Here is a 112709-nt window from a genome sequence, read left to right as displayed (position 1 = left end):
GCACTGGCCGGGGAGGGGGCATGAAACGCGTACTGCTGCTGGTGCTGTCGGGGCTGGTGTTCTGGGCCTGGTACGAGCGTCAGGCCCTGGCAGACTTCCCTGGCATTCTCTCGGCCTACTCGGCCAAGGAATACTGCTCGTGCCGCTTCGTCATGAGCTTCGAGCAGGCGTATTGCCAAGGCTATGTAAAACAGTGGCTGCCACTGAGCCTGCTTGAGGAAAACACCTCGCAGCGACACATCACTGCCGAGGGCCTGGGGCGGCGCAACCAGGCTGCCTGGCTGGGCCCGCGCGAGGGCTGCCGCTTGCTGCCATGAAGGCGGGCGGGTAAGGTTGGCGGCCTGGTTTCACGAGATCTGTCATGTTCAAGCTGCCCCGTCTTTTGCCTGCCCTGCTGCTGGCTTTGTGCCTGCCCGCCCACGCCAATTGGCACCTCGATGGCGAATCGTCGCGCCTGTCGTTCATTACCGGCAAGAACGGTGACACGGCCGAGGTGCATCGCTTTCTGGTGCTGCATGGCAAGGTCGACCGCAAGGGGGCGGCCGGCTTGAGTATCGAGATGGATTCGGTCAGCAGCGGCATCCCGCTGCGTGACGAGCGTATGCGTGACGACCTGTTCGAGGTCGAGCGTTTTGCCGAAGCCAAGGTGCAGGCGCAACTGGACCTGCGGCCAATCAACGACCTGGCCAACGGTGCCCAGATCGAACTGCGTCTGCCGCTTACCGTTATCCTGCATGGCCAGTCGCACAGCTACAACGCCCTGCTTCTGGCCACGCGTCTGGATGAGCGACGCTTTCAGGTGGTAACCCTCGAACCTCTGGTGCTACGTGCCGAGGATTTCGGCCTGCTGCCTGGGCTGCAAACCCTGCGCAAGCTCGCCGGGCTCAAGTCCATCAACCCGTCGGTGCCGGTTAGCGCGGTGCTGATCTTCACCGCCCGCTGACATGCCGGGGCCGGTCTTCCCCTGGCGGGATGGCAACCAGTTCGAACTGCTGATCGACGGCCCCGAGTTCTTTCCGCGCATGCTCACGGCGATCGTGCGTGCTGAGTTCCAGGTCGATCTGGAGTTGTATCTGGTCGAGGCTGGCGCGTGTGCCGAAGCCGTGGTCGAGGCGTTGGAACAGGCCGCCCGGCGCGGTGTACGGGTGCGCTGCCTGTTCGATGACTATGGCTCGCTGGCGTTCAACAGCGCCTTGCGCCAGCGCCTGCTGGAGGCCGGCGTGTACCTGCGTTGGTACAACCGCCTGCGCTGGAAGCGCGGCCTGCGCAACCTTTACCGCGACCACCGCAAACTGCTGCTGGTGGATGAACGCTGGGCAGTGGTGGGCGGCACGGGTGTTACCGACGAGTTCTGGACGCCGGGCGATGCGACCAGCGAATGGCATGAGGTGATGGTGCAGATTCAGGGGCCGGTGGTTACCGACTGGCAACTGCTGTTTGACCGCCAGTGGTCCGCCAACAACCGCCGCACCGCCTGGCGCCCTGCCGAAGGCTTTGGCCTGCCGCGCCTGCCTAAACTGCCTGCGCAAGGGCAAGGCATGGGGCGGGTGGCCTATGCCGACGCCCGCCAGCACCAGGACATCCTGCATTCGTTGGTGCGGGCGCTGAACAGTGGCAAGCAGCGGGTATGGCTGGCCACACCGTATTTTCTGCCGACCTGGAGCGTGCGCCGTTCGTTACGCCGTGCTGCCAGCAAAGGGCTTGATGTGCGCCTGTTGCTGACCGGCCCTCGTACCGACCACCCGTCGGTACGCTACGCCGGGCACCGCTACTACCCACGGCTGCTGCGTGCCGGGGTGCGGATTTTCGAATACCAGCCGTGCTTCCTGCACCTGAAGATGGCCGTGGTAGATGACTGGGTCAGCGTTGGTTCGTGCAACTTCGACCACTGGAACCTGCGCTTCAACCTCGAAGCCAACATTGAGGCGCTGGACCCGCCACTGACGGCGGCTGTGGTGGCCAGCTTCGAGCGTGACTTTGCCTTGAGCGAGGAAGTCGACCTCGACCACTGGCATGCCCGGCCGCTGTGGCGCAGGGTGAAGCAGCGGATCTGGGGATGGATCGACCGGCTGGTGGTCAACCTGCTCGACCGCCGTGACTGACAGGGGCTATCGTGCAGTATCTGTTAACCGAAGGAGTGGGTGCGATGACGGCGAAGAAGATCCTGATGCTGGTGGGCGATTACGTCGAGGATTACGAGGCGATGGTGCCGTTCCAGGCCTTGAGCATGGTCGGCCACACGGTGCACGCGGTGTGCCCGGAAAAACTGGCGGGGCAGACGGTACGCACCGCCATTCATGATTTTGAGGGTGAGCAGACCTACAGCGAAAAGCCGGGGCACAACTTTGCCCTGAATTATGACTTCGTGCGGGTGCGGGCCGAGAGTTACGACGCGCTGCTGATCCCGGGTGGCCGTGCGCCGGAGTACCTGCGCCTGGATGAAAAGGTGCTGGAGCTGGTGCGGGCATTTGACCAGGCAGGCAAGCCGATTGCTGCCGTGTGCCACGGTGCCCAGCTACTGGCGGCGGCGGGTGTGCTGGAAGGGCGCGAATGCAGCGCGTACCCGGCATGTGCGCCGGAAGTGCGGTTGGCGGGTGGGACATTCATTGATATTGCGGTGGACCAGGCACATGTGGACGGCAACCTGGTCACGGCCCCTGCATGGCCAGCGCATCCGGCGTGGCTGGCGGCATTCCTGAAAGTGCTGGGTACCCGTATCGCCTGACAGGGCCTCTTCGCGGGCAAGCCCGCGAAGAGGCCGGTACAGGCTTAGGCAACCTGCTCAACCCAGTCATTGAGGTTGTAGTAGTTGGTCACCCGGGCAATCTTGCCGCAGTGGATATAGAAGAAAGCCCCCGCCGACAGCACATAGGTCTGCCCGTTGGCCGCTGGCAGTCCTTCGTCATCGGCCAGGTATTCACCGTGTACTGTGAACTCTGCCGCCGCACGGCTGCCATCGCCGTTCTGCATCACCACGATGTCGGCCAGGCGCTCGCGGTAGCAGCGGTTCATCTTGTCCATGAACGCGGCAAACCGCGCCTTGCCCATCTCCCGCTCGCCCTGGTTGATGTCGTGGATCACGTCCTCGCTCAGTAGCGCCAGAACCCCTTGCATGTCACCGGCGTTGAAGGCGGCGTAGTAAGCATTTACCAGTTCGGTAGCGGTCATGGAACAATACCTGTCGTGTCGGGAAAAGGCCGGTCGTTGCCCCGGATGATAGGGTTTCCCCTCAAGCCCGGCTTAGCCGAGCGCGTCATCCACATCGACAAAACGACCGCCAAGCATGGAAATACGCCTGTTGCACGGCGCCGCTATCGCGCCTTACATCGATGACCTCGCTCGCCTGCGCCTTAGCGTGTTTCGCGAGTTCCCTTACCTTTACGACGGCACTCCTGAATACGAGGCCGACTACCTCGCTACCTATACCCGCTCCGGGCGCAGCCTGGTGGTGCTGGCGCTGGACGACGGCCAGGTGGTCGGCGCCTCCACCGGCCTGCCACTGGTGGATGTCGCCCCCGAATTCCAGCAGCCTTTCCTGGCCCAAGGGCGTGACCCGGCCAGCGTGTACTACTTCGGTGGGTCGCTGGTACTGCCGGAATACCGGGGTCAGGGCTTGGGGGTGCGCTTCTTCATCGAACGTGAATCTTACGCGCACAAGCTGGCCGAATTTGATTACTGCGCATTCTGTGCGGTCGAGCGGCCAGGCGTGCACCCGAGGCGGCCAGCAGACTACAAACCCTTGCACGGCTTCTGGCGTAACCGGGGTTTTCTGCACGACCCATCGTTGCGCACAAGCTTTGCCTGGCGAGACCTGGATGAGACGGAATGCACCGACAAACTGATGTCCTACTGGCTGAAGGAACTGCCAATATGAAGAGAGGGGTAGCAAGGGCAGGTACTTACCTGCAGGGATTGGCCGGAGCCGTTTGGTAGCTTCCGGTAAAAGCTGCAGTGCGCTCTTCGCTGTTTTATCGCGAAAAACGCACCGCATTTACATCAGGCTTACTTCACTTCGACTGCCAGGCTCTCGGCAATCTTGCTCTGCCACAGGGCAGGGCCTGTGATGTGTACCGACTCACCGTTGCTGTCTACGGCAACGGTCACCGGCATGTCCTTGACTTCGAACTCGTAGATCGCTTCCATGCCCAGCTCGGCGAAGGCCAGGACCTTCGACTTGCGGATGGCCTGGGCCACCAGGTAGGCAGCGCCACCCACGGCCATCAGGTAGACGGCTTTGTTGTCCTTGATCGCTTCGATGGCGGTCGGGCCACGCTCGGACTTGCCGATCATGCCCAGCAGGCCGGTTTGCTCAAGGATCTGGCGGGTGAACTTGTCCATGCGGGTGGCGGTGGTCGGGCCGGCTGGGCCAACCACTTCGTCACCGACCGGGTCGACCGGGCCTACGTAGTAAATGAAGCGGCCTTTCAGGTCGACCGGCAGCTCTTCGCCACGGTTGAGCATCTCGACCATGCGCTTGTGCGCAGCATCGCGGCCGGTCAGCATCTTGCCGTTGAGCAGGATGGTCTCGCCCGGCTTCCAGCTGGCGACTTCTTCCGGGGTGATGTCGTCGAGGTTGACGCGACGGGCGCTCGGGCCGGCTTCCCAGACGATTTCCGGGTAGGCGTCCAGCGACGGTGCTTCCAGCTCGGCCGGGCCGGAGCCATCGAGCACGAAATGGGCGTGGCGGGTAGCGGCGCAGTTGGGGATCATGCACACCGGCAGCGACGCGGCGTGGGTCGGGTAGTCCATGATCTTGACGTCGAGCACGGTGGTCAGGCCACCCAGGCCCTGGGCGCCGATGCCCAGCTGGTTGACCTTCTCGAACAGCTCCAGACGGATTTCTTCCAGGCGGTTCTGCGGGCCACGGGCTTTGAGCTCATGGATGTCAATGGACTCCATCAACACTTCCTTGGCCATGACGGCGGCTTTCTCGGCGGTACCGCCGATGCCGATGCCGAGCATGCCAGGCGGGCACCAGCCAGCGCCCATGGTCGGGACGGTCTTCAGTACCCAGTCGACGATCGAGTCGGATGGGTTGAGCATGGCCATCTTCGACTTGTTCTCCGAGCCGCCGCCTTTGGCTGCGACATCGACCTCGACCTTGTCGCCGGGGACGATGGAGTAGTGGATCACTGCCGGGGTGTTGTCCTTGGTGTTCTTGCGGGCACCGGCCGGGTCGGCCAGGATCGAAGCGCGCAGGACGTTTTCCGGCAGGTTGTAGGCGCGACGCACACCTTCGTTGATCATGTCGTCGACGCTCAGGGTGGCGCCGTCCCAGCGCACGTCCATGCCCACGCGCACGAACACGGTGACGATACCGGTGTCCTGGCAGATCGGGCGGTGGCCGGTGGCGCACATGCGCGAGTTGATCAGGATCTGGGCGATGGAATCGCGCGCAGCGGGCGACTCTTCACGCAGGTAGGCCTCGTGCATGGCCTGGATGAAATCGACGGGGTGGTAGTACGAAATGAATTGCAGGGCGTCGGCGACGCTCTGAATCAGGTCGTCTTGCTTGATCACGGTCATGCAGCGCGCTCCTCTTAAAGACGGGAACATTCATTACGGCGCTCGACGGTGCCGACCAGCGTGTCGAAGCGCCTTGCAAGGCGCCGGCAGGTCAGGCCGACGGAAAAAGGCGCGGCAGTATAGCGCGCATCCGTGCCGGGCACACCTGCGGTGGGTCTGGACCATGGTCGGCAGTGGTTGGGCATCCTTTTTGCTGCCGTTGCGCGCTTGGCTTACAGTGGACTGTGATTTGTGGAGAACGACCAACCATGCCCGAACTTTGCGTGGGCGAGCGCCGCTGGGCGGTGCCAACCGGCAGCAACCTGCTCGATGCCTTGAACGATGCCGGGCTCAACGTGCCTTACAGCTGCCGCGCCGGCAGTTGCCATGCCTGCCTGGTGCATTGCCTGGCCGGGCAACCGCTGGATGCCCTGCCCGAGGCCCTGGCGCTGGACAAGCATGCCCTGGGCTGGCGCCTGGCCTGCCAGTGCCGGGTGGTCGAGGACCTGCAAGTGGCGCTGTTCGACCCGCAGCGCGATGGCGTGCCGGCCCATGTCTGTGCGCTGGATTGGTTCGGTGATGTGTTGCGCGTGCGGCTGCGGCCTGAACGGGCGGTGCGTTACCAGGCGGGGCAGCATGCGGTGTTGTGGAATGGTTCGGTAGCGCGGCCGTATTCGCTGGCCAGCCTGCCGGGGGAAGAGGACTTTCTGGAGTTCCACATCGATTGCCGGCGCCCTGGCGCTTTCTGCGACAAGGCCCGTGGTTTGCAGGTGGGTGATGTGCTGCGCCTGGGCGAGTTCAGAGGCGGGGCGTTGCATTACGATCCGGACTGGCAGGACCGGCCTCTATGGCTGCTGGCTGCGGGCACCGGGCTTGCGCCGTTGTGGGGCATCCTGCGCGAGGCGGTGCGGCAGGGTCATCGCGGCGAGATTCGGGTGCTGCATGTGGCGGAGGACAGCGCCGGGCATTATCTGGCTGGGCCGTTGCAGGGAATGGCAGGTGTGACTACCGAGTTGGTGATGGCGGAACATGTGGAGGAAGCGCTGGCCGGGTTGCGGCTGACGTCACGGCAGACGGTGGCGCTGGTGTGTGGGGCACCGGGGAGTGTTGAGCGGTTTGCGCGGCGGCTGTTTATTGCCGGGGTGCCGCGGGGGCAGGTGTTTGCTGATGTGTTTGTCGAGCATGCCTGAGGCATGTGTCGATTGTACCGGCCTCATCGCGACCTTTGGTCGCTCCTACAGAGAACTGCGATCCCCTGTAGTAGCGACCGAAGGTCGCGATGAGGCCGTCAAGCGGACCCCGAGGGCTATCAGCCGACCAGCGGATCACCGACATGCAGAATCTTCATGCCATTGGTGCCACCGATGGTGTGGTAGCTGTCACCCTTGGTCAGGATCACCCAGTCACCTTGCTCCACCAAACCACGCTTGAGCAGTTCGTCGACCGCAGCCTGGCTCACCTTGTCGGCCGGCAGCGAAGCCGGGTCGAAGGCAATCGGGTACACGCCACGGAACATGTTGGCGCGTGCCTGGGTGGCGCGGTGCGGCGACAGGGCGAAGATCGGCACGTGCGAACGCAGGCGCGACATGATCAACGGGGTGTAGCCGCTTTCGGTCAGGGCGATGATCGCCTTCACGCCCGGGAAGTGGTTGGCGGTGTACATGGCCGCCAGGGCGATGCTTTCGTCGCAGCGCTCGAAGGTGGTGTGCAGGCGGTGGCTGGACTTCTGGCTGGTCGGGTGCTTTTCAGCGCCCAGGCAGATGCGGGCCATGGCCTGAACGGCTTCGATCGGGTACGAACCTGCAGCACTTTCAGCCGACAGCATCACCGCGTCGGTATTGTCCAGCACGGCGTTGGCCACGTCGGACACTTCGGCACGGGTCGGCATCGGGTTTTGGATCATCGACTCCATCATCTGGGTCGCCACGATCACCGCTTTGTTGTTGCGGCGGGCGTGCTGGATGATCTTCTTCTGGATGGCGATCAGCTCGGCGTCGCCGATTTCCACGCCCAGGTCGCCACGGGCAACCATCACCGCGTCGGAGGCGGCGATCAGCTTGTCGAGGGTCTCGTCGTCGGCAACTGCTTCGGCGCGTTCGATCTTGGCCACCAGCCAGGCGCTGCCACCGGCTTCGTCACGCAGCTTGCGCGCGTATTCCATGTCGCTGGCGTCACGCGGGAAGGACACGGCCAGGTAGTCCAGGTCCATTTCCGCCGCCAGCTTGATGTCGGCCTTGTCTTTTTCGGTCAGGGCCGGTGCGGTCAGGCCGCCACCTTTGCGGTTGATGCCTTTGTGGTCCGACAGCGGGCCACCGATGATCACCACGCAGTGCAGGGCATCTGCAGTGGCGGTTTCGACGCGCATGACCACGCGGCCATCGTCCAGCAGCAGTTCGTCACCGACGCCGCAGTCCTTGACCAGGTCGGGGTAGTCGATACCGACGATGTCCTGGTTGCCTTCGGTCAGCGGGTGGGCGGTAGAGAAGGTGAACTTGTCACCGATCTTCAATTCGATGCGCTTGTTGGCGAACTTGGCGATGCGGATCTTCGGACCCTGCAGGTCGCCCAGCAACGCTACATGGCGGCCGTTCTTGGCGGCGATGTCACGGATCAGGCGCGCGCGGGCCTTGTGCTCGTCCGGAGTGCCGTGGGAGAAGTTCAGACGTGCCACGTCCAGGCCAGCGAGGATCAGCTGTTCGATCACTTCCGGCGAGTTGCTGGCGGGGCCAAGGGTGGCGACGATTTTGGTACGGCGGATGCTCATGCACAGACTCCTATAGTGAAGCGCAGCGAAAGGCTACTCCTGAATCTCGCTGTAGTCATTGTTCCATTGCACTACCTGCGACCTTCTGGGTAGGGCAGCTGCAAGCTACAAGTAAAAGCGCGAGTGGCGCAGGCGCTGCTTTTTCTTGCAGCTTGCAGCTTGCAGCTGAAGAAAACCCGATAGCGGCCGATATACTTCCCATCTAAGGAGATCCCCATGCGAGCCCTGATCGTTTTAGCCCTGGCCGCCAGCGTCGTCAGCTGTACCCGCTGGTCGATGGACCACCACCTGAACAATGCCTACCGTGCCTACGACCGTGGCGATTGCGCCCGGGTCATGCTGGAGCTGTCGCAGGTCGACCGCACCAGCCGTGCGCGGCCATTTATCCACCCCGAGGTGTCGCTGCTACGCGGCCAGTGCCTGGAGCGCCAGGCGCTTTATGTGGATGCCGCGCAGACCTATCAGTACCTGATCCAGCAGTACCCGGGCAACGAGTATGCCTATCGCGCCCAGGCCCGCCTGCAGACGCTGGAGAAACTGGGCCATTTGCGCGGCGGTGAAACGGCGGTGGCCAAGCCGGTGACGACCGTACCTTGGCGTTAACACCAAGGTGTGGTTTATTTCACGAGATTTGCAGCGCGTGCTGCGCTAATCTGTAACTCAGCTGTTACAACAACCGCCAGTTCCTTGTATTCCTGGCATCAGGTACGGAATACACTCGCGATCATGTTCAACAAGCGCCATATCGAACGCCATCAGCTGCCTTGTGTCCTCAAGGTGTTCAACCGGTTTACCAATCAGGAAATCGGCCAGCTAGGCAATGCCTCCGAAGATGGCTTGATGGTCATCAGCCAGCTGCCCGTGCTGGTCGGGCCGGATTACGAGCTGCAACTGCGCATGCCATTGGTCGGCGGAGGGCATCAGTTCGTCAACCTCACCGCCAGTTGCCTGTGGTGCCGTGAAGACCAGACGCCCGGGCACTATGATTCGGGCTTCATGCTGCTGCAGGCCCCGCGCGAATACGACGAGTTCGTGCATTCGTTGCGTGACTACTTCAGCTTTCACCCCGCCAACGCTTCTGTCTGAGGCTGCGCTAGAATCGGGTCGACCTCGATACAGGACGACCCCGTGACCTCCAGCATTTTCTGGCACGACTACGAAACCACCGGCATCAACCCGCGCTGCGACCGCCCACTGCAGGTGGCCGGTGTGCGCACAGACTTTGACCTCAACGAGATTGACGAGCCGATCAGCCTTTATTGCCGGCCCTCCGACGATATCCTGCCGCATCCGGCCGCTTGCCTGGTGACCGGCATCACGCCACAGCTGCTGGCCGAGCAGGGGCTGTGCGAAGCCGAGTTCATGACCCGGGTGCATGCACAGCTGGCTCAACCGGGCACCTGTGGTGCCGGCTACAACACCCTGCGCTTTGACGATGAAGTGACCCGCTACAGTCTGTACCGCAACTTTTTCGACCCTTATGCCCGTGAGTGGCAGGGCGGCAACAGCCGCTGGGACCTGATCGATATCGTGCGTACTGCCTATGCCCTGCGCCCGGACGGTATTGAATGGCCGCAGCAGGACGGCCGCACCAGCCTGCGCCTGGAGCTGCTGAGCAAGGCCAATGGCATTGATCACGGGCATGCCCACGAAGCGCTTTCCGACGTACGGGCAACCATTGCCCTGGCCCGCCTGATTCGGCAGAAGCAGCCCAAATTGTATGAATGGCTGTTCCAGTTACGCAGTAAGCATAAAGTGATGGAGCAAATCCGTTTGTTACAGCCGCTGGTGCATATATCCGGGCGCTTTTCGGCGGCGCGTAATTACCTGGGTGTCGTATTGCCACTGGCCTGGCACCCGCGTAATCGCAATGCACTGATTGTGTGCGACCTGCATCAGGAAACCCTACCGTTACTACGGGAAAGTGCTGAAGTTTTGCGCCAGCGTTTGTACACCCGGCATGATGAATTGGCCGAGGGTGAATTACCGGTACCGCTCAAACTGGTGCAGATCAATCGCTGCCCGGTACTGGCGCCGTTGTCGGTATTGCGCCCGGTCGATCAACAGCGATTGGGCCTGGACTTGACGTTGTTACAATTGCGCGGTGAAGCGTTGGCCAATCAACAGGCGCAATGGCAAGACAAGCTGGAGCACATCTATGGCAAGGATGAGTTTGCCCCGAGCGAGGACCCGGAACAGCAATTGTACGAGGGTTTTATTGGTGACCGTGACCGACGCTTATGCGAACAAGTTCGTGCGCTGGAACCGGCGCAGTTGAGCCATGGGCAGTGGATGTTCGATGACCCGCGCTTACCGGAACTGTTGTTCCGCTATCGGGCGCGCAACTTCCCCGATACCTTGAATAGCGAAGAACGCCAGCGCTGGCATGGCTTCTGCCAGCAGCGCCTGAGCGACCCGCGATGGGGGGCACCGAATACGCTGGGTGACTTTGAGCAAGCACGCCAGCAAGCCTGGGAGGGCGCTGACGAAGCGGGCCGGCGTGTGCTGGAGGCTTGGCAAATGCATGCCCGGCAATTGCAGGCACAATTTGCAGTTGGCTGATCACCAGACAAACAAAAACGCCGGCGATGTGCCGGCGTTTTTGTTGCGATAAGCAAAAGGCGTAGATGGACAATCAGTCCAGCAGGGTCGCCCAGCTTTCAACCACATCGCCACCCCAAGTGGCTTTCCACTCTTTCAGGGTTTTGTGGTTGCCGCCTTTGGTTTCGATCACTTCACCGTTGTGCGGGTTTTTGTATTGCTTGACCTTGCGTGCACGCTTGGTGGCAACAGCCTTGACCGCACCACGAGGTGCCTTGCTCAGTTTCGACTCTGGGTCGAGCAGGGCAATCACGTCGCGCAGCGACTTGGAGTACTCGCCCATCAGCGTGCGCAGTTTGCCTTCGAACTCCAGTTCTTTCTTCAGCTTGTCATCCTGCGACAGGTTGGCCAGGCGGGCCTGAAGTTCCTTGATGGCTTCTTCGGTGGCGCGGTACTCGTTGATCAGGGACATGGAGTGTTCCTTAATGCGTGTTCAGAAATGTGTGGGGCAATAATAGACAGGCGATAGTCGCAAGTAAACATGCTATTGGGCAGTTAACTGTTAATTAAGCTGTGACAACATTTCTCCAGGTGAACAAAAATTTACATAAAGGCCCGCTATTTCGTCATGTCTGTCAGACAAGGCGCGCTGCTGCGTTTGCTGGCCAGCATTGATCCACGCGGCTGCGATCAATACTGCGTTTTTTCTGTCGGGCCGCTAGAATAGGCGCCTTTGCGAAGTTCTGGAGTCTCATTCATGCGCACCTATCGTCTGGTGATCGCCTGCCCCGACCGCGTAGGCATCGTGGCGAAAGTCAGTAATTTCCTGGCCTTGTACAATGGCTGGATCAACGAGGCCAGCCACCACTCTGATGAGCACAGCGGCTGGTTCTTCATGCGCCATGAAATCCGCGCCGAATCGCTGCCGTTCGGTATCGAAGCCTTCCGCGAGGCGTTTGCGCCCATTGCCGAAGAGTTCTCCATGACCTGGCGCATTACCGACTCGGCGCAGAAAAAGCGCGTGGTGCTGATGGCCAGCCGCGAGTCGCACTGCCTGGCCGACCTGCTGCATCGCTGGCATACAGACGAGCTGGACTGCGAGATCCCCTGCGTGATCTCCAACCACAACGACCTGCGCAGCATGGTCGAGTGGCACGGTATTCCGTTCTTCCATGTACCGGTCGATCCCAAGGACAAGGCCCCGGCCTTTGCCGAAGTGTCGCGCCTGGTCAATGAGCATGCTGCTGACGTGGTAGTGCTGGCCCGCTATATGCAAATCCTGCCGCCGCAACTGTGCCAGGACTATGCCGAGAAGGTGATCAACATTCACCACAGCTTCCTGCCGTCGTTCGTTGGTGCCAAGCCTTACCATCAGGCCGCTCTGCGTGGCGTGAAGCTGATCGGTGCGACCTGCCACTACGTTACCGAAGAGCTGGACGCCGGCCCGATCATCGAGCAGGACGTGGTACGCGTCAGCCATGCCGACAGCATCGAAGACATGGTCCGCTTTGGCCGCGATGTAGAAAAGATGGTGCTGGCCCGTGGCCTGCGTTATCACCTGGAAGACCGGGTGCTGGTGCATGGCAACAAGACCGTGGTGTTTGACTGATACTGGCCGGTTGGCTCTGAGACTCTGGGGCGCAAAGCGCCCCCGGGAATCTTGAAAGGAACTTCCATGGCCAAGCAACGTAACACCCCCACTGCTTCACCCCCGCCCACCCTCGGCGAAGGCTGCCTGGCCCGCTACGACCCCGAAGCCCTGGATGACACTGACGGCACCGACTTCCCTGGCGCCGCCGAACTCTGGCAGCAGCTCAACCCGCCTGACGCCGCCAGCGCTCCAGCAACGGACGCGCCAGCAGGCACACGAACACCGGCCCACCCGCCAGCAGATAAAAGTAGTAAGTAACTGCCCGCCATATCAGGACCGCCGCCGCTGCGGTCGAACTGCCCACCAAGGGCGTCAGCAGGCTGGCCGACGTCAACTCGGCGGCCCCTGCCCCTCCAGGCAACAGGCTGAACTGGCCGGCACTGAGCGATAGCATCTGCACCAGAAAGCTGGGTATCCACGCCAGGTCCACACCCAACCCTCTCAATACCAGGTACAGCACGCTGTAGCGCAGGCCCCAGTGGGCGCAGGTCAGGGTGAATACCAGGCTCAGGGTGCGTTTGGGCAGGCGCCAGGTCTGCGCCAGTGCATCGATGAAGTGCAGCAGTTTGCGCGCCCAGCGGCGCTGGCGCAGCCGGCCTACGCCCAAGTGCTGCAGCAGCCTGCCGTTCATGCGCATTACCATGCGCCGGTAGCGCAACAGCCCGATCACCCCGGCCAGTGCCGTGCAGAGCAGCAGTGCGCTGCCCAGCAGCATGCTTTCCTGGCTGCGGCCCAGGCTGTGGAACAAGGCGTAGCCGGCTATCGCGAGCATTGCGCAGAAGAAGAACGCCAGATCGTTCAGCTGGTCCATGGCGAACACGGCGCCGCTGCGTGCCGGGCCGATGCGGTGACGCGCCAGCAGGGCCATCAGGGTCAATGGCCCGCCACTGCCACCGGGTGTCGTGCAGATGGCAAACTCCGTGGCCATGACCACGCCGAGGCTGCGTGCGTGGCTTAGCTGTTTTGCCTGCTCACCCAGCAACAAGCGCAAGCGCAGCGTGTTGATGACCCAGCACGACAGAATCATGCCAAACAATATGAGCAGCAGTTGCGGGTCGAACCGGCTTAGTCTGGGAAGCAGCTGGCTACCTCCCAACAGCGCTGGCACCAGCGCTGCGCCCAACAATGCCAGCGTCAGCAAGGCCCAGCGGTTCATGCTGCCACCTGGCGCTCCAGCCAGGCCGATTTGGTCAGCGGTTCGCGGCCATCCTTCAGCAGTTGTTCCAGTGTTCGCAGCCAATAGTCGCGGGACGAGCGATGGCGCATGTCTACCGGGTGCAGCCCCAGGCGTAATGTGGTCGCGCCTTTCCAACGACGGCATTGCCAGTCGCACAGCACGCGGGACAACGTGCGACGCCATGCACTGCGGGCGCTCCAGACAAGGCCTGGTGCATCGATGGGGATGAAGTCAGGCAAACGGTACAGATGCTGCGGTGTGCTGGTGTACTTCAGCGGCAGGCGACGCAACGCTTGCCGAGTGCCCTGGCTCATGAGCCAGGCCGGTGCGACAAACCCTGCCACAGGCCAACCTTGGCCCTCGAACAGTGCCAGGCCCTCCTGCAGGCGGGTAAGTGCTTCGGCTTCATCGAGGCTGTAGAACTCGCCCTCATGGGTATAAATGCGCCGCATGAAGTAGTCGATGGGGCGGCGCGGTGGCGGCCCTTCGTCAGCATGGGCGTAGCCGTGCAGCGCCAGTTCGTCCCCGTTGGCCAGGCGTTTGTCCAACAGACGGCAGAACGAGGGTGCCAGGTGCAGCGGATTGCGCCGATGGAAGTCCGGAACCACTAGCCATGTCATGGGCACATTGCCCAGCGCATCGACGGCCTCTACGAACGGCTCGTAGTCCGGCCAGGTTTCCGGGGCTACATCATGCAGTACCAGCATGAGGCTGCGGTGGCTGGAGGCGGGCTCAGGCATGGGCACGCACCTGTGGCTGATAGCCGAGCACGGCCTGGTAGTGCTGGAGCAGGCCCGCGACCACGTTATCCCACGAGTAATGCTGTTCTACATGCCGACGGGCCTGCGCCCCCAGCTTGCCTACGCCAGCCTCGAACGCTTCGCGCACAGCGGTTGCCATGGCGCGGCCATCGTTGGCGCGGCACAGGAGGCCGCACTGATCATTGATGATTTCACCAAAGGCACCCGCGCGCACGGCCACCACCGGCGTAGCGCTGGCCATGGCTTCGAGAAGGACCAGGCCGAACGTTTCCTGGTCGCCCGCGTGCACCAGCAGGTCGGCGCTCGCCATCAGCCGGGCCACCTCTGCAGCCGGGCAGAAGTGGTCGATGACGCTGACATTGTGTGGCACGTTGGCGGGCATGCTCGAACCTACCAACACCAGGTGGTAGGGGGCGCCGAGCTGCTGCATGCAGTCGAGCAGCACCGGCAGGTTCTTTTCCCGCGAACCGCGGCCGGCGTAAATCAACAGGCGGCTGGTGTCGGCAATGCCCAGCTGCGCACGCAAGTGCGGGTCGCGCTGGTCGGGGTTGAACGTGGCCAGGTCCACGCCCAGGCGTTGCACATGCACGTCGCGTATGCCCAGGCGGCGCAGTTTGTCGGCCATGACCTGGCTGGGCGCCAGCACCCGGTCGAAATTGCCGTACAGCTTGCTCACGTAGGCCTCGACATTGGGCGTGAACCAGTTGCCCATGCGGTTGCTGACCAGCAACGGCAGGTCGGAATGGTAGAAGCCGATCACCGGCACATCCAGTTGGCGCCTTGCCTCCAGTGCCGCCCAGGCGGTCAGGTAGGGGTCGCCGACTTCGATCAGGTCGGGTTTGAGCGTGCGCAGTGTCTTGCACCAAGGGGCCAGGCGTACCGGAAACCGGTAGCCCTTGCCAAACGGCAGGGGTGGGGCGGGTACCTGAAAGATGCCATCAGCATGCCGGGCGCTGGCCCCGGGAATCAACAGGCTATGGCGTACGCCGTGGATGGCGTCGAGGCGGTGGTGTTTGGCATCAAGATAGGTACGTACGCCACCGCTGGCTGGGGCGTAGAACATGGTGATGTCGGCGATGTGCACGATCAGCATCCCTCCGGGATCGTCTTCGGGTCTGTCATCCGGCGGTAACGGGCCGGCGATGACACGCCTAAAGGTTGACCTTTCAGAAGGATAGTTTGTTCGATCGGGGTTGGGCGGGGAGCGGCGTTGGCTTCTTCGCGGGTAAACCCCTACACAGGAGGCCGCGCAAGTATCAAGGCCTGCGCTGTCTCTGTGGGGGCTTGCCCGCGAAGCAGGCGACGCGGTACGTGCTTAGATGCGGAAGCTGCCCACCAGATGTTTAAGGCGACCAGCCTGCTGCTCCAGGTCGGAACAGGCGCGCAGGGTGGCCTGGAGGTTCTCCACGCCTTCCTGGTTGAGCATGTTGATCTCGTTGATGTCCATGTTGATGGCCTCGACCACGGCGGTCTGCTCTTCGGTAGCCGTGGCCACGGACTGGTTCATGCCGTCGATCTCGCCAATGCGCACCGTCACGCTGTCCAGCCGCTCACCGGCCTGGTTGGCGATCTGCACACTGTCCTGGCTGTGACGCTGGCTCTGGTCCATGGTCTCGACCGACTCACGGGCGCCGACCTGCAGCTCTTCGATCATGGTCTGCACTTGTTGCGCCGATTCCTGGGTGCGGTGCGCCAGGTTGCGTACTTCATCGGCGACCACGGCAAAGCCACGCCCGGCTTCACCGGCGCGGGCCGCCTCGATAGCGGCGTTCAGCGCCAGCAGGTTGGTCTGCTGGGAAATGCTGGTAATCACTTCGAGGATCTGGCCAATATTCACGGTCTTGCTGTTCAGCGTTTCGATATGCTCGCTGGACGTGACGATCAGGTCGGACAGGCGGTTCATCGCGGCAATGTTGCGCTCGACCACTTGCTGGCCTTCCTCGGCCAACAGGCGCGCGGAGCTTGCATGCTGTGAAGCCTGGGCAGCGTTGCCGGCAATTTCCTGGGCGGCGGCACCCAGTTCGTTGATGGCGGCTGCCACGCTGTTGGTACGGTTGGACTGCTCGTCGGAGTTGGTCATCGACGAATTCGAAGCACTGATCACACGCAGGGCCACTTCGTTGACCTGCTCGGTGGCCGAGGACACTTCGCGGATGCTGCTGTGAATGCGCTCGACGAACCGGTTGAAGGCGTTACCGAGGATGCCGAACTCGTCGTGGTTGTGAATGCGCAAGCGTTTGGTCAGGTCGCCTTCACCTTCGGCAATGTCTTCCATGGCGCGCGTCATGGTGTGCAGCGGCTGCATCAACACGCGGATCAGCAGGCCCAGCAGGCCGATGATGATCACCACCGCTACCACCGTGGCGATCACCGCCGAGGTGCGGAAAGTGCTGAGCATCGAGAAAGCCTTGTCCTTGTCCACCGACAGGCCGATGTACCAGTTGGCCGACGGCAGGCCGGTAATCGGGGTGAAGGTCAGCAGGCGGGCCTGACCATCGCTCTGCACTTCGGTCAGTTCGCCGGTCAGTTTCGGCGTGTGCTGCGGGAACAGGTCCGACAGCGACTTCATCACCAGGTCTTTGTCCGGGTGCACCAGGACCTTGCCTTGATCGTTGACCAGGAAGGCGTAGCCCATGCCGCCGAAGTTCAGCGAGTTGATGATCTGCACCAGGCCGTCCAGGGCCAGGTCGCCACCCACCACGCCGACACTGCTGGACACCTTGCTGAGGATGCCAATGACCATCTTGTTGGTGGTCATGTCGATGTACGGCTCGGTCAGGGTCGCGCCTGCCGCATTCATGCCGTCCTTGTACCAGGGGCGGGTGCGCGGGTCGTAGCCATCGGGCATCTTGGCGTCCGGGCGTACGCTGAAGCCGCCGTCGGTTTTGCCCAGGTAAACGGTAAGAAAGCTGGAAATCAGGGCATTCTGGCCCATCAGTGTTTCGGCCTTGGTCGGGTCCTGGGCAATGTTCTGCGCCAGGTTCTCTACCAGTTTGATACGGCCTTCGAAAAGGTTACGAATGTTGGTCGACGTGGAGGCGCCCATTTCAGCCAGATAGTTTTCCAGGTCCTCGCGGATCGCATTACGCTGGAGGTAATCGTTGTAGAGGGTGAAAAGGCTGAAGGCGAGCATCACGATCAGTGATGCGGCCAAAAGAATCTTGTGGCTGAAACGAAGGCTTTTGTTCATGGCGTAATCGGTTCCGCTAAGGTGTTATATCAGGCGTCCGCTCCAGAGGAGCGCAAGGCAGTGCAACATCCCGAAATCTCCCTTTTCGGTTGTTCCTCTCTATTAAGGCGAATATCACCCGAAGGTATCGGCCGAATTAAGGTAAAGCTTGAGCAGAGGATTAATGAGATGTCGGAATCTTCGACCATTGTTGTAGGCGCTGGCCCGGATGGCCAGCCAGTCGGGCAAGCGATGCGGCTGGCCAACCGTCACGGTCTGGTGGCAGGTGCAACGGGCACGGGCAAGACCGTCACTCTGCAGCACCTGGCGGAAGTGTTCAGTGACGCAGGGGTGGCCGTGTTCGCGGCCGACGTCAAAGGTGACCTCTGTGGCCTGGGGACTGCCGGTGCGCCACAGGGCAAGGTGGCCGAGCGCATCGCCGGCATGCCCTGGCTGGGGCATACGCCTCGGGCCTATCCCGTGAGCTTGTGGGATATAGCGGGGCAGTCCGGCCACCCCTTGCGCACCACGCTCAGTGAGATGGGGCCGCTGCTGCTGGGCAACCTGCTGGAGCTGACCGACAGCCAGCAAGCCGCGCTGTACGCCGCCTTCAAGGTTGCCGACCGCGAGGGCCTGTTGCTGCTGGACCTGAAAGACCTCAAGGCGCTGCTCGCGCACCTCAAGGACAACCCGCAACTGCTGGGCGAAGACAGCGCCCTGATGACGACTGCCTCAACCCAGGCGTTGTTGCGGCGGCTGGCGACCCTGGAGCAGCAGGGCGCCGAGGCACTGTTCGGTGAGCCGGCATTGCAGCTTGAAGACCTGCTACGGCCGGACCCGGATGGCCGTGGGCGCATCCACCTGCTCGATGCCAGCCGGTTGGTGCACGAAGCGCCCAAGGTTTACGCCACCTTTCTGCTGTGGCTGCTGGCGGAGTTGTTCGAGCAGTTGCCCGAACGTGGGGATGCCGACAAACCGGTGCTGGCATTGTTCTTCGATGAAGCGCACTTGCTGTTCAGCGGCACGCCCAAGGCGTTGCAGGACCGGCTGGAGCAGGTGGTGCGGCTCATTCGATCCAAGGGTGTGGGGGTGTACTTCGTTACCCAGTCGCCCGGCGACCTGCCGGATGCGGTGTTGGCCCAGCTGGGTTTGCGTATTCAGCATGGCTTGCGGGCCTTTACCGCCAAGGAGCAGAAGTCGTTGCGAGCGGTGGCCGATGGCTTTCGCCCCAACCCGGCGTTCGACACCCTGGCAGTGTTGACCGAGCTGGGGATTGGCGAGGCGCTGGTGGGTACGCTGGAAGAGAAGGGCACGCCGGCCATGGTGCAGCGGGTGCTGGTTGCACCGCCGCAGTCGCGCATCGGACCATTGTCTGCGGCTGAGCGCAGTGCGCTGATTGCCGCTTCGCCGCTGGCGGGGCGCTATGACAAGCCGGTGGACCGTGAGTCGGCTTATGAAATGCTGACCCAGCGCAAGGGCGAGGCCGTGGAACCGGCGCCGCAGCCAAAGGCGGATGAGGAGAGCTTTGCCGACAAGGCGGCGGACTTCTTGCAGAGTGCGGCGGGGCAGGCGATCAAATCGGCGGTGCGGCAGGCGGCCAATCAGCTGGGGCGGCAACTGGTGCGCGGGTTGATGGGGTCGTTGCTGGGGGGTAAGAAAAGGTAGTTGGCCTGTACCCACGAAGAAGTCGGCAAAGGCTTGCGCTCTTTCATACGGAAAGCACCCGATACGGCCAGCGGTCGGCGTGTTCTACATAAGGTTTGGATCGACAGGAGTCAATATGCAGGTCATCTACATTATTCTGTGTTTTGCGGGCGCGGCTTTGCCACTTTCGCAATTTATTCCGTGGCTCGCTGTTCACGGCCTCAGCATACCGCTACTGGTGCAACAGGCAACTTCCGACAATATCGCTGCATTCGCTTGGGCTGATGTACTCATTTCAGGAATAGTGGTTGTTGTATTCGTGATAGTAGAAGGTCGTCGGCTGGGAATGCGCCGACTGTGGGTGCCGCTGTGTAGCCTTGCTGTTGGTCCTTCCTTGGCGTTGCCACTTTTTCTTTTCTTCCGGGAGCGTCATCTTGCGGCTACCGGGCTTGACGCAGCTGTTCTGGATTAACCCTTCATCACCCTGCACTGCGGTTGCTGGAGAGCGTGCGACGGACCAGGCCGCATTGTGGAATGAAAAAAAAGGCGCCCATGGGCGCCTTCGTTCAGAGCGTCATCACTCAGCCAATGGCTTTCGATGCCAGCCAGAACAGGCCGGCCGCCAGGCCCATTGAGGCCGGCAGGGTGAGGACCCAGGCCAACAGGATGGTCTTCACGGTGCCGCCTTGCAGGCCGCTTTTGTTGGCGACCATGGTGCCGGCCACGCCGGACGACAGCACGTGGGTGGTCGATACCGGCAGGGCGAACACGTTGGCCATGCCGATGGCGCAGGCTGCGGTGATCTGTGCCGACATACCCTGTGCATAGGTCATGCCCTGCTTGCCGATCTTCTCGCCGACGGTCAGTACCACGCGTTTCCAGCCAACCATGGTGCCCAGGCCCAGGGCCAGGGCGACGGCCACGATTACCCAGAACGGGGCGTATTCGGTAGTGGCAGTGAGGTCTTTGCGCAGTTTTTCCAGGTCGGCCTTTTCACGGGCCTCCAGGCCTGGCAGCTTGCCAACCTTCTTCGCCGTGTCATCCAGGCACAGCAGGTAGCGACGCACTTCGACACGCTTGTCGGCACTCAGGCTGTGGTAGTCGGTCACGCCTTGCAGCGAGGCCTGCAGCGCGGCAATGGTCGGCTCGGTCTGCTGCGGGTTGCAGCTGAACTGCTCCGGCAGGTCGCTGGACTTGGCTTTGCCCAGCGCCAGGAACTCGCCCAGGGTGGCGGCGTTGCGCTGATAGAACTGGCTCATGTGCAGCGTGGCGTCGCGGGTACGCTCGATCTGGTAGGTGGTGCTGTTCAGGTCGAGGACGAACTTGGCCGGGACGATACCGATGAGCACCAGCATGATCAGGCCGATGCCTTTCTGGCCGTCGTTCGAGCCGTGCACGAAGCTGACGCCCATGGCGGAAACCACCAGCACCATGCGGTTCCAGAACGGCGGGTGTTTCTTGTCGTCGAGCTTGCGGCGCTGGTCGGGGGTTTTGTGCATCTTCGACAGCGGGCGCCACCACTTCAGGCCGATCAGCACCAGGGCGGCAACGGCGAAGCCGGCCATTGGCGAGACCACCAGCGACATGGCGATGTCGATCGCCTTCTGCCAGTTGACGCCGTCACCCAGCGGAATGTCGTTGATCAGGGCGTTGGCCAGGCCGACGCCGAGAATGGAGCCGATCAGCGTGTGCGAGCTGGAAGCGGGGATGCCAAAGTACCAGGTGCCCAGGTTCCAGGTGATGGCCGCAGCCAGCAGCGAGAAGACCATGGCCAGGCCGTGTCCGGTGTTCACGTTGATCAGCAGCTCTACCGGCAGCAGGTGCACGATGGCATAGGCCACCCCAACACCGCCGAGCAGAACGCCAAGGAAGTTGAACACGCCGGAGAAGAACACGGCGAGGTGCGGCGGCATGGCTTTGGTATAGATGACGGTAGCTACCGCGTTGGCGGTGTCATGAAAGCCATTGATGAACTCGAAGGCGAGTACGAAGGTCAAGGCGAGCAGCAGGCTCACCAACACCCAGGCATCCAGTCCGCTGAATAAATCGATCATGAAGGTTGTCTGGCGGTCATAGGGGGGCGGGATTATGCCAGAAAACCTTGGCAATCGATGCACCTGCTACAGACCGATGGCTATCTTCATGGCGTGGGTGCGCCGTGCAAGGTGGGGTCTTCAGGCAGGGAAATATCGGCTAAAAAGCGTAAAGTTTGGCGAAATCAGGCATAAAAGCCAAGAAAATGCTGGTTTGCCACCATTCAAACGATCGTATGAAATTTGTGTAATTCCATTTCATCATCGGTCAGGCGGTAAAGATCGAATCAATTTTGACCGCGCCCGGGCTGGCCGGGCGACGACGCGCTGGCGTAGTCCTGGGGTCAGGGGGTGTCGCTGCGCAGTTCCTTTTCCATGCGTTCCAGTTCCTGGCTGAAAGCCTGGTCCCGCACACTGGCACGTTTGCGCCAAGGTTTGCGTTCCGGATCCGGTTGTGCGGCATAAGTGGTGACTTCGCCGCCGTAAACATCCTTGTAACGTTCAGCCTGGCGCTCGAGTTCTGCGCGCAGTTCATCTTTCGTCACATGCAGTACCTGAATTAAGAGTAATGACTGTTGTTATGCACTGTGCAGCATGCACAGGCCATGCGGGCCGCAACGGCTGGATACAACGGAAGGTTCCTTGACCACGCTGGTGTCGGGGCCTGCGCAATCGATTATAGCAACCGGTAATTCGCCGAACATCGTTATTTACCCGGTCTTGGCATCATCTGACGTAAGTAGTGGGATGTGCCTGGAAACAGTTTGGACCTTTCGTACAAGTTTGAAAGACAAGGCGGATAAAAGTTCGCTGCAATGCCGGGATGAGGCCCGAATGAAAAACGGCCTCGCCAGAAGGCGAGGCCGTTGCCTGGGGACTTCTACGGTGGGTACCTGACCAGTCTCTCCAAAGAAGCCACAAGTGGCATGAGAAAGGTATAAGCAAAAGTGTCGGCGGTCAATTGCGATTATCGGCCGTTTGTTCGATAATCGCACGAACCGGCGTTTTTTTTGAGGTGTGCGATGAGTGACGAAACCCTGGGCAACGATTCGGGCAATCCGGAGGTAGCACGGCCTGCTTCGGCTGCCATGGCGCCCCCGATCGTGGCTTCTCCTGCCAAGCGCATCCAGGCCTTTACCGGCGACCCGGACTTCATGACCTCCCTGGCACGTGGCCTGGCCGTGATCCAGGCGTTCCAGGAGCGCAAGCGCCACCTGACCATCGCCCAGATCAGCCACCGTACGGAAATCCCTCGTGCAGCGGTGCGCCGTTGCCTGCATACGTTGATCAAGCTGGGTTACGCCACCACCGACGGGCGTACCTATTCGCTGCTGCCCAAAGTGCTGACCCTGGGGCATGCCTACCTGTCGTCGACACCGCTGGCGATTTCTGCCCAGCCATACCTGGACCGCATCAGCGACCAGTTGCACGAGGCGGCCAACATGGCCACGCTCGAAGGTGACGACATCCTTTATATAGCCCGTTCGGCCACGGTGGAGCGGCTGATTTCGGTCGACCTGTCGGTGGGAGGGCGCCTGCCGGCCTACTGCACGTCGATGGGGCGCATTCTGCTGGCGGCCCTGGACGACACCAGCCTGCGCGAGTACCTGGAGCGTGCCGACCTGAAAGCGCGCACCAGCCGTACCCTGCATGACCCTGAATCGTTGTTCGCCTGCATCCAGCAGGTGCGCGCCCAGGGATGGTGCGTGGTGGACCAGGAGCTGGAGCAGGGGCTGCGATCGATTGCGGTGCCAGTGTATGACGCTTCGGGGCAGGTGTTGGCGGCGTTGAACGTGAGTACCCACGTAGGGCGGGTAACGCGCAGTGAGTTGGAGCAGCGCTTCTTGCCGATTTTGCTCGCTGCCAGCCGCGACCTTTGCCATCAGTTGTTTGGTTGAAATTGGCGGGGCCGCAAGGCGGCCCCAAAATAGAACAGGCAAAACCGTTTCCTGTGCGATAAACGCACAGTGTCGTTACGGGTGAATTGCTTCACCTGCGCCCGCTGATTAATGTTTCTCGCAACGGTCGGCCCTGCCTACCGAACAAGAAAAACATAAGAGGCACATAACATGAATACTGTCCCCTCGCTGCCGCGGCCGCACCCGCGCGCAGTACCGTTGTATCCAGGCTGACGCAGGCCATATTCCCCACTCATCGCCCTCTGTGCCGGTTGCCCGTGTGCAGTGGTCTGGCTGTGCCCTACATTCTGGATAACAACAATGAACCAAGCGCAAAACAACGTCGGCAAAAGCCTCGACGTTCAGTCGTTCATCAATCAGCAGCCGCTGTCCCGCTATCAGTGGCGGGTTGTGCTGTTGTGCTTCCTGATCGTCTTCCTCGATGGCCTGGACACTGCCGCCATGGGCTTCATCGCCCCGGCCCTGTCGCAGGAGTGGGGGATCGACCGTGCCAGTCTTGGCCCGGTCATGAGTGCCGCATTGATCGGCATGGTGTTCGGCGCCCTGGGTTCCGGGCCGCTGGCTGACCGTTTCGGCCGTAAAGGTGTTCTGGTGGGCGCGGTGCTGGTGTTCGGCGGTTTCAGCCTGGCTTCGGCCTATGCCACCAACGTCGACCAGTTGCTGGTACTGCGCTTTCTGACGGGCCTGGGCCTTGGTGCCGGTATGCCCAACGCGACCACGCTGCTGTCCGAATACACCCCTGAGCGCCTCAAGTCGTTGCTGGTCACCAGCATGTTCTGTGGTTTCAACCTGGGCATGGCGGGTGGTGGCTTCATTTCTGCCAAGATGATCCCGGCCTACGGCTGGCACAGCCTACTGGTTATCGGTGGGGTCCTGCCGCTGCTACTGGCGTTGGTGTTGATGGTCTGGCTGCCGGAGTCGGCGCGGTTCCTGGTGGTACGCAACCGAGGCACCGACAAGGTGCGCAAGACCCTGTCGCCCATCGCGCCACAGGTGGTGGCCGAGGCCGGCAGCTTCCCCGTACCGGAACAAAAGGCCGTGGCCGCACGCAACGTGTTTGCGGTGATCTTCTCCGGCACTTATGGCCTGGGCACCCTGCTGCTGTGGCTGACGTACTTCATGGGCCTGGTCATCGTCTACCTGCTGACCAGCTGGCTGCCAACCCTGATGCGAGACAGCGGTGCGAGTATGGAGCAGGCCGCGTTCATCGGTGCGCTGTTCCAGTTTGGTGGTGTGCTCAGTGCGGTCGGCGTGGGTTGGGCCATGGACCGTTTCAACCCGCACAAGGTCATCGGTATTTTCTACCTGCTGGCCGGGGTGTTTGCTTACGCCGTGGGGCAGAGCCTGGGCAACATTACCGTGTTGGCCACGCTGGTACTGATTGCGGGTATGTGCGTGAACGGCGCGCAGTCGGCAATGCCTTCGCTGGCGGCACGCTTCTACCCGACCCAAGGCCGGGCCACGGGTGTATCGTGGATGCTGGGCATTGGCCGCTTTGGCGCGATTCTCGGGGCCTGGAGTGGCGCAACGCTGCTGGGCCTGGGCTGGAACTTCGAGCAGGTGCTGACGGCATTGCTGGTGCCGGCGGCGCTGGCGACCGTGGGCGTGATCGTGAAAGGGCTGGTGAGCCACGCAGACGCGACCTGAGGCCGGTAAAGGGCAAGAAGGGGATCGGTAGGCTTGCAACAAATGGTTCGCTAATCGCACAAATAGTCGATTATCGGATTGTAAGCAACCTGTCAGTCTCCTTAATCTGAGCTCACTGAAGCACCCTGACCAGTAGCCTCCAGCAGACCACCCCCGAACCACTGAAGTCGAGCCGTCCGCCCTGCGTGACCTCGAAGCCCGTACCGCAGGAGAAGCTTAATGCGCGACGTATTTATCTGTGACGCCATCCGCACCCCGATCGGCCGCTTCGGCGGCGCCCTGGCCGGCGTGCGTGCCGACGACCTGGCTGCCGTGCCGCTGAAGGCGCTGATCGAACGCAACCCGAGCGTACAGTGGGATCAAGTTGACGAAGTGTTCTTCGGCTGCGCCAACCAGGCCGGTGAAGACAACCGTAACGTGGCGCGCATGGCGCTGCTGCTGGCCGGCCTGCCCGATAGCATCCCGGGTGTTACCCTGAACCGCCTGTGCGCGTCGGGCATGGATGCCATCGGCACTGCCTTCCGCGCCATCGCCAGCGGCGAAATGGAGCTGGCGATTGCCGGTGGCGTCGAGTCGATGTCGCGTGCCCCGTTCGTCATGGGCAAGGCCGAAAGCGGCTATTCGCGCAACATGAAGCTGGAAGACACCACCATCGGCTGGCGTTTCATCAACCCGCTGATGAAGAGCCAGTATGGCGTGGACTCCATGCCGGAAACCGCCGACAACGTGGCCGACGATTATCAGGTTTCGCGTGCTGACCAGGATGCGTTCGCCCTGCGCAGCCAGCAGAAAGCGGCAGCCGCCCAGGCCGCCGGTTTCTTCGCCGAAGAAATCGTGCCGGTGCGCATTGCGCACAAGAAAGGCGAAACCATCGTCGAGCGTGACGAACACCTGCGCCCGGACACCACACTGGAAGCCCTGACCAAGCTCAAGCCGGTCAACGGCCCGGACAAGACAGTGACCGCTGGCAATGCCTCGGGCGTGAACGATGGTGCTGCGGCGCTGATCCTGGCGTCGGCTGAAGCGGTGAAGAAGCACGGCCTGACCCCACGCGCCCGCGTTCTGGGCATGGCCAGTGGCGGTGTCGCCCCACGGGTAATGGGCATAGGCCCGGTGCCGGCGGTACGCAAGCTGACCGAACGCCTGGGTGTGGCAGTCAATGATTTCGATGTGATCGAACTGAACGAAGCCTTTGCCAGCCAAGGCCTGGCGGTGCTGCGTGAGCTGGGTGTGGCCGATGACGCGCCGCAGGTGAACCCTAATGGCGGTGCAATCGCCCTGGGCCACCCGCTGGGCATGAGCGGTGCGCGCCTGGTGCTGACGGCACTGCACCAGCTGGAGAAGAGTGGTGGGCGCAAGGGCCTGGCAACCATGTGTGTAGGGGTTGGCCAGGGTCTGGCTTTGGCTATCGAGCGGGTTTGACCTGTACCGGCCTCTTCGCGGGCAAGCCCGCTCCCACAGGATGATTGTTGCCCACTGCACAACGAAAACCCGTGGGAGCGGGCTTGCCCGCGAAGAGGCCGGTCTTGTTAGACACAAGGCCAATTGCCAGCCAGAGAGCGGAACGAGTGTGTTACCAGGTATGTCTAGACTTACCTGGGACCCTCTAGGAGTAAAACCGTCATGACCTCAACCTATTACACCGGCGAAGAACGCAGCAAGCGCATCTTCGCTATTGTCGGTGCCTCATCAGGCAACCTGGTGGAATGGTTCGACTTCTACGTCTACGCGTTCTGCGCGATCTACTTTGCCCCGGCCTTCTTCCCTTCTGACGACCCTACCGTGCAGCTGTTGAACACGGCAGGTGTTTTCGCCGCAGGCTTTTTGATGCGCCCCATCGGTGGCTGGATCTTCGGCCGCCTCGCTGACCGCCATGGTCGCAAGAATTCCCTGATGATCTCGGTGCTGATGATGTGCTTCGGCTCCCTGATGATCGCCTGCCTGCCCACTTACGCCAGCATCGGTACCTGGGCGCCAGCGCTGTTGTTGCTGGCCCGCCTGATCCAGGGGCTGTCGGTGGGCGGCGAATACGGCACCACTGCCACCTACATGAGTGAAGTGGCGTTGCGCGGTCAGCGCGGCTTTTTTGCTTCGTTCCAGTACGTCACCCTGATCGGCGGCCAGTTGCTGGCGGTGCTGGTGGTGGTGATCTTGCAACAGTTGCTCACAGAAGACGAGCTGCGTGCCTGGGGCTGGCGTATTCCGTTCGTGGTTGGCGCCATTGCGGCGCTGATCTCGCTGATGCTGCGCCGCTCGCTGCACGAAACCAGCAGCGCCGAAACCCGTCAGGACAAGGACGCCGGCACCATCAAGGGCCTGTTCCGCAATCACGCCGCGGCCTTTGTGACCGTGCTTGGCTATACCGCGGGTGGTTCACTGATCTTCTACACCTTCACCACTTACATGCAGAAATACCTGGTGAACACGGCCGGCATGACGGCAAAAAACGCCAGCTACGTGATGACCGGTGCGTTGTTCCTGTTCATGGTGCTGCAGCCGTTCTTCGGCATGCTGTCCGATCGCATCGGCCGGCGTAATTCGATGCTGCTGTTCGGGGCGCTCGGTACCCTGTGCACCGTGCCGCTGCTGATGGCGCTGAAAACGGTGACCAGCCCGTTCATGGCCTTTGTACTGATCAGCCTGGCGTTGTGTATCGTCAGTTTCTACACCTCGATCAGCGGCTTGGTGAAGGCCGAGATGTTCCCGCCGCAGGTGCGTGCGCTGGGTGTGGGCCTGGCCTATGCAGTGGCCAACGCGGCATTCGGCGGCTCTGCCGAGTACGTCGCCCTGGGCCTGAAGACCCTGGGTATGGAAAACACTTTCTACTGGTACGTGACGGCCATGATGGCGATTGCCTTCCTGTTCAGCCTGCGCCTGCCGAAGCAGGCGGCGTACCTGCACCACGATGATTAAGGACGTGGCATGACCAACCAACTGTTCGACGCCTATTTCACCGCGCCGGCCATGCGTGAGATCTTCTCCGACCATGGCCGCTTGCAGGGCATGCTCGATTTCGAAGCTGCGCTGGCCCGTGCCGAAGCCGCTGCCGGTCTGGTGCCGCATAGCGCCGTGGCCGCCATCGAGGCCGCTTGCCAGGCCGAGCGCTATGACGTTGGCGCGCTGGCCAATGCCATCGCCACCGCGGGGAACTCGGCAATCCCGCTGGTGAAGGCGTTGGGCAGGGTGATTGCCAGCGGCGTGCCCGAGGCCGAGCGCTATGTGCACCTGGGCGCGACCAGCCAGGATGCGATGGACACCGGGCTGATCTTGCAGCTGCGCAATGCCCTCGACCTGATCGAAGCCGACCTTGGCAAGCTGGCCGATACCCTGTCGCAGCAAGCCTTGAAGCATGCTGATACCCCACTGGTAGGCCGCACTTGGTTGCAGCATGCCACCCCGGTGACCCTGGGCATGAAACTGGCTGGCGTATTGGGCGCCTTGACCCGCCACCGCCAGCGCCTGCAGGAACTGCGCCCGCGCCTGCTGGTGCTGCAGTTCGGCGGTGCTTCGGGCAGCCTGGCGGCCTTGAGCAGCAAGGCGATGCCGGTGGCCGAGGCCCTGGCGGAACAGTTGAAGCTGACGCTGCCGGAGCAACCCTGGCACACCCAGCGCGACCGCCTGGTGGAGTTTGCCTCGGTGCTGGGCCTGGTGGCCGGGAGCCTGGGCAAGTTCGGCCGCGATGTCAGCTTGCTGATGCAGACCGAGGCGGGGGAGGTGTTCGAGCCTTCCGCGCCAGGCAAGGGCGGTTCGTCCACCATGCCGCACAAGCGCAACCCGGTGGGCGCTGCCGTGCTGATCGGCGCCGCCACCCGTGTGCCGGGCCTGGTGTCGACGCTGTTCGCCGCCATGCCCCAGGAACACGAGCGCAGCCTGGGCCTGTGGCATGCCGAGTGGGAAACCCTGCCGGATATCTGCTGCCTGGTTTCCGGCGCGCTGCGCCAGGCCCAGGTCATTGCCGAGGGCATGGAGGTGGATGCAGCGCGCATGCGCCGTAACCTCGATCTTACCCAAGGCCTGGTGCTGGCCGAAGCGGTGAGCATCGTGCTGGCCCAGCGTCTGGGCCGCGACCGTGCCCACCACCTGCTGGAGCAATGCTGCCAGCGCGCCGTGGCCGAACAGCGTCACTTGCGTGCCGTGCTGGGTGACGAACCGCAGGTCAGTGCCGAGCTGTCTGCCGAAGAACTTGATCGCCTGCTCGACCCTGCCCATTACCTGGGCCAGGCGCGCGTCTGGGTGGCGCGCGCCGTGACCGAACATCAACATTTCACTGCCTGAAGGAGACCGCTGTGGCGCACTTGCAACTGGCCGATGGCGTTTTGAACTACCAGATCGATGGCCCGGAAAACGCCCCGGTACTCGTCCTGTCCAACTCGCTGGGCACTGACCTGGGCATGTGGGACACCCAGATTCCACTGTGGAGCCAGCACTTCCGGGTGCTGCGCTACGACACCCGTGGCCACGGTGCCTCGCTGGTCACTGAAGGCCCCTACAGCATCGAGCAACTGGGGCGGGACGTGCTGGCCCTGCTCGATGGTCTGGACATTCAGAAAGCGCACTTCGTCGGCCTGTCGATGGGCGGCTTGATCGGCCAGTGGCTGGGCATCAACGCCGGTGATCGCCTGCACAGCCTGACCCTGTGCAACACTGCCGCCAAGATTGCCAACGACGAGGTGTGGAACACCCGTATCGACACCGTGCTCAAAGGCGGCCAGCAGGCCATGGTCGACCTGCGCGATGCGTCCATCGCCCGTTGGTTCACCCCAGGCTTCGCCCAGGCCCAGCCCGCGCAGGCCCAGCGCATCTGCCAGATGCTGGCGCAAACCAGCCCGCAAGGCTATGCCGGCAACTGTGCAGCGGTGCGTGATGCCGATTACCGTGAGCAACTGGGCCGCATCCAGGTGCCGGCGCTGATCGTTGCCGGTACCGAAGACGTGGTGACCACCCCTGAGCATGGCCGCTTCATGCAGGCCGGTATCAACGGTGCCGAGTACGTCGACTTCCCCGCCGCACACCTGTCGAACGTCGAAATCGGTGAGGCCTTCAGCCGCCGCGTGCTCGACTTCCTGCTGGCTCACTGAGGACAACGCCATGGACGAGAAACAACGTTACGACGCCGGCATGCAAGTGCGCCGCGCGGTGCTGGGCGATGCCCATGTGGACCGCAGCCTGGAGAAGCTCAACGACTTCAACGGCGAATTCCAGGAGATGATCACCCGCCATGCCTGGGGTGATATCTGGACCCGCCCGGGCCTGCCGCGCCATACCCGCAGCCTGATCACCATCGCCATGCTGATCGGCATGAACCGCAACGACGAGCTGAAACTGCACTTGCGCGCGGCAGCCAACAACGGCGTGACCCGCGACGAGATCAAGGAAGTGCTGATGCAAAGCGCGATCTACTGCGGCATCCCGGCGGCAAACGCCACCTTCCACCTGGCGGAGTCGGTGTGGGACGAGCTGGGCGTAGAATCGCGCCAGTAAGCGTTATTGCTGAAGCCTGACCGGCCCTGCAGAGGTTTCCACGGCCGACTTCAAGGCCGGGCACAGGCCCAGCATGAACGCAGCTTCTGCCACCACGAACAGCGGCCCGATGATCAGGCCGCTGACATCGTCGACAAAGGCCGGTTTACGGCCTTCGTAGTAATGGCCGACGAACTGGATGATCCAGCCCAGCACGAATGCCCCCAGCCCGGCGCTTAGCCACAGCATTGTGGTCTGCATTGCCAGCACCTGGCCTACCCACAGGCACAGCCCCAGCAACAAGCCCATCACCAGCCCGAAGCGCAGGTCCAGACGCAGGTAGAACCATACCGAGGCCGCAGCGGCCAGCAGGGCAGGGGATAGCCACATGCCGGCCACCTCCCAGCCAGGGCGCGATAGCAAGATGGTGACGGCCAGCACGATCATGGGGATGCCGACGAAGTGGGTGGCGATGTTGCGTGGATCCCGGTGGTAGCTGGCGTATTGGCTCAGGTGGTCGACGAGGTTTTTCATTGTTGTGCCTCCCTGTTCAGCTTTGTGTTGCCTGATAGTGAACAGGATAGCCCGCAGCTAACAGCATCATCAGCTCAGCGAATGGCGGCAGCCTGCACTGGCATATCCAGCCCTACCAGTGTCTCGATCATCGCCCGCGCCGCTGGCGACAGCCGATAGCCACTGCGACTGACTATTCCACAGCGCACGCTCAGTACCTCCAGCGCCGGTGGCAGGTTGCGCCAGTGCAGGCGCACCAGTGTGCCGGCGGCCAGGTCTTCGGCCACGGCCTCTTCGCTGGCGGTACCGATGGCATCGCTGGCCTGCACAACGCTGCGCAGTACCGCCAGGTGCTCGGTTTGCAAGTGCGGGGTGAAGTCGCTGCGCCCGCTTAGGTTGGCCAGGCGCTTGCGCACACCGGGGGCGAGCAGGGCGCTGGCCAGCGGGTAGCTGAACAGGTCGTTGGTCGACAGGCTGTCCTTGGCCAGCAGCGGATGGCCCGGGCGGCAAAAGAACAGCCCTGGGCGTGGTGACAGGGGCTCGGTGTGGAAGTTGGGGTCGGCTTCGAACGGGCGGATATCATCCACGAAAAACTCGATCTGCTCGCGGCGCAAGGCCTGACCGAGGCGTTCGCTGTTGTCTACCAGCAGGGAAGTGCGGATACCGGGATGGCGCTCGATGAAGTGGCGCAGAGCGTCGGGCACCAGGCGCACGGCCAGGGCTGGGCCGCTGCCGAAGTGCAACTCGCCGGCGTCGAGCTTGGTCATTTGCAGCACTTCGTTGCTCAGCTGCGCGGCGCCTTGAACCAACCGACGGGCATGTTGCAGTACCACCAGACCTTCGGGTGTAGGGGGCAGGGCTTTGCTGGCGCGGTCGACCAGCGGGCAGCCGAAGGTGTGTTCCAGACTTTGGATGGCACGGCTGAAGGCGGGTTGGGTGATGCCCATGGCCTCGGCGGCACGGACGAAACTGCGGTATTCGGTAAGGGCGATGAAGTAGCGCAGCTGGCGGAGGTCCATGTCACGGCTCTGGGGCGGGGGGCAGGGGCCTATTCAAGCTGTTACAGCTTATGTCGTCAAAGAAGGTTTTTAGATTTGTTTATAGCTTAAAGTTATTTAATTGAACATCTGGCCTCTTCGCGGGCGCGCCCGCTCCCACAGGGTCACCACAGTTTCAAAAGCTGTGGTGATCCTGTGGGAGCGGGCGCGCCCGCGAAGAACTTAAAGGAGATTCAGCGGGTAACTCACAATCAACCGGTTCTCATCGAACGCGTTGGTGCTGAAGTCCCGGCGCATGGTGGAGTTGCGCCATTTCACCGACAGGTCCTTGAAGCTGCCCGACTGCACCACGTACGCCAGTTCGGTCTCCCGTGCCCACTCCTTGCCATCATCCACGCTGCCCACGGTGACGTTGTCACCCTTGATGTAGCGGTTCATCAACGTCAACCCAGGCACGCCAACGGTGGCGAAGTTGAAGTCATGGCGAACCTGCCAGGAGCGTTCCTTGGCATTGTCGAAGCTGGAGTTGTAGCTGTCGTTGGCCAAGGTGCCGCCACTGGTGCCGTTGACCCGCATCCAGGCATTGTCGCCGCTGACCTTTTGCAGGCCGACGTAGAAGGTGTGGCCTTGGTAGCGCGCCGAGAGCATGGCCGAGGCGGTGCGGTTGTCCAGTTTGCCGGCGCGTTCGGCACCGTCTTCCTTGCCGATGAAGTAGCCCAGGTTGGCACCCAGGGTCCAGTCGCCCAGCGGTTGGCTGTGCGTCAGGTTGAGGTATTGCTGGCGGTAGATGTCCTTGAGCTGGGCATCCCACAGGCCAACCATGGTGCGCTTATCGTTGAAGGTGTACTCACCGCCGCCGAAGTTGAAACGGTCGGAGGTGAACCCGCCTTTGCCGTTCATCGACATGTCTTCCATGCTGGCGTCGTTACGCGGACTGTTGCCGCGGAACTGGCCGGCGTACAAGGTCAGGCCGGCGATTTCCTTCGAGGTCAGCTGGCCGCCGCGGAAGGTCTGTGGCAGCGAGCGCCCATCGTCCGAGCGCAGGATGGGCAGTACCGGCATCCACTCACCGACTTTCAGCTCGGTTTCGGACAGCTTGGCTTTCAGCGCCACACCCAGTCGGCCGAAGTCATCAGCTGGGCGGCCGTCATCATGCACGGGCAGCAGGTGCGTGTTGGTGGTGCCTTTGCCGCCGTCAAGCTTGACCGAATACATGCCTAGGACGTCCACGCCGAAACCGACGGTGCCCTGGGTGAAGCCGGAGCGGGCGTCGAGAATGAAGCTTTGTGTCCATTCTTCGGCCTTGGCCTGCGGGTGGGCGGGGTCGACGAAGTTGCGGTTGATGTAGAAGTTGCGCAGGTTGAGGGTGGCCTTGGCGTCCTCCATGAAACCGCCTTCGGCGGCGAACAGCGGGAAGGCGCAGGACATGGCCAACAGGCCGGGCAGCAGCTGGCGTGCGGGTTGCAAAGTGCTCATCTGTCGTGGATCTCTTGTTTTTATGGGGCGAGCCGGTGCACTGCTGGATCGAGCCTGCAGGTGCGGGTCTTTTGGATGAACTTGGGCAACGTTGCGTGAGGGGATGGTGCGGGGTTGTGCGGGGGTGAGGCAATTCGCCGCAAACGGAATGGGGCGATAATCGAACGGAATGTTCCGGTTGGTTAATTAATTTCCTCCGGCAAACAAAAGGCCCACCGCAAGGGTGGGCCTGATGCTGTTACACCATGAGTCAGCTTTTCGGTACATCTACCGATGCCTGCTGGTTGGCCTGCCCGGTCTGCTCATACCAGCCACCACCAAGTGCTTTGTACAGGTTGACCTCGCTGGTCAGCTGCGACAGGCGATCGGTGATCAGCGATTGTTGGGCACTAAACAGGTTGCGCTGGGCATCGAGGAAGGTCAGGTTGCTGTCGATCCCGATGCGGTAGCGGCGTTCGGCCAGGCGGTAGTAGTCCTGGTTCGCCTGCACCAGGTCACGCTGGGCCTGCAGTTGCTCTTCGAAGGTTTTTCGCGCCGCCAGGCCATCGGAGACTTCCTGGAAGGCGGTCTGGATGGTTTTTTCGTACTTGGCGACGTTGATGTCCTTCTGGATCTTCGAGTAGTCCAGGCTGGCCTTCAGGCTGCCGGCGTTGAAGATCGGCAGGTTGATCTGCGGCTGGAACAGCCAGGTGCCCTGGCCGCCCGAGAACAGGTGGCCCATGTCGGGGCTCAGGCTGCCAGCGTTGGCCGTCAGGCTGATGCTCGGGAAGAACGCTGCGCGGGCGGCGCCAATATTGGCGTTGGCGGCCTTGAGCAGGTGTTCGGCTTCCTGGATGTCCGGGCGACGCTGGAGGATGTCTGACGGCAGGCCGGCTGGCACTTCGGCCAGTTGGTCGGCATCGAGCTGCAGCGGCTTGGCCAGGTCGGCCGGAATACCGGTGCCCAGCAACACGGTCAGGCTGTTGACGTCCTGGGCGACCAGGCGCTGGTACTGCGAGTACTTGACCCGGGCGCCTTCCACGGCGGTGCGCGCCTGGCTGACATCCAGTGCCGAAGCCACGCCGACTTCGTTGCTGCGACGGGTGAGGTTGTAGCTTTCCTCGTAGGTCTTCAGCGTTTCTTCGGTCAGCTTGAACAGCGCCTGATCGGCCTGCCAGGTGTAATAGGCGTTGGCCACGCTGGCCACCAGGGCGATCTGCGTGGAGCGGCGCGCCTGCTCGCTGGACAGGTAGGTTTCCAACGCCTGCTCGGTCAGGCTGCGCACACGGCCAAACAGGTCCAGCTCATAGGCACTGACGCCCAGGGTGGCCGAGTACTGGCTGGTTATACCCGATTCACCGGTTTGCGACATGTTTGCCGGCACGCGCTGGCGGCTGCCACTGCCGGTGGCCGAAACCGCCGGGAACAGGTCGGCACGCTGGATGCGGTATTGCGCGCGGTAGGCGTCGATGTTCAACGCGGCGACGCGCAGGTCGCGGTTGTTGACCAGCGAGGTCTGGATCAGTTGCTGCAGTGCCGGGTCGTGGAAGAACTGGCGCCAGCCCTGTTCGGCGGCGGCAACGTCTGCCGACTGGGTCGGCGAGTACGCAGGGCCTTGCGGCCACTGCGCTGCCACCGGCGATTCCGGGGTCTGGTAGTCGGGAATCAGCGAGCAGCCGCCAAGAATGAAAGCGGTTACCGCCAGGGACAACAAAGACTTGGTCATTGCCCAGCCTCATAACGTGGAGTTTCAGGGGTGACGTCTTTTTCCGGCTCTTTGCTGCCGAACAGCGACGACACTGCGACGAAGAATAGCGGTACCCAGAAGATAGCCAGCACGGTCGCACTGATCATGCCGCCGATCACGCCGGTACCAATGGCGTGCTGGCTGCCGGCGCCGGCGCCACTGGCGATGGTCAACGGTACCACGCCGAGGATGAACGCCAGCGAGGTCATGATGATCGGGCGCAGACGCATGCGGCACGCTTCGATCGCCGCGTCGTACAGGCTGCGGCCTTGCTCGTGCAGCTCCTTGGCGAACTCGACGATCAGGATGGCGTTCTTCGCCGCCAGGCCGATGGTGGTCAACAGGCCGACCAGGAAGTACACGTCGTTGGACAAACCGCGCAGGCTGGTGGCGATCAGGGCACCGATGATACCCAGCGGTACTACCAGCACCACGGCGATCGGGATCGACCAGCTTTCGTACAGGGCTGCCAGGCACAGGAACACGAACAGTACCGAGAGGGCGAACAGCGCCGGCATTTGCGAGCCGGAGAGTTTTTCCTCGTAGGACATGCCGGTCCAGGAGAAGCCAATGCCGCTTGGCAGTTCGCCAGCAATGCGCTCGACCTCGGCCATGGCTTCACCGGTACTGTAGCCCGGTGCTGGCGCACCCAGAATTTCCATTGCCTCGACACCGTTGTAGCGCGACAGCTTGGGCGAACCGTAGGTCCACTCGCCCTTGGCGAAGGAAGAGAACGGCACCATCTCGCCAGCGCCATTGCGCACATACCACTTCTGCAGGTCTTCCGGGCTCATCCGGGAGTTTGGTTCGCCCTGGATGTACACCTTCTTGACCCGGCCACGGTCGATGAAGTCGTTGACGTAGCTGGCACCCAAGGCAATCGACAGGGTGTTGTTGATGTCGGTGATGGTCACGCCCAGGGCGCTGGCACGTTCGTCATCGATGGTCAGCTGGTACTGCGGCTCGTCGTTCAGGCCGTTGGGGCGCACGGCACTGAGGATCTTGCTTTGTGCTGCCTTGGCCAGGAACTGGTTGCGCGCTTCCATCAGCTTCTCATGGCCGACACCGCCGCGGTCCTGCAGGAACACGTCGAAGCCGGTGGCGTTACCCAGTTCGAGCACTGCTGGCGGGGCGAAGGCGAACACCATGGCATCGCGGAAGGTGAAGAAGTGCTGCTGGGCACGCTGGGCCAGGGCGAACACGCTGTTCTCCTTGGAGCGCTCATCCCAAGGCTTGAGCATGATGAACGCCATACCCGAGCTCTGGCCGCGACCGGCGAAGTTGAAGCCGTTGACGGTGAACACGGATGCCACGGTGTCGGCTTCTTCCTTCAGCAGATACTCACGCATCTGGTCGACCACCACCTGGGTACGCTCGGCACTGGAACCGGCCGGGGTCTGTACCTGGGCGAACAGTACGCCTTGGTCTTCCTCAGGCAGGAAGGCGGTAGGAATACGGGCGAACAGCCAGATCATGCCAACGACGATCAGTGCATAGGCCAGCAGGAACGGCACCTTGTTGCGCAGGATGGTACCAACGCTGCGTTCGTAGCCGGTTACGCTGCGGTCGAAGTTGCGGTTGAACCAGCCAAAGAAGCCACGCTTGGCCACATGGTGCTCGCCCTTCTTCAGCGGCTTGAGCATGGTGGCGCACAGGGCCGGGGTGAAGATAAGCGCCACCAGCACCGACAGGCCCATGGCCGAGACGATGGTGATGGAGAACTGCCGGTAGATCACACCCGTGGAACCCCCGAAGAACGCCATGGGCAGCAGTACCGCCGACAGCACCAGGGCAATACCCACCAGGGCGCCCTGGATCTGCTCCATCGAGCGCTTGGTCGCTTCCTTGGGCGGCAGGCCTTCTTCGGACATTACCCGCTCGACGTTCTCCACCACGACGATGGCGTCGTCCACCAGCAAGCCGATGGCCAGGACCATGGCGAACATGGTCAGGGTGTTGATGCTGAAGCCCGCAGCGGCGAGGATGCCGAAGGTACCCAGCAACACCACCGGAACGGTCATGGTGGTGATGATGGTGGCGCGGAAGTTCTGCAGGAACAGGTACATCACCAGGAACACCAGGACCACGGCTTCGATCAGGGTGTGGATCACACCGCTGATCGATTCGGTGACCACCGGGGTGGTGTCATACGGGAATACGGCTTTCACCCCCGGCGGGAAGAACGGTTCCAGGTCGGAGATGGTCTGGCGCAGCGCCTTGGCGGTGTCCAGGGCGTTGGCGCCGGTTGCCAGTTTTACCGCCAGGCCGGAAGCCGGCTTGCCGTTGAACTGGGCACTGACCGCGTAGTTTTCACCGCCCAGGCCTACCTGGGCGACATCACCCAGACGTACCTGCGAACCGTCGCTGTTGACCTTGAGCAGGATCTTTTCGAACTGCTCGGCAGTCTGCAGACGGGTCTTGCCGATGATGGTGGCGTTCAGCTGGGTACCCGGCAACGCTGGCAGGCCGCCGAGCTGACCGGAAGACACCTGCACGTTCTGCGCGGCCACGGCGGTCTTGACGTCGACCGGGGTCAGCTGGAACTTGTTCAGCTTGGCCGGATCGAGCCAGATACGCATGGCGTACTGGGCACCGAACACCTGGAAGTCACCCACGCCCGCAGTACGCGAGATCGGGTCCTGCATGTTGGAGACGATGTAGTTGGCCAGGTCGTCCTTGGTCATGCTGCCGTCTTCGGACACCAGGCCGATCACCAGCAGGAAGTTTTTAACGGCCTTGGTAACGCGGATACCTTGCTGCTGCACTTCTTGCGGCAGCAGCGGGGTGGCCAGGTTCAGCTTGTTCTGTACCTGCACCTGCGCAGTGTCGGCGTTGGTGCCTTGCTCGAAGGTAGCGGTAATGGTCATGCTGCCGTCGGAGTTACTCTCCGACGACACATAACGCAGGTTGTCGATACCGTTGAGCTGCTGCTCGATCACCTGTACCACGGTGTCCTGCACGGTTTGCGCCGAGGCGCCCGGGTAGGTCACGGCGATGGCGATGGCCGGCGGCGCGATGCTGGGGTACTGGTTGATCGGCAACTTCAGGATCGACAAGGCACCGACCAGCATGATCACCAAGGCGATCACCCAGGCGAAGATCGGGCGATCGATAAAGAACTTCGACATGGTTTACTCCGCTTTGGCGTCTGCTTTCGCCGCGTTGGCCTGATCAGGGCTGGCCGGCTTCTTGACGTTGGTGGCTTCGCTGACCTTCACTTCGACGCCCGGGCGCACGTACTGCAGCCCTTCGGTGATCAGGCGGTCACCCGGGTTGAGGCCTTCCTCGATCAGCCAGTCGCTGCCCAGGGTACGGTTGGCTTTGAGCTGGCGCAGCTCGACCTTGTTCTCCTGGTTGACCACCAGCGCGGTCGGCGCGCCTTTGAGGTCGCGGGTCACGCCCTGTTGCGGTGCCAGGATGGCGTTGGCGTTGACACCGGCCTTCAGCCGCGCATGCACGAACATGCCAGGCAGCAGGGTGTGGTCGGGGTTGGGGAAGATGGCGCGCAGGGTGACCGAGCCGGTGGTCTCGTCGACCGCGACTTCGGAGAACTCCAGGCGACCTTCCTGCTTGAACAGGCTGCCGTCTTCCAGCACCAGCTGTACCGAGGCGGTGTTGTCGCCGGCCTTCTGCAACTGGCCGCTTTCCAGGTCACGGCGCAGCTTGAGCAGCTCGGCGGTGGACTGGGTGACGTCGACGTAGATCGGGTCGAGCTGCTGGATGGTGGCCATGGCGTTGCTCTGGCCATTGCTCACCAGCGCACCTTCGGTGACCGAAGAACGGCCGATACGGCCACTGATCGGTGCCAGCACCTTGGTGTAGCGCAGGTCGATCTGGGCGCTTTTCAGCGAAGCCTCGGCCTGCAATCGTTTGGCATTGGCGTCGTCGTATTCCTGTTTGGAAACGGCTTGCTCGTCGATCAGTTGCTTGTAGCGCTCAGCCAGCGAGCGGGTAGCCTGCAGGTTGGCCTGGGCATTGGCCAGGGTGGCTTCGTACACGGCTGGGTCGATCTGGTAGAGCTGCTGGCCTTCCTTGACCTCACTGCCTTCCTTGAACAGGCGCTTGAGGATAATGCCGTTGACCTGCGGGCGCACTTCGGCGATGCGGTAGGCACTGGTACGCCCCGGCAATTCCGAGGTCAGGGTGAAGGCTTGGGGCTGGATGGTCACGACGCCGACCTGAGGAGCCTGCGCCGCTGGCGCTGCTTCTTCTTTCTTACAGCCACTGAGCAGGGTTGCCAGGGCGACGGCGGAAACCAGAGCGGTAACGGCTGGCTTGAATTGCATGAGGATCCTCGGGTCGCTGGAGCAGGGAGACGCTCAAGAGTAGTGGAAGTGTCTTGATCTGGAAAAGATGCTATCCGGTAGATAAATAGCTTGCTAAGGAATATACTTACATTCATGGTTGTTTGTAAATACCGCTGAGTTGTACTTAGGTACCGCCACAGCCCTTGATTAGCTCATCCGCGAGGCTCCCTGCAGAGGTGCCCCCGGAGCGTTTCCCGTACGCGCTGCGCGTTCGGGCCAGATGAGGTTGTACTGCCATGGTCCGTCGAACCAAAGAGGAAGCCCAGGAAACCCGCGCCCAGATCATCGAGGCGGCGGAAAAGGCCTTCTACAAGCGCGGGGTTGCGCGAACCACCCTGGCCGACATCGCCGAACTGGCGGGTGTGACGCGCGGGGCGATCTACTGGCACTTCAACAACAAGGCTGAGCTGGTGCAGGCGCTGCTCGACAGCCTGCACGAGACCCATGACCATTTGGCGCGGGCCAGCGAAAGCGAGGACGAAGTCGACCCGCTTGGCTGCATGCGCAAGCTGTTGTTGCAGGTGTTCAACGAGCTGGTGCTCGATGCCCGAACCCGGCGTATCAATGAAATCCTGCATCACAAGTGCGAGTTCACCGATGACATGTGTGAAATTCGCCAGCAGCGCCAGGGCGCGGTGCTGGATTGCCACAAGGGCATCACCCTGGCGCTAGCCAATGCCGTGCGCCGGGGCCAGTTGCCTGGCGAGCTGGATGTCGAGCGCGCGGCGGTGGCCATGTTTGCCTATGTCGATGGCCTGATCGGGCGCTGGCTGTTGCTGCCTGACAGTGTCGATCTGTTGGGTGATGTCGAAAAATGGGTCGACACCGGGTTGGATATGCTGCGCTTGAGCCCGGCGCTGCGCAAATGACACTTTGTTAAGGATTGTGAGGGAGTGTTTCCCCTTTGTATTAAGCGGGGATTAAAGGCGGGGTCGGCGGGTGGCCCCGGGCTTCATCGCCCCCGCAGTTGCCGGTCGGGCAATGCCACTGCGGCTACTAGCCCGAGCACCGCAATCAGGGCACTCCCCATCAGTAAATGACGGAATGTTTCAGTCAGGCGCGCCTGTGTCACCAGGTCCACTTCACCGGCCTTCAGGCTCCCCAGCAACGGGTTACCCAGCATTTCGAATCCGCCCTGATGCAGCAGCGCCAGCAACAGGCTGGACATGCACGCCACGCCCATGGCCCCGCCCAGCGAACGGAACAGGTTGGTGGTGCTGGTGGCCACACCAATGTCTTTGCTTTCCACCGCGCTTTGCGTGCCCACCAGCGATGTCGGGAACTGCAGCCCGCAGGCGATGCCGGTCAGCAGCATGAACAGCGCGCTGAGCAAAGCCGATTGTGGCGGCGTTAGCGCCATGGCGAAAATGGCCACGGGCATCAACAACGCACCGGCCAGAATCTGCGGCTTGTAGCGCCCCGTGCGGCTGGTCATGCGACCGCCGGTGAAGGCGCCAAGGGGCAGGCCCATGGCCAGTGGCAACAGGTGCAGCGCGGCGCTGTCGGCGCCAGCACCCGTGATGCCCTGGTAGCGCAACGGCATGAGCATCGTCAGGGAAATCGACTGGAAGCTGGCGAAGAAGATCACCCCCCAGCACAGCACCGCCACCCGATTGCTGAACAAGCCCAAGGGCAATAGCGGCTCCGGGCAGCGCCGCTCATGGGCGATGAACAACGCCAGGCCCAGTACAGCGCAGGCGAACAGGGCCAGTACGGCAGGATCAATCCAGGCGTGGCCCTGACCGACCAAGGTGATGCCCAGCAACAAGCTGCCCAGGCCGAGTATCAGCAGCACGGCGCCGAGGTAATCCACCTGGGCCTCGCGTCGCTGCGCCGGCATGCCACCGAGGGCACGGCGGATCGCCCACAAGGCAACCAGCCCCAGCGGCAGGTTGATCCAGAATACCCAGCGCCACGACAAGTACTCGGTCAGCCAGCCGCCCAGCACTGGCCCGGCGACGCTGGCTACGGCGTACATGCTGCTGAAATAACCCTGGTAGCGGCCGCGCTCACGCGGTGGCACGAAATCGCCGATGATCGCCTGGCTGACAGAGACCATGCCGCCCGCGCCAATGCCCTGCAGTACACGGGCCAGCACCAGCTGTTGCATGTCCTGGGCCATGGCGCACGCGATGGAGGCCAGGGTGAACAGGCTGATACCGGTCAGGATCATCCGCCGCCGCCCGTACAGATCGCCCAGTTTGCCGTAGATCGGCACGGCCACGGTCATCGCCACCATGTAACCGGAGATCACCCAGGCCAGCAGGCCGACATCGTTGAACTGGGCGGAAATCGCCGGCAGCGAGACGGCGACGATGGTCTGGTCCAGTGCGCCGAGGAAAATGGCCAGCATGAGAGCGGTGAGCACATTGCGCAGGGTGGTGGGGGGCAGGGCGGCGGTCACGGGAATACCTTGTCTGTCTGTTACGGCCTCTTTGTGGGCACGTCGGATTGTAACCTGAGTTAGGTAGCTTCCTATGTACTATCTGCATCCCCTATGCCGAATCGGCATTGGCGCATTCATCCAGTGCTGCATGGCTGCGTGATATCGTTGGTATGCCACAGAGGCTGAAATTCGCGGCCTGCACCAGCTTGGTGCAACATTATGCCGCAGGTTTTTCAGTGTGCTGTCTCCCACACCTTTTATTCCTCTGCCTGCATGTCGAGCATGACCGCCCAGATGGCGACGGTTGGAACAGGTCAGGTAGACCCGATTACAGGGGTCGGTAGTTACCGTTCAAATTTCAACTTAAATTGCGGAGTGATCATGCCCAAGGCTTCCCATCAAGATCTGCGTTTTGCCTTCCGCGAGCTGCTCGCTTCAGGTTCCTGTTACCACACTGCATCGGTGTTCGACCCGATGTCGGCGCGCATTGCCGCAGACCTCGGCTTCGAGGTCGGTATCCTTGGTGGTTCCGTTGCTTCATTGCAGGTATTGGCCGCGCCGGACTTTGCCCTCATTACCCTCAGCGAGTTCGTCGAGCAAGCCACCCGTATTGGCCGGGTAGCGCAACTGCCCGTGCTGGCTGACGCCGACCATGGCTATGGCAACGCGCTAAACGTGATGCGCACGGTGATCGAACTGGAGCGCGCCGGCGTGGCTGCGTTGACCATCGAGGACACCTTGCTGCCTGCCCAGTTCGGGCGCAAGTCTACCGACCTGATTCCGGTCGAGGAGGGCGTTGGCAAGATTCGTGCGGCGCTGGAGGCACGGGTCGATTCGTCGTTGTCGATCATTGCCCGCACCAACGCAGGCGTGCTGACCACCGAAGAAATCATCGTGCGCACCCAGAGCTACCAGAAAGCCGGTGCCGATGGCATCTGCATGGTGGGGGTAAAGGACTTCGAGCAGCTTGAGCAAATTGCCGAGCATCTGACCGTGCCGCTGATGCTGGTCACCTATGGCAACCCGAACCTGCGCGATGACGAGCGCCTGGCGCGCCTGGGCGTGCGTATCGTGGTCGATGGCCACGCGGCCTACTTTGCTGCGATCAAGGCCACCTACGACTGCCTGCGCCTGCAACGCGGCCAGCAGAACAAGTCGGAAAACCTCAGCGCGACCGAACTCTCGCACACCTACACCCAACCCGAGGACTACATCCGCTGGGCCAAGGAATACATGAGCGTGGAAGAGTGACCGGCGGCGCGCCGTCAACTCAACGGACGGCGCTCAAGGTTGCGGTGTGAGGCACGCAATGTGCCTGCTCGCAGCTGTTGGCGGCACTGGGCTGGCTGCGTAGCAGCTCGGCGCGCCAACAGGCTGAGCCGTACAGCCCTGCGACAGCAGTCAGGGCCATGACAAGGGCGACTCTTCTTGATTTGATGCCCATGGTACTCACCTCCAGTTACAGCGACAGGTGATACCGTTAAGCGTAGGTCATTTCTCACGTTACATCAGAGATCCCGGTCCCACTCGGGTTCGTTCTTGAACCGCTGCACCAGAAAATCCAGCATGCTGCGCAAGGTTGCCGGCATGTGCTTGCGTGACGTGTACACCGCATTCAGGTTCAGTTCGCGGGGCTTTGCCTCGGGCAGCAGGCGCACCAGTTCGCCCCGGCGCAGGGCGTCGGCGGCCTGGTAGGTTGGCAGCATGGCGATACCCGCGCCAGCCAGCGCGGCCTTTTGCAATGTCATGGCTTCGTTTGCACTGATATTCCCCGTCACCGGCACGGCGATCTGTTGGCCGCCCACGTCGAAATGCCACAGGCTATGGCCGAAATAGGCATGGGTCAGGCAGTTATGCCGGCTCAGTTCTTCGACCCGCTGTGGGGTGCCATGCTCAAGCAGGTAGGCGGGGGACGCACACACCACCGAGCGGCATATGCTCAGGCGCCGGGCGATCAGGTTGGGGTCCAGGTCGTTGCTGGTGCGGATGGCCAGGTCGATACGCTCGTCCACCAGGTTGACGGTACGGTCGAGCATCTGCAGTTCCACGTTCACACCTGGATAGCGCCGCACATAGGCCGCCACCGCATCCACCAGCTGCGCCTGGCCAAAGGACGTACTGACGCTGATGCGCAATGCGCCCTTGGGCGCGTCATCCGGCTGTTGCACGGCAGCCTGCAGGTCACCGGCCAACTCCAGCAACTGCCGACAGCGTGGCAGGGTTTCCTGGCCGGCGGCGGTGAGGCTGAGCTTGCGTGTGGTGCGCTGCATCAGGCGCGCGCCCACCCAGTCTTCCAGCGCTGCCAGATAGCGCGACACCACCGGCCGCGATAGCTGCAAATGATCCGCCGCTGCCGACTGGCTACCCAGGTCGACGACGGTGACGAAAACGCGCATGGCGTTGAGACGGTCCATGATTTGCCCGGTTTCAGAAACAAACTATGTTCGAGCATCGCATTTTTTGTCATGGATCGGGCAACTAAGCTGTTGGCCATCGTTATCTGGAAGGCGTTGCCAATGTCCCTGTTCACTCCCTTGCGTGGCCTGCTGCTGGCCTGCGTTACCCTGGCCGGCCCGGTGCTGGCCGCCGAACCCTTGAAGCTGGAAGTCTACAACCCTGGGCATGAGGCCATCTTCCCGGTCAGTTCGGTGATTGTCAGTGGCGAGCACGATGCCGTGCTGGTCGATGCCCAGTTCGGTAAGGCCCAGGCCCAGCAACTGGTGCAGCGCCTGCGAGCTGGTGGCAAGCACCTGACTACCATCTATATCAGCCACGGTGACCCGGATTACTACTTCGGCCTGGACACCCTGACAAATGCTTTCCCCGACGCCAAGGTGCTGGCCTCGGCCGCCACTGTCGCGCATATCCGTCAGACCATGGACCCCAAGCTGGCGTACTGGGGCCCGCAGATGGGGGCAGACAAACCGGCACGGCTGGTGCTGCCACAGGTACTGGAAGGCAACCGATTGACGCTGGAAGGGCAGGCCCTTGAGGTGGTTGGCCTTGACGGTCCGCAACCAGACCGCAGCTTTGTGTGGATCCCGTCGATCAAGGCGGTGGTCGGCGGCGTGGTGGTGTCCGAGCACATTCATGTGTGGATGGCCGATACCCAGACGGCCCAGTCGCATACCGACTGGCTCGGCACCCTGGCGCACATCGAATCGCTGGCGCCGCGTACGGTCATCCCGGGCCATTACCTGGGGAACAGCAGCCGCTCGCTGGAGGCTGTGCGTTTCACGGCGAACTACATTCGTGACTTCGATGCCCAAGCGGCCAAGGCAAAAGACGCGGGTGCCTTGATCGAGGCGATGAAGCAACGTTACCCGGGCCTGGCCGATGAAAGCTCCCTGGAGCTGGGTGCCAAGGTCGCCAAGGGCGAGATGAAGTGGTAATTCCGTTCAATTGATGGAGAGTATCCCATGAGCAAGATCGCAATCATCGGTGCCACTGGCCGTGCTGGCAGCCAGTTGCTGGAAGAGGCCCTGCGCCGTGGCCACAGTGTATTGGCCATCGCCCGTGACCCTTCGAAACTGGAGGGCCGGGAGGGAGTGACCGTCAAGGCGCTGGATGCCAAGGACGGCGCGGCCCTGCAAGCCGCGGTCACGGGCGTGGATGCCGTGCTGAGCGCTGCGCATTTCTCGACCATCGAGCCGCACGCGATCATCGAGCCGGTCAAGCGGGCCGGGGTCAAGCGCTTGCTGGTGGTGGGCGGTGCGGGCAGCCTGCTGTTGCCGTCGGGGCACCGGGTGATCGACAGCCCGGACTTCCCGGAAGCCTACAAGGCCGAGGCCACTGCCGGGGTGCGTTTTCTGGAGGCGCTGCAACGGGAGCCGAACCTGGACTGGACCTTCCTGTCGCCGTCGGCGGAGTTTGTCGAAGGTGAGCGCAGCGGGCGGTACACGCTGGGCAAGGATCATCTGCTGATTGGTGCGGATGGCAAGAGTTGGATCACCTTTGCCGATTATGCGATTGCCATGATCGATGAGCTGGAAAAGCCGGCGCATTCGCGGCAGCGTTTTACCGTCGGGTATTGAGTCGCCCCCTTCGCGGGCATGCCCGCGAAGGGGCTTCATAGGCTGGCCTGGCTCTCCAGCCAGTCCAGCAATTCCACCAACCCCGGCGGCAAGCTTCTGGCCTGGCTCACCAGGTAATACCCCTTGCCGGTCATCACCTTCAGCGCAAACGGCATGCATAGCCGCCCCCCGCGCAGGTCATCCCCAATCAGCGACCAGTCGCCAATTGCCACCCCGGTCCCCTGCGAGGCCATGGCCATCGCCATGTCCAGCGTCTCGAAATGCTGCTTGGGCCCATGAGCGGCCAACGTCACCCCGGCCGCCTGCAACCACAACCGCCAGTCATGTTCATCCCGTGATGGATGCAGCAGCATGTGCCGCGCCAGGTCCTCCACCTGGCGCAATGGTATCGGCCCGTCGCATAGCGAGGGCGCACACACCGGCGTCAGCTGTTCATCGAACAACTTGCGCACCTGTAACCCGTGGTTCGGCGTGTCGCCATACACCACCGCCGCATCAAAGCCCTCCCGGCGGAAGTCCACCCCGTGCTGCACCGTGGTCGTCAGCTCCACCGGCACATCCGGGCGCAGTGCTTGCCACTCCATCAGGCGTGGCAGTAACCAACGCATCACGCAGGTGGGCGCCTTGAGCTGCAAAGTCGTGCTGCGTCCGCCCACCTCATTCACGCCTTGTTCGATCAGTGCGAACACCTGCTGCACCCGTGGCAGCCAGTCCTGGCCTTCACGGGTCAGGCTCAGCCCACGGGCCTGGCGCTGGAACAACGCATACCCCAGGTGCTCCTCAAGGGCCGCGATCTGGCGGCTGACGGCGCCTTGCGTGATGTGTAGCTGTTGCCCGGCACGGGTGAAATTGCAGTGCTGGGCGGTCACCAGAAAGGTGTGCAGGGCGGCTAAGGGCGGTAGGCGTTTCATTGCGATAAGCCATGATTACAGGACATGGCTAGTATGTGTTTTTTTGCATTGTGGTGGTAGTCATGGGTTGGGTCCAATAAGCACATAACCCAACCAGATTCATGGTGAACCCTGATGGCAACGTGCGGCGAAGTACTGGTCAAACTCCTTGAAGGCTATGGCGTGGACCATGTCTTCGGCATTCCCGGTGTACATACCGTGGAGCTCTATCGCGGCCTGGCGGGTTCGTCCATTCGCCACATCACCCCGCGCCACGAGCAGGGTGCCGGGTTCATGGCTGACGGCTATGCGCGCACCCGTGGCAAACCCGGAGTGTGCTTCATCATCACTGGCCCGGGCATGACCAACATCACCACGGCGATGGGCCAGGCCTATGCCGATTCGATCCCGATGCTGGTGATTTCCAGCGTGCAGTCCCGTGACCAGTTGGGCGGTGGCCGTGGCAAGCTGCACGAGCTGCCCAACCAGGCGGCGCTGGTGTCGGGTGTGGCTGCGTTTTCTCACACCTTGATGAGTGCAGCAGACCTGCCGCAGGTGCTGGCCCGGGCATTTGCCGTGTTCGACAGTGCCCGACCACGCCCGGTGCATATCGAAATCCCGCTCGACGTGCTGGTCGAACCGGCTGATTTCCTGCTGCCGGGCCGGCCCGTGCGCGGTAGCCGTGCGGGGGCTGCCCCGCAAGCTGTAACACAGATGGCTGAGCGCCTGGCCTGTGCAAAGCGGCCGTTGATTCTGGCTGGGGGTGGCGCGTTGGCAGCCGGTGCTGCCCTGGCACGCCTGGCCGAACACCTTCAGGCACCGGTGGCGCTCACCATCAATGCCAAGGGTTTGCTGCCGGCCAGCCACCCGCTGCAAATCGGTTCGACCCAGTCGTTGCCTGCCACGCGGGCGCTCGTCGCCGAGGCCGACGTGGTGCTGGCGATCGGTACCGAACTGGCTGAAACCGATTATGACGTGACGTTCAAGGGTGGCTTCGAGATCCCGGGAAGCCTGCTGCGCATCGACATCGACCCGGACCAGACCGTGCGCAATTACCTGCCGGAGCTGGCGCTGGTGGCTGATGCCGAATTGGCCGCCGAAGCGCTGCTCGGTGCTTTGCAGACTCAGCTGCAACCCGTGCGTGAAAGCACCTGGGGTGTGGCCCGGGTGGCCAATCTGCGCCAGGCTCTGGCGGCAGGCTGGGACCAGTCGACACTGAGCCAGACGCGTTTGCTGAGCGCCATTCTTGAGCGCCTGCCCAATGCCATCCTGGTGGGCGATTCGACCCAGCCGGTGTACACCGGCAACCTGACCCTGGACATGGATCAGCCACGTCGCTGGTTCAATGCCTCGACCGGCTACGGCACCCTGGGTTATGCGCTACCTGCGGCCATGGGCGCCTGGCTCGGGAGTGCGGAGCAAACCGGACAGCGTGCGCCTGCGGTGTGCCTGATTGGCGATGGTGGTATGCAATTCACCCTGCCGGAGCTGGCCAGCGCGGTGGAGGCGCAGGTGCCGCTGATCGTGCTGCTGTGGAATAACCAGGGGTACGAGGAAATCAAGAAGTACATGGTCAACCGGGCGATCGAGCCTGTTGGTGTGGATATTCATACGCCGGACTTCATCGGCGTGGCGCGGGCGTTGGGCGCGGCGGCGGAGAATGTGGCGGATGTGGCGCAGTTGCAGGCGGCGCTGGGGCAGGCGGTGGAACGCAAGGGGCCGACCTTGATTCAGGTGGACCAGAATCAGTGGCAAGGGACAGTTTCGGGTTGAACTGAAGCTGTTGCCTGTACCGACCCTTTCGCGGGCGAGCCCGCGAAGAGGCCGGTACAGCCACCAAAAAGTTTTAGACAGCAGTGGCTCTCAATCTGGCCACATCCCGAATCGGCGGCGCTCCATACAGCCTGCTGTACTCCCGGCTGAACTGCGACGGGCTCTCATACCCCACCCGATAAGCCGCCACCGCCGCCTCCAGCCCGTCATTGAGCATCAACCTCCGCGCCTCCTGCAGGCGCAGCTGTTTCTGGTACTGCAACGGGCTCATCGACGTCACTGCCTTGAAGCGGTGATGCAGGGTCGAGGTGCTGAGGTTGACCTCCCGGGCCAGGTCCTCGATACGCAGCGGCTGTTGATAGTTGTTGTTGAGCCAGGTAATGGCCTGGCAAACCCGGTGCGTCTGGCTGTTGGCCAAGGCAATCTCGTACAGCCGATAACCCTGCGGCCCGCGCAACAAACGGTAGAGAATTTCACGGCGGAACAACGGCGCCAACATCGCGATATCGCGCGGTGTGTCCAGCAGTCGGATCAGCCTCAGCAGGGCATCCAGCAATGGCGCATCGGTTCTGTCCACATACAAACCGCGACCGGAAGGCCGGTTGGGCACCAGCATCGGCCCGCTCTCGGCAATCAGCTGGCTGATCTCTGCCGGGTCCAGGTCTATGCGCAATCCAAGGCTGGGGTGTTCGGGGCTGGCGTCGAGCTTTACGCCGCTCAGTGGCAGGGTTACCGAAACCACCATGTAGTGCAGCGGGTCGTAGGCATATTGTTCGTCACCGAGGAACAGGCTTTTGCTGCCCTGGGCCAGGATGCACAGCGCGGGTTGAGCGAGGGTCGGCACCGAGCGCACGTTCTCGGTGTAGCGCACCAGGAACAAGCCATCGATGGCCGAGGCCGGGCCGTGGGGCTCGCCGGCATGGCGGCGGATCAGTTCCGCAAGCTCCTGGCGCTGCAATTCCAGGGGTGGGTCGATGGGTGTCGGTGTGGTCATGGTAGATTTCCTCTGCTGACCGACGCAGCATAGGTTTGGGCAATGGCGGGCGCTAGTCGAAAGCTGCACGTCGATTGCCTGATCCTGCCGCGCTGCAGGATCAGGCAATCGGCATGCAGTAATGGCCTAACGCGCCGCGCGAGGCAGCCCCTAACCTTGGCAGCCTGGCTTTTCCGTCCGCCTGCTTCAAGGAGATTGTGCAATGACCTCAAAACAACCGGTCACCCACCTTGCTTTCATCCGTGCCAGCAGCGGGCGCTCGGCCGAGTTGGGGGCGCGACTGCGTGACCTGCTCGAACCCTCGCTGCGAGCGCCGGGCTGCCTGAGTTTCACGGTACAGCGCTCCCAGGCGGATGCCGACCTTTGGTTGCTCAGCGGTAGCTGGCAGGACCAGCAGGCGATGAGTGGCTACTTCGCCTCGCCAACGTTGGAGGTGTTTGGCGAGTTGGTGCAGGCACAGGTGGTCAGCAGCTTGGACCTGCATACCTTCGATTGATCAGTGATGGGGTAAAATGACCGCCTTGTTCAACCAGGTGGATAGCAACATGGCACGTAGGGAATTCCCGCATTTCGAAGCGGTTTCGGCAATGGTCCCGGTCGAGGGGGGCGGCTACAACGCGGCCATTGCGGTCAAGGCCTTGGGCATGGGCGGCGCGCCGCGTTTTCACAAGGTACTGGACGGGCAGGTGTTCAAGGGGGCCGTAGCCGCCGACGAAGCGGCTACGGCCGAGCTGCAACGCCTGCAAGGCGTCAGCGAAGAGGGCGAGCTGATCTGGTGATCAGGCCGGCGGGCGGGCCATCTTGAACAGGTTGCCCAGCTCGAAGTAGTCCGCCGGGCCACCGCCACGCAGGATCGGTTCGGCGGCAGCGGTGTCGTAGATGCCGTTTTTCAGCAGGTGCTCGGCAATGTGCACCGCCACCACCTCACCCAGGATCAGCCAGCTGGGCACTAGCGCCTGGTCTGCCCGCTTGAGCTGCACGATCTGGCTGACCTTGCACTCGAAGGCCACGGGGGTTTCCCCCACGCGCGGTACGTTGACGATGCTCGACGGCGTGGCAGTGAGGCCGCTCAATTCAAATTCGTTTACTTCGGCCGCAACCGGTGCGCAGCTCTGGTTCATCTGCTCAGCCAGCGGGCGGGTGGCCAGGTTCCAGACAAATTCGCCGGTCTGTTCGATGTTGTTCAGGCTGTCTTTGCGCCCGACGCTGCAGAAACCGATGATTGGCGGGATGTAGTTGAACGCGTTGAAAAAGCTGTAGGGCGCCAGGTTCAGGCGGCCTTCACGGTCTTGCGAGGAGATCCAGCCGATGGGGCGGGGGCCGACGATGGCGTTGAACGGGTCGTGGGGCAGGCCGTGGCCTTTGGCGGGTTCGTAGTAATACATCTGTGCTGGGCTTGCTGGCCCACCTCCTGGGTTGCGAGGTGCCTAGTGTGCCAAGCCTGTGCCCGTCTGCAAATGATCAAGCCCGGCCAAAGCCGGGCTGGGTGCTCGCATCGGGGATCAACTGATGCGGTGGGCGTTGGTGCGGTCGAAACCGTCTTCGGCGAAGCGTTGGCCACCGGTGCGGTCGAAACCGTCTTCGGCGAAGCGTTGGCCACCGGTGCGGTCGAAGCCGTCTTCGGCGAAGCGTTGGCCACCGGTGCGGTCGAAGCCGTCTTCGGCGAAGCGTTGGCCACCAGTGCGGTCGAAGCCATCTTCGGCAAAGCGTTGGCCACCAGTGCGGTCGAAACCATCTTCAGCGTAGGTAGCGGACTGGCTCTGTACCGCTGCAAACGTGTGGGCGTTGGTACGGTCGAAGCCATCTTCGGCGTAAGCGGCAGCTGCGAAAACCGAGAGGGCCAGGGTAAGGATCAGTTTGTTTTTCATGGTCGTTGCTCCAAGGGCTACAAGGGTTGTTTGTTTCTATGGGTTTAATCCTACGCCTATTAATTTGATTAAAAAGCGCAAAAAATAGCGATTAAAAATCTAATTATTCGATCTATATGGGAGCGCTTCGCGTGAATCACGCTGTGGCATCACCCAAGAGCCGCATGCCCGCGCGTCGTCGTTCTGTCAGCTATTTCAGCTTGAAGGGTGGGAATTAATGGGACGTTAAGAACGAAATATTTTGATTCAAAGATCTATCAACACTTTTTTCATGCATCACCAACCGATTTTTCAGGCCTCGATCAGCACCATCGCCGCACCTCAAACTGGAGCGGCACAACAATGAACAAACTCCCGCAAATCACCTTGGCCTTCTGGGTCATGAAGATCTGCGCTACCACCCTTGGCGAAACGGCGGGCGACTTGCTGTCGATGACGCTGAACGTTGGCTATGCCGTCAGCTCGCTGCTGTTGATCAGCGTGTTCCTGCTGACCTTGCTCGGCCAGCTCTACTCGCGCCGCTACCACCCGATGCTGTATTGGCTGGTGATCCTCTCCACCAGTACCGCCGGCACCACCATGTCCGACTTCATGGACCGCACCCTGGGCCTGGGTTATGCCACGGGGTCGGCCTTGCTCATCGGCATCCTGCTGCTGACCTTCCTGCTGTGGCGCCTGAGCGGCAACCCACTGGATGTCACCCGAATCAAGAACCGCACGGGCGAGCTGTTCTACTGGGTGGCGATCCTGTTTTCCAACACGCTTGGTACCGCCCTGGGCGATTACCTGGCCGATGATTCGGGGCTCGGTTTTGCTGGCGGCGCGTTGCTGATCGGCAGTGCCATTGCCTTGGTAGTGGTGGCCCGCTACTGGACGCGTATTCCAGGCGTCGTGCTGTTCTGGGTGGCGTTCGTGCTTACCCGCCCGTTTGGCGCCACGCTGGGCGATGTCCTGACCAAACCCCATGAAAAGGGTGGCCTGGACTTTGGCACGGTCGGCTCTTCGGCTGTGCTGGGCGGGGTGTTGCTGGTGCTGGTGCTGATGGCCAGCTGGTACCAGCGCCGTGAGCCGCGTCAGGCGTTGGAGATGTCTTGAGCCAGGTTTCAGGAGCTGGTGAGCCGATTAATTGAGCTATTCGGCTCACATGATGAGCCGAATAGGATTAATCATTGGCTCATCGAATCACATCATGCATTCACAATGCATGAAAAAAGGGCGCCCGAAACGGTGCGCCCTTCTTCATTGCGGCAGGCTCAAACTCACTCAGTTGTAATCCGCGAGTGCTGCTTGGTGTCCTTCATGGTTGCATATACCAGAAGCGAACAGGCGATGCAGGCGGTGACGTACCAGTAGAAGCCGCTCTCCATGCCAGCGCTCTTGAACCACAGGGCCACGTATTCGGCGGTGCCGCCGAAGATGGACACGGTCAGGGCGTACGGCAGGCCCACGCCCAGGGCGCGAATTTCCGTCGGGAACAGCTCTGCCTTGACCACTGCGTTGATCGAGGTGTAGCCGCTGACGATGATCAGCGCGGCCATGATCAGGAAGAACGCGCCCCACCAGGTCTGGATGGTGTGCAAGGTGCTGAGGATCGGGACGGTGAACAGGGTGCCGAGCACACCGAAGGCGATCAGGATCGGGCGACGGCCGATCTTGTCGGACAGCCCACCAATCACCGGCTGCAGACACATGAACAGGAACAGTGTGGCGGCCGAGATGGTGGTCGAGTCGCTGATGCTCATGCCCACGGTGTTGACCAGGTACTTCTGCATGTAGGTGGTGTAGGTGTAGAAGGCTAAGGTGCCGCCCATGGTCAGGCCGACCACGGTCATCAGCTCTTTGGGGTGGCGCATCAGGGTGCGCATCAGGCTTTCCTTGGCCTTTTCCTTCTTGGTGAACGAGGCGGTTTCTTCCATGCCGCGACGCAGGTACAGGGCCACCACGGCGCACAGCGCACCGATCACGAACGGCACACGCCAGCCCCAGGCGTACAGCTGCTCGGTGGTCAGGGTCTGCTGCAGGATGATCAGTACTGCCAGGGCGATGAGCTGGCCGGAGATCAGGGTCACGTACTGGAAGCTGGAGAAGAAACCACGGCGGTCCTTGCTGGCCATTTCGCTGAGGTAGGTGGCCGAGGTGCCGTATTCACCACCCACCGACAGGCCCTGCATCAGGCGCGCAATCACCAGCAGGATCGGTGCGGCGACACCGATGGTTTCGTAGCCCGGGGTCAGGGCGATGACCAGCGAGCCTGCGCACATCAGCAGTACCGAAGCCATCAGCGCGGCCTTGCGGCCCTTGCGGTCGGCGTACAGGCCCATCAACCAGCCACCGATCGGGCGCATCAGGAAGCCCACGGCGAAGATCGCGGCGGTGTTGAGCAGTTGTGCGGTGGAGTCGCCGGCCGGGAAGAAGGCCTTGGCGAAGTACAGCGAGAATGCGGCGTAGACGTACCAGTCGTACCATTCGACCATGTTGCCGATGGACCCGCTGAAGATCGACTTCAGGCGGCTGGCGGTGGTTTTTTCCGCGGCGGGCGCAGTGGCCGCCCCGGCGGGCAGGGAGGTGGCGTTATCCATCAGGGATACCTTCTCGTTGTTTTTGTGGAGCGCGCCGTGGCGCAGCTTGCCAAGGCAATTGCAGAAGGTGTGCCAAATGGGTGCGGGGTGATTCATTTGGGGGCGTTGCGAGCTCCGCGAACCCCGTAATAGCAAGCCTTGCAAGGCCCTTGCAGGAGCGGCCTTGCGTCGCGATGGGCTGCAAAGCAGCCCCAAAATCTTGAGTTGATAAGCGGAATCTCGCCTACTAAATCCTGGTCATAAGCGGATTTCCGCTCATTCTCGCCCGACAAAATCCTCGCGCACCAACCCGTGCCGCTGCATCTTTTCATTAAGCGTGCGCCGCGGCAGCTGCAAGGTCTCCATTACCGCCTTGATCTCGCCCCCATGCTGTCGCAACGCTGCGCGCAGGCATTGCGCCTCGAACGCCTCCATCTGCTCGCCCAGCGATTGCCCGGCAGGCGCTACCTCGATGTTTGGCGAACCTAGCCCCAACGCGTGCCGCTCCGCCGCATTGGCCAGCTCGCGAACATTACCTGGCCAGTCATGCGACAGCAGTTGGGCCAGCTGTGGCCCCGACAGCGGCGGTGCGCAGCGTCCAAGCTTTTCGCCTGCTGCACGGGCAAAGTGTTCGAACAGCAGCGCAATGTCCTCGCGCCGCTCACGCAACGGCGCCAGGCGCAGTTCGGCCACGTTCAGGCGGTAGGCCAGGTCTTCGCGAAAACGCCCGGCACGGGCCTCGTCGAGCAGGTCGGGCTTGGTCGCGGCAATGATTCGCAAGTCGATGCTGATGCTCTGGTTAGCCCCCAAACGCTCCAGTTTCTGCTCCTGGATCACCCTTAGCAGCTTGGCCTGTTGCGCCAGTGGCATGCTCTCGATTTCGTCGAGGAACACCGTGCCACCGTTGGCGTACTCCAGTTTGCCGATGCGCTTGCCTTGGGCGCCGGTGAAGGCACCGCTTTCATGGCCGAACAGTTCGGCTTCGAACAGTGCTTCGGGGATGGCCGCGCAGTTGAGGGCAACGAATGGTTTGCCGGCGCGCGGGCCAAAATCGTGCAGGCAGCGGGCGACCCGCTCCTTGCCGCTGCCGGTTTCACCACGAATCAGCACGTTGACTGGCAGGCTGGCCAGGTCCAGCACCTGCCGGCGCAGTTGCTGCAGGCCCTGGGACATACCCAGCAGTGTGCCTTCCAGGCGTGACTTGAGGTCAGCCTGTTCGTGCAGCCGACGGTTTTCAAGGACCAGCTGGCGCTTTTCCAGTGCCCGGCGCAGGCTCCCCAGCAGGTGCTGCGGGGTGAAGGGTTTTTCCAGGAAGTCATAGGCCCCGTTGCGCATGGCTTCTACTGCCATGGGCACATCACCGTGGCCGGTCAGCAGGATCACGGGCAGGTCGGGGTCGTCCGTCTGCAGGCGCTCGAGCAATTGCAGGCCGTCCATGCCTGGCATGCGCACATCGCTGATGATCACCCCCGGAAAGTGCCGTGGCAGGTGTGCCAGGCATTCATCAGCGCGAGCGAACAACTGCACAGTGAAGCCGGACAGGCTCAGCCATTGCTCGACGGCAGTACGGATGCTGGCTTCATCATCGACGACGATCACTGAATTCAACATACAGGCTCCAGGTCACGGGGCAGGGTAAGGCTCAGGCGTGCGCCACCAGGTACGTTTTCGGCCAGCAGTTGGCCCCCGGCCTCGTGGACGATGCCGTAGGAAATGGCCAGGCCCAGGCCCAGCCCTTCACCCACCGGCTTGGTGGTGAAGAACGGGTCGAACACCTTCGCCAGGTCGGCCTCGGCGATGCCGCCACCCGAATCCAGCACGCTCAGGCGCCACAGCTCGCCATCTGGCTCGATGCGCACCTCCAGGCGTTTGTAGCGCTTGTCGGCCATGGCGTCGAGGGCATTGCGCAGCAGGTTGATCAGCACTTGCTCCAGGCGAATGGCATCGCCGCGTACCCAGGCCGGGCGTGCCAGGTACAAGGCCACCTCGACCTCGTCACTACGGATGCGGGTATCCAGCAGGTGCAAGGCCTGGTCGACCACGGTGGCCAGATCGAGGCGCTCGCGCAGGCCGACCGGGCTGTTGCGGGCAAAGGTTTTCAGGTGGCTGGTCAGTGCGGCCATGCGTGTGAGCATTTGCTCCAGCGGTTCCAGGGCCTGGCGCGCTTCGTCGTAACGGCCGTGGTCCAGCAGCAGCCGCAGGGTTTCCAGTTGCATGCGCTGGGTGGTCAGCGGCTGGTTGATCTCGTGGGCCATGGCGGCCGACATCTGCCCGAGGGCGGCCAGTTTGGCCGACTGTACCAGGCCCTCCTGGGCGGTGCGCAACTCACGGGTGCGTTCTTCGACCTGGCGTTTGAGCTCTTGCCGGCTGCGCTGGCGCAGGCGTGCCAGGCGCAGGCGCTGGCTGACGAACAGGGCGGCGAACACCAGGCTCAGCCACACGGCTGCGGCGCCCAGGGCGGCATTGCGGCCATCGGCGGCCACCTGTGGCTTGCGCAACAGGTGCAAGGTCCAGTGGTCACCTTCCAGCGGCAGGCTTTCCCACAGGTACTCGGCACTGCCCTGCGGGCCTTGCACGCGGCTAAGGGTGCTGTATTCGGCAAAACGGGTCAGCACCTGGTGCTGCAGGGGCACCAGCGGCTGTTTGTCGTACTGGCGTGTTTCAGCCAGCTCGGCACGGTCGGCACCATTCAGCGGCTGGAGCTCGCGGTAGCGCCAGCCATCCTGGTTGGCGATGAAGGTGATGCCACGGGCGTCGCTGACCAGCAGGATATCGCTGCCCTGGCGCCACTCGCGTTCCAGTTCGGGGAATTCCAGCTTGACCACCATAGCACCGAGAAAGCGGCCATGCTCGTCATTTACCGCGCTGGCGAGGAAGTAGCCCGGTACGCCACTGGTTACGCCCACGGCGTAGAAGCGGCCACTGCCTTGGCTGCGGGTTTGCTTGAAATAGGGGCGGAAACCGTAGTTGGAGCCGACGTAACTACTGGGCAGCCGCCAGTTGCTGGCGGCAATGGCCAAGCCGGTGCGGTCGAGCAGCTCGAGGGTAGAGGAATTGGCCGCGCCATTGATGCGCTCCAGCTTGCGGTTCAGGGCGTCCTGCACCTGTTCATTGACCGGGCCGCGCAGGGCGGCGATCAGTTCCGGGTCCAGCGCCAGTACGGCGGGCAGGGCGCGGTAGCGGTCGATCAGGGTGTGCAGGGCATTGGCGTACAGCCCCAGTTGCTGACTGGCACGCCGGGCGTCGTCTTCCATGGCCTGGCGCTTGGCCTGGTGCATGGCCCAGCCGGCACTGAGGGCGGTGCCCAGCAGGATGAGCAAGGTGATCAGCCCCAGACGCAGGGCGCGAAAGGAAAAGGGCATTGGGGCGGATCCGGATATATGCGATATCAGGGCCGGCCTCTTCGCGGGTGAACCCGCGAATGGGCCGGTGCAGGCGACCTCAGTTACAGCAGTTCAAAGCTCTGCTGTTGCACCGCCTGGGAGTCCAGCCCTACCTGGACATTGAACTCACCTGGTTCGGCAGCCCGCTGCAGCTGGCCATTGTAGAACTTCAGGTCATCCTCGTTGATGCGGAAGGTCAAGGTCCGCGACTCACCCGGCTTGAGCATCAGCTTCTGGAAGTTTTTCAGTTCCTTGACCGGGCGGCTCATCGATGCCGACACATCTTGAAGGTACAGCTGCACCACGGTCTCGCCGGAGACCTTGCCGGTATTCTTCACCGTCACCTTGGCCTCCAGGTTGTCACCGCGCTTGAGGTCCTTGTGCGACAGCTTCAGGCCAGACAGCTCGAAGCTGCTGTAGCTCAGGCCATAGCCGAACGGGTACAGCGGGCCGTTAGGCTCTTCGAAGTACTGCGACGTGTAGTTACCCGGCTTACCCGGCGTGAACGGCCGGCCAATGCGCGTGTGGTTGTAATACATCGGGATCTGCCCGACCGAACGCGGGAAAGTGATGGCCAGCTTGCCGGATGGGTTGTAGTCGCCAAACAGCACGTCGGCGATGGCATTGCCGCCCTCGGTACCGGCAAACCAGGTTTCGAGGATGGCGTCGGCCTGCTCGCGTTCCCAGCCGATCGACAGCGGCCGGCCGTTCATCAGCACCAACACCAGCGGCTTGCCGGTCGCCTTCAAGGCCTTGATCAGCTCACGCTGGCTGGCTGGAATTTCCAGGGTGGTGCGGCTGGACGACTCGTGGGACATGCCACGCGACTCGCCGACAACCGCTACGACCACGTCGGACTGCCTGGCAGCCTTCACGGCTTCGTCGATCAGCACCGCAGGCGGGCGCGGGTCATCGACGATTTCCGGTGCGTCGAAGTTGAGGAAGTTCAGGTAATCGAATATAGCCTTGTCGCCGGTGACGTTGGAGCCTTTGGCGTAGACCAGCTTGGCTTTGCCTTCTACGGCGCGACGCAAGCCTTCACGCACTGTCACCGAGTGCACGGGTTTGCCGTCGGCAGCCCAGCTGCCCATCATGTCGATCGGTGCATCGGCCAGCGGGCCGACCAGGGCGATGGTGCCGGCTTTTTTCAGCGGCAGGGTCTGGTTGTGGTTTTCCAGCAGTACCAGGCTGCGGCGGGCCACATCACGCGCGGCTTCGCGGTGCAGGCGGTCGTTGCCGTAGTAGTCTTTCAGGTCGGTTTCGGCCTTGCCGATGCGCACGTACGGGTCCTTGAACAGGCCCATGTCGTACTTGGCTCCGAGTACTTCGCGCACCGCCTGGTCCAGCTCGACCTGGGTCACTTCACCGGACTTCAGCAGGCCTGGCAGCTCTTCGCCGTACAGGGTGTCGTTCATGCTCATGTCGATGCCGGCCTTGATCGCCAGCTTGGCGGCTTCGCGACCGTCGCGGGCGACACCGTGGCGGATCAGCTCCTGGATGGCGCCATGGTCGCTGATGGTCACACCCTTGAAGCCCCACTCCTTGCGCAGCAAGTCGTTCATCAGCCAGGTGTTGGCGGTGGCCGGCACGCCGTTGATCGAGTTCAGTGCCACCATCATCCCGCCAGCACCGGCGTCGAGGGCGGCGCGGTAGGGCGGCAGGTAGTCGTTGTACATCTTCGGCAGGCTCATATCGACCGTGTTGTAGTCGCGCCCGCCCTCCACGGCGCCGTACAGGGCGAAGTGCTTGACGATGGCCATGATGCTGTCGGGGTTGGCCGGGCTGCTGCCCTGGAACGAGCGCACCATCACCTGGCCAATCTTCGAGGTCAGGTAGGTGTCTTCACCAAAGCCTTCACTGGTGCGGCCCCAACGTGGGTCGCGGGCAATATCGACCATGGGTGCGAAGGTCATGTCCAGGGCGTCGGCCGAGGCTTCGATGGCGGCGGTGCGGCCAACCTTGGCCACGGCGTCCATGTCCCAGGTGGCGGCCATGCCCAGGCCAATCGGGAAGATGGTGCGCTCGCCGTGGACGGTGTCGTAGGCGAAGAACATCGGGATCTTCAGGCGGCTGCGCATGGCCGCGTCCTGCATCGGCCGGTTTTCGGGCGCGGTGCGTGAGTTGAAGGTGCCGCCGATGCGGCCGGCGGCGATTTCCTCACGAATCTTGTCGCGAGGCATTTCCGGGCCGATGCTGATCAGGCGCAACTGGCCGATTTTCTCGGCTTCGGTCATCTGGCTGATCAGATGGTCGATGAACGCCTGCTTGTCCTGCAGGGGCGGGGCGGTGGGGGCGGCGAGGGCCGCCTGACTGGCAAGGCCCATGGCCAGGCCCAGCAAAGACAATTTCATCATCAGTTCCGTTGTGGGGCCTCTGCCGTATCCAGCGGTGATACGTGCGCGGCCGAAGTTTTCAGGCGGCTATTGTTGTACGATTGAGACGCTCATTTTCCAGCGGCGGATTATGCCTGAATATGTCGCCTGGGGACGAAGCCCCGAATGCCGGGACAACAACTATAAGAACGCTCAAGAGACCGACGGCATGACCCTTTTCGACGAATACCATCAACGGCAGATTGCCGAAGCCATTGCCCGTGCTGAAAAGCGAACCGATGCCGAACTGGTGACGGTACTGGCCCGCCGTGCTGACGATTACGCGTATTGGCCGCTGTTGTGGGCCGCCGTGCTGGCGCTGGCCGTGCCTGGGCTGTTGCATGGGCTGCTGGGTTGGCCCAGCGTGCGTGGCTTGCTGGTGGCCAACGTGTTGCTGTTCGTCGGTTTGTGCCTGCTGCTGCGCAACCCGCTTCTGGCCGGCTGGCTGATTCCTCGTGCTTTGCGTCGTTGGCGCGCCTCACGGCTGGCTCGGCAGCAGTTTCGCGAGCAGAATTTGCAGCGCACGGCAGGCGCCACCGGCGTGCTGATCTTCGTCAGCGAGGCGGAACGGCATGTGGAGATCCTGGTCGACCGCGGTATCGAGCATTATCTGGATGCCAACGCGCGGGCGGCCATTGTCGCCCGCTTTGCCGAGCAGGTGCGTCAGGGGCGGACCTTGCAGGGGTTTGTCGAGTGCATCGATGCGTGCGGCGAGTTGCTTAGCGAGCATGTGCCGCCTACTCATGCGCGCAACGAGTTGCCCAACCGGTTGGTGATCCTGGACTGACTTGGAACCTGCAGGGTGTAGAATGCGGTTCCCGCTATTCGAGGCACCGTTTTTCCATGTCCGCCAGTTCTTCCGCCCCCTCTGCGTCAGATGCACGCGCCCGGTTTCTCGGCCTTCTGAATGCAGCCTTGCACGGCAACACCTTGGTCAAACTGGTGCTGGCGCGCCATGTCGGTGCCGACCAGACCTTGCAACGGATCATCGCCAAGCCGCTGCAGGTCAAGGGCCAGCCATGCCTGTCGCTGGTCTACCGCCATCAGACCCGCGACATTACCCGCAACCTGTCGCTGGAACAGGCGCAGGCGCTGGTAGCTGAGCTGCTGCCGGACAGCTTCCGCAATGCCCACCTGTTCGACGCAGATGGCGAAGTGCAACTGACCTTCAGCAAGAAGGGCAAGCCGATGTTGCAACGTCACGGCGCGCAGGCTCCACGGGAGGCCACGACGAGCAGCGGCCATGACCGCGAGAAGAAGCGCTACCTGGATTTGTCGAGGCCGTTCCTGCGTGACCTCGGCGTGACCGACGCACAAGGTGCATTGATCCCGTCCATGTCGCGCAAGTGGAAGCAGATCAACAAGTTCATCGAGGTCTTCGACCACGCCCTGGCCAGTGCGCCGGTACCTGCGGAGCAGGCGCTGCGGGTGGCCGACTTCGGCTCGGGCAAGGGTTACCTGACCTTTGCCATGCATGACTACCTGAGCAACAGCCTGGGCCGTGAGGCGCAGGTCACCGGTGTAGAGCTTCGCCAGGACATGGTCGACTTGTGCAACGCCGCCGCTTCGCGCCTGGAGCACCCAGGCCTGGAATTCCAGTGCGGTGATGTACGTAGCGTGGTGCCCGAGGCCATCGAAGTGATGATCGCCCTGCATGCGTGCGATATCGCCACCGACTACGCTATTCACACCGGTATTCGCTGCAACGCCGCGATCATCATGTGCTCGCCGTGCTGCCACAAGCAGATCCGCCCGCAACTGCACAGCCCGGGGTTGCTGCAACCCATGCTGCAATACGGCTTGCACCTGGGCCAGCAGGCCGAAATGCTCACCGACAGCCTGCGCGCGTTGTACCTGGAAGCCTGCGGTTATGAAACCAAGGTGTTCGAGTTCATCTCGCTGGAGCACACCAACAAGAACAAGATGATTCTTGCGGTGAAGCGACGACAGCCGGTGGCTAACGGCGAGTTGCTGGAGAAGATTGGCCAGCTCAAGGCGTTTTATGGGGTGCAGGAGCATTGCCTGGAGACGTTGTTGCGGGCGGATGGGTTGCTTTGATTCGTCCCAGTTCTCTTTTCAGCTGTCATGCAAGGATATGACCACAACGCCAACCACGATCACCAGGATGGAGGTGATCTTGCGTGACATGCTGGTTGGCGCGATATCCTCGGTCAAAAAGGATGGGAAATAGCGTGTGGCTATGAACCCAAACAGTAGAACAAATAATGGGTGTATGCTGACGACGACGGACACCAGCGCAGCACCACCGCCAGCAGACAGCGCAGCCATAAAAAATATATAACCGCCAACATCGAAGGTGTTGGTGACGCCAAATACTCCAAATTGCCTGAGATTCAGCTGTTTCAGATCGCGTACGATCAGCTTTCGGCAGTGAGGTATCAAAAGTAGTAAGAAACCGCCGAGTGCATAACCAAGAAAGTTGAACAGTAGTACGGATTCCAGGCTTTTTAGCCTAAGTATTTCATCTGATATTACTGTTGAGGCTGCGCCGAAAAAGGCGGAAACCAGAATCATCAAGATGTGCTTTTTCTGGCCTAGCCCGTTTAAGGTCTTGCCTGAAACACATAGCAACAGGATGCCACCAGTTATAAAGAAAAAGCCGCCTGCCTGCCAGAGCGTAGGGATAGCATTGAAGAGAAATACTGACGCGATGAGGACGAACAGTGGCTCCGATTGGTGAATCGGGATCACGATCGATACGTCCATGCTTTCTAGCGAATAGCTATAGGCAAAATATTGCATGAATATAGCGAGGCCTGAAAGGATGTTTAGGGTTGCCGTTGTCAGGGCTATATCAGTTGGTGGTACTGCGGCATAAATTATGGCAGCGAAAAAAATATTCCCAATGCTGAGCAGGAATATGAATGAGATATAGTTGGATGTGATGTTGGTGATCGCGAATTTATCGATCATGTTGGATAGGCTCCACAATAATGGAGCCATGAGTGAAAGGTATAGCCAGGTCATGATGGTCTTCCCAGGATCTCAAGAATTGTGCATCTACTACGATTCAAGAGATCGATTGAGAAGTCGTCGGTGTCATGGTCGAAGATGAAGGTGTTTTGGTAATGGAACGTCTGGGCGGTCTCGAAGCTAACGATTTCATCCAGAAATTTTGATGCTTCCCCGAACCTTGAAGTGTGATGAAGTTTCAAGATTTTCATGGCGTTACCATAATGTGCTGCCTCGTCGCGGGCTGCATTTCTTATCCAGGTCGACAAGCAGTCGGGGCCAAGGCTGTCAAACAGATCAAAGTCCTGCTTGTAAGCTCTAGTGCTGGTGATCTCGTCGAACGCAATGGATAGTAGTATTGTGAATTCATCGCGAAGGAATGGTGATATTGAGCTAAAGTCTGGTTCTCTGGATTTTATTGCATGGTCAATAAATTCTTCACTTTGACTGTAAAGTACGCTATTTATTTTGCGAAGACCCCGGTAGTGATTTTGCTCGTCAAGATGCCATAAGCAAACAAACTCAAGGAATTCATCGCTGAGGCTCAAGTCTCTTCGTTTCATGAGGTAGGTAAGGAAGTGCTTTGAGTCGAATTCTGAGCTCATGTCGTGCCAGAAGTGTTGTTGGCGCTCCTCGATTTTTTTCTTACAGCCGACAATTGTTCTTGGGCTTAAATTTTTCAGCAGGTCGACAGATGACCAATCATAGCATTTCAGGCCGATTGCTGTTTTTGTATAGCTCATGTCGGTACTCCTTGTACTTACTCTAAGAAGTTTTCGAATTGCCAGATGTCGCTGGTATTGAACCTTCGTGGGAAAAGCCGTCCATCTTTGTCGACCGGAGTCCAGTCCGTGTAAGTGCCTACCATGTCGCCCAAGTAGCAGCGAGCAACGTCCAGTACAAATTGAAAATCCATTTCCTCCGACTCGACAATACCTTGTCTTGGATGTTTGATGGCCCACTTCACACCGGCAAGTACGCCAGCTGCTACTTGCAATGTGGTCGCTGAGCTTGCAGGGTTCAAATTTTGGGCGGTGGCGTTATTAAGTATGGAGCCGTACCAGTAAGCATTCTTCTCGTGCCCCATGAGAAGTACGCCGAGATAGTCAGCTCCATCACATATTTCATGCCCTTGCAATACACGTTTACGCTGCTGGGGTTGCAAGGAATTTCCATTGAGTTCATGGAGCGATAGAACTGCATCATTGCACGGGTGATAGGCGTAGGTTACGGTGGGCCTATAATCATTCGTGTCGTTTATTTCATATGTAAAATAGTCGGCTAAGGAAATCGATTCGTTATGAGTGATAAGAAAGCCTAGGCATGGCCCGCAAGCAGGTGTCCAGGTTTTTAATCGAACGGAGGCGCCTGGGCGGTTAAGGTAAATTGACTTTCTATAGGCAGGCGCATGGAAGCAGGCGCCTATGGGTAATGTCAGTTCATGAGTTCCCCAGCCAAGCTCTGAAGGTTGACAGCCTTCTCCAATGAACCCATCGACAGACCATGTGTTTATAAATTCGCCTGGTTCTTTCGCGATGTTGGCTGTTTGAGTATCATGTTCGGCTATGTGTATGGTTTTAATATTCAATTGCCACGCAAGTCGCGCCCATTCTTGGCGCGTAGCGGGGATATAGTCGCTGGTCCCGTACACGTCGTGTCGAAGGTTGAGTAGTGCTTGCTTGACGAAATGGGATACCAGGCCAGGGTTTGCCCCGTGAGCGATGACTGCGGTAGGCCCATCTCGAAGAAGTCGCTTTTTCGCGAGTGCGCGGTCTCGTAATGAGTAGTTGGTTCTGTGTTGGAGGTCGATGCGGCTGTCAGTGTATTGTCCGGCCCATGGTTCAATGCAAGTGTCTAGATACAGTGCCCCTGCTTCATGGCAAAGAGATATTAATTGGAGGCTGGCTACATCCACTGACAGGTTGACGAGAAATGTTTGTTCATCCAGGTCGTTGAGAGTGCTCTTGTAATTTTCTCTTGTCAGCGTTTCAGTGTGCCAGTTGATAGTGATTCCATGTTCTATCGTACATTTATTTTCAATGTGTGGGGCAATGATTTTTAGTGATGTTATTTCTTCTTTCAATTCGCTGATCAGAATGGGAAGAAAAGCTGAGGATACTGCACCGTAACCAATGATGATCATCTTCATTCACTAATGCTCTGACTGGGTTTTTGTTTTTGTGCTAGGTGATTGGTGTGCTTCCCCGTAGTGCGATGGAGTTGAGCTGCTCCCGTGCTTGAATAAAACTGAGGTTCTGATGGCTTGTCAATGTTTTCTGCAGTTCGTGTTGTGTTTTAAAAAGTGGACTACAGATAAGCCTCAAAATCTCGTAGGAAATTTCTTGTATATAGCGAATTTCTGAAAATTTTTGATTTCATGCCTGGATTTTTATTGAGTGAAAGCGAAGATACCGATGCGCTACTGGAGCGTCTGGCCGAAGGTGGGTGTGATGATGCGTTGGTGGGTGTAGGCCAGCCGGGGCGACTGGCACTTGCATTCATCCGGGAGGCAGCCTCAGCAAAACAGGCTATCGAGAGCGCACTGAATGATGTTGGCAGGGTTGTTCCAGGCGCCCGCCTCATTGAAGCGACGCCTGACCTGGTAGGGCTTACCGATGTGGCGGAGATTATCGGCGTATCTCGGCAAAACATGCGCAAACTCATGCTGGCACATTCAAACAGTTTTCCTGCACCTGCTCACGATGGCACTACCTCTCTATGGCATCTTGCCGACGTTCTGGCCTGGTTGCAGGAGCGAGGTAGTTACTCGATAGGCCCGGGTATCTTGGAGCTTGCCCGCACTGCGATGGCTGTCAATGTAACGCGTGCATATGAACGAGTCTTTGGCAGTGCTGCATTGGCTCATTGAAGCTGTATTTCATGACCCGTTCATTTACGAGGGAGCGGCACTTCGATAGCTAACGTCGTCAGCCCCAGTGGATGCGTACTGGCGTCATAGAAATGCACCTGCGTTCCGGCCAAATCTCCAAACCGATCAACAAAATGCTGCTTCTGGTTGATCACCGACGCTTCGCTCACCGGCCGGATAGCAATCGAGAGCTGCTTCGGCCGGGCCTGGCGGATGGCTTCGAGCAGGTGCTGGTCACTGCTGTCCAGGTGCTGACCGAATAGGCATAACCCCTGGCTTTCCTGGGCCAGCTGCCCCAGACACCAGCTGAGGTAGTCCGAATGGCGGATGGCGCGCAGCTTTTCGTCGCTGCGGTCTTCGTTGACGAACAGTGGCACCTCACCTGGGATGTTCACGGCAAAGCCATCAAGCAGTTCGGCGCTGTCGGCGCTGCGTTGGCGGGTGGTGCCGTCGGGCAGCTTCAGCAGGTGCAGGCCGCCGTGCAGGTGCATCACCCGCGTGCCTTCGCCGCGGATGCGACGCACGTCGAAGAAGCCTTGTTCGTCGAACAGTTCGGCGAAGCCGTATGGGGCGCTCTGTACAGCCCACGGTAGCAGCAGGTCGTAGTTGCTGGTGTAGACGCTGCGGTAGCCACGCAGGGCCTGGTTGAGGGCCGCGAGGGTGGCTGGCGGCATCAGCGGCCACGGCAGGTGTACCGTGCGCACGGCGTGAATCAACGCTTCCTTGATCGAGTAATAGCGGTTCAGCGGTGCGGTGGAGTTGATGGCCAGTGCGGCGTTGGCGCGCACGGTGGTGTTGAGGGCGCTGAGCACCGGCTCGAATAGTTCCGTGCCCAACGACTTGAACAGGGCCTGGTCACTGACCGCCAGGCCTTTCTTGCGGCCTGCGCGTTGTGCTTCCTCGAACAGCGAGAAATAGCCGAACGGCTTCCACACTGCGCGGCTGGCGCCGTTGCCCAGCAGCAGGGCATCGCAGGGGTGGCGGGCGGCGAGTTCTGGCCAAGGGGTGAGGGTGGCGTCAAGTGCAGGCATGCTAGAGTCCGTTGGGTGGAGCGGGGGCGACTTTAGCATGTCGTGCAGGGTGTGCGAGGGCCACTCGCAACAACCCCCCCTTCAACCCCGTTCGGCCACTTGCACACTACGGTTGCGGTTACGCCACACCCGATACGCCCGAATCCCCGCTCGCACCGAGCCGAACAGCAGTTTGTCTTCCATCTCCCGCGCCATCCCCGAGCGCACCAGCATGCGCAGGAAGGTGCCCCGGGCGCGGGCGATGGCAAAGAAGATGCCTTGCGCGGCCAGGGTGTCGCGCACTTCACGCAAGGCGGCGATACCGCTGACGTCGATGCTGGTGACGGCTTCTGCATCGAACAGCACGGCCTTGGGCTGGTCCTGGCTCTGCACCGCTTCAAGCAGGCGCATCTTGAAGTAGTCGGCGTTGAAGAACAGGATCGCGTCGTCGAAGCGGTACACCACCAGGCCCGGCACGGTGCGGGCGTCCTTGTGCTTGCGGATGTCGACCTGGCCTTCGGTGCCCGGCAGCCAGCCGAGCACGGCGTCGGTGGGTTGGTAGATGCTGTAGAGCAGGCGCAGGATCGCCAGTGTCACGGCAAACACGATGCCGGGCAGTACGCCCAGGCCCAGCACGCCCGCCGTGGTCAGCAGGCAGAGCCAGAACTCGAAGCGGCTCAGGCGGCGGATGAGCCCCAGTGACTTGATGTCGATCAGCCCCCAGCCGGCCATCAGTAGCACGGCCCCCAATGCTGCCTGCGGGATCCACGCCATCGGCGCGGTGAAGAACAACAGGATCAGGGCAATGACCAGCGCGGCGACGATGCCCACCAGTTGGCTCTTGCCACCCACCATGTCGTTGACGGCGGTACGCGAGTCGGCGCCGCTGATGGCAAAGCCCTGGGATACCCCGGCCGCCAGGTTGCTCACGCCCAGGGCGACGAATTCGTGGTTGGCGTTGATCGCGTAGCCGTGGCGGGCGGCAAAGCTGCGTGCGGTGAGCATGGCGCTGCAGAAGCTGACGGTGGCGATACCCAGGGCGTCGCGCAGCAGGCTCTTCATTTCCGCCAGGTTGCTGTGCGGCCAGGCCAGCTGCGGGATGCCGGCCGGCACCGGGCCGAGGATGGCGACGCCGAAGCGGTCGAGGCCAAACAGGCCGACCAGCAACATGAACAGTGCCACCACGGTCAGCGCGGCGGGCAGGCGCGGGAAACGCCGTGGTAGCCAGATCAGCAGGCCCAGAGCGGCCAGGCCGATGAACAACGTGACCCAGTGGATCTCACCCAGGCGCTGGAGAAAGTTGATCAGGCTGAGGATAAAACCGTCGCCCTCGATCTTGAACCCCACCACCTTGGACAGCTGCCCGGCGATCAGGCTCAGGCCGATGCCGTTGAGGTAGCCGATCAGGATCGGTCGCGAGAAGAAGCTGGCAATGAACCCGGCCCGTGCCAGGCCGGCAGCGATCAGCATCACCCCGACCAGCACGGTGACGATCACCGACAGTTCGGCGATGCGTTGCGGGTCACCCATGGCCAGCGGCGCCACGGCACCGGCGATCATCGCGCAGGTGGCGGCGTCAGGGCCTACCATCAGTTGGCGCGAGCTGCCGATCAGGGCGTAGACCATCATTGGCAGCACGCAGGCGTACAGGCCGTACTGCGGCGGCAAACCGACGATTTGTGCGTAAGCGATGGCGATGGGTATCTGAATCGCCGCGACCGAGAGGCCTGCCTGCAAATCGGTATGGAACCATTCGCGGCGGTAATGCAGCAGGTTGGCAAGACCCGGTAGCCAGCGGAAGAGAAACATGCGTCGTCCTTTCGAAATGCTTCACGTAACCATCTACGCATTGAAGCGGATCGGCAGGCAATTGGCCATGGGCCAGATCAAACCGGGAGGGCAGAAACGAAAAAAGGAGCCGAGGCCCCTTTTGACAGCGATGACGTTGCTGGAACGCCATGCGGTGATGCAATGTGGAGCGGGTAGAGGGAATCGAACCCTCAACTAAAGCTTGGGAAGCTTTCGTTTTACCACTAAACTATACCCGCGTCTGCGCAGTACTTTTTACCAGAACCCTCCACGAATTAGAAGCCCAAGTTATAAAAAAGCTTGTCGGCACCCTCTAGCCTGCGGGTATCAGTCACAGGGCGCCGATGCGCTCAGATGGCCAATGCATGCTGCCCCTGCTGCCCTTGTTGAACAGGCTGGTAGCGATGACGCGTTTCACGCACGGTCGGCTTGAGGAAACCGAGCAGGACGCTGCGGGTGTCTTCGCAGGCAGACTTGTTCTCCATGTCCAGGAAGTGGCCAGCGTCACGAATCACGCTGAAATGGCTCTTGCCCACGTGCTTGCCGAACTGCCGGGCATCTTCGACCGTGGTGTACTCGTCGCGGGCGCCGTTCACGAACAGCACCGGGATGTCGATATTGCGCGCACCCTCCAGCGCCCGCTCCAGGTCGTGTTGCAGCACCTCGTTGATGTGGAAGTGCATCTGCGCGTACTCGTGGCTGTCCAGGCTGCTGACGTGGCGGTAGTTGAAGCGCTTGAACAGTGATGGCAGGTGCTTGCCGATGGTGTCGTTGACCAGGTTGCCGACCTGGTAGCGATCGCAGGCGGCCAGGTACTGGCAGCCACGGTCCAGGTAGTCGCGCATCGGCTCGTTGATCACCGGCGAGAAGGAACTCACTACGGCCTTCTTCACGCACCGCGGCTGGTGCGCCAGCGCCAGCAGCGTACTTGCGCCACCCCACGAGAACGACATCACATGGTCGGCCTGGAAATGCTCGATCAGCTCAAGGAGGATGTGCGCCTCGGTCTCCTTGCTGATCAGCCGTTCCTGGCGGTTGTGTGGCTTGGACTTGCCGGCATACGGCTGGTCGAACAGCACTACGTTGAACTGCGGGTGCAGGTTACGTACCGTTTGGGCGAACGAGGCCGTGGTGGCCAGCGAGCCATTGATCAGGATGATCGTATTCTCGGCCGCTTCCGCGCGATAGAACTCCGTGTAAACCCGATACTGACCTTGGATATCAAGTACAGCGATTTCTGGCCTCATGTCATCGACTCCTGGCGCAAAAAGGGTATTCGCGTCACCTAGGGTGCACGTTCTTTATGACAGGTAGGCATTCGCCTGAAGAGTAACCGGGGGGCCCTGTGTCGATCCTTGGCACATGCGTCGACGGTATTGTTTTTGGCGGGCAATTTGCCGTGCCCCAAGGCATCAAGGCCCTGGGTGGCCGGCAAAAGGCGTCTTCGACTGCGGGCGTGACTTATTGGTCACATGCAGACTGACGATTTGGATTCAAGCAGTGGGTCGGGGATCCTGCAAGTGCCGTTCGGGAGATTTTGTGACTTTTGTCGCTGAGCGGTCGTATGACCACCTTGGGCCAGAACGGGCAGCCTAGACAGTGGCGATTTCATCAGCCGTCAGTTCACGAAACTCCCCGGGCGCCAAACCCGGGTCCAGGTAGATCGCGCCCATGCTTTCCCGGTGCAACCCCACCACCTTGTTGTCGAAGAACCCGAACATGCGCTTGATCTGGTGATAGCGCCCTTCGACGATCGCCAGCCGCGCCTGGCGCGGGCCGAGGATGTCCAGCTGGGCGGGCAGGGTGGTGAGGCCTTCAAAGGCGAAGTAGAAACCCTCACGAAACTTGGCCTCATAGTGCTCGCCAATCTCGTCCTCGGTGTCCACCAGGTAGTGCTTGGGCAGCTTGGTGGCAGGTTGGGTCAGGCGCCGTGACCATTGGCCATCGTTGGTCAGAATCATCAGCCCGGTGGTGTTGAAGTCCAGGCGCCCGGCTATGTGCAGGTCGCCTCGCAATGCTTCGGGCAGCAGGTCGAGCACGGTAGGGTGCTGCGGGTCCTGGGTGGCGCTGACGCAGCCCGTGGGTTTGTGCAGCATCAGGTAGCGCGCCGGCCGGCCAGCCTGCAGCACCTGGTCGTCCAGTTCCACGCGGCTGAATTCGCGTACCTCGGTCAGCGGGTCGCTGACCACCTGGCCATCTACCCGCACACGACGTTGTACCAGCATCAGGCGGGTTTGTTGGCGGTTGAGGCTGGGCAGGTTGGCAAGGAAGCGGTCGAGGCGCATTGCAACAGGTCAGTGAGAAGTGGTTGATCGAAGTTGTTCTTCAACGGCCGCGCAGCGTGGGCACAGGCAGGCTTTGTCGCGTAATTCGGCGGGCAGGGCCTGGAGCACGGCCGGGTCGATACTCACGCTGTAGCACCAGCAGGCCTGGGTGGCGCGGCGTGGGTCGGCCAGGCTGCACTGGTTGAGGGCACCGCAAGCGGGGCAGTGTTGGCTGTCATTCATCTTGGGTTTCACTGCAGACGCGGTTACGGCCGGCCTGCTTGGCACGATAGAGCGCTCGGTCGGCGCGGGTCAGCAGGGCGTGCAGGGTATCTTCCGGTTGCAGGCTGCTCAGGCCGATGCTGGTGGTCAGGCGCAGAGGTTGTTCGTCGTAGCTGAACGTGAGCTGTTCGGTGCGGCGGCGGATCTTTTCCGCTACCTCGATGGCCTGCCGACCTTCGGCTTCACGCAGCAGCACGATGAACTCCTCGCCGCCCCAGCGGCAAAGTATATCCGATTGGCGCAGGCTGCCCTGCAGCACATTGGCGAACTGGCGCAGCACTTCGTCGCCTGCCAGGTGGCCGTGGGTGTCATTCAGCGCCTTGAAGTGGTCCAGGTCGATCAGCAGCGCCACCAGTGGCCCACTGTCGCGCTGGGCTTCGTGCAACGCCTGGGCAGCGAGCAAGTCGAAGCTGCGCCGGTTGGGCAGGCCGGTAAGGCTGTCGAGCGTGGCCAGTGCCTCGATGCTGGCCTGATGGCGGCGCACCATGGCATGCACCAGCGCCAGCACCACCAAGGTGATCATCGCGCAGATGGCAAGGTTCAGGTACAGGGAGTGGCGAATGTGGTCGAGGGCGCCGGTTTCGCGCTTGTCCACCAACAGGTACCAGTCCAGCTCGGGCAAGTGGCGCACGTTGAGGAAGTGGCTGTGGTTGTCGCTGTCGTGGTACTCGTGGCTGCCTTCGCCGGGCACCCGCTGTTCGGCCAGCACATCGCTCAGTTCGGCGTTGTCGCTCAGTGGCTGGCCGACCCGCAAACCGTGCGGGCCACCTTCGGAGCCGGTCAGCAACACTTTGCCTTTGGCATCGACAAACAAGACCGACCGCTGGTAGCGGCGCTGGTACTGGTCGATCAGCTTGACCACCGAGGACACACTCAGTCCCACCCCGGCAGCACCGATAAAGCGGTGCTGGTAGTCGTGCACCTGGTAGTTGATGAATACGGTCAGGCTGTCCTGGTTGGCCATGTCCAGGTCGACGTTGATCTCGTAGGGTGCCTTGAGGTCGCGCAGGCGGAAATACCAGGCATCGCGCCATGTGTCGGCTTGCACCTGCTTGAGCACGCCCTTGGCTTGGTAGTAAGTGAGGGTGCGGTCGGAGACGAAGAACGAGGTGAAGGTGTCCTGCTTGCCCATGACCTCGCCCAGGTAGCGTGTCATGCGCTGGGTGTCCTTTTCGCCCGACAGTACCCAGTCACGCAAAAACGTATCCTGGGCCATCATCGAGGCGATCAGCACCGGGCGAATCAGGTCTTTCTGGATTTCCGAGTAGACCGTGTCGGAGGTCAGCGGCAATTCGGTATTGATAATGCCGTCGCGGATGGCGCTGCGCGAGGAGAAGTAGCTGAGCAGCGAGGTAGCAAGGAAGCCGCAGGCCAGCAGCACCAGCAGGGTAACGATCAGCGAACGCTGCGAGAACAGAGCGGAACGTGAGGGCATGATCTTCCCATGATGTGTGCCGAGCCGCCCATTCTAGTGAGATGACCGATAAATGACTGCAAGTTTTTCGGGGCTACCGCACCTGTATCAAATTGTTGCGGAAATGGCACTGCACCCAGGCGTCGCTGTCTTATTCAGTGTCGATGAACGCATCACGCATCGATGCTCGCCAGCGCCGCTGTTCGGGCACTCCAGCGGTCCAGGAGGCCGCCATGTCCTATCGAATCCTGTTGATCGCCCTGCTGGGGCTGATGACTTCTGCCTGCGCCCCGTACTACGAGAGCGGGGGCTATTACCGTTCGGACTACTACTCCACCGACCGCTACGTCTCGCCGGGTTATTACCGCTATGACCGTTACTACGTCACGCCGCAACCGCGCTATTACTACCAGCCGGCGCCCCGCTATTACTACCGGCCAGCCCCCGCGCCGCAATACCGGCCGTATCCGCAGCCGGGGATGAACCGGTGGCATGGCAACCCGCGCTACGACTATGGCAATCGCCAACGGCAAGACTACAGGCAAGACCGGGATCGCCATGACTATCGTGATGGCAGCCAGCGCTACCCGCGTGGCGATTCGCATTCCAACAGGCAGGGGAATGGTGGCGGGCGTTGGGATGGCCAGCGGGGGCAGAGGCAAGGAGGTAACTGGCAGCGGTAAGGTGAAGTGAAGCGGGGGCGCTTTGCGCCCCATCGCCGGCAAGCCTAACCCAGATCTGCCAATGGGTGCCGCCCCTCCCACACCTTGGCAAAATGCGCCTCGACCACCGCCGCTGGCACCTGCGCCACATCGGGCCAGTGCCAGCGCGGCTGGTCGTCCTTGTCCAGCAGGCGGGCGCGTACGCCTTCGCTGAACTCGGGGTGACGGCAACAGTTCAGGCTCATGCTGTATTCCATCTGGAACACCTGTGCCAGCGACAGATGCCGTGCCCTGCGGATTTGCTCCCAGACCAGGTGCGCCGTCAGTGGGCAACCCTGATGCAAGCGTTGGCCGGCATCGGCCAGCAGCGGGTCATCATGGTGCTTGAGCCCTTCCAGCGCACGCCAGGCCGCCGCCGCATCGGCCACGTCGAGCAACGCATCGATCACCTGCCGCCTTGGCAACCACTGGGCTTCGGGCAACTCGGCGCAGGCGCGGTGCTGTTCGGCCTTGAGCAGACTGTTCAGCTGCAGGGCGGTCTGCTCTTGCCAGTTCAACTGCAGCAGTTCTTCGATCAGCGCCTCTTGCTGGTGCTCGCCCAGAAAACGGTCGGCCAGGCCCAGGTCCAGGGCATCGCGGGCGTTGATCGGTGCCCCCGTCAGCCCCAGGAACAACCCCAGCTTGCCCGGCAGCCGCGCCAGAAACCAGCTCGCGCCCACATCCGGGTACAGGCCAATGCTGATTTCCGGCATGGCCAGCCGGCTGCTGGGCGTGACGATACGCACGTTGGCCCCCTGCAACAGCCCCATGCCGCCACCTAGCACATGCCCATGCCCCCAGCACAGCAGCGGCTTGGGGTAGGTGTGCAGGGCAAAATCCAGGCGGTACTCGGCGGCGAAGAAGGTGGCAGCCAGGGGCGGCACGCTGCCAGGGTGGTCGCGACAGGCTTGTACCAGTGCGCGTACATCGCCACCGGCGCAGAAGGCTTTTGCGCCGTTGCCGCGCAGCAGTACGCAGACTACGCCCGGATCGCGGGCCCAGGCATGCAGTTGTTCGCCCAATACTTCGATCATGGGCAGGTTCAGGGCATTGAGTGCCTTGGGTGCATCCAGGGTGGCAATGCCGATGCGGGCGCCATCGGCGCCGGTGAGTACCCCGCAATGAATGGCCATGGACTACCTCGCTCAAGTCATCGCACAAGTATGGCCTGCCTGGCTGAACATGCCGGTTGTCGGTCGGATCGTTTGACAAGCGGGGAGGGGTTACCTAGTGTCGCGCCATTGTTTACGGATGGCCCCATGACTGACGACGATCGCATCAAACTCGAACCCGGCTGGAAGGCCGCGCTGCGCACCGAATTCGACCAGCCCTACATGCATCAGCTGCGAGCGTTCCTGCGCAGCGAATATGCCGCCGGCAAGGAGATCTACCCGCCAGGGCCGCTGATCTTCAATGCACTCAACTCGACACCGCTGGACCAGGTGAAGGTGGTCATCCTTGGCCAGGACCCTTACCACGGGCCGGGCCAGGCGCATGGTCTGTGCTTCTCGGTGCAACCGGGCGTGGCCACGCCGCCGTCGCTGGTCAACATCTACAAGGAACTGCAGCGCGACCTGAATATCCCGATTGCCAGCCATGGCTACCTGCAAAGCTGGGCCGAGCAGGGTGTATTGCTGCTCAACACGACCATGACCGTGGAGCGAGCCAATGCGGCGTCGCACGCCAAGAAGGGGTGGGAGTTCTTTACCGACCGGGTTATCCAGGTGGTCAGTGAGCAGTGCCCGAACGTGGTGTTCCTGCTGTGGGGTTCGCATGCGCAGAGCAAACAGAAGCTGATCGATGGGACCAGGCACCTGGTGCTGAAGTCGGTGCATCCGTCGCCACTGTCGGCTTACCGTGGGTTCCTGGGCTGCGGGCATTTCAGCCGGACCAACAGCTTCCTTGAGCAGCGTGGCATGGCGCCGATCAACTGGGCGTTGCCACCACTTTGAGGATTAGCGGGGCCGTGTAGCGGCCCCTAATGCTGATCCCTTACCCAATACCTGAACAACGGCTCTGCCAAAAACAGCACGAACAGCAGGCGCATCACCTGCAACGCCGTCACCAACGGTACCGACAGTTGCAGGGTTTCTGCCGTCAGGCTCATTTCGGCAATCCCGCCCGGCATCATCCCCAGCGTCAGCGAACGCAAATCCAGCGCGGTCATCACGCTAAGCACCCACGCGGCACTGCCGGCAATCGCCATGCACAGCACCGTGGCTAACAGCGTGCGCGCCAGGAACGACGGTGCGCGGCTGAAGAACGCCCGGTTGAAGTGACAAGCCAGGCCGCTGCCTATCAACCATTGCCCGATCTGGCTGGCACCATTGGGCAGTGCGATTTGCAGGTTGCCAGCCAGGCTGACCGTGGCCGCTACCAGCAATGGCCCGAACAGCCACGGATTGGGCTGGCGCAAGCGTTGCCAGAGCAGCGCAACGGCAACGCCCAGCGGGGCGATCAAGGCCAGCCAGCCCCAGCTGACGCTGCCGGCGTGGTTCAGCGGTACCCCGTCACCCAGCAAGAACTTGAACAGCGCCGGTACGCACAGCACCACCGCCAGCACCCGCAGGCTCTGCGCCGCAGCCACCTGGCTGAGTACCGCGCCGTTACGTGCGCCGAGGTTGACCATCTCTCCCGAGCCTCCTGGCATGCTGGCGAAAAACGCCGTGGCGCGGTCTTCACCGGTCTTTCGCAACAGCCACACGCTGATCACGCTGGACAGGGTCGTGAACAGGGCGCCGAAGAAAATCAGCACAAAATGGCTGCCCACCTGCTCGATCACTGCCGGGGTAAAATGCAGGCCAATGCCGATCCCGATGATGCACTGCCCGCACTTGCGGCCGTTGGGTATCTCTGACAGTTGCCAGGGCGTCAGGCAGCGCACCAGGATGATGGCCAGCAGCGAGCCGACCATCCACGGCAAAGGCCAGCCGACCTTGCTGGCGATGTAACCGCCAGCAAGGCCGACCAGCCCGGTTGCGACAAACAACGGCAACGCGCGATCAGGCATCGGCCAGGGCCCGGCGCTGCTGGCTGCGTTTGCGCCAGATGCGCAGCAGCGGCAAGGCAAGCATCAGCACCACCAGCGCCCACACGCCCATGCTGATCGGGCTCGACCAGAGGATGCCCAGCTCACCGTTGGAAATCGACAGTGCGCGGCGCAGGTTCTGCTCCATCAGCCCGCCGAGAATGAAACCGAGCAGGATCGGCGACAGCGGGAAGTCCAGCTTGCGCAGGATGTAACCCATGATGCCGATGCCGACCATCAGGAACAGGTCGAAGGTGGTGGCATGCACGGCATACACGCCGATGGCGGTGATGATCGCGATCACCGGCACCAGCGCCCAGTTCGGCACGGCGAGGATGCGGGTGAAAATGCGGATCATCGGAATGTTGAGGATCACCAGCATGATGTTGGCGATGAACAGCGAGGCGATCAGGCCCCAAACGATGTCTGGCTGCTGTTCGAACAGCAGTGGGCCGGGGGTGATGTTGTACAGGGTCAGGGCACCGATCATCACGGCGGTGGTGCCAGAGCCCGGTACACCCAGGGTCAGCATCGGCACCAGGGCGCCACAGCACGAAGCACCGATGGCGGTTTCCGGCGCGGCCAGGCCACGTGCATCGCCCTTGCCGAACTTGCCGCTTTCACCCGCCAGGCGTTTCTCGGTCATGTAGGCCACGGCACTGGCCAGCGTTGCACCGGCACCGGGCAGGACGCCCATGATGAAACCGAGCAGGCCGCAACGGATGTTCACCACGAACACCGAAGCCGCTTCCTTGAAGTTGAACAGCATGCGCCCTGTGGCTGTTACCGCCTGATGGCCATGGTGGGTCTTTTCCAGCAGCAGGAGGATTTCGCTGATGGAGAACAGGCCCAGCACCAGCACCACGAACTGGATGCCGTCGGCCAGGTGCACGCTGTCACCGGTGAAGCGGTAGACGCCGCTGTTGGCGTCGATGCCGACCGCCGACAGGAACAGGCCGATCAGGGCAGCAATGAAGGTTTTCAGGGGCTTGTCACCGGCCATGCCGCCCAGGGCGACGATGGCGAACACCATCAGCACGAAGTACTCCGCCGGGCCGAAAGCAATGGCCCATTTCGCCAGCAACGGCGCGAACAGCACCATGCCGCAAGTGGCGATGAAGGCACCGATGAACGAACTCCAGGCCGACAGCGACAGGGCCACGCCGGCCAGGCCCCGGCGGGCCATCGGGTAACCGTCAAGGGTGGTCATCACGGTCGAGGCCTCGCCCGGGATGTTCAGCAGGATCGAGCTGATTCGCCCACCGTACTCGCAGCCCAGGTACACCGCTGCCAGCAGGATCAGCGCCGACTCCGGTGGCAGGCCCAGGGCGAAGGCGATGGGAATCAGCAGGGCCACGCCGTTGATCGGGCCCAAGCCTGGCAGCAGGCCGACCACAGTGCCGATCAGGGTGCCGGAGAGGGCGGTGACCAGGTTGTAGGGGGACAGGGCGACGCCGAAGCCCTGGCCCAGGTAGCTCAAGGTATCCATGTGTCAGTTCTCCAGTACGCTCAGCAGGCCAAGGGGCAGGGGCACGTCCATTACGCGGTCGAACAGCCAGTAGAGAAAGACGCTCATGCCGACCACCACGATGGCACTGTGCAGCCAGCGACCGCCGTACAGCCGGGCCATGGGCACACCGACCAGCATGGCGCTGAGAATGAAGCCCAAAGGTTCGAAGGTGGCGGCGAAAACAACCAGCAGGCCGACGCAGGCGGCAATCTTGGTCAGGGTTTCGCGGTCCAGTTCCGGTTCATCGTCCTTGCGCACGATGGGCGTAGGGCGAAACACCAGGTACAGCAGGCCAAGGCTCATCAGGCCGAGCATCAGCAGCGGGTAGGCGCGTGGGCCGACCGGCTCATAGGAAAACGCCGCCTGGTAGGGCAAGGCCATCACGGCCAGAGCGGCGCACACCGCCAGCAGGGCCAGGGCGAAGATGCGTTGCAGGATCATTGCAGAGTCCTCGTTGAACGCGGACCCTGTGGGAGCGGGCTTGCCCGCGAACACCGGCAAAGCCGGTGCCATACACCGCGGTGCTTGCTTCGCGGGCAAGCCCGCTCCCACAGGTATCTGAGAAAGGTTGCGGATGACTTACTGAATCAGCCCAAATTCCTTGGCCAATGCCTTGTAGTCAGCCACTTGCTTCTTCACATAGCCGTCCAGCTCTTCGCCGGTCATGGCGAACGGGAACAGCTCGCGCTGGTCACGCAGCTTGGCGAAGTCTTCCGAGGCCAGCATCTTGTCGAACGAAGCCTTCCACCAGGCGTAGTCCTCGTCGCTCACCTTTGGCCCCAGGTAGAAACCGCGTACCACTGGCCAGACGATGTCGTAGCCCTGTTCCTTGGCCGTGGGGATGTCTTTCATCTCGGGTTCGTCCAGGCGGTTTTCCGAGAACACTGCAAGGAGGCGCATGTTGCCGCTCTGGATATGCGGCATGGAGTCGGAGATGTCGGTCGAGCCAACCTGGATATGGCCACCCAGCAACGCCGTGGCAATTTCGCCACCGCCTTCCAGGGCCACGTAGCGCAGGTCACGCGGGTTGATGCCGGCAGCCTTGGCGATCAGGGCGGTCTGCATCCAGTCCTGGCTGCCCACGGTGCCGCCGGAGCCGATCACCACTTTGCTCGGGTCTTTCTTCAGCGCAGCGACCAGGTCGTCGAGGGTTTTGTAAGGGGAGTCGCTTTTCACCGCGATGGCGCCATAGCTGGTACCGACAGCGGCCAGCCACTTCACCGCGTTCTCGTCAAAGCGGCCGAACTTGCCTTGTGCCAGGTTCAGCAGCGAACCACTGGACCAGGCCACCAGAGTGCCGGCATCGGCAGGGCGCTGGGCGACCACGGCGTTGTAGGCCACCGCGCCGACACCGCCGGGCATGTAGGTGACGCGCATCGGCTTGCTGAGGATCTTTTCCTGCACCAGGGCGCTTTGCACCAGTTTGCAGGTCAGGTCGAAGCCACCGCCGGGCGAGGCGGGGGCGATGCATTCGGGACGTTTCGGTTCGGCAGCGAGGGCATTGCCGGCCAACAGCAGGCAGCCGGTAGCGAGGACGAGGCGGCGCAGTGAAAAGGTCATCGTCTATCTCCGTGAGCGTTGTTGTTATTGGGTTACCACAGGGCGACGCTGTAGCTCACCAGCAGCCGCACTTCGTCCGCGTCGCGGGCGAAGTTGGAGCGGAAGGTGGCGTTGCGCAGGCGGACGGCGACGTTCTTCAACGGGCCGCTTTGTACCACGTACTTGAGCTCGGTGTTGCGTTCCCACTCCTTGCCCTCGCCGCCGGCGGCGCGGCTGACGTTGTCGCCGCTGATGTAGCGGGTCATGAAGGTCAGGCCTGGCACGCCGAGGGCGGCGAAGTTGTAGTCGTAGCGCGCTTGCCAGGAGCGCTCGTCGGCGCCGGCGAAGTCGTTGATCTGGACGAAGTTGACCAGGTACGGGTCGGCACCATCGACATACGGGAAGGCGCTGTCCCCAGACAGCTGCTGCCAGGCGGCGCTGACCTTGTGCCCGCCCAGGGCGTAGCTGAGCATGCCGTTGACGGTGGTGTTGTCGATGTTGCCCGCCCTGGCCGCACCGGCGTCGTCGCTCACGGCCAGGCGCAGGTCGGCGCCGAAGGTGCCCGGGCCCCACGGCTGGGTGGCGACCATGCCGATGAAGTGTTGGCGGTAGATGTCGTCGAGCTGGGCGAAGTGATAGCTGCCGGTGATGCGGTCGGTGAACTGGTAGTCCAGCCCGCCCAGGGCCAGGTTGTCGGCGCTGAACGTGCCACCAAAGCGGCCGTTCTTGTTGTTCAGTGCCAGGTCTTCCCAGTTGGTGTCGTTGCGGTCCTTGGCCTTGTCCAGGCGACCGCCAGTGAAGGTCAGGCCCTTGATTTCCTTCGAGGTGAGCAGGCCGCCTTCGAACGTTTGCGGCAGGATGCGCCCGTCGTTGGGCTGCAGGGTTGGCAGCTCGGGGATCAGGGTGCCGACTTTCAGTTCGGTCTGGGAAATCTTCACCTTGCCGGTCAGGCCGAGTTTGGAATATTCATCGGCGGCCTTGCCATCATCGTGGGTCGGCAACAGGCCGGTGTCGGTGCGGTCGGGGCTGGAATCGAGCTTGATGCCGATCATGCCCAGTGCATCCAGGCCAAAGCCTACGGTGCCATCGGTGTAGCCGGACTCGAAGTTGAGGATGAAGCCCTGGGCCCACTCGTCGCGCTTGGATTGCTGCGCGCTGGTGCCGTCGCGGAAGTCGCGGTTGAAGTACATGTTGCGAGTTTCGAAGGTGGCCGTGCTGTCTTCGAAGAAGGCGGCCTGGCTCATCGGGGCGACACCGGCAAGCGCAAGGGCGCTGGCGATGGCGGAGGGGCGTGCGGCAAAGGAACGGGTAGGCGCGAACGCCTGCGGCTGCGATGACAGCATCGTCGATGACTCCGTTTATTGTTCTTATTCGTTGCACCTTGCTGGTGCTTTTTTCGGCGCGAAGGGCGACCGTGGTGCGATGCTAGGTAACGAACCTTTCGCTAACCTTTCAGCGTGAAAGGTTTGTTAAGAGGGGCTTCACAGGCTTGGCGACAGCGGTACACTCCGCGCCAACCGCCCCACCCGAGCAGGGAGAATCCGATGCGTGTGCTGCTGGTCGAAGACCATCTGCAACTGGCCGAAAGCGTGGCCCAGGCCTTGAAAAGCCACGGCCTGACCGTGGATGTGCTGCATGACGGCGTGGCTGCCGACCTGGCCCTGGCCAGCGAGGAATACGCCGTGGCGGTGCTGGATGTCGGCTTGCCGCGCATGGATGGTTTTGAGGTGCTGGCGCGCCTGCGCGGCCGTGGCAAGACTGTCCCGGTGCTGATGCTGACCGCGCGCAGCGACGTCAAGGACCGGGTTCATGGCCTGAACCTGGGAGCAGACGACTACCTGGCCAAACCGTTCGAGCTGACCGAGCTGGAAGCGCGGGTGAAGGCGTTGCTGCGCCGCAGTGTGCTCGGTGGCGAGCGCCAGCAACGTTGCGGGCCGCTGGTCTACGACCTGGATACCCGGCGCTTTGCCCTTGGCGACGACAACCTGACCCTGACGTCGCGCGAGCAAAGCGTGCTGGAAGCGCTGATCGCACGCCCTGGTCGGGTGATGAGCAAAGAGCAACTGGCTGCCCAGGTGTTCGGCCTGGATGAAGAAGCCAGCCCGGATGCCATCGAAATCTATATCCACCGGCTGCGCAAAAAGCTCGACGGCCACCCAGTGGCCATTGTCACCTTCCGTGGGCTGGGTTACCTGCTAGAGCACCGCGATGCGTGACAACGGCAGCTTGCGCGGGCGCCTGCTGGGCAACCTGGCCCTGCTGTTGGTGGTGCTGATGCTGGCCAGCGGCCTGAGCGCCTACTGGAATGGCCGTGAGGCCGCCGATACCGCCTACGACCGCACCCTGCTGGCCTCGGCGCGCACCATTGCCGCTGGCCTGTCGCAGCGTGACGGGTCACTGAGCGCGGATGTGCCTTACGTGGCGTTGGACACGTTCGCCTACGACAGCGCCGGGCGCATCTACTACCAGGTGCTGGACATCAAGCAGCGGCTGATTTCCGGCTACGAGAACCTGCCGCCGCCGCCGCCCGGTACGCCGCGCACTGACGATTACCCGGCGCTTGCTCGGTTCTACAACGCCACCTACCTGGGCCAGGACGTGCGGGTGGTCAGCCTGCTGAAGGCAGTGACCGAGCCGAACATGAACGGCATGGCGGAAATCCGCGTGGCCGAGACGGAAGAGGCGCGGGTGCGCATGGCCCGTGGGCTGATGGCCGACACTCTGCTGCGTCTGGGTATGCTGGCGCTGGGTGCGTTGGTGATGGTGTGGTTTGCCGTGAGTGCGGCGTTGCGGCCCCTGGAGCGCTTGCGCACGGCGGTGGAAGAGCGCCAGCCAGATGACTTGCGGGCCTTGCCGGTGGTGCAGGTGCAGCGTGAGCTCGGCCCGCTGGTGCGGGCCTTGAACCACTTTACCGAGCGGCTGCGCGGTCAGTTCGAACGCCAGGCGCAGTTCATTGCCGATGCCGCCCATGAATTGCGTACGCCGCTGGCGGCGCTGAAGGCTCGGGTCGAATTGGGGTTGCGCTCGTCAGAGCCACAGGAGTGGCGACAAACGTTGGAATCTGCGGCCCAAGGTACCGACAGGCTGACCCACTTGGCCAATCAGCTGCTATCGCTGGCACGGGTGGAGAACGGAGCGCGGGCAATTGCCGAGGGCGGCGCGCAGCGCCTGGACCTGAGCCAGCTGGCCCGTGAGCTGGGCATGGCCATGGCCCCGTTGGCACACAAGCGCGGCGTTGCGCTGGCCCTGGAGGCCGAGGCGCCTGTGTGGCTGAAGGGCGAGCCGACGCTGCTCAACGAGCTGTTGAGCAACCTGGTGGACAATGCCCTGGCGCACACGCCAGAAGGTGGCAATGTGATCTTGCGGGTGGTGGCACCAGCGGTGCTGGAGGTGGAAGACGACGGGCCGGGCATTCCCGAGGCTGAGCGTGAGCGGGTGTTCGAGCGGTTCTACCGGCGCAGTGCGCAAGGGAGCGGGCTTGGGCTGGCGATTGTCGGTGAAATCTGCCGGGCGCACCTGGCGCAGGTGAGCCTGCATGATGGCGAGAACGGCGGGCTGCGGGTGCGGGTGAGTTTTATCGCAGATTGATGTGTGGTCTGTACCGGCCTCTTCGCGGGTAAAACCGCTCCCATAGGTACTGCGCAGGCCTCAGGTGCGACGCAGTCCCTGTAGGAGCGGTTTTACCCGCGAAGAGGCCGGCACAGGCAGAAGCAAGTCAGCGGAACATGCTCCGCGCTTCGAGCAGTTCATCCACTTCCAGTTCAGTGCCAAACGGCAGCCCCAGGTGGCGGTACGCCGGCAGCGCAGCCAGTGGCCGATGCCGCCCGCGCTGGCTGATGCAGCGGGCGATCTGCACGATATCGATGTAATCGACCTTGTCAGTCTGCCGGTCCAGGTCCTGAACCTGGCTGGGCAGGTTGACCAGTTGCTCCGGAAACTCCCAGGCCTTGAGGATCTTGTCCCCCAGCACCGGCTGGATCTGCTCGATCACGTAATGCAGGCAAACCGGGTCGGACAGCAGTTCGTTGTGCTCTTCGGCGTAGATGAGCACCGGCAGTGCGCCAATCTGGTTGACCAGCCCACCCAAGGTCGCCTGGTCGGGCTTGAGGTGCGTGTAGCGCCTGCAGATTTCGTAGCTGATACCTGCAACTTCCAGGCTGTTGGCCCAGATATCGCGCAGTTTTTGTTCAACGGCCGGCGCGCGGGCATGGAAAATCTGCTCGATCACCAGACCAATGGCCAGGTTGCAGCTGTAATTGATGCCCAGCCGCGTGATGGCAGTGTGCAGGTCGGTGACCTCGACCGCTGCACGCAGCAGCGGGCTGTTGACGACCTTGATCAGGCGCGCAGAAAGGGCCGCATCGCGACCGATCACCTTGCTCAGGGCCGCTACGCTGATCTCGCTGTCTTCCGCTGCCTCGCGGATGCTCAAGGCAACCTCGGGCAGGGTCGGCAGGACCAGGTCATCCTTCTCGATGGCATTGAGCAACTGTGCTTGAACCATCTCGGCCAGCTTGTTCATGGGCGTGTCTACCGCAGTGGTGGTGCGGCCCCGCCACAGGGGCGGGGCAGGCTGGTCAGCGCTGGATTTCCCGGTCGCGGTCCAGTTCGTAAGGCAGGGTCAGCACTTGCAGGCGCGGGCCTTCCAGGCTGCCCAGGTGCAGGTTGTCGTCTTCCACTGCCTCGGCGCTGAGCACCGCAAGCAGTTCACAGCCCGCACCGTTGCCAGCAGCAATGACCACTTCACCGACCGACGAACCATGGGTGGGCGAGAATATCTCGGCACCCGGGGCCGGAATGGCCTGCTGGTCCAGTGCCAGGCGGTACTGGCGACGCTTGAGCTTGCCCAGGTACTGCATGCGGGCGACGATTTCCTGGCCGGTGTAGCAGCCTTTCTTGAAGCTGACACCATCGACGGCTTGCAGGTTGATCATTTGCGGGATGAACAGCTCACGGGTTGGCCCCATGACCTGGCCGATACCGGCGCGAACCTGCCCAAGCAGCCAGTCGTTGAGGTTGCCCTCGGGCAGGGCGCCGGCGAGCGCCTGGTGCACGGTGTCGGCCTTGTCTGCCGGCACCCACAGTTCTACGCGGCCGGCAGAAACGGCAATGGCAATCAGGCCCTCATGGCGCACGGTGCTGCCGGCAGCTGCGGGCACGTCGAGCCCCAGCGCCTGCAGCGCAGCGTCACCACCTTGCAGGCCAAAGCGTGCCCAGGCGGCGCTTTCGTCGGTCAGCGTGGCCTTGGAGAACACGGCGTACTTCTTCAGGTCGGCCAGTTGCGCATCGAGCAGTTCACTGGCCATGGCCAGCAGGTAGCCGTTGCCTTCGGGCAGGATGCGGAAGCTGGACTGCATGCGCCCCTTGACCATGCAGCGGGCGCCGAGGCTGGCGTGTTCCTGGCTGAGGTAGTTGATGTTGCAAGTCAGCTGGCCTTGCAGGAACTTGCCTGCATCGGAGCCGCGGACGGCGAGGATGCCCTCGTGGGACAGGGGGCAGAAGAAAGCGGAATCGGCCATGGGTCATCGCGGTGGCTAAAGACTGGCGGCCATCATAGAACGCCGGTAACAAAATAGGTAGGTGACTAGACCAACGCCCGGTGTCGCTTCGCGTGCCTGGCTGTATACTGGCGGGCCATTCGAGGAGGGCCCCATGGTCGAACAAACTGAACTCAACCGGCTTTTCTGGCACAGCCGCCGTGGCATGCTTGAACTGGACGTGCTGCTGGTGCCTTTCACCCAGGAAGTCTACCCCACCCTCAACGAGACCGACCGCGAACTGTACGTGCGTCTGTTGAGCTGCGAGGATCAGGACATGTTCGGCTGGTTCATGGAGCGCACCGAGTCTGAAGACCCGGAGCTGCAGCGCATGGTTCGCATCATTCTGGACCGTGTCCAGCCCAAGTGAGTGCTTTGAGTGCCGCTGGCAAGGCTCACGCCTGCTGCTAGCGGCCTATCTGGGTTGCCAGGTACTGGCGTGGCTTGCCGTGTGGGCGAGCCCGCTGCCCGGGTGGCTGAGTCTCTCTGTTGTCGCTGCCTGTATTGCCCACGCTGGCTGGGCCATTCCCCGACGTATCCTGTTGACGCATGAGCATGCCGTTGTTGGCGTGCGCCGTGATGTGCGCGGCTGGCAGGTGTTCAGCCGTGCCCGTGGCTGGCAGCCGGTGCGCTTGTGCCGGGACAGCGTGGCGCTGCCGGGGCTGGTGGTGTTGCGCTTTGAGCGGGTGGGGCGGTGGTTGGGGGAGAGCCAGTGCATAGCGCGGGATGCGTTGGGGGCGGATGAGCATCGGCGCTTGCGGGTAAGGTTGAAGTTCAGCAGGCGCAGGTGGGCTGAGGTGGGGGCGAGTCGGGGCTGATAGGTGTTCGCCGTCGCAGGTTCAGCGCCTGTGAGATCGAGCGCCGCCCGCGCGGCGCATCGCGAGCTGCGCTCGCTCCTACGTTTGTTTCGGGCCAGTCATGCTTGTGACAGGCGCGCGCGACCGCCTTGTTTGTACGACGCGATATCGTGCCATGCGCCAAGGCGTTCGCGCGCAAATCTGACAGAAATAATTGGCCCGAAACAGACGTAGGAGCGAGCGCAGCTCGCGATGCGCCGCCCGGGCGGCGCTCGGTCTCACAGATGCTGCAAATTTCAGAGCGGGCTGAGGATGGTGTCCTTGGCCTCGTCCAGCATCCCCGGGTAGTCCAGGGTGTAGTGCAGCCCACGGCTTTCCTTGCGCTGCATGGCCGACAGGATCATCAGCTCGGCCACCTGCGCCAAGTTGCGCAGTTCGATCAGGTCGCGGCTGACCTTGTAGTTGCTGTAGAACTCGTCAATCTCATCCAGCAGCAGGCGAATGCGATGCTGCGCGCGTTGCAGGCGTTTGCTGGTGCGCACGATGCCGACATAGTCCCACATGAAACGCCGCAGCTCGTCCCAGTTGTGCGCGATGATCACGTCCTCGTCCGAGTCGGTGACCTGGCTGGCGTCCCAGCCCGGCAGGGCCTTGGGCATGGCCACTGCCTCAAGGTTCGCCTGGATGTCGGCAGCGGCGGCCCGGCCATAGACGAAGCATTCCAGCAAAGAGTTGCTGGCCATGCGGTTGGCGCCGTGCAGGCCGGTGAAGCTGGTTTCGCCAATCGCGTACAAGCCCGGTACGTCGGTGTGGCCACGGTCGTCGACCATCACCCCGCCGCAGGTGTAGTGCGCTGCGGGCACCACCGGGATCGGCTGACGGGTGATGTCGATGCCAAACGCCAGGCAGCGCTCGTACACGGTGGGGAAGTGGCTCTTGATGAAATCGGCCGGCTTGTGGGTGATGTCCAGGTAGACGCAGTCCACGCCCAGGCGCTTCATCTCATGGTCGATGGCGCGGGCCACGATGTCGCGCGGGGCCAGTTCTTCGCGTGGGTCGAAGCGCGGCATGAAACGTTCGCCGTTGGGCAGGCGCAGCAGCGCGCCTTCGCCGCGCAGGGCTTCGGTGACCAGGAAGCTCTTGGCCTGCGGGTGGTACAGGCAGGTCGGGTGGAACTGGTTGAACTCAAGGTTGGCCACCCGGCAACCCGCCCGCCAGGCCATGGCGATACCGTCACCGCAAGCGCCATCGGGGTTGCTGGTATAGAGATAGACCTTGGCTGCGCCACCGGTGGCCAGCACGGTGAAGCGTGCGCCGAAGGTATCTACCTCCCCGGTATTGCGGTTTAACACATAGGCGCCCAGGCAGCGTTCGCCAGGCAGGCCCAGGCGGCGTTCGGTGATCAGGTCGACCGCTACATGCTGCTCCAGCAGCTGGATGTTCGGGCGCAGGCGAGCCTGTTCCAGCAGCGTCGTGAAAATGGCCGCGCCGGTCGCATCGGCGGCGTGGATGATGCGCCGATGGCTATGGCCGCCCTCACGGGTGAGATGGAACTCGAAACCACCGTCATCAACGCTGTAGTGCTCGTCGCGGGTAAAGGGCACGCCTTGCTCGATCAGCCATTGAATGGCTTCCCGGCTGTGCTCGACGGTAAAGCGCACCGCCTCTTCGTTGCACAGGCCGCCGCCGGCATTGAGGGTGTCCTCGACATGCGACTGCACGGTATCGGTGTTGTCGAGCACCGCAGCGACCCCGCCCTGGGCCCAGAAGGTCGAGCCGTTGGCCAGGTCGCCCTTGCTGAGCACGGCAATGCGCACGTGGCTGGGAAGGTTAAGTGCCAGGCTGAGACCGGCGGCACCGCTGCCGATCACCAGGACATCATGTTTGAATTGTTGGCTCATGTCGGGACACTAGTAATCTTTGGAAAGGGCGCGGCACAATAGTCACGCGCAGATGGCATTGTGAAACTATCGTTAAACTTGGCCGGGATGCCTTTATAGCAGCCCGGGGTGGCCAATTTCCATGCCACTTGCCAGGTTGCGGCAACCTTTGTGGGAACTTTCCGACATGGCCGGAAATCCTATGAAGGCTGCCCGCACGCCACAATTTGCCGCGGCGACGCAGGGTGGCAGGCCTGTCCGGGCTGTCTCTGCGTATTCGAAACCTGATTATCGACGTAGCCGGCCGTGACCGCGCCGCGTCTTCCGTGCAAGCCGACCAAGGGCTGCAGGAAACTTGCTTGGAGGGGAGAACTTTTGCGTAAAGCCCGAGTCTATGGTTGCAAGCCTGAACGATGGCTGTTGCAACGCTCCTTCGAGTTCACCGAGGAGTGTTCATGCTAACCCAGGAAGAGGATCAGCAGCTTGTCGAGCGCGTTCAGCGCGGTGACAGGCGAGCGTTCGATCTGTTGGTGCTGAAGTATCAGCACAAGATTCTCGGGTTGATCGTGCGGTTCGTTCACGATACCCACGAGGCCCAGGATGTGGCGCAGGAAGCCTTTATCAAGGCCTACCGTGCGCTTGGCAATTTTCGCGGTGACAGTGCGTTTTATACCTGGCTGTACCGTATAGCCATCAACACGGCGAAGAATTATCTGGTGTCCCGTGGAAGACGGCCGCCAGACAGTGATGTGAGCTCCGAGGATGCGGAGTTTTACGACGGCGATCATGGCCTCAAGGATCTCGAGTCCCCAGAGCGCTCGTTGTTGCGGGATGAAATCGAAGGCACCGTCCATCGCACCATCCAGCAACTGCCCGAAGACCTGCGCACGGCACTGACCCTGCGCGAGTTCGACGGACTGAGTTACGAAGACATTGCCAGTGTCATGCAATGTCCGGTGGGTACCGTGCGCTCTCGAATCTTCCGCGCTCGGGAGGCCATAGACAAAGCCCTGCAGCCGTTGTTGCAGGAAACCTGAGACAGCGGCGACAGCCAAGAGAGGAACCGCCATGAGTCGTGAAGCTTTGCAGGAATCGCTGTCCGCGGTGATGGATAACGAAGCGGACGAACTGGAATTGCGTCGGGTGTTGAACGCCGTCGACGATGCCGAAACCCGTGCCACCTGGTCGCGTTACCAGGTTGCCCGTGCAGCCATGCACAAGGAGCTGCTGCTGCCTAACCTGGATATCGCCTCGGCGGTGTCTGCCGCGCTGGCTGACGAAGCGGTGCCGGCCAAGGTCAAGAAAGGCCCGTGGCGCAGCATTGGTCGGCTGGCTGTAGCGGCTTCGGTCACCGTTGCGGTGCTTGCCGGTGTACGCATGTACAACCAGGACGAAATCACCGGTGCCGAGCTTGCAGCCCAGCAGCCTGTCCAGCAAGGCCTGAGCGTGCCACAAGCACAAGGCCCGGCCGTTTTGGCAGGCTATAGTGAGAGCAGTGAGCAACCGACCGGGCCAATGGCCAACGGTGTGCTGCAAAACCAGGCCGGCTGGGATCAGCGTTTGCCAGGCTACCTGCGTCAGCATGCCCAGGAATCTGCGCTCAAAGGCACTGAAACCGCATTGCCTTATGCCCGCGCCGCCAGCCTGGAAAACCGTTAAGTAAGGAGGATCATGCGCGCGCTACCTCTCCTGTCGCTGCTGATTGGCAGCTTCATGATGGTGCCAGCATTGGCGGCCAACTCCTCGCCCCAGGCGAGTGAGTGGCTGAACAAGCTGGCACAGGCCGAGCAAAAGCAGAGCTATCAAGGCTCTTTCGTCTACGAACGCAACGGCAGCTTCTCTTCCCACGATATCTGGCACCGGGTCGAGGACGGCAAGGTCAGCGAGCGGCTGCTGCAGCTCGATGGCGCCGCCCAGGAAATCGTGCGCGTGGATGGGAGGGTGGCGTGTGTCAGTGGGGCCTTGGTCAGCAGTGTCGCGGCACCGCCAGATACCGCGCCGCGTGTGCTTGATCCGCTGAAACTGATGGGCTGGTACGATTTGAGCGTGGCGGGCAAGTCACGGGTCGCCGGGCGCGACGCCGTGATCGTGACGCTCACGCCCCGCGACCAGCACCGCTATGCCTTTGAACTGCACTTGGACCGTAATACCGGCCTGCCACTGCGCTCGTTGATGCTCAACGACAAAGGGCAGTTGCTGGAGCGCTTCCAGATGACCCGCCTCGATACCGACGAGCCGCCTGGCGACGATGACTTGCGCCCCAGCGCTGCCTGCAAGCCTGTGCAGCATGGCGCGCCCGTCAGCAATGACAGCGTTGCTGGCTGGCGCTCGGACTGGCTACCGCCCGGGTTCGAGCTGGTCAACAGCTCGGTGCGTCGCGACTCCAAACACAACAGTTCGGTCAGCAGCCTGATGTATGACGATGGCCTCGCACGTTTTTCCGTGTTCCTCGAACCGGTGAACGATGACGGCGGCACCGACATGCGCACCCAGCTCGGCCCGACTTCGGCTGTTTCGCGTCGCCTCAATACGCCAAAGGGCAAGGTGATGGTGACCGTGGTGGGCGAAATTCCGCTCGGTACGGCAGAACGCGTCGCTTTGTCGATGCGCCCTCAGGATGCCCAGGCGCGCCAGTGATGGCGCGCGTTTGCGGGCCGTGCCAAGGCAGGCGAACATACGGCTGAAATGAAATTAAAGCATTGTCATTTGCAATCCATCGGCAAATTTTCTATAGGTCAGGCTTTCAGGAGCCTGGCCTTTCCTGCTTTGTGCAGGGGTCTTTCTAAACTACCGCTCGTTGTGACGGGAGCCGTATGTCAATACCACGCTTGAAATCCTACCTAACGATGTTCGCCGCCGTGCTGATGCTTGGCCAGGTGCTCACCGCCCAGGCCGAGGAAGCCCTGCCGGACTTCACCACCCTGGTCGAGCAGGCCTCGCCGGCCGTGGTCAACATCAGTACCAAGCAGAAGCTGCCCGACCGCGTCGCCGCCGGGCAGATGCCGGACCTGGAAGGCCTGCCGCCGATGTTCCGCGAGTTCTTCGAGCGCAACATGCCGCAGCAGCCGCGTTCGCCGCGTGGTGACCGCCAGCGCGAGGCGCAGTCGCTGGGCTCGGGCTTCATCATTTCCAGCGATGGCTACGTGCTGACCAACAACCATGTGGTGGCCGATGCCGACGAGATCATCGTCCGTCTTTCGGACCGCAGCGAGCTGCAGGCCAAGCTGGTCGGCACCGACCCGCGCACCGACGTGGCCCTGCTCAAGGTCGAAGGCAAGAACCTGCCGACGGTCAAGTTGGGTGACTCCGAGAAGCTCAAGGTGGGCGAATGGGTATTGGCCATCGGTTCGCCGTTCGGCTTCGACCATTCGGTGACCAAAGGTATCGTCAGCGCCAAGGGCCGTACCTTGCCAAACGACACCTATGTACCGTTCATCCAGACTGACGTGGCCATCAACCCGGGTAACTCCGGCGGCCCGCTGTTCAACATGAAGGGCGAAGTGGTGGGTATCAACTCGCAGATCTTCACCCGCTCCGGTGGCTTCATGGGCCTGTCGTTCGCCATCCCGATCGATGTGGCGATCGATGTGTCCAACCAGCTGAAGAAAGACGGCAAGGTCAGCCGCGGTTGGCTGGGCGTGGTCATCCAGGAGGTCAACAAGGACCTGGCGGAATCCTTCGGCCTGGACAAACCGGCCGGTGCCCTGGTGGCCCAGGTGCTGGAAAACGGCCCGGCAGCCAAGGGCGGCCTGCAGGTGGGCGACGTGATCCTGAGCATGAACGGCCAGCCAATCGTCATGTCGGCCGACCTGCCACACCTGGTCGGCGGCCTCAAGGATGGTGAGAAGGCCAAGCTGGAAATCATCCGCAACGGCAAGCGCCAGACCCTGGACATCAGCGTCGGCGCGCTGCCGGACGATGATGCCGACATCGGCACCGGCACCGGTGCCGATGGCAGTGCAGAGCGCAGCAGTAACCGTCTGGGTGTGTCGGTCGCCGACCTGACCGCCGAGCAGAAGAAATCCCTGGAGCTCAAAGGCGGTGTGGTCATCAAGGAAGTGCAGGATGGCCCGGCAGCGCTGATCGGCCTGCGTCCGGGTGATGTCATCAGCCACCTGAACAACCAGGCCATCGGTTCGGCCAAAGAGTTCACCGAAATCGCCAAGGAGCTGCCGAAGAACCGTTCGGTGTCGATGCGCGTGCTGCGTCAGGGCCGTGCCAGCTTCATCACCTTCAAGCTCGCTGAATAAGCGGCCTGGCAAGGGAGAAAGGGCAGCTACGGCTGCCCTTTTTCATGATTATTCACAATTGGACGGTGGATTGCTGTGTACAGTCGGACAGAGGAATCTCCCATATCCCGGCAGCTTGAGGTACAATTCCCGGCTATTTTTCGGCGGGCGTCCGGCTCGCAGCCTTTTCGAGTGTTGACCCGTGAGTGATTTGAGTCATATCCGCAATTTCTCCATCATCGCCCACATCGACCATGGCAAGTCGACGCTGGCCGACCGTTTCATCCAGATGTGCGGTGGCCTGTCGGCACGCGAAATGGAAGCCCAGGTGCTTGATTCCATGGACCTGGAGCGTGAACGCGGTATTACCATCAAGGCCCACAGCGTCACGCTTCACTACAAGGCGCAGGACGGCAAGACCTATCAGCTGAACTTCATCGACACCCCCGGCCACGTTGACTTCACCTATGAAGTCTCGCGCTCGCTGGCGGCCTGTGAAGGTGCGCTGCTGGTCGTCGACGCCGGCCAGGGCGTAGAGGCCCAGTCCGTGGCCAACTGCTACACCGCCATCGAGCAGGGCCTGGAGGTCATGCCGGTGCTGAACAAGATGGACTTGCCCCAGGCCGACCCGGACCGCGTCAAGGACGAGATCGAGAAGATCATCGGCATCGACGCTACCGACGCTGTGGCCTGCAGTGCCAAAAGCGGCATGGGCGTGGACGAGGTGCTCGAGCGCCTGGTGCACTCCATTCCTGCACCCGAGGGCGAGATCGATGCGCCGCTGCAAGCGCTGATCATCGATTCCTGGTTCGACAACTACCTGGGCGTGGTCTCGCTGGTGCGCGTGCGCCAGGGCCGCGTCAAGAAGGGTGACAAGATCCTGGTCAAGTCCACCGGCAAGGTGCACCTGGTCGACAGCGTGGGTGTATTCACGCCGAAACACACCCAGACCGCAGACCTGAAAGCTGGCGAAGTAGGCTTCATCATCGCCAGCATCAAGGACATTCACGGTGCCCCTGTGGGTGACACCCTGACCCTGTCCTCGACCCCTGAGGTCGAAGTGCTGCCAGGCTTCAAGAAGATCCAGCCGCAGGTATACGCCGGCCTGTTCCCGGTCAGTTCCGACGACTTCGAAGACTTCCGCGATGCCCTGCAGAAGCTGACCCTGAACGACTCGTCGCTGCAGTACATGCCGGAAAGCTCTGACGCTTTGGGCTTCGGCTTCCGTTGCGGCTTCCTTGGCATGCTGCACATGGAGATCATCCAGGAGCGCCTGGAGCGCGAATACGACCTGGACCTGATCACCACAGCACCTAGCGTGATCTACGAGCTGGAACTGAAAACCGGCGAAACCATCGTTGTCGACAACCCGTCGAAGCTGCCAGACGTATCGGCTGTGGCCGACTTCCGTGAGCCGATCGTCACCGCGACCATTCTGGTCCCGCAAGAGCACCTCGGTAATGTCATCACCCTGTGCATCGAGAAGCGTGGTGTGCAGCGCGACATGCAGTTCCTCGGCAGCCAGGTTCAGGTGCGTTACGACATGCCGATGAACGAAGTGGTACTGGATTTCTTCGACCGTCTCAAGTCCACCAGCCGCGGCTATGCTTCGCTGGACTATCATTTCGACCGCTACCAGTCGGCCAACCTGGTCAAGCTGGATGTACTGATCAACGGCGACAAGGTCGATGCTTTGGCATTGATCGTGCACCGCGACAACGCGGCCTACAAAGGCCGTGCGTTGACCGAAAAGATGAAGGAACTGATCCCTCGGCAGATGTTCGACGTGGCGATCCAGGCAGCTATCGGCGGCCAGATCATCGCGCGGACAACCGTCAAGGCGCTCAGAAAGAACGTACTGGCCAAGTGCTATGGCGGTGACGTCAGCCGTAAGAAGAAACTGCTGGAAAAGCAGAAGGCCGGTAAGAAACGCATGAAACAGGTGGGCAACGTGGAGATTCCACAAGAAGCCTTCCTCGCCGTGCTCAGGTTGGATAGCTAGGTCCTATGTCGCTAAATTTCCCGCTGTTGCTAGTCATCGCCGTCTTCGTCTGCGGTCTGCTGGGCTTGATCGACCTGCTGTTCCTGGCCCCGCGCCGGCGCGCAGCAATCGCCAACTACCAGGGCAGCGTCAGCCAGCCCGAGATGGCGGTGGTCGAGCGCCTGAACAAGGAACCGCTGCTGGTCGAGTACGGCAAGTCGTTCTTTCCGGTGCTGTTCATCGTGCTGGTGCTGCGCTCGTTCCTGGTCGAGCCGTTCCAGATCCCTTCGGGGTCGATGAAACCGACCCTGGAAGTGGGCGATTTCATCCTGGTGAACAAGTTCTCGTACGGCATTCGTTTGCCGGTGATCGACAAGAAGGTCATCGAGGTCGGTGACCCGCAACGCGGTGATGTAATGGTGTTCCGCTACCCGAGCGACCCGAACGTCAACTACATCAAGCGTGTGGTTGGCTTGCCGGGTGATGTGGTTCGCTACACCAACGACAAGCGGCTGTTCGTCAACGGCCAGCCGATTGCCGAACAACTGGTGGGCACCGAGCCGGGTACCTTGGGCAGCGCCGAGCTGTACAAGGAAAAACTCGGTGAGGCCGAACACCTGATCCGCAAGGAAATGAGCCGTTATCGCATGCCGCCGGATCAGCAATGGACCGTGCCGGCAGGCCATTACTTCATGATGGGCGACAACCGCGACAATTCCAACGACAGCCGTTTCTGGGATGACCCGAACATTCCCAAGGAGCTGCACGGCATGGTTCCGGACCAGAACATCGTCGGCAAGGCCTTTGCAGTGTGGATGAGCTGGCCAGAACCCAAGCTCAGCCACCTGCCCAACCTGTCGCGGGTTGGCCTGATCCATTGATACCCATCGGCGCTGTCCAGCAGACAGCGCCGAATGCATTTCTGACATAGGCTGTGTTCTCAGGGATCGGGAGATTCGCCGCACATCGCGTGGCGAACCACAGCCAAACAGTCTTTCAGGATGTTGATTTGAACAACGCGTTGAACAACGAACGGGTGGCCGCATGAGTGCTTCCCTTGCCCGTCTGGAGCGAAAGCTCGGTTATACCTTCAAGAACCAGGACCAGATGCTCCTGGCGCTGACCCATCGCAGCTATGCCGGGCGCAACAACGAGCGCCTGGAGTTTCTCGGTGACGCCATTCTCAACTTCGTCGCCGGCGAAGCGCTTTTCGAGCGTTTTCCGCAGGCCCGTGAAGGCCAGCTGTCGCGCCTGCGTGCGCGGCTGGTCAAGGGCGAAACCCTGGCCCGGCTGGCCCGTGGCTTCGACCTGGGCGAATACTTGCGCCTGGGTTCGGGTGAGCTCAAGAGCGGCGGTTTTCGCCGCGAGTCGATCCTGGCCGACGCCCTGGAGGCACTGATCGGTGCCATCTACTTGGACGCCGATATGGAAACCGCACGGGAGCGCGTCCTGGCCTGGCTTGCCGATGAGTTCGAAGGCTTGACCCTGGTCGATACCAACAAGGACCCGAAAACCCGCCTGCAAGAGTTTCTGCAATCGCGCAGCTGTGAGCTGCCGCGCTACGAAGTGGTGGATATCCAGGGTGAACCGCACTGCCGCACGTTCTTCGTCGAATGCGAAGTGGTGCTGCTGAACAACAAAAGCCGTGGTCAGGGCGTTAGCCGGCGTATTGCCGAGCAAGTAGCTGCCGCGTCTGCACTGATCGCCCTGGGCGTGGAGAATGGCAATGACTGATAACAACCCGACTCGCTGCGGCTACGTCGCCATTGTCGGCCGCCCCAACGTCGGCAAGTCGACCCTGCTTAACCACATCCTCGGCCAGAAGCTGGCGATTACTTCGCGCAAGCCGCAGACCACCCGCCACAACATGCTTGGCATCAAGACCGAGGGTGACGTGCAGGCGATCTACGTCGATACCCCGGGTATGCACAAGGCCAACGACAAGGCCCTGAACCGCTACATGAACCGTAACGCCTCGGCGGCCCTGAAGGACGTCGACGTGGTGATTTTCGTAGTTGACCGCACCAAGTGGACCGACGAGGACCAACTGGTGCTGGAGCGTGTGCAGTACGTGACTGGCCCGCTGATCATCGCGGTCAACAAGACCGACCGCATGGAAGAGAAAGCCGAGTTGATTCCGCACCTGCAGTGGCTGCAGGAGCAACTGCCGAACGCCGAGGTGATGCCGATCTCTGCGCAGCAGGGGCACAACCTCGAGGCGCTGGAAGCACAGATCGCCAAGCACTTGCCTGAAAACGATCACTTCTTCCCGGAAGACCAGATCACTGACCGCAGCAGCCGTTTCCTGGCCGCCGAGCTGGTGCGCGAAAAGATCATGCGCCAGCTGGGTGCGGAGCTGCCGTACCAGATCACCGTGGAAATTGAAGAATTCAAGCAGCAGGGCCATGTGCTGCACATTCACGCGCTGATCCTGGTTGAACGTGATGGCCAGAAGAAGATCATCATTGGCGACAAGGGCGAGCGCATCAAGCGCATCGGCTCTGAGGCGCGCAAGGACATGGAAGTGCTGTTCGACTCCAAGGTCATGCTCAACCTGTGGGTCAAGGTGAAAGGCGGCTGGTCCGACGACGAGCGCGCCCTGCGTTCGCTGGGTTACGGCGACCTGTAAGCAATATTGTTGGGGCTGCACAGCAGCCCCACTATGCGGTTATTCCTGGCTACAGGGAACGAGTGATCTCCCATGGAACAACCTGTCGGCCAGCCAGCCTATGTGCTGCACAGCCGTGCCTACAAGGAAACCAGCGCGCTGGTAGACTTCTTCACCCCGCAGGGCCGCATGCGCGCTGTACTGCGCCGTGCGCGCGGCAAGGGCGGCAGCCTGGTGCGGCCGTTCGTGCCGCTTGAGGTGGAGCTGCGCGGGCGTGGCGAGCTGAAGAATGTCGGTCGCATGGACAGCGCCGGGATTGCGGCCTGGCTACACGGTGATGCCCTGTTCAGCGGCTTGTACCTCAACGAGCTGCTCATGCGCCTGCTGCCGGCTGAAGCGCCGTTCCCGGCCCTGTTCGAGCATTACACATTGACCCTGCAAGCCTTGGCCGCCGGGCGCCCGCTGGAGCCGCTGCTGCGTTCGTTCGAATGGCGGCTGCTGGACGAGCTTGGTTATGCGTTTTCCTTGAACCATGACGTCAACGACCACCCCATCGTGGCTGACGGCCTTTACCGCTTGCGCGTGGATGCCGGTCTGGAGCGGGTCGAGCTGGTGCAACCCGGCCTGTTTCGCGGCACCGAGCTCATGGCCCTGGCAGAAGCTGACTGGAACGCCCCAGGCGCCTTGCTCGCCGCCAAACGCCTGATGCGCCAGGCATTGGCCGTTCACCTGGGCGCAAAACCGCTGGTCAGCCGGGAACTGTTTCGCAAGCGCTGATCACGACGTATGCTGTGGGGCTCAATTTTCAGGAGAGCCTTTCGTGACTCACAGCAACCGCATGCTTCTTGGCGTAAACATCGACCACGTGGCGACCCTGCGCCAGGCCCGGGGCACGCGTTACCCTGATCCGGTCAAGGCTGCCCTGGACGCCGAAGAGGCGGGCGCCGATGGCATCACCGTGCACCTGCGCGAAGACCGCCGGCACATCCAGGAGCGTGACGTGGTGCTGCTCAAGGATGTGCTGCAGACGCGCATGAACTTCGAGATGGGCGTCACCGAAGAGATGATGGCCTTTGCCGAGAAGATCCGCCCGGCGCACATTTGCCTGGTCCCCGAAACCCGTCAGGAGCTGACCACCGAAGGGGGCCTGGACGTGGCCGGGCAAGAGGCGCGGATCAAGGCCGCCGTGGAGCGCCTGTCGCGCGCCGGTGCCGAAGTGTCGCTGTTCATCGATGCCGACGAGCGGCAGATCGAGGCTTCACGCCGCGTGGGGGCACCGGCCATCGAACTGCACACCGGGCGTTATGCCGATGCCGAAACCCCGACTGAAGTGGCTGAGGAACTCAAGCGTATCGTCGATGGCGTGGCCTTTGGCGTGGGGCAGGGACTGATCGTCAATGCCGGTCACGGGCTGCATTACCACAACGTTGAGGCGGTGGCGGCGATCAAGGGTATCAATGAGCTGAACATTGGCCATGCGCTGGTGGCGCACGCCTTGTTCGTTGGTTTCAAGGCCGCAGTGGCCGAGATGAAGGCGCTGATCGTGGCGGCTTCGCGCTGATTTGATGATCGCCTGTACCGGCCTCTTCGCGGGCACGCCCGCTCCCACAGGTATTGCACAAATCTCAAGGCCTGTGGAGTCCCTGTGGGCGGGCTTGCCCGCGAAGAGGCCGGTACAGACAGCTGATTACTCGGCAGGGAACACCAGGGTAAAGCGGGTAGGCCCTGGGGGGCTGCTAATCAATTCAACACGCCCACCATGTAATTGCATGATCGACTTTACGATCGCCAACCCCAACCCGGTCCCGCCCTCCAGCCGCGAGCGCCCCGATCCTACCCGGTAAAACCGCTCGAACAACCGCGCGTGGTGCTCGGCAGCAATGCCAGGCCCCTGGTTCTCCACAGATAGCCGTACTTCGCTGCCAGAGCGTTCGATACGCAGTTCGATGGGCTCACCCTCAGGGCCATGCCGTATCGCATTGCTCAGCAGGTTCGACAACGCCCGCTGCAACATCAACCGGTCACCCAGCGCTGTGCCCCAGCCCTGAACCCGCAACTCAACGGCTTTCACTTCGGCGCTGAAGGCAAACAGCTCGACCACCCTTGCAGCCTCGTCGGCCATTGCCATCGGCTTGAGCGCGATCTGCACTTGAGGCTGGCTGACCTGGGCGAGAAACAGCATGTCGTTGATGATGCGGTTGAGCCGCGTCAGTTCCTCGATGCTGTCTTCCAGCACTTCCCGGTAGTTGGCGTTGTCCCGCTCACGGGCCAGGGTCACCTGCGCCTTGCCCATCAGGTTGCTCAATGGGGTGCGCAGTTCATGGGCCAGATCGTCGGAGAACTGCGACAACTGGCTCACGCCCTGATCGAGGCGATCGAGCATGACGTTGATACTGCTGGCCAGTTCTGCCAGCTCCTGTGGCAACCCAGTGGCGGGCAAACGATGCTGCAGGTCCTGGGCCGATACCTGCCCGGCAATGCGCCGGAAGTGCCGCAGGGGTTTCAGGCCGCGCTGCATCAGCCACCAGGCGCCCGCACCAATCAAGACCAGCAGCAGTGGCAGAGCGAGCAAAGTGGAATGCAGGTAAGCCTGCAGCAGGGCGTTGTCGTCGGCGCGGTTGAGCGACATCATCACCTTCACCGGCGTGTTGTCGCGCAGGCGCATCAGCCGGGTCACGGTGAGGATCTGATTGCCGCTGCTGTCGCGCCAGGCGTGAAAGCTCAGACGGGCATCGGTGTGCAATTCGCCCACCTGCGACTGCAAAGCCGGGCCGAGGCTGAGCAGGTGCGGGTGGCGGCCCTCTAGGGCCATTACGCTGAGGCTGAGGTTGTCATGCCCCATTACCAGGTCGAGCAGGGGGTGGGCGCGGCTGCCCAGGTCCTCGCTGCGCAGGTCAACGCGCAGGTTGTGCTCGACCTGCAGCATCTTGCGCGCCAGGTCTTTGCGTGCGCGGTTGTCCAGTTCGTGATCCAGCGCGAACACCGCCAGGCAGGCAAGCAGCAGCACGAGTGCGGCGCCCATCAGTGTGACGCCCAGGCCCAGGCGCATCGACAGGCTGGGGTTTTTCAAAAGCGCGCCTCAAGTACATAGCCTACGCCACGTAGGGTGTGGATGAGCTTGTTGTCGAACGGGTCGTCTATCTTCGCCCGCAGGCGCCGGATCGAGACCTCGACCACGTTGGTGTCGCAGTCGAAATTCATGTCCCAGACCAATGAGATGATCTGTGTGCGCGACAACACTTCGCCGGTCTGACGCATCAGCAGGTGGAGCAGCGCGAACTCCTTGGCGGTCAGGTCGATGCGTTGCCCGGCGCGGTAGGCGCGGTGGCGGCCAGGGTCCAGCTCCAGGTCGGCGACGCGCAGGGTGCTGGGCTGCAGTTGCTGGTCGTTGCGCCGCAGCAGGCTGCGGATGCGGGCCAGCAACTCGGGGAACTCGAAGGGCTTGAGCAGGTAGTCATCGGCGCCCAGGTCCAGGCCTTTGACCCGGTCGGCGAGGCGGCCGTGAGCGGTGAGCATCATGATGCGCGTGGCCGACTCGGCACGCAGCCGCTGCAGCACGGTCCAGCCATCGAGTTCTGGCAGGTTGACGTCGAGGATGACCAGGTCGTACGGCTGCTGGCGGGCCAGGTGCAGGCCGTCGGTGCCCGTGTGGGCGCAGTCGACCACATAGCCGTTTTCGCGCAGGCCCTGTTGCAGGTAGTCGGCGGTACGCAGTTCGTCCTCGATGATCAGTAGGCGCATGAAGGGGCTCGGTGTGATGAAAGGGGGCGATTCTCGACCCTGTAGTGGCATCAGGGTCAAGTGGCGGGATGTTACGACATGAGAAAGCAATCGCGGCGCAGATAACGGATTTGTAATGCTGCGGTTATCTGGCTGTCTGTTCTGCGCAGATTGCAGGACTGTAATCCCCGCCTCACCTTGCTGTTAGCTACCTCTCACTAGGATGGCCGTGTCTGATCGGTTATCACGAGGCAACCACGATGAACCTGACCAAATACCTGCTGTTGGCCACCCTTGCCCTGGGCAGCGCCAGTGTTTACGCCGAGGGCGGTGCGGAGCGTTCCAGGCAATTCTGGCAAGCGTTCCGCGAAGACCAGCAGCGCCTGCACGGCGACAAGCAACAAGCCGTTGCCGAACGCGAGCGCAAGGCACAAGAGAAGGCCCGTGAGGTGGCCAAGGACTGAGGTAACAGCACCTGCGCGCGACAGCTCCTCGGCGCAGGTGTATTCAGGCGCCCAACCGGGCGCCTTTTTTATTTGCGCGCCAGCAGGGTGGCGCGGCGTGGGGCCGGCAGCCCTTCGATGGTCTTGCTGTGGTCGTTCGGGTCGAGGAAGTCACCCAGCGACTGGTAGCGCATCCACTCGGTACTGCGCTGTTCCTCGACGCTGGTCACGCTTACATCGACGCAACGCACATCGCTGAAACCGGCACGGCGCAACCAGCGCTCCAGGGCCGGAACCGATGGCAAGTACCAGACGTTGCGCATCTGCGCGTAACGGTCTTCAGGTACCAGTACCTGGTTTTCGTCGCCTTCGATCACCAGGGTTTCCAGCACTAGCTCGCCACCTTTGACCAGGCAGTCTTTCAGCGCCAGCAAGTGTTCGATGGGGGAGCGGCGGTGGTAGAACACGCCCATGGAAAACACCGTGTCGAAACCTTCCAGGTTAGCGGGAAGGTCCTCCAGGGCGAACGGCAAATGCCACGCCGGCAGCTCCGGCAGGTATTGCTGCACGGCCTGGAACTGGCAGAAGAACAGCCAGTTGGGGTCGACGCCAATCACCATGTCGGCCCCGGCACCGAGCATGCGCCACTGGTAGTAGCCGTTGCCGCAGCCCACGTCGAGCACGCGCTTGCCTTTGAGGTCCAGGTGCGGCGCAACGCGTGACCATTTCCAGTCCGAATGCCACTCGGTGTCCACATGCACGCCAAACAGGTCGAACGGACCTTTGCGCCAAGGCGACAGGCCCATCAGTGCCTGGCGCATTTGCGCACGGGTGGCGTCGTCGCAGTCGCAGTCCAGACGCAGCCCGTTGACCAGGTCGATATCGCTGGGTTGCAGGGCGGGCAGGGCATCGAGCGCACCACGCCAGCGATCGAGGTCACCGTGGCCTTTCTCCAGCTTGGCTTCCAGTTGCGCTTGCAGGCCTTGCGACCAGGAAGCCAGGGGCGTGCCCGCCAGGCGGCGGACGAGGGGGGACAGATCGATCATGGCAGAGCTATCAACGAGGCGAAGTTAAGGCATTGGAACCAGGGCACCACTTTCGAGAAACCGGCGGCGCGCAGGCGCTGCTGGTGAGCTTCGAGGGTATCGGGGCGCATCACGTTTTCAATGGCGCTGCGCTTCTGGGCGATTTCCAGTTCGCTGTAGCCATTGGCCCGCTTGAAGTCCAGGTGCAGTTCATTAAGCAGGTCCTGCTCTTGCTCATCGGCGAACCGCAGCTTTTCCGAGAGGATCAGCGCGCCACCGGGCAGCAGTGCCTGGCGTATGCGGCCGAGCAGTTCCAGACGCTGGTCGGGGGCGATGAACTGCAGGGTGAAGTTCATCGCCACTACCGAGGCAGGCTCGAAAGGCAGGGTAAGGATATCGGCCTCCAGCACGTGCACCGGCAGCAGCTCCTGGAACATCGAGTCCTGGGCGGTGAGGTACTGGCGGCAACGCTCGACCATGGCGGCGGAATTGTCCACTGCGATCACCCGGCAGCCGTCGCTGCGCACATGGCGGCGCAGCGACTGGGTGACTGCCCCCAGCGATGCGCCCAGGTCGTACAGCGCGGTATTTGGCTGGGCGAAGCGCGCGGCCAGTACGCCGAGGTTCTCGACGATGGTCGGGTACCCGGGCACCGAGCGCTTGATCATGTCCGGGAACACACGCACCACGTCCTCGTTGAAGACGAAATCAGGCACCTGCTCCAGGGGCTGGGAGAAGAGGCGGTCGGGTTGTTTGCTCACGGCAGGCTCGATACAGGGTGAAACGGGGGCGCATTTTATCCAATGGCCGCGCATCTTGCCATGGCAATGCTTCAGGGTCGGAGCGTTCAGACCGGGAGCAGTGAACTTTCCCACAGCGTTAAGTTATCAAGATGAATGAATTAAGCCGGTTGAAAAAGGACACTTCGAGTGCAGGATTACTGGATTTGAAAAAGGATATTGGGTTAAGTGATGAATGCCAATGCTAGGCGGGAAGAAGTTACCGTAGATGAACTGGACCCGGTGTCCAAGGTCAAGATGTTGCCGGAACGTTATTTTACGTTCATCGAGAACCGGCTTGAGGGTGGCCAGCATGTTGGCAGCTTATTGACGGCTGATAATCTGAAGGTCATCAAACGATACGCCAATACTGTAAACCAGTTGCCACGCACGCGAGCTGAAATCGAACGCGAAGTCGATTATGCGGCACTCGGCCTTGACGCCTCGATGGTTCATGACCTGTATAAGGCACTGCACAGGCATGTGTACGAATGGGACATACTGGAGCGTAGCATCAAGCAACTGGGCCCTGAAATTGAACTGTTCGCTGAAAGCCTGGTACAGCGTGGCGGCAGCCTGCTTGCGCATCTTGAGAGCAGTGATGTCTTTGTGGCAATCAAGCAGCGACAGGCCGAGCAGGGCGATGATGTTTATACGTCGGAACTGAGTGAAGAAGATCAAGCGCAGATCGCCAGTGTGCTGACACTTGGCATCAACGAACTGGTCAAGGAAATTGAAGGCACTCGCCGGCGAATTGATGATGTCGACGCACGTGCCAATTGGTTCAACAGTGAGATCAAACGCGAGCTGAAGCCGCGAATGGTACGGTTGTTGAAACACTTCGACGAGAGGGTTTCCCATAAAGACATCCTGATGAAACGGCGGCAGCTGGATCAATGGGACGAACAGATTGACCAGTTGAAGTCCGAGTACGATGCCAACGTGGGCTACGCGTTCACAGGCATCTTACTGGGGCCGATTGGCCTGATCATCACCGGCGGTGTATTCGGTGACAAGGCAGAAAAAATCCGGGCCAGAAAAAACGTGTTGATCCAAAAGCGCGAAGAATTGGCGGATGCACTGGGCAGGATGGCCCCCGCGCTGAACGACTTCGAGCGTATCTCGACATTGGTCAGGGACCTGCAGTTCAGGTGCAAGGACCTGTCGGCAGCGACCCGGCGCCTGGCAGATGTATGGCTGTTTCTGGCCTCGTACGCCAATAACTCCGTGAACGAAGCCAAAGAGTTGAGCACCCTCACTCAACTTGAATCGTTTGTGCACGATTTCTCTGAGGTTATCAAGCCGTGGAGCAAGATAGGCAATATTTGCCACACATTGTCTGAGTTATTTAATGAATTGATTGAAGAATATGAGGACGTTTGACATGGACGTGACCAACGTTAATGCGGCCCTGCCGGATTTCGTGCAAATGCAAACCGTGCAAGATCAGGTATTCCACCTGATACAAAGCTGGGACATGAACGTGTTACCCGGGGCGCGTGAGCAGCTGGGTGAGCTGCGTACATTGTTGCTGGGTGTCGAACGCGCCTTCAAGGAGAGCCTGATAGGCGCTATCGTTTTGCTGGAAGACCGCGATTTCATCCCGAGCAAACTGGGGGCCGATACCCATTACCGGCTTGCCAGTGTGCTAAGCCGTTTGAGCCAGCTTCATTCACTGTTATCCAGGCAGAATCTGCGGTTGGAACTTTTCACCCTGTCTGCTTTGGTAGAGCCGTTATCGGAACTGGACAAACGAATCGTCAGCCTCCAGAGCCAGGCGTCAGCCTTCGATCAACGATTGGCCCAGTTGCGCCAGCAGCGGGCAGATATTGGCCAGGCTATCGAATTGTTCGAAAGACCGTCCGTTGCCAGCGCACTGAAAGGCTTGATCCCGAGCGATGATGAAATTGACCAGCTCATCGGGTTGATCGCGGACCCGAAGGTCGATGCCAGCCTGTTGAAGGCTGTGACTGGCAAGTTAGCCAAGCATGCTGATGCACTGGAGGGGGCCAAGACGTTCAGTGACTTGAGCAAGGTTCGCACCCGGCTTGATGCAAAAATAGAGGAAGCGCTGGGCGACCAGCGGCACCTACAGCGAGCGCTGCAAACTGCTCAGGATGAGCAGGAGGCACTCAAGGCCTTGTCCGGCCTTGAGCCGCTCAAGAACGAGTGGTTGCACGAACTGCGCAAGGTTGAACTGGAGTGGCAGGCGCAGGCTGCGAAGCTCAGCGCGACGATGGGGCTGGATGCTGCCACGGTCGCGCTGAAAGACCTCTGTGACTACCTGAAGGTCGTGCAGATGGCGTATGACCGCAGCTGATCGTGCTCAGCGGACGATAATCTTGCAGTCGAAGGTTTGCACCGGGACGACGTCTGTGGCCCACGGCTGCTGGTAGACCAGCACCAGTTGGGCGTCTCCGGTGTTGCTGGCCTGGAAGCGCCAGGTGGAAACACCGGCGCTGCCGACCACGTCTTCTTCTTCGGGGGCGCTGTACACCTCCGGGCCGAGGCTGCGCAGGATGCTTGAGGCTGGGTTTTCGACACGCCAGCGATAGCCGGTGGACGGGTTGCTGGGCAAGCTCAGGGTGAGTGCCTGGCCTACCTGCAGCCGGGTTGGGCATTCACTCTCGGCATCCAGTTCGACGGGCTGTGCGGGGTGCTGGGCGCAGGCACAAAGCAGGGCGAAGCTCAGGGGAACGAGCAGACGAGGGGCGGTCATGTTGGCTCCGGGGGCTGGCGATGGCCCGAGGATAACCGATGCTGCTGGGTTTTGTGTTGTCAGTGCCGGCCTCTTCGCGGCTGAAGCCGCGAAGAGGCCAGTGCAGGTTAGAACAGGACCTTGGCCACATCGGCAAAGCGCTTGGCGAAGTGAACCGTCAGGCCTTCGCGCAAATAGTCCGGCAGTTCTTCGAAGTCCCCTCGGTTAGGCTCTGGCAAGATCAGCTCGAAGATTTTCTGCCGCCGCGCCGCAATCACCTTCTCGCGCACACCACCAATCGGTAGCACCTGGCCGGTGAGAGTCAGCTCGCCGGTCATGGCCACGCCTTTTTTCGGCGCCTGGTCGCGGGCCAGCGACAGCAGGGCACTTGCCATGGTGATGCCAGCGCTCGGGCCATCTTTGGGCGTAGCCCCTTCAGGTACATGCAGGTGGATGAACGCTTCGTTGAAGAAGCCTGGGTCACCGCCAAATTGCTTGAGGTTGGAGCTGACATAGCTGTAGGCAATTTCGGCCGACTCCTTCATCACGTCACCCAGCTTGCCCGTCAGCTTGAAGCCACGGTTGAGGGTGTGAATGCGGGTCGCCTCGATTGGCAGCGTGGCGCCGCCCATGCTGGTCCAGGCCAGGCCCGTGATCACGCCTTTGCCAGCCAGTACCTGCTCGCTACGGAACACCGGCGTGCCGAGCGCGGCCTCCAGGTCCTTGGTGCCGATCTTCAGTTTGGCTTCAGGGTCTTCCAGCAATTTGACCACGGCCTTGCGCACCAGCTTGCCCAGTTGCTTCTCCAGCTGGCGCACGCCGGCTTCGCGGGCGTAGCCTTCGATCACCATACGCAGGGCGCTGTCGCTGATGCTGAGGCTGGTCTTGGCCACGCCGGCCTTTTCCAGCTGCTTGGGCCACAGGTGGCGTTTGGCAATGGCCAGTTTTTCCTCGGTGATATAGCCGGACAGGCGGATCACTTCCATGCGGTCGAGCAGTGGGCCGGGGATCGAGTCGAGGGTGTTGGCAGTGCACACGAACAGCACCTTGGACAGGTCCAGGCGCAGGTCGAGGTAGTGGTCGAGGAAATCGACGTTCTGCTCCGGGTCGAGGGTTTCCAGCAGCGCTGAAGCCGGGTCGCCCTGGTAGCTCTGGCCCATCTTGTCGATTTCGTCGAGCATGATCACCGGGTTCATCACTTCGACGTCTTTCAGGGCTTGCACCAGCTTGCCGGGCTGGGCGCCGATGTAGGTGCGGCGATGGCCCTTGATCTCGGCCTCGTCACGCATGCCGCCAACGCTGAAACGGTAGAACGGCCGGCCAAGCGACTCGGCGATGGACTTGCCGATGCTGGTCTTGCCCACCCCGGGCGGGCCGACCAGCAGCACGATCGAGCCGCTGATCTCGCCTTTCCAGGCCCCCACGGCGAGGAACTCGAGGATGCGTTCCTTGATGTCGTCGAGGCCGGCATGGTACTGGTCGAGGACCTTGCGCGCATGCTTGAGGTCGAGCTTGTCCTTGCCGTAAACACCCCACGGCAGGGCGGTGGCCCATTCGAGGTAGTTGCGTGTAACAGCGTACTCGGGCGAGCCGGTTTCAAGAATGGCCAGCTTGCCCATCTCTTCGTCGATGCGCTTGCGTGCCTGGGGTGGCAAGGTCTTGCCTTCCAGGCGCTGCTCGAACTGTTCGAGGTCGGCACTGCGGTCGTCCTTCGTCAAACCCAGCTCTTGCTGGATGACCTTGAGCTGTTCCTTGAGGAAGAACTCGCGCTGGTGTTCGCCGATCTGCCGGTTGACCTCGGCCGAGATCTCGTTCTGTAGGCGCGCGACTTCCACCTCTTTGCGCAGCATCGGCAGCACCTTTTCCATGCGTTTGAGCATGGGTACGCAGTCGAGCACTTCCTGCAACTGGTTGCCGGTAGCCGAGGTGAGCGCGGCGGCGAAATCGGTGAGCGGCGACGGGTCGTTGGGGCTGAAGCGATTGAGGTAGTTCTTCAGCTCTTCGCTGTACAGCGGGTTGAGCGGCAGCAGCTCTTTGATCGCGTTGATCAACGCCATGCCGTAGGCCTTGACCTCGTCGGTGGGCTCGGCGGGCTGGCGCGGGTATTCGACTTCAACCAGGTAGGGCGGGCGGTGGTGCTTGAGCCAGGTGCGGATGCGTACCCGGGTCAGGCCCTGGGCAACGAACTGCAGCTTGCCGTTCTCACGGCTGGCATGGTGCACCTTGACCAGCGTGCCGTACTGCGGCAACGCGGCGGTGTCGAAGTGGCGGTGGTCTTCTGGCGGGGTGTCCATGAAGAACAGTGCCAGGCAGTGGTCGGGCGACTTGGCCACCAGGTCGAGGGTTTCGGCCCAAGGTTCTTCGTTGACGATGACCGGCAGTACCTGGGCCGGGAAGAACGGGCGGTTGTGGATCGGGATCACATAGACCTTGTCCGGCAGCTGCTGGCCGGGCAGGGCGAGGGCATGGCCAGTTTCGGCCTGCGTGGTGGTGTGTTCGACTTCGCTGTGTTCGTCGGGGTGTTCCGGGAAATCCTGCTGGTCGCTCATGGGGCACCTGCGTGAATGACTATGGTGCTTAGATGGGGCAGAGGGGGATGGGTTTCAAGCTTCAAGTTTCAAGCTTCAAGCTGCAAGAAAAAAGCGGGACCGCATTGGCCCCGCTTTTTTCTTGCAGCTTGAAGCTTATGACTTGCAGCTTATTCAGCCAATTTGTAAGCGATGATGTAATCGCCCATTTTGGTGCCCAGCGAACCATGGCCGCCGGCAGTCACCAGCACGTACTGCTTGCCATCCTTGCCGGTGTAGGTCATCGGCGTGGCCTGGCCACCTGCTGGCAGGCGCGCGCTCCACAGTTCCTTGCCGTTGTTCACGTCATAGGCGCGCAGGTACTGGTCGAGGGTGCCGCTGAGGAAGCCGACGCCACCCGCGGTCACGATCGAGCCGCCCATGCTCGGCACGCCAACCGGCAGGCCGATCGGGACCGGGGTGCTGTCGCGGGTGGTACCGTTTTTGTGCTTCCACACCACCTTGTTGGTGAACAGGTCGATAGCGGCAACGTAGCCCCAGGCCGGGGCCTGGCACGGTACGCCCAGTGGCGACATGAACGGGTGCATGGTCACGGCGTACGGTGCGCCGGTGTTCGGCTGCACACCGCTGGTCTCGCTTTCGCGTTTGCTGCCTTCGGCAACTTGCTCACGCGGGACCATCTTCGACACGAAGGCCATGTAGTTGGGCGAGGTGAACAGCAGCTGGCGCACTGGGTCAACCGACACGCTGCCCCAGTTGAACACGCCGACGTTGCCTGGGTAGATCAGCGAGCCCTGCTCGGACGGCGGGGTGTACTGGCCTTCGTAGCGCAGCTCGCGGAACTGGATGCGGCACAGCATCTGGTCGAACGGCGTGGCGCCCCACATGGCCTGTTCGGTCAGCTCAGGGCCAAGCAGGTTGAGGTCGGAGCGCGCCTGGGTCGGCGAGGTGTGGTCGCCCTTCACCGCGCCTTGCGGGGTAGGGATTTCGCGAATCGGTACGATCGGCGTGCCGTCTCGGCGGTCGAGCACATACAGGCTGCCTTGCTTGGTCGGTACGATGATTGCCGGTTTCACCCCATCGTCGGTCTTCAGGTGCACCAGGGTCGGCTGGCTGCCAACGTCCATGTCCCACAGGTCGTGGTGGGTGAACTGGTAGTTCCAGCGGGCTTTGCCGGTGGCCAGGTCAAGCGCGACCACGCCGGCGCTGTACTTCTCGGCGCCCGGTGTGCGGTCGGCACCCCACTGGTCCGGGGTCTGGTTGCCCAGCGGCAGGTAGATCATGCCAAGGTCTTCATCGACGCTGGCGATCGACCACATGTTGGCCGAGTTGCGGCTGTACTGCTTGCCGGGGGCCAATGGCTTGGTGTCGTCCGGGTTGTTGCTGTCCCAGTTCCATACCAGGTGGCCGTCGTGCACGTCGTAGGCGCGGATCACGCCGGACGGCTCGTTGGTCGACTCGTTGTCGGTCACGTGGCCGCCGATGATCACCAGGTCACGGGTGACTGCAGCAGGCGAGGTGGAGTAGTAGCCGCCGGCGGTGAACGGGCCGATGCCGGTGGTGAGGTCGATCACGCCCTGGTTGGCGAAGCCTTCGCACACCTTGCCGTTGTCGGCGTTGATGGCGATCAGGCGGGCATCCGCGGTAGGCAGGTAGAGGCGGCGCGGGCAGGCCTGGGCCACGGCCTGGCCTGCATCGGTGATTTTCGGTGCCGGGCTGCCGTCGCGGCTGACGTAGCGGTTTTCGTCATAGTACGAAACGCCACGGCAGGTCATGTGGGCAAAGCCCTTGAAGGTGCCGACCGGGCTTTTGACCTGAGGGTCGTAGCGCCAGATTTCGGCGCCGGTGTCCGGGTCCAGGGCCAGCAGGCGGCTGTGCGCGGTGCAGGCATAGAGCATGCCGTTGACCTTCAGCGGGGTGTTCTGGTTGGTCAACTCCACCGGGTCGTTCTCGGTCGGCAGGTCACCGGTACGAATACGCCAGGCTTCTTCCAGGCGGTAGGCGTTCTGCGGGGTGATCTGGCGCAGTGGCGAGTAGCGGTCGCCATGTTCGGTACGGCCGTAGGCCTGCCATTCGCCGTCGGGCATGGCCGGGGCGGCACTGGCCATTTCGCTGCTTTCGCGGCCCAGTTCGCCGAACACTTCACCGGGGTGGGTGAACTGGCTGGCGATCGCGCAAGCGCCGGATGCGACCACGGCAACGCTCAGCAGCGCAGTGTTGGCTTTGCTGGCCGGGCCGATCAGCGGGCGACGTGCCCATGGCAGCAGCAGCACCAAGCCGATGGCGAACCAGATGGCCAGGCGTGGCACCAGTTGCCACCAGTCCAGGCCCACTTCGAGCAGGGCCCAGACGGTGCTGGCCAGCAGCACCACGCCATACAGGCCCAGGGCGATACGGCGCTGAGCCAGCAGCAGGATGCCCGACAGGGCAAAGCCGATACCGGCGATCAGGTAGTACAGCGATCCACCCAGCTGGCTCAGCTTGATGCCGCCGGCCAGCAGGGCCAGGCCCATCAGCAACAGCAGCGCGCCCATCAGGCGCGGTAGCCAGCGGCTTCCATTGTTGGCACTTTCAGTGCTCATCGTAGGTTCTCCGTCAGGTCAAAAAGGGGTTAGAAACTGCTCTGGATCTTCAGGCCGCCGACCAGGGCGCCATCGACCTGCGACACCCCGCCCGGGTGGCGGATGTACTGCAGGTTGGGGCGAACCGTGAGCCAGTCGGCCAAATGAATGCCGTAGTACAGCTCGGCGCTGTATTCGGTGTCCTGCACGGGCAGGAAACCGGGGTTGTCGTAGTCATCGAGGCCGGCGGCCTGGTTGGCCAGGCAGGCGTTCTTGCGGTAGGCAGGGTTGACGTGCACGCGGGCCAGGGCGAAGCCGATGTCGTCCTTGGCGCGGGCGTCGAAAGGCCCTTTGTATACCAGTCCTGCCTGCACATAGTTGTCGATGGCATTGGTCTTCTTGTCATGCACCGTGGCGTTGGCGAACAGGCTCAGGCCACGCGACTGGTCGGAGGCCAGCGAAGTCACCTGCTGCTGGGCGCCGAGCCACATGCCGTGTTTGCTGGAACTGCTGCGGTAGGCGGCGCCGCTCAGGGCTGCCGGCTGGCCGTTACTGTCCTTCAGAACATCCTGTGCCTTGGCATTACTGTAGTAGTAGCCGGCGCGATATTCCCCTTTCAGGCCTTGGATACGTGGGGTCCATACCAGTTCGACTGGCATTACCGCGCCCTGGGTGCCGCTGCCGCTGAGCTTGAAGCCGTTGCCGGATTCGAGGTTGGAAGGGTTCTGCTCGAACACGCCGACCTGCGCGTACAGCTCCGGGTTCAGGTTGTAGCGCACGCGCAGGGCCCACTGGCTGACCGGCCAGTTGTACCAGATACCGCCCACCCAGTTGCCCACCTGCGAGCCGCAGAAGGCCAGGTTCTGGAAGTCGCAGGGGAAGCTGTTGAAGTCCTCGCCTTCGCCGAAGCGGCCGAATTTCACATCCAGTGCGCCGTCGAAGTACTTCTGCTTGATCCACATCTGCGTCAGCCGCCAGGTTTCGCCACGGCCCCAGACTTCCTGGGCCGAGGTGAAGCCGCCGACGCGAGGGTCGTTGATGCGGTCGTTGCTGATGTTGTCGCCGTGGCGTTCGGTGATGGTCAGCTGGAACTCGGTGTCATGCCAGCCCAGGATCTTTTCCAGGTCGAGGTGGCTGCCAAAGGTGAACTGGTCGCTGTAGCGCGCCGTGCGGTCGTGGTCGTAGCCCCCGTGCAGGTTGCTGCCCATCTCGCCGGTGTAGCCGAGGGTGAAGTCGTAGCCTTTTTCCAGCAATTCGCTGCGTTTGCCGCCCCAGTCGCCGAGCATCCAGGGGGAGTCGTTGGCGAACATTTCGCTGGCACTGGCGGGTGTCGCCAAGGCACTGAGGGCAAGGCCGATGTAACAGGGTTTGGGCAGTTGAAACATGAGATAGCGCTATCTTTTGATTATTGAAAAAACCGGCAAGCGCATCGAAGGGCGGGGCCTTCAATGGATATGGCGACAAGAGGGTTGCGATGAAGCGTTTCAGCTTGCGGCGAGGAGGATATAGGGGAAGTTGTAAGAAAAAAAGACAAAATGTCGCAGGGCATTATTGTTTGTCTGGTAACAATGGTCTGTAGGGGGCGCAAAGCGCCCCCGCGATTTCAGAAGGTAGTACGCAGGCCGACTTCCACACTGCGTCCTGGCGCCGGGGCAATGTCGCGCAGAATAGAGCTGGCATAACGCACGGTCTGGTCGGTCAGGTTTTCACCGCGCACAAACGCCAGCCACTGGCTCTGGCCAACCTCGAAGCGGTAGCCAACGCTCGCCCCCAGTGTGGTGTAGCCATCGGTGCTGGTTTCGTTGGCCGGCTTGCGGTGTTGCGATGCCGCATGGTGCACATCGACCCGTGCCTGCCAGCGGTCCAGTTCCCAGACCAGCCCGCTGTTCAGGCGCAGCGGGGCGATGCGTGGCAGCGGCTCGCCACTGTCGAGGTTCTTGGCCCGGGTGTAGTCGCCGGAGAGTTCCAGCGCGAAGCTGCCGTAACGGTTCTCGGCCAGTTGCCAGCGGTCCTGGGCTTCGATGCCATAGAAGCGCGCACGCACGCCCTGGTACTGGTACTCCGGGAAGCCGTCGTGGTCATGATCGTGGTCATGGTCATCCTCGCCATGGTCGTGGTCATGCCCACCTTCGCGGGTGTTGCCAGTGCCGATCAATCCGATGTAGTTGCGGAAGTGGCTGTAGAACACCCCGACACTGCCTTTGTGCGTGCCATTATCGAAGCGTAGTGCCAGGTCGGTGGAAATGGCCTTTTCCTTGTTCAGGCTGGCATCGCCAACTTCAAAGGCGCCAGTGGCCACGTGTGCGCCATTGGCATACAGCTCGTAGAAGGTCGGGGCGCGTTCGGTGTAGCCGAGGTTGGCGGCCAGCGACCAGATCGGGTCAAGCTGGTACACCGCACCTGACGACAGGCTGAAAGCGTTGAAGCTGCTGGCGCTGTCGGCATCGACGAAGTTTTCGTTGCCTTTGGCGTCTGGGTCTACCCGGGTGTGCTCCATGCGTGCACCCAGGCTCAGGTTCAGGCGCTCTGTGGCCTGCCACTGTTCTAGCATGAACAGCGCCAGGCTGTCGGTATCGGTGTGCGGGACAAAGGCTTCTTCGCCCAGGGCAGAGAACGCGTTGCGGCTGACCTGGGCGCCAATCACCCCTTCCACCGGCCCGAGCGGTTGGTGGCGGGCTTCGATGCGTGCTTCGTAGCCTTTGTTCTTGAAGGTGGTGTGCACCTCGCCTTCTTCAATCTCCCTGTGTTCGTAGTCGGTGTAGCCGGCATCGACCTTGACCGAGCTGAACGGGCCGTCGAGGTCGCGCAGTTCGGAGGCGAAGGCGTAGTGGTCCTGCTTCATGTCCAGGCGCACGCCGGATTCGGCCACCGAGCCGTAGTTGCTGTCATAGCCGCTGTAGGACAGGCCAGCGTAGCCGTGATCCCAATGGTACGCGCCACCGACCGCACCGCCATCCTGGCGACCGTCGCTGTTT

General features: G+C 61.9%; 102 protein-coding genes, 1 tRNA gene and 2 pseudogenes (2 of these 105 only partly in view). 50 read left to right on the top strand and 55 right to left on the bottom strand.

The features are described 5' to 3' along the window. The 5 genes in view from ACF8R4_RS05870 to ACF8R4_RS05850 are tightly spaced (at most 44 nt apart) and all read left to right on the top strand, a layout consistent with a single transcriptional unit that may run on beyond the window. Positions 1 to 24: the 3' end of a serine hydrolase gene (locus tag ACF8R4_RS05870; protein WP_104833365.1), read on the top strand. 1053 nt of this gene lie to the left of the window's left edge; only the last 24 of its 1077 coding nucleotides appear in the window; the start codon falls outside the window, past its left edge; the stop codon is at positions 22 to 24. After that, positions 21 to 317, top strand: coding sequence for a hypothetical protein (locus ACF8R4_RS05865; RefSeq protein ID WP_060497987.1), 297 nt, complete (start codon positions 21 to 23; stop codon positions 315 to 317). The genes ACF8R4_RS05870 and ACF8R4_RS05865 overlap by 4 nt, the downstream gene beginning before the upstream one ends. A 44-nt stretch (positions 318 to 361) precedes the next feature. After that, positions 362 to 943: a YceI family protein gene (locus ACF8R4_RS05860; protein ID WP_104833364.1), complete on the top strand. Its 582-nt coding sequence runs from the start codon at positions 362 to 364 to the stop codon at positions 941 to 943. Between the two features lies 1 nt (position 944). Next, entirely contained in the window at positions 945 to 2102 is a 1158-nt protein-coding gene (locus ACF8R4_RS05855; protein WP_060497986.1) for a phosphatidylserine/phosphatidylglycerophosphate/cardiolipin synthase family protein, read from the top strand. A gap of 44 nt (positions 2103 to 2146) precedes the next feature. After that, positions 2147 to 2725, top strand: coding sequence for a DJ-1/PfpI family protein (locus ACF8R4_RS05850; RefSeq protein WP_060497985.1), 579 nt, complete (start codon positions 2147 to 2149; stop codon positions 2723 to 2725). 44 nt (positions 2726 to 2769) lie between these two features. Here the strand turns inward: ACF8R4_RS05850 and ACF8R4_RS05845 are convergent, their stop codons facing one another. After that, positions 2770 to 3168 (bottom strand): nuclear transport factor 2 family protein, encoded by a 399-nt coding sequence (locus ACF8R4_RS05845; protein WP_060497984.1) that lies wholly within the window; start codon positions 3166 to 3168, stop codon positions 2770 to 2772. A 115-nt stretch (positions 3169 to 3283) separates the two neighbouring features. Between ACF8R4_RS05845 and ACF8R4_RS05840 the strand changes: the two genes are divergently transcribed. Then, positions 3284 to 3874, top strand: coding sequence for a GNAT family N-acetyltransferase (locus tag ACF8R4_RS05840; RefSeq protein ID WP_060497983.1), 591 nt, complete (start codon positions 3284 to 3286; stop codon positions 3872 to 3874). A gap of 128 nt (positions 3875 to 4002) precedes the next feature. Here the strand turns inward: ACF8R4_RS05840 and ACF8R4_RS05835 are convergent, their stop codons facing one another. Continuing rightward, a complete protein-coding gene (locus tag ACF8R4_RS05835; protein ID WP_051098439.1) occupies positions 4003 to 5526 on the bottom strand; it encodes a fumarate hydratase in 1524 nt (507 codons plus the stop codon). Between the two features lie 248 nt (positions 5527 to 5774). Between ACF8R4_RS05835 and ACF8R4_RS05830 the strand changes: the two genes are divergently transcribed. Continuing rightward, on the top strand, positions 5775 to 6695 hold the full coding sequence (locus tag ACF8R4_RS05830) for an iron-sulfur-binding ferredoxin reductase (protein WP_156867679.1): 921 nt from the start codon (positions 5775 to 5777) through the stop codon (positions 6693 to 6695). 119 nt (positions 6696 to 6814) lie between these two features. Here ACF8R4_RS05830 and pyk read toward each other — a convergent pair whose 3' ends face one another. Then, complete coding sequence (pyk, locus tag ACF8R4_RS05825) at positions 6815 to 8269, bottom strand: pyruvate kinase (RefSeq protein WP_016713620.1); 1455 nt, start codon at positions 8267 to 8269, stop codon at positions 6815 to 6817. A 216-nt stretch (positions 8270 to 8485) separates the two neighbouring features. On the opposite strand from pyk, the gene ACF8R4_RS05820 reads away from it, so the two are divergent. From ACF8R4_RS05820 to sbcB, 3 genes are all read left to right on the top strand, one after another. Then, entirely contained in the window at positions 8486 to 8872 is a 387-nt protein-coding gene (locus ACF8R4_RS05820; RefSeq protein WP_392491871.1) for a tol-pal system YbgF family protein, read from the top strand. A 123-nt stretch (positions 8873 to 8995) separates the two neighbouring features. After that, positions 8996 to 9355, top strand: coding sequence for a PilZ domain-containing protein (locus ACF8R4_RS05815; protein WP_060497981.1), 360 nt, complete (start codon positions 8996 to 8998; stop codon positions 9353 to 9355). A gap of 42 nt (positions 9356 to 9397) precedes the next feature. Beyond that, positions 9398 to 10831 (top strand): exodeoxyribonuclease I, encoded by a 1434-nt coding sequence (gene sbcB / locus ACF8R4_RS05810; RefSeq protein ID WP_392491869.1) that lies wholly within the window; start codon positions 9398 to 9400, stop codon positions 10829 to 10831. 73 nt (positions 10832 to 10904) lie between these two features. On the opposite strand, the gene mvaT is transcribed toward sbcB, so the two are convergent. Next, the gene (mvaT, locus tag ACF8R4_RS05805) at positions 10905 to 11282 is read right to left on the bottom strand and encodes a histone-like nucleoid-structuring protein MvaT (protein ID WP_060497979.1); all 378 of its coding nucleotides are present in this window, start codon (positions 11280 to 11282) and stop codon (positions 10905 to 10907) included. Between the two features lie 285 nt (positions 11283 to 11567). Between mvaT and purU the strand changes: the two genes are divergently transcribed. Further along, positions 11568 to 12419: a formyltetrahydrofolate deformylase gene (purU, locus tag ACF8R4_RS05800; protein WP_016713625.1), complete on the top strand. Its 852-nt coding sequence runs from the start codon at positions 11568 to 11570 to the stop codon at positions 12417 to 12419. Between the two features lie 205 nt (positions 12420 to 12624). On the opposite strand, the gene ACF8R4_RS05795 is transcribed toward purU, so the two are convergent. From ACF8R4_RS05795 to ACF8R4_RS05775, 5 genes and pseudogenes are all read right to left on the bottom strand, one after another. After that, positions 12625 to 13617 (bottom strand): lysylphosphatidylglycerol synthase transmembrane domain-containing protein, encoded by a 993-nt coding sequence (locus ACF8R4_RS05795; RefSeq protein WP_060497978.1) that lies wholly within the window; start codon positions 13615 to 13617, stop codon positions 12625 to 12627. Continuing rightward, complete coding sequence (locus ACF8R4_RS05790; RefSeq protein ID WP_060497977.1) at positions 13614 to 14378, bottom strand: DUF2334 domain-containing protein; 765 nt, start codon at positions 14376 to 14378, stop codon at positions 13614 to 13616. Before ACF8R4_RS05790 ends, ACF8R4_RS05795 begins: the two co-directional genes overlap by 4 nt. After that, complete coding sequence (locus ACF8R4_RS05785; protein WP_060497976.1) at positions 14371 to 15492, bottom strand: glycosyltransferase family 1 protein; 1122 nt, start codon at positions 15490 to 15492, stop codon at positions 14371 to 14373. The genes ACF8R4_RS05790 and ACF8R4_RS05785 overlap by 8 nt, the downstream gene beginning before the upstream one ends. A gap of 222 nt (positions 15493 to 15714) precedes the next feature. Then, positions 15715 to 16311: pseudogene (locus ACF8R4_RS05780) on the bottom strand (methyl-accepting chemotaxis protein); the annotation flags it as partial. 261 nt (positions 16312 to 16572) lie between these two features. Then, a pseudogene (locus ACF8R4_RS05775) lies at positions 16573 to 17532 on the bottom strand (cache domain-containing protein); the annotation flags it as partial. Positions 17533 to 17757: 225 nt separating this feature from the next. Between ACF8R4_RS05775 and ACF8R4_RS05770 the strand changes: the two are divergent. Continuing rightward, entirely contained in the window at positions 17758 to 19233 is a 1476-nt protein-coding gene (locus ACF8R4_RS05770; RefSeq protein WP_164524162.1) for a helicase HerA-like domain-containing protein, read from the top strand. Between the two features lie 115 nt (positions 19234 to 19348). Beyond that, a complete protein-coding gene (locus ACF8R4_RS05765) occupies positions 19349 to 19684 on the top strand; it encodes a DUF2834 domain-containing protein (protein ID WP_060497973.1) in 336 nt (111 codons plus the stop codon). Positions 19685 to 19793: 109 nt separating this feature from the next. On the opposite strand, the gene ACF8R4_RS05760 is transcribed toward ACF8R4_RS05765, so the two are convergent. Both ACF8R4_RS05760 and ACF8R4_RS05755 read right to left on the bottom strand, forming a co-directional pair. Beyond that, positions 19794 to 21266: an inorganic phosphate transporter gene (locus tag ACF8R4_RS05760; RefSeq protein ID WP_060497972.1), complete on the bottom strand. Its 1473-nt coding sequence runs from the start codon at positions 21264 to 21266 to the stop codon at positions 19794 to 19796. A 323-nt stretch (positions 21267 to 21589) separates the two neighbouring features. Then, positions 21590 to 21790 (bottom strand): hypothetical protein, encoded by a 201-nt coding sequence (locus ACF8R4_RS05755; protein WP_003259583.1) that lies wholly within the window; start codon positions 21788 to 21790, stop codon positions 21590 to 21592. Positions 21791 to 22267: 477 nt separating this feature from the next. Between ACF8R4_RS05755 and pcaR the strand changes: the two genes are divergently transcribed. From pcaR to pcaC, 7 genes are all read left to right on the top strand, one after another. Beyond that, entirely contained in the window at positions 22268 to 23143 is an 876-nt protein-coding gene (gene pcaR, locus ACF8R4_RS05750) for a pca regulon transcriptional regulator PcaR (RefSeq protein WP_016713633.1), read from the top strand. Between the two features lie 321 nt (positions 23144 to 23464). Further along, positions 23465 to 24811: an MFS transporter gene (locus ACF8R4_RS05745; protein WP_392491864.1), complete on the top strand. Its 1347-nt coding sequence runs from the start codon at positions 23465 to 23467 to the stop codon at positions 24809 to 24811. Positions 24812 to 25030: 219 nt separating this feature from the next. Next, positions 25031 to 26233 carry a 3-oxoadipyl-CoA thiolase gene (gene pcaF / locus ACF8R4_RS05740; RefSeq protein WP_016713635.1) on the top strand — a complete coding sequence of 401 codons (1203 nt, stop codon included), beginning with the start codon at positions 25031 to 25033 and terminating at the stop codon, positions 26231 to 26233. Between the two features lie 201 nt (positions 26234 to 26434). Continuing rightward, on the top strand, positions 26435 to 27724 hold the full coding sequence (locus ACF8R4_RS05735) for an MFS family transporter (protein WP_025753926.1): 1290 nt from the start codon (positions 26435 to 26437) through the stop codon (positions 27722 to 27724). Between the two features lie 9 nt (positions 27725 to 27733). Beyond that, positions 27734 to 29086, top strand: a complete 1353-nt coding sequence (locus ACF8R4_RS05730) for a 3-carboxy-cis,cis-muconate cycloisomerase (protein WP_104833357.1) — start codon at positions 27734 to 27736, stop codon at positions 29084 to 29086. An 11-nt stretch (positions 29087 to 29097) separates the two neighbouring features. Further along, positions 29098 to 29889, top strand: coding sequence for a 3-oxoadipate enol-lactonase (gene pcaD, locus ACF8R4_RS05725; RefSeq protein WP_016713638.1), 792 nt, complete (start codon positions 29098 to 29100; stop codon positions 29887 to 29889). 10 nt (positions 29890 to 29899) lie between these two features. Further along, positions 29900 to 30292 (top strand): 4-carboxymuconolactone decarboxylase, encoded by a 393-nt coding sequence (pcaC, locus tag ACF8R4_RS05720; RefSeq protein WP_010952489.1) that lies wholly within the window; start codon positions 29900 to 29902, stop codon positions 30290 to 30292. A gap of 3 nt (positions 30293 to 30295) precedes the next feature. Here the strand turns inward: pcaC and ACF8R4_RS05715 are convergent, their stop codons facing one another. From ACF8R4_RS05715 to ttgA, 6 genes are all read right to left on the bottom strand, one after another. Continuing rightward, positions 30296 to 30805: a DUF962 domain-containing protein gene (locus tag ACF8R4_RS05715; protein WP_060497969.1), complete on the bottom strand. Its 510-nt coding sequence runs from the start codon at positions 30803 to 30805 to the stop codon at positions 30296 to 30298. Between the two features lie 74 nt (positions 30806 to 30879). Further along, positions 30880 to 31803, bottom strand: a complete 924-nt coding sequence (locus ACF8R4_RS05710; protein WP_156867684.1) for a LysR family transcriptional regulator — start codon at positions 31801 to 31803, stop codon at positions 30880 to 30882. A gap of 201 nt (positions 31804 to 32004) precedes the next feature. Further along, a complete protein-coding gene (locus ACF8R4_RS05705; RefSeq protein WP_104833355.1) occupies positions 32005 to 33258 on the bottom strand; it encodes an OprD family porin in 1254 nt (417 codons plus the stop codon). A gap of 250 nt (positions 33259 to 33508) precedes the next feature. Next, positions 33509 to 34963 carry an AdeC/AdeK/OprM family multidrug efflux complex outer membrane factor gene (locus ACF8R4_RS05700; RefSeq protein WP_016713642.1) on the bottom strand — a complete coding sequence of 485 codons (1455 nt, stop codon included), beginning with the start codon at positions 34961 to 34963 and terminating at the stop codon, positions 33509 to 33511. Then, positions 34960 to 38112 carry a multidrug efflux RND transporter permease subunit TtgB gene (gene ttgB, locus ACF8R4_RS05695; RefSeq protein ID WP_392491860.1) on the bottom strand — a complete coding sequence of 1051 codons (3153 nt, stop codon included), beginning with the start codon at positions 38110 to 38112 and terminating at the stop codon, positions 34960 to 34962. The genes ACF8R4_RS05700 and ttgB overlap by 4 nt, the downstream gene beginning before the upstream one ends. 3 nt (positions 38113 to 38115) lie before the next feature. Continuing rightward, on the bottom strand, positions 38116 to 39270 hold the full coding sequence (ttgA, locus tag ACF8R4_RS05690) for a toluene efflux RND transporter periplasmic adaptor subunit TtgA (RefSeq protein WP_060497964.1): 1155 nt from the start codon (positions 39268 to 39270) through the stop codon (positions 38116 to 38118). A gap of 257 nt (positions 39271 to 39527) precedes the next feature. Here ttgA and ttgR point away from each other — a divergent pair, with 257 nt between their 5' ends. Further along, positions 39528 to 40160 carry an efflux transport transcriptional regulator TtgR gene (gene ttgR / locus ACF8R4_RS05685; RefSeq protein ID WP_021785779.1) on the top strand — a complete coding sequence of 211 codons (633 nt, stop codon included), beginning with the start codon at positions 39528 to 39530 and terminating at the stop codon, positions 40158 to 40160. Positions 40161 to 40243: 83 nt separating this feature from the next. On the opposite strand, the gene ACF8R4_RS05680 is transcribed toward ttgR, so the two are convergent. Beyond that, complete coding sequence (locus ACF8R4_RS05680; RefSeq protein ID WP_060497963.1) at positions 40244 to 41695, bottom strand: MDR family MFS transporter; 1452 nt, start codon at positions 41693 to 41695, stop codon at positions 40244 to 40246. A gap of 363 nt (positions 41696 to 42058) precedes the next feature. Between ACF8R4_RS05680 and ACF8R4_RS05675 the strand changes: the two genes are divergently transcribed. Then, complete coding sequence (locus tag ACF8R4_RS05675) at positions 42059 to 42928, top strand: oxaloacetate decarboxylase (RefSeq protein ID WP_003259571.1); 870 nt, start codon at positions 42059 to 42061, stop codon at positions 42926 to 42928. A 257-nt stretch (positions 42929 to 43185) separates the two neighbouring features. Here the strand turns inward: ACF8R4_RS05675 and ACF8R4_RS05670 are convergent, their stop codons facing one another. Continuing rightward, positions 43186 to 44091 carry a LysR family transcriptional regulator gene (locus ACF8R4_RS05670; protein WP_060497962.1) on the bottom strand — a complete coding sequence of 302 codons (906 nt, stop codon included), beginning with the start codon at positions 44089 to 44091 and terminating at the stop codon, positions 43186 to 43188. 102 nt (positions 44092 to 44193) lie between these two features. Here ACF8R4_RS05670 and ACF8R4_RS05665 point away from each other — a divergent pair, with 102 nt between their 5' ends. Both ACF8R4_RS05665 and ACF8R4_RS05660 read left to right on the top strand, forming a co-directional pair. Further along, the gene (locus tag ACF8R4_RS05665) at positions 44194 to 45069 is read left to right on the top strand and encodes an MBL fold metallo-hydrolase (RefSeq protein WP_060497961.1); all 876 of its coding nucleotides are present in this window, start codon (positions 44194 to 44196) and stop codon (positions 45067 to 45069) included. A 27-nt stretch (positions 45070 to 45096) separates the two neighbouring features. After that, a complete protein-coding gene (locus ACF8R4_RS05660) occupies positions 45097 to 45711 on the top strand; it encodes an NAD(P)-dependent oxidoreductase (protein ID WP_104833352.1) in 615 nt (204 codons plus the stop codon). Positions 45712 to 45746: 35 nt separating this feature from the next. Here the strand turns inward: ACF8R4_RS05660 and ACF8R4_RS05655 are convergent, their stop codons facing one another. After that, positions 45747 to 46622, bottom strand: a complete 876-nt coding sequence (locus ACF8R4_RS05655) for a LysR substrate-binding domain-containing protein (RefSeq protein WP_060497959.1) — start codon at positions 46620 to 46622, stop codon at positions 45747 to 45749. A gap of 114 nt (positions 46623 to 46736) precedes the next feature. Here ACF8R4_RS05655 and ACF8R4_RS05650 point away from each other — a divergent pair, with 114 nt between their 5' ends. After that, on the top strand, positions 46737 to 48374 hold the full coding sequence (locus tag ACF8R4_RS05650; protein ID WP_060497958.1) for a 5-guanidino-2-oxopentanoate decarboxylase: 1638 nt from the start codon (positions 46737 to 46739) through the stop codon (positions 48372 to 48374). A 73-nt stretch (positions 48375 to 48447) separates the two neighbouring features. Here ACF8R4_RS05650 and ACF8R4_RS05645 read toward each other — a convergent pair whose 3' ends face one another. After that, entirely contained in the window at positions 48448 to 49368 is a 921-nt protein-coding gene (locus ACF8R4_RS05645; protein ID WP_060497957.1) for an AraC family transcriptional regulator, read from the bottom strand. Positions 49369 to 49570: 202 nt separating this feature from the next. On the opposite strand from ACF8R4_RS05645, the gene ACF8R4_RS05640 reads away from it, so the two are divergent. Together ACF8R4_RS05640 and ACF8R4_RS05635 are read left to right on the top strand one after the other, a co-directional pair. Next, positions 49571 to 49864: a putative quinol monooxygenase gene (locus ACF8R4_RS05640; protein ID WP_016713654.1), complete on the top strand. Its 294-nt coding sequence runs from the start codon at positions 49571 to 49573 to the stop codon at positions 49862 to 49864. A gap of 16 nt (positions 49865 to 49880) precedes the next feature. Next, complete coding sequence (locus ACF8R4_RS05635; protein ID WP_016713655.1) at positions 49881 to 50147, top strand: hypothetical protein; 267 nt, start codon at positions 49881 to 49883, stop codon at positions 50145 to 50147. Here the strand turns inward: ACF8R4_RS05635 and ACF8R4_RS05630 are convergent, their stop codons facing one another. Together ACF8R4_RS05630 and ACF8R4_RS05625 are read right to left on the bottom strand one after the other, a co-directional pair. Next, on the bottom strand, positions 50148 to 50753 hold the full coding sequence (locus tag ACF8R4_RS05630; RefSeq protein WP_016713656.1) for a flavin reductase family protein: 606 nt from the start codon (positions 50751 to 50753) through the stop codon (positions 50148 to 50150). Positions 50754 to 50870: 117 nt separating this feature from the next. Beyond that, positions 50871 to 51236 (bottom strand): hypothetical protein, encoded by a 366-nt coding sequence (locus ACF8R4_RS05625; protein ID WP_060497956.1) that lies wholly within the window; start codon positions 51234 to 51236, stop codon positions 50871 to 50873. A 342-nt stretch (positions 51237 to 51578) separates the two neighbouring features. Between ACF8R4_RS05625 and ACF8R4_RS05620 the strand changes: the two genes are divergently transcribed. Further along, complete coding sequence (locus ACF8R4_RS05620; RefSeq protein WP_060497955.1) at positions 51579 to 52331, top strand: hypothetical protein; 753 nt, start codon at positions 51579 to 51581, stop codon at positions 52329 to 52331. Positions 52332 to 52495: 164 nt separating this feature from the next. On the opposite strand, the gene ACF8R4_RS05615 is transcribed toward ACF8R4_RS05620, so the two are convergent. The 4 genes from ACF8R4_RS05615 to bglX all read right to left on the bottom strand — a co-directional run bounded on the left by ACF8R4_RS05615 (position 52496) and on the right by bglX (position 59531). Beyond that, complete coding sequence (locus ACF8R4_RS05615; protein ID WP_060498004.1) at positions 52496 to 53815, bottom strand: MFS transporter; 1320 nt, start codon at positions 53813 to 53815, stop codon at positions 52496 to 52498. A gap of 255 nt (positions 53816 to 54070) precedes the next feature. Continuing rightward, on the bottom strand, positions 54071 to 55405 hold the full coding sequence (locus tag ACF8R4_RS05610; protein ID WP_060497954.1) for a sigma-54 dependent transcriptional regulator: 1335 nt from the start codon (positions 55403 to 55405) through the stop codon (positions 54071 to 54073). Next, complete coding sequence (locus ACF8R4_RS05605; protein ID WP_060497953.1) at positions 55399 to 57156, bottom strand: ATP-binding protein; 1758 nt, start codon at positions 57154 to 57156, stop codon at positions 55399 to 55401. Before ACF8R4_RS05605 ends, ACF8R4_RS05610 begins: the two co-directional genes overlap by 7 nt. Positions 57157 to 57239: 83 nt before the next feature. Beyond that, positions 57240 to 59531, bottom strand: coding sequence for a beta-glucosidase BglX (gene bglX / locus ACF8R4_RS05600; RefSeq protein ID WP_392491855.1), 2292 nt, complete (start codon positions 59529 to 59531; stop codon positions 57240 to 57242). A gap of 187 nt (positions 59532 to 59718) precedes the next feature. Here bglX and ACF8R4_RS05595 point away from each other — a divergent pair, with 187 nt between their 5' ends. Together ACF8R4_RS05595 and ACF8R4_RS05590 are read left to right on the top strand one after the other, a co-directional pair. Further along, positions 59719 to 60336, top strand: a complete 618-nt coding sequence (locus tag ACF8R4_RS05595) for a TPM domain-containing protein (RefSeq protein ID WP_200929130.1) — start codon at positions 59719 to 59721, stop codon at positions 60334 to 60336. 56 nt (positions 60337 to 60392) lie between these two features. Next, positions 60393 to 61607, top strand: coding sequence for an SAM-dependent methyltransferase (locus ACF8R4_RS05590; protein ID WP_104833349.1), 1215 nt, complete (start codon positions 60393 to 60395; stop codon positions 61605 to 61607). Between the two features lie 18 nt (positions 61608 to 61625). On the opposite strand, the gene ACF8R4_RS05585 is transcribed toward ACF8R4_RS05590, so the two are convergent. The 3 genes from ACF8R4_RS05585 to ACF8R4_RS05575 are packed head-to-tail and all read right to left on the bottom strand — an operon-like array spanning position 61626 to position 64671. Then, on the bottom strand, positions 61626 to 62537 hold the full coding sequence (locus ACF8R4_RS05585) for an EamA family transporter (protein ID WP_060497949.1): 912 nt from the start codon (positions 62535 to 62537) through the stop codon (positions 61626 to 61628). Next, entirely contained in the window at positions 62534 to 63265 is a 732-nt protein-coding gene (locus ACF8R4_RS05580) for a hypothetical protein (RefSeq protein WP_060497948.1), read from the bottom strand. Before ACF8R4_RS05580 ends, ACF8R4_RS05585 begins: the two co-directional genes overlap by 4 nt. A gap of 17 nt (positions 63266 to 63282) precedes the next feature. Beyond that, entirely contained in the window at positions 63283 to 64671 is a 1389-nt protein-coding gene (locus ACF8R4_RS05575) for a saccharopine dehydrogenase C-terminal domain-containing protein (RefSeq protein WP_156867688.1), read from the bottom strand. Positions 64672 to 64899: 228 nt separating this feature from the next. Here ACF8R4_RS05575 and ACF8R4_RS05570 point away from each other — a divergent pair, with 228 nt between their 5' ends. Continuing rightward, entirely contained in the window at positions 64900 to 65391 is a 492-nt protein-coding gene (locus ACF8R4_RS05570; protein ID WP_392491853.1) for a helix-turn-helix transcriptional regulator, read from the top strand. Positions 65392 to 65411: 20 nt separating this feature from the next. Here ACF8R4_RS05570 and ACF8R4_RS05565 read toward each other — a convergent pair whose 3' ends face one another. The 7 genes from ACF8R4_RS05565 to ACF8R4_RS05535 all read right to left on the bottom strand — a co-directional run bounded on the left by ACF8R4_RS05565 (position 65412) and on the right by ACF8R4_RS05535 (position 72191). Next, entirely contained in the window at positions 65412 to 66422 is a 1011-nt protein-coding gene (locus ACF8R4_RS05565) for a DUF4917 family protein (RefSeq protein ID WP_392491851.1), read from the bottom strand. Positions 66423 to 66503: 81 nt separating this feature from the next. Then, entirely contained in the window at positions 66504 to 68210 is a 1707-nt protein-coding gene (locus tag ACF8R4_RS05560) for a SulP family inorganic anion transporter (protein ID WP_392491849.1), read from the bottom strand. Between the two features lie 165 nt (positions 68211 to 68375). Beyond that, positions 68376 to 68449: transfer RNA gene (locus ACF8R4_RS05555), tRNA-Gly, on the bottom strand. Positions 68450 to 68560: 111 nt separating this feature from the next. Next, positions 68561 to 69457 carry an alpha/beta fold hydrolase gene (locus ACF8R4_RS05550; protein WP_060497941.1) on the bottom strand — a complete coding sequence of 299 codons (897 nt, stop codon included), beginning with the start codon at positions 69455 to 69457 and terminating at the stop codon, positions 68561 to 68563. Positions 69458 to 69802: 345 nt separating this feature from the next. Then, positions 69803 to 70495 (bottom strand): pseudouridine synthase, encoded by a 693-nt coding sequence (locus ACF8R4_RS05545; RefSeq protein ID WP_104833346.1) that lies wholly within the window; start codon positions 70493 to 70495, stop codon positions 69803 to 69805. A gap of 9 nt (positions 70496 to 70504) precedes the next feature. Beyond that, on the bottom strand, positions 70505 to 70717 hold the full coding sequence (locus tag ACF8R4_RS05540) for a cysteine-rich CWC family protein (RefSeq protein ID WP_060497939.1): 213 nt from the start codon (positions 70715 to 70717) through the stop codon (positions 70505 to 70507). Further along, positions 70710 to 72191, bottom strand: coding sequence for a sensor domain-containing diguanylate cyclase (locus tag ACF8R4_RS05535; RefSeq protein WP_104833345.1), 1482 nt, complete (start codon positions 72189 to 72191; stop codon positions 70710 to 70712). The genes ACF8R4_RS05540 and ACF8R4_RS05535 overlap by 8 nt, the downstream gene beginning before the upstream one ends. A gap of 212 nt (positions 72192 to 72403) precedes the next feature. On the opposite strand from ACF8R4_RS05535, the gene ACF8R4_RS05530 reads away from it, so the two are divergent. After that, on the top strand, positions 72404 to 72853 hold the full coding sequence (locus ACF8R4_RS05530) for a hypothetical protein (RefSeq protein WP_104833344.1): 450 nt from the start codon (positions 72404 to 72406) through the stop codon (positions 72851 to 72853). 44 nt (positions 72854 to 72897) lie between these two features. On the opposite strand, the gene ACF8R4_RS05525 is transcribed toward ACF8R4_RS05530, so the two are convergent. After that, positions 72898 to 74004 carry an enoyl-CoA hydratase/isomerase family protein gene (locus tag ACF8R4_RS05525; RefSeq protein ID WP_060497936.1) on the bottom strand — a complete coding sequence of 369 codons (1107 nt, stop codon included), beginning with the start codon at positions 74002 to 74004 and terminating at the stop codon, positions 72898 to 72900. A 126-nt stretch (positions 74005 to 74130) separates the two neighbouring features. Between ACF8R4_RS05525 and ung the strand changes: the two genes are divergently transcribed. Further along, complete coding sequence (ung, locus tag ACF8R4_RS05520; RefSeq protein ID WP_104833343.1) at positions 74131 to 74823, top strand: uracil-DNA glycosylase; 693 nt, start codon at positions 74131 to 74133, stop codon at positions 74821 to 74823. Positions 74824 to 74849: 26 nt separating this feature from the next. Here the strand turns inward: ung and ACF8R4_RS05515 are convergent, their stop codons facing one another. From ACF8R4_RS05515 to ACF8R4_RS05495, 5 genes are all read right to left on the bottom strand, one after another. Further along, positions 74850 to 75881 carry an AbrB family transcriptional regulator gene (locus ACF8R4_RS05515; protein WP_060497934.1) on the bottom strand — a complete coding sequence of 344 codons (1032 nt, stop codon included), beginning with the start codon at positions 75879 to 75881 and terminating at the stop codon, positions 74850 to 74852. Next, complete coding sequence (locus tag ACF8R4_RS05510; protein WP_060497933.1) at positions 75874 to 77388, bottom strand: tripartite tricarboxylate transporter permease; 1515 nt, start codon at positions 77386 to 77388, stop codon at positions 75874 to 75876. Before ACF8R4_RS05510 ends, ACF8R4_RS05515 begins: the two co-directional genes overlap by 8 nt. A gap of 3 nt (positions 77389 to 77391) precedes the next feature. After that, on the bottom strand, positions 77392 to 77850 hold the full coding sequence (locus ACF8R4_RS05505) for a tripartite tricarboxylate transporter TctB family protein (RefSeq protein ID WP_060497932.1): 459 nt from the start codon (positions 77848 to 77850) through the stop codon (positions 77392 to 77394). A gap of 138 nt (positions 77851 to 77988) precedes the next feature. After that, positions 77989 to 78969: a tripartite tricarboxylate transporter substrate binding protein gene (locus tag ACF8R4_RS05500; RefSeq protein WP_021785748.1), complete on the bottom strand. Its 981-nt coding sequence runs from the start codon at positions 78967 to 78969 to the stop codon at positions 77989 to 77991. A gap of 32 nt (positions 78970 to 79001) precedes the next feature. Continuing rightward, complete coding sequence (locus ACF8R4_RS05495; protein ID WP_060497931.1) at positions 79002 to 80291, bottom strand: OprD family porin; 1290 nt, start codon at positions 80289 to 80291, stop codon at positions 79002 to 79004. A 201-nt stretch (positions 80292 to 80492) separates the two neighbouring features. Here ACF8R4_RS05495 and ACF8R4_RS05490 point away from each other — a divergent pair, with 201 nt between their 5' ends. Both ACF8R4_RS05490 and ACF8R4_RS05485 read left to right on the top strand, forming a co-directional pair. Further along, entirely contained in the window at positions 80493 to 81164 is a 672-nt protein-coding gene (locus ACF8R4_RS05490) for a response regulator (RefSeq protein WP_016713688.1), read from the top strand. Beyond that, positions 81157 to 82536, top strand: a complete 1380-nt coding sequence (locus ACF8R4_RS05485; RefSeq protein ID WP_060497929.1) for a sensor histidine kinase — start codon at positions 81157 to 81159, stop codon at positions 82534 to 82536. Before ACF8R4_RS05490 ends, ACF8R4_RS05485 begins: the two co-directional genes overlap by 8 nt. Before the next feature lie 127 nt (positions 82537 to 82663). Here the strand turns inward: ACF8R4_RS05485 and ACF8R4_RS05480 are convergent, their stop codons facing one another. Next, complete coding sequence (locus ACF8R4_RS05480; protein ID WP_060497928.1) at positions 82664 to 83470, bottom strand: HDOD domain-containing protein; 807 nt, start codon at positions 83468 to 83470, stop codon at positions 82664 to 82666. A 55-nt stretch (positions 83471 to 83525) separates the two neighbouring features. Continuing rightward, a complete protein-coding gene (locus tag ACF8R4_RS05475) occupies positions 83526 to 84467 on the bottom strand; it encodes a folate-binding protein YgfZ (protein ID WP_060497927.1) in 942 nt (313 codons plus the stop codon). Between the two features lie 133 nt (positions 84468 to 84600). On the opposite strand from ACF8R4_RS05475, the gene ACF8R4_RS05470 reads away from it, so the two are divergent. After that, on the top strand, positions 84601 to 84855 hold the full coding sequence (locus tag ACF8R4_RS05470; protein WP_003252043.1) for a succinate dehydrogenase assembly factor 2: 255 nt from the start codon (positions 84601 to 84603) through the stop codon (positions 84853 to 84855). Then, on the top strand, positions 84839 to 85303 hold the full coding sequence (locus ACF8R4_RS05465; protein ID WP_060497926.1) for a protein YgfX: 465 nt from the start codon (positions 84839 to 84841) through the stop codon (positions 85301 to 85303). Before ACF8R4_RS05470 ends, ACF8R4_RS05465 begins: the two co-directional genes overlap by 17 nt. 275 nt (positions 85304 to 85578) lie before the next feature. Here ACF8R4_RS05465 and nadB read toward each other — a convergent pair whose 3' ends face one another. Continuing rightward, positions 85579 to 87183 (bottom strand): L-aspartate oxidase, encoded by a 1605-nt coding sequence (gene nadB / locus ACF8R4_RS05460; RefSeq protein ID WP_060497925.1) that lies wholly within the window; start codon positions 87181 to 87183, stop codon positions 85579 to 85581. A 434-nt stretch (positions 87184 to 87617) separates the two neighbouring features. On the opposite strand from nadB, the gene rpoE reads away from it, so the two are divergent. The 10 genes from rpoE (at position 87618) to pdxJ (ending at position 97541) form a co-directional block, all read left to right on the top strand. Continuing rightward, complete coding sequence (rpoE, locus tag ACF8R4_RS05455; RefSeq protein ID WP_003252049.1) at positions 87618 to 88199, top strand: RNA polymerase sigma factor RpoE; 582 nt, start codon at positions 87618 to 87620, stop codon at positions 88197 to 88199. A gap of 31 nt (positions 88200 to 88230) precedes the next feature. Further along, the gene (locus ACF8R4_RS05450) at positions 88231 to 88821 is read left to right on the top strand and encodes a sigma-E factor negative regulatory protein (protein WP_003252050.1); all 591 of its coding nucleotides are present in this window, start codon (positions 88231 to 88233) and stop codon (positions 88819 to 88821) included. Positions 88822 to 88833: 12 nt separating this feature from the next. After that, positions 88834 to 89799, top strand: coding sequence for a MucB/RseB C-terminal domain-containing protein (locus tag ACF8R4_RS05445; protein ID WP_060497924.1), 966 nt, complete (start codon positions 88834 to 88836; stop codon positions 89797 to 89799). 209 nt (positions 89800 to 90008) lie between these two features. Further along, positions 90009 to 91412, top strand: coding sequence for a DegQ family serine endoprotease (locus tag ACF8R4_RS05440; protein WP_392491890.1), 1404 nt, complete (start codon positions 90009 to 90011; stop codon positions 91410 to 91412). Between the two features lie 181 nt (positions 91413 to 91593). Next, complete coding sequence (lepA, locus tag ACF8R4_RS05435) at positions 91594 to 93393, top strand: translation elongation factor 4 (RefSeq protein ID WP_025754588.1); 1800 nt, start codon at positions 91594 to 91596, stop codon at positions 93391 to 93393. 5 nt (positions 93394 to 93398) lie between these two features. Then, the gene (gene lepB / locus ACF8R4_RS05430; RefSeq protein WP_060497922.1) at positions 93399 to 94253 is read left to right on the top strand and encodes a signal peptidase I; all 855 of its coding nucleotides are present in this window, start codon (positions 93399 to 93401) and stop codon (positions 94251 to 94253) included. A 163-nt stretch (positions 94254 to 94416) separates the two neighbouring features. Further along, positions 94417 to 95106, top strand: a complete 690-nt coding sequence (gene rnc, locus ACF8R4_RS05425; RefSeq protein WP_016713699.1) for a ribonuclease III — start codon at positions 94417 to 94419, stop codon at positions 95104 to 95106. Further along, a complete protein-coding gene (gene era, locus ACF8R4_RS05420; protein WP_016498176.1) occupies positions 95099 to 96001 on the top strand; it encodes a GTPase Era in 903 nt (300 codons plus the stop codon). The genes rnc and era overlap by 8 nt, the downstream gene beginning before the upstream one ends. A 72-nt stretch (positions 96002 to 96073) precedes the next feature. Beyond that, positions 96074 to 96757, top strand: coding sequence for a DNA repair protein RecO (recO, locus tag ACF8R4_RS05415; RefSeq protein ID WP_060497921.1), 684 nt, complete (start codon positions 96074 to 96076; stop codon positions 96755 to 96757). 61 nt (positions 96758 to 96818) lie between these two features. Next, on the top strand, positions 96819 to 97541 hold the full coding sequence (gene pdxJ, locus ACF8R4_RS05410; protein ID WP_156867696.1) for a pyridoxine 5'-phosphate synthase: 723 nt from the start codon (positions 96819 to 96821) through the stop codon (positions 97539 to 97541). A 126-nt stretch (positions 97542 to 97667) separates the two neighbouring features. On the opposite strand, the gene ACF8R4_RS05405 is transcribed toward pdxJ, so the two are convergent. Both ACF8R4_RS05405 and ACF8R4_RS05400 read right to left on the bottom strand, forming a co-directional pair. Continuing rightward, positions 97668 to 99050 (bottom strand): heavy metal sensor histidine kinase, encoded by a 1383-nt coding sequence (locus tag ACF8R4_RS05405; protein WP_392491841.1) that lies wholly within the window; start codon positions 99048 to 99050, stop codon positions 97668 to 97670. Next, positions 99047 to 99721, bottom strand: a complete 675-nt coding sequence (locus ACF8R4_RS05400) for a heavy metal response regulator transcription factor (protein WP_003258489.1) — start codon at positions 99719 to 99721, stop codon at positions 99047 to 99049. Before ACF8R4_RS05400 ends, ACF8R4_RS05405 begins: the two co-directional genes overlap by 4 nt. A 239-nt stretch (positions 99722 to 99960) precedes the next feature. Between ACF8R4_RS05400 and ACF8R4_RS05395 the strand changes: the two genes are divergently transcribed. Continuing rightward, positions 99961 to 100164, top strand: coding sequence for a hypothetical protein (locus tag ACF8R4_RS05395; RefSeq protein ID WP_009684756.1), 204 nt, complete (start codon positions 99961 to 99963; stop codon positions 100162 to 100164). Between the two features lie 68 nt (positions 100165 to 100232). On the opposite strand, the gene cmoB is transcribed toward ACF8R4_RS05395, so the two are convergent. After that, a complete protein-coding gene (gene cmoB / locus ACF8R4_RS05390; RefSeq protein ID WP_060497918.1) occupies positions 100233 to 101189 on the bottom strand; it encodes a tRNA 5-methoxyuridine(34)/uridine 5-oxyacetic acid(34) synthase CmoB in 957 nt (318 codons plus the stop codon). After that, positions 101186 to 101929: a carboxy-S-adenosyl-L-methionine synthase CmoA gene (gene cmoA, locus ACF8R4_RS05385; RefSeq protein WP_016713706.1), complete on the bottom strand. Its 744-nt coding sequence runs from the start codon at positions 101927 to 101929 to the stop codon at positions 101186 to 101188. Before cmoA ends, cmoB begins: the two co-directional genes overlap by 4 nt. A 210-nt stretch (positions 101930 to 102139) precedes the next feature. On the opposite strand from cmoA, the gene ACF8R4_RS05380 reads away from it, so the two are divergent. Together ACF8R4_RS05380 and ACF8R4_RS05375 are read left to right on the top strand one after the other, a co-directional pair. Next, a complete protein-coding gene (locus ACF8R4_RS05380) occupies positions 102140 to 103330 on the top strand; it encodes an alpha-xenorhabdolysin family binary toxin subunit A (protein ID WP_164525226.1) in 1191 nt (396 codons plus the stop codon). Between the two features lies 1 nt (position 103331). Further along, complete coding sequence (locus ACF8R4_RS05375; protein WP_104833336.1) at positions 103332 to 104267, top strand: alpha-xenorhabdolysin family binary toxin subunit B; 936 nt, start codon at positions 103332 to 103334, stop codon at positions 104265 to 104267. Between the two features lie 6 nt (positions 104268 to 104273). Here ACF8R4_RS05375 and ACF8R4_RS05370 read toward each other — a convergent pair whose 3' ends face one another. From ACF8R4_RS05370 to ACF8R4_RS05350, 5 genes are all read right to left on the bottom strand, one after another. Continuing rightward, entirely contained in the window at positions 104274 to 104666 is a 393-nt protein-coding gene (locus tag ACF8R4_RS05370; RefSeq protein ID WP_392491839.1) for a protease inhibitor I42 family protein, read from the bottom strand. 107 nt (positions 104667 to 104773) lie between these two features. After that, entirely contained in the window at positions 104774 to 107194 is a 2421-nt protein-coding gene (gene lon, locus ACF8R4_RS05365; protein WP_119368939.1) for an endopeptidase La, read from the bottom strand. A 149-nt stretch (positions 107195 to 107343) separates the two neighbouring features. Beyond that, positions 107344 to 109755, bottom strand: coding sequence for a glucose/quinate/shikimate family membrane-bound PQQ-dependent dehydrogenase (locus ACF8R4_RS05360; RefSeq protein ID WP_392491837.1), 2412 nt, complete (start codon positions 109753 to 109755; stop codon positions 107344 to 107346). Between the two features lie 29 nt (positions 109756 to 109784). Next, entirely contained in the window at positions 109785 to 111119 is a 1335-nt protein-coding gene (locus tag ACF8R4_RS05355) for a carbohydrate porin (RefSeq protein WP_392491836.1), read from the bottom strand. A gap of 218 nt (positions 111120 to 111337) precedes the next feature. Continuing rightward, a protein-coding gene (locus ACF8R4_RS05350; RefSeq protein WP_060497911.1) for a TonB-dependent receptor crosses the window boundary here: on the bottom strand, positions 111338 to 112709 show its 3' portion. The gene runs 677 nt beyond the window's last position; the window shows 1372 of its 2049 coding nt (coding positions 678-2049); the start codon falls outside the window, past its right edge; its stop codon occupies positions 111338 to 111340.

The organism is Pseudomonas sp. FYR_2 (assembly GCF_043106425.1).
GTDB lineage: Bacteria > Pseudomonadota > Gammaproteobacteria > Pseudomonadales > Pseudomonadaceae > Aquipseudomonas > Aquipseudomonas monteilii.
The sequence above is the reverse complement of the archived record's forward strand: the minus strand, read 5'-3'. Positions and strand labels throughout refer to the sequence as shown.

Coding starts and splice junctions, on each gene's coding strand:
- ACF8R4_RS05865 (WP_060497987.1), top strand. CDS start 21: ATGAAACGCGTACTGCTGCTGGTGCTGTCGGGGCTGGTGTTCTGGGCC.
- ACF8R4_RS05860 (WP_104833364.1), top strand. CDS start 362: ATGTTCAAGCTGCCCCGTCTTTTGCCTGCCCTGCTGCTGGCTTTGTGC.
- ACF8R4_RS05855 (WP_060497986.1), top strand. CDS start 945: ATGCCGGGGCCGGTCTTCCCCTGGCGGGATGGCAACCAGTTCGAACTG.
- ACF8R4_RS05850 (WP_060497985.1), top strand. CDS start 2,147: ATGACGGCGAAGAAGATCCTGATGCTGGTGGGCGATTACGTCGAGGAT.
- ACF8R4_RS05845 (WP_060497984.1), bottom strand. CDS start 3,168: ATGACCGCTACCGAACTGGTAAATGCTTACTACGCCGCCTTCAACGCC.
- ACF8R4_RS05840 (WP_060497983.1), top strand. CDS start 3,284: ATGGAAATACGCCTGTTGCACGGCGCCGCTATCGCGCCTTACATCGAT.
- ACF8R4_RS05835 (WP_051098439.1), bottom strand. CDS start 5,526: ATGACCGTGATCAAGCAAGACGACCTGATTCAGAGCGTCGCCGACGCC.
- ACF8R4_RS05830 (WP_156867679.1), top strand. CDS start 5,775: ATGCCCGAACTTTGCGTGGGCGAGCGCCGCTGGGCGGTGCCAACCGGC.
- pyk (WP_016713620.1), bottom strand. CDS start 8,269: ATGAGCATCCGCCGTACCAAAATCGTCGCCACCCTTGGCCCCGCCAGC.
- ACF8R4_RS05820 (WP_392491871.1), top strand. CDS start 8,486: ATGCGAGCCCTGATCGTTTTAGCCCTGGCCGCCAGCGTCGTCAGCTGT.
- ACF8R4_RS05815 (WP_060497981.1), top strand. CDS start 8,996: ATGTTCAACAAGCGCCATATCGAACGCCATCAGCTGCCTTGTGTCCTC.
- mvaT (WP_060497979.1), bottom strand. CDS start 11,282: ATGTCCCTGATCAACGAGTACCGCGCCACCGAAGAAGCCATCAAGGAA.
- purU (WP_016713625.1), top strand. CDS start 11,568: ATGCGCACCTATCGTCTGGTGATCGCCTGCCCCGACCGCGTAGGCATC.
- ACF8R4_RS05795 (WP_060497978.1), bottom strand. CDS start 13,617: ATGAACCGCTGGGCCTTGCTGACGCTGGCATTGTTGGGCGCAGCGCTG.
- ACF8R4_RS05790 (WP_060497977.1), bottom strand. CDS start 14,378: ATGCCTGAGCCCGCCTCCAGCCACCGCAGCCTCATGCTGGTACTGCAT.
- ACF8R4_RS05785 (WP_060497976.1), bottom strand. CDS start 15,492: ATGCTGATCGTGCACATCGCCGACATCACCATGTTCTACGCCCCAGCC.
- ACF8R4_RS05770 (WP_164524162.1), top strand. CDS start 17,758: ATGTCGGAATCTTCGACCATTGTTGTAGGCGCTGGCCCGGATGGCCAG.
- ACF8R4_RS05765 (WP_060497973.1), top strand. CDS start 19,349: ATGCAGGTCATCTACATTATTCTGTGTTTTGCGGGCGCGGCTTTGCCA.
- ACF8R4_RS05760 (WP_060497972.1), bottom strand. CDS start 21,266: ATGATCGATTTATTCAGCGGACTGGATGCCTGGGTGTTGGTGAGCCTG.
- pcaR (WP_016713633.1), top strand. CDS start 22,268: ATGAGTGACGAAACCCTGGGCAACGATTCGGGCAATCCGGAGGTAGCA.
- ACF8R4_RS05745 (WP_392491864.1), top strand. CDS start 23,465: ATGAACCAAGCGCAAAACAACGTCGGCAAAAGCCTCGACGTTCAGTCG.
- pcaF (WP_016713635.1), top strand. CDS start 25,031: ATGCGCGACGTATTTATCTGTGACGCCATCCGCACCCCGATCGGCCGC.
- ACF8R4_RS05735 (WP_025753926.1), top strand. CDS start 26,435: ATGACCTCAACCTATTACACCGGCGAAGAACGCAGCAAGCGCATCTTC.
- ACF8R4_RS05730 (WP_104833357.1), top strand. CDS start 27,734: ATGACCAACCAACTGTTCGACGCCTATTTCACCGCGCCGGCCATGCGT.
- pcaC (WP_010952489.1), top strand. CDS start 29,900: ATGGACGAGAAACAACGTTACGACGCCGGCATGCAAGTGCGCCGCGCG.
- ACF8R4_RS05715 (WP_060497969.1), bottom strand. CDS start 30,805: ATGAAAAACCTCGTCGACCACCTGAGCCAATACGCCAGCTACCACCGG.
- ACF8R4_RS05710 (WP_156867684.1), bottom strand. CDS start 31,803: ATGGACCTCCGCCAGCTGCGCTACTTCATCGCCCTTACCGAATACCGC.
- ACF8R4_RS05705 (WP_104833355.1), bottom strand. CDS start 33,258: ATGAGCACTTTGCAACCCGCACGCCAGCTGCTGCCCGGCCTGTTGGCC.
- ACF8R4_RS05700 (WP_016713642.1), bottom strand. CDS start 34,963: ATGACCAAGTCTTTGTTGTCCCTGGCGGTAACCGCTTTCATTCTTGGC.
- ttgB (WP_392491860.1), bottom strand. CDS start 38,112: ATGTCGAAGTTCTTTATCGATCGCCCGATCTTCGCCTGGGTGATCGCC.
- ttgA (WP_060497964.1), bottom strand. CDS start 39,270: ATGCAATTCAAGCCAGCCGTTACCGCTCTGGTTTCCGCCGTCGCCCTG.
- ttgR (WP_021785779.1), top strand. CDS start 39,528: ATGGTCCGTCGAACCAAAGAGGAAGCCCAGGAAACCCGCGCCCAGATC.
- ACF8R4_RS05675 (WP_003259571.1), top strand. CDS start 42,059: ATGCCCAAGGCTTCCCATCAAGATCTGCGTTTTGCCTTCCGCGAGCTG.
- ACF8R4_RS05670 (WP_060497962.1), bottom strand. CDS start 44,091: ATGGACCGTCTCAACGCCATGCGCGTTTTCGTCACCGTCGTCGACCTG.
- ACF8R4_RS05665 (WP_060497961.1), top strand. CDS start 44,194: ATGTCCCTGTTCACTCCCTTGCGTGGCCTGCTGCTGGCCTGCGTTACC.
- ACF8R4_RS05660 (WP_104833352.1), top strand. CDS start 45,097: ATGAGCAAGATCGCAATCATCGGTGCCACTGGCCGTGCTGGCAGCCAG.
- ACF8R4_RS05655 (WP_060497959.1), bottom strand. CDS start 46,622: ATGAAACGCCTACCGCCCTTAGCCGCCCTGCACACCTTTCTGGTGACC.
- ACF8R4_RS05650 (WP_060497958.1), top strand. CDS start 46,737: ATGGCAACGTGCGGCGAAGTACTGGTCAAACTCCTTGAAGGCTATGGC.
- ACF8R4_RS05645 (WP_060497957.1), bottom strand. CDS start 49,368: ATGACCACACCGACACCCATCGACCCACCCCTGGAATTGCAGCGCCAG.
- ACF8R4_RS05640 (WP_016713654.1), top strand. CDS start 49,571: ATGACCTCAAAACAACCGGTCACCCACCTTGCTTTCATCCGTGCCAGC.
- ACF8R4_RS05635 (WP_016713655.1), top strand. CDS start 49,881: ATGACCGCCTTGTTCAACCAGGTGGATAGCAACATGGCACGTAGGGAA.
- ACF8R4_RS05630 (WP_016713656.1), bottom strand. CDS start 50,753: ATGTATTACTACGAACCCGCCAAAGGCCACGGCCTGCCCCACGACCCG.
- ACF8R4_RS05625 (WP_060497956.1), bottom strand. CDS start 51,236: ATGAAAAACAAACTGATCCTTACCCTGGCCCTCTCGGTTTTCGCAGCT.
- ACF8R4_RS05620 (WP_060497955.1), top strand. CDS start 51,579: ATGAACAAACTCCCGCAAATCACCTTGGCCTTCTGGGTCATGAAGATC.
- ACF8R4_RS05615 (WP_060498004.1), bottom strand. CDS start 53,815: ATGGATAACGCCACCTCCCTGCCCGCCGGGGCGGCCACTGCGCCCGCC.
- ACF8R4_RS05610 (WP_060497954.1), bottom strand. CDS start 55,405: ATGTTGAATTCAGTGATCGTCGTCGATGATGAAGCCAGCATCCGTACT.
- ACF8R4_RS05605 (WP_060497953.1), bottom strand. CDS start 57,156: ATGCCCTTTTCCTTTCGCGCCCTGCGTCTGGGGCTGATCACCTTGCTC.
- bglX (WP_392491855.1), bottom strand. CDS start 59,531: ATGATGAAATTGTCTTTGCTGGGCCTGGCCATGGGCCTTGCCAGTCAG.
- ACF8R4_RS05595 (WP_200929130.1), top strand. CDS start 59,719: ATGACCCTTTTCGACGAATACCATCAACGGCAGATTGCCGAAGCCATT.
- ACF8R4_RS05590 (WP_104833349.1), top strand. CDS start 60,393: ATGTCCGCCAGTTCTTCCGCCCCCTCTGCGTCAGATGCACGCGCCCGG.
- ACF8R4_RS05585 (WP_060497949.1), bottom strand. CDS start 62,537: ATGACCTGGCTATACCTTTCACTCATGGCTCCATTATTGTGGAGCCTA.
- ACF8R4_RS05580 (WP_060497948.1), bottom strand. CDS start 63,265: ATGAGCTATACAAAAACAGCAATCGGCCTGAAATGCTATGATTGGTCA.
- ACF8R4_RS05575 (WP_156867688.1), bottom strand. CDS start 64,671: ATGAAGATGATCATCATTGGTTACGGTGCAGTATCCTCAGCTTTTCTT.
- ACF8R4_RS05570 (WP_392491853.1), top strand. CDS start 64,900: ATGCCTGGATTTTTATTGAGTGAAAGCGAAGATACCGATGCGCTACTG.
- ACF8R4_RS05565 (WP_392491851.1), bottom strand. CDS start 66,422: ATGCCTGCACTTGACGCCACCCTCACCCCTTGGCCAGAACTCGCCGCC.
- ACF8R4_RS05560 (WP_392491849.1), bottom strand. CDS start 68,210: ATGTTTCTCTTCCGCTGGCTACCGGGTCTTGCCAACCTGCTGCATTAC.
- ACF8R4_RS05550 (WP_060497941.1), bottom strand. CDS start 69,457: ATGAGGCCAGAAATCGCTGTACTTGATATCCAAGGTCAGTATCGGGTT.
- ACF8R4_RS05545 (WP_104833346.1), bottom strand. CDS start 70,495: ATGCGCCTCGACCGCTTCCTTGCCAACCTGCCCAGCCTCAACCGCCAA.
- ACF8R4_RS05540 (WP_060497939.1), bottom strand. CDS start 70,717: ATGAATGACAGCCAACACTGCCCCGCTTGCGGTGCCCTCAACCAGTGC.
- ACF8R4_RS05535 (WP_104833345.1), bottom strand. CDS start 72,191: ATGCCCTCACGTTCCGCTCTGTTCTCGCAGCGTTCGCTGATCGTTACC.
- ACF8R4_RS05530 (WP_104833344.1), top strand. CDS start 72,404: ATGTCCTATCGAATCCTGTTGATCGCCCTGCTGGGGCTGATGACTTCT.
- ACF8R4_RS05525 (WP_060497936.1), bottom strand. CDS start 74,004: ATGGCCATTCATTGCGGGGTACTCACCGGCGCCGATGGCGCCCGCATC.
- ung (WP_104833343.1), top strand. CDS start 74,131: ATGACTGACGACGATCGCATCAAACTCGAACCCGGCTGGAAGGCCGCG.
- ACF8R4_RS05515 (WP_060497934.1), bottom strand. CDS start 75,881: ATGCCTGATCGCGCGTTGCCGTTGTTTGTCGCAACCGGGCTGGTCGGC.
- ACF8R4_RS05510 (WP_060497933.1), bottom strand. CDS start 77,388: ATGGATACCTTGAGCTACCTGGGCCAGGGCTTCGGCGTCGCCCTGTCC.
- ACF8R4_RS05505 (WP_060497932.1), bottom strand. CDS start 77,850: ATGATCCTGCAACGCATCTTCGCCCTGGCCCTGCTGGCGGTGTGCGCC.
- ACF8R4_RS05500 (WP_021785748.1), bottom strand. CDS start 78,969: ATGACCTTTTCACTGCGCCGCCTCGTCCTCGCTACCGGCTGCCTGCTG.
- ACF8R4_RS05495 (WP_060497931.1), bottom strand. CDS start 80,291: ATGCTGTCATCGCAGCCGCAGGCGTTCGCGCCTACCCGTTCCTTTGCC.
- ACF8R4_RS05490 (WP_016713688.1), top strand. CDS start 80,493: ATGCGTGTGCTGCTGGTCGAAGACCATCTGCAACTGGCCGAAAGCGTG.
- ACF8R4_RS05485 (WP_060497929.1), top strand. CDS start 81,157: ATGCGTGACAACGGCAGCTTGCGCGGGCGCCTGCTGGGCAACCTGGCC.
- ACF8R4_RS05480 (WP_060497928.1), bottom strand. CDS start 83,470: ATGAACAAGCTGGCCGAGATGGTTCAAGCACAGTTGCTCAATGCCATC.
- ACF8R4_RS05475 (WP_060497927.1), bottom strand. CDS start 84,467: ATGGCCGATTCCGCTTTCTTCTGCCCCCTGTCCCACGAGGGCATCCTC.
- ACF8R4_RS05470 (WP_003252043.1), top strand. CDS start 84,601: ATGGTCGAACAAACTGAACTCAACCGGCTTTTCTGGCACAGCCGCCGT.
- nadB (WP_060497925.1), bottom strand. CDS start 87,183: ATGAGCCAACAATTCAAACATGATGTCCTGGTGATCGGCAGCGGTGCC.
- rpoE (WP_003252049.1), top strand. CDS start 87,618: ATGCTAACCCAGGAAGAGGATCAGCAGCTTGTCGAGCGCGTTCAGCGC.
- ACF8R4_RS05450 (WP_003252050.1), top strand. CDS start 88,231: ATGAGTCGTGAAGCTTTGCAGGAATCGCTGTCCGCGGTGATGGATAAC.
- ACF8R4_RS05445 (WP_060497924.1), top strand. CDS start 88,834: ATGCGCGCGCTACCTCTCCTGTCGCTGCTGATTGGCAGCTTCATGATG.
- ACF8R4_RS05440 (WP_392491890.1), top strand. CDS start 90,009: ATGTTCGCCGCCGTGCTGATGCTTGGCCAGGTGCTCACCGCCCAGGCC.
- lepB (WP_060497922.1), top strand. CDS start 93,399: ATGTCGCTAAATTTCCCGCTGTTGCTAGTCATCGCCGTCTTCGTCTGC.
- rnc (WP_016713699.1), top strand. CDS start 94,417: ATGAGTGCTTCCCTTGCCCGTCTGGAGCGAAAGCTCGGTTATACCTTC.
- era (WP_016498176.1), top strand. CDS start 95,099: ATGACTGATAACAACCCGACTCGCTGCGGCTACGTCGCCATTGTCGGC.
- recO (WP_060497921.1), top strand. CDS start 96,074: ATGGAACAACCTGTCGGCCAGCCAGCCTATGTGCTGCACAGCCGTGCC.
- pdxJ (WP_156867696.1), top strand. CDS start 96,819: ATGCTTCTTGGCGTAAACATCGACCACGTGGCGACCCTGCGCCAGGCC.
- ACF8R4_RS05400 (WP_003258489.1), bottom strand. CDS start 99,721: ATGCGCCTACTGATCATCGAGGACGAACTGCGTACCGCCGACTACCTG.
- ACF8R4_RS05395 (WP_009684756.1), top strand. CDS start 99,961: ATGAACCTGACCAAATACCTGCTGTTGGCCACCCTTGCCCTGGGCAGC.
- cmoB (WP_060497918.1), bottom strand. CDS start 101,189: ATGATCGATCTGTCCCCCCTCGTCCGCCGCCTGGCGGGCACGCCCCTG.
- ACF8R4_RS05380 (WP_164525226.1), top strand. CDS start 102,140: ATGAATGCCAATGCTAGGCGGGAAGAAGTTACCGTAGATGAACTGGAC.
- ACF8R4_RS05375 (WP_104833336.1), top strand. CDS start 103,332: ATGGACGTGACCAACGTTAATGCGGCCCTGCCGGATTTCGTGCAAATG.
- ACF8R4_RS05370 (WP_392491839.1), bottom strand. CDS start 104,666: ATGACCGCCCCTCGTCTGCTCGTTCCCCTGAGCTTCGCCCTGCTTTGT.
- lon (WP_119368939.1), bottom strand. CDS start 107,194: ATGAGCGACCAGCAGGATTTCCCGGAACACCCCGACGAACACAGCGAA.
- ACF8R4_RS05360 (WP_392491837.1), bottom strand. CDS start 109,755: ATGAGCACTGAAAGTGCCAACAATGGAAGCCGCTGGCTACCGCGCCTG.
- ACF8R4_RS05355 (WP_392491836.1), bottom strand. CDS start 111,119: ATGTTTCAACTGCCCAAACCCTGTTACATCGGCCTTGCCCTCAGTGCC.